General features: G+C 72.8%; 105 protein-coding genes and 1 pseudogene (2 of these 106 only partly in view). 52 read left to right on the top strand and 54 right to left on the bottom strand.

Annotation, left to right across the window (positions count from 1 at the left end; genetic code table 11):
* Positions 1-251: the 5' end (the start) of a nitric oxide synthase oxygenase gene (locus tag ACWEN0_RS31220; RefSeq protein ID WP_451981531.1), read on the bottom strand. It extends 901 nt beyond the left edge of the window; only the first 251 of its 1,152 coding nucleotides appear in the window; its start codon is at positions 249-251; its stop codon lies off the left edge, out of view.
* 441 nt (positions 252-692) lie between these two features.
* Between ACWEN0_RS31220 and ACWEN0_RS31215 the strand changes: the two genes are divergently transcribed.
* The gene (locus ACWEN0_RS31215) at positions 693-1,703 is read left to right on the top strand and encodes a CobW family GTP-binding protein (protein ID WP_451981528.1); all 1,011 of its coding nucleotides are present in this window, start codon (positions 693-695) and stop codon (positions 1,701-1,703) included.
* 67 nt (positions 1,704-1,770) lie between these two features.
* On the top strand, positions 1,771-2,052 hold the full coding sequence (locus tag ACWEN0_RS31210; RefSeq protein WP_451981525.1) for a hypothetical protein: 282 nt from the start codon (positions 1,771-1,773) through the stop codon (positions 2,050-2,052).
* Position 2,053: 1 nt separating this feature from the next.
* Here ACWEN0_RS31210 and ACWEN0_RS31205 read toward each other — a convergent pair whose 3' ends face one another.
* From ACWEN0_RS31205 to ACWEN0_RS31195, 3 genes are read right to left on the bottom strand one after another with little or no spacing between them, the layout of a single operon-like run.
* Positions 2,054-2,500 (bottom strand): GNAT family N-acetyltransferase, encoded by a 447-nt coding sequence (locus ACWEN0_RS31205; protein ID WP_451981522.1) that lies wholly within the window; start codon positions 2,498-2,500, stop codon positions 2,054-2,056.
* Between the two features lies 1 nt (position 2,501).
* The gene (locus tag ACWEN0_RS31200; RefSeq protein ID WP_451981519.1) at positions 2,502-3,506 is read right to left on the bottom strand and encodes a DNA polymerase domain-containing protein; all 1,005 of its coding nucleotides are present in this window, start codon (positions 3,504-3,506) and stop codon (positions 2,502-2,504) included.
* A complete protein-coding gene (locus tag ACWEN0_RS31195; RefSeq protein WP_451981516.1) occupies positions 3,503-4,582 on the bottom strand; it encodes an ATP-dependent DNA ligase in 1,080 nt (359 codons plus the stop codon). Before ACWEN0_RS31195 ends, ACWEN0_RS31200 begins: the two co-directional genes overlap by 4 nt.
* A 55-nt stretch (positions 4,583-4,637) precedes the next feature.
* Between ACWEN0_RS31195 and ACWEN0_RS31190 the strand changes: the two genes are divergently transcribed.
* Both ACWEN0_RS31190 and ACWEN0_RS31185 read left to right on the top strand, forming a co-directional pair.
* On the top strand, positions 4,638-5,144 hold the full coding sequence (locus ACWEN0_RS31190; protein WP_451981513.1) for a DinB family protein: 507 nt from the start codon (positions 4,638-4,640) through the stop codon (positions 5,142-5,144).
* A complete protein-coding gene (locus ACWEN0_RS31185) occupies positions 5,144-6,067 on the top strand; it encodes a squalene cyclase (protein ID WP_451981510.1) in 924 nt (307 codons plus the stop codon). Before ACWEN0_RS31190 ends, ACWEN0_RS31185 begins: the two co-directional genes overlap by 1 nt.
* On the opposite strand, the gene ACWEN0_RS31180 is transcribed toward ACWEN0_RS31185, so the two are convergent.
* Entirely contained in the window at positions 6,064-7,224 is a 1,161-nt protein-coding gene (locus tag ACWEN0_RS31180; protein WP_451981507.1) for a DUF1015 family protein, read from the bottom strand. The genes ACWEN0_RS31185 and ACWEN0_RS31180 overlap by 4 nt on opposite strands.
* Before the next feature lie 125 nt (positions 7,225-7,349).
* Here ACWEN0_RS31180 and ACWEN0_RS31175 point away from each other — a divergent pair, with 125 nt between their 5' ends.
* Positions 7,350-8,864, top strand: coding sequence for an MDR family MFS transporter (locus ACWEN0_RS31175; RefSeq protein WP_451981504.1), 1,515 nt, complete (start codon positions 7,350-7,352; stop codon positions 8,862-8,864).
* Positions 8,865-8,871: 7 nt separating this feature from the next.
* On the opposite strand, the gene ACWEN0_RS31170 is transcribed toward ACWEN0_RS31175, so the two are convergent.
* Together ACWEN0_RS31170 and ACWEN0_RS31165 are read right to left on the bottom strand one after the other, a co-directional pair.
* Entirely contained in the window at positions 8,872-9,753 is an 882-nt protein-coding gene (locus ACWEN0_RS31170; RefSeq protein ID WP_451981501.1) for a TIGR03854 family LLM class F420-dependent oxidoreductase, read from the bottom strand.
* Between the two features lie 35 nt (positions 9,754-9,788).
* Complete coding sequence (locus ACWEN0_RS31165) at positions 9,789-10,226, bottom strand: MarR family winged helix-turn-helix transcriptional regulator (protein ID WP_451981498.1); 438 nt, start codon at positions 10,224-10,226, stop codon at positions 9,789-9,791.
* Positions 10,227-10,282: 56 nt separating this feature from the next.
* Here ACWEN0_RS31165 and ACWEN0_RS31160 point away from each other — a divergent pair, with 56 nt between their 5' ends.
* The gene (locus tag ACWEN0_RS31160; protein WP_451981496.1) at positions 10,283-10,675 is read left to right on the top strand and encodes a DUF5313 domain-containing protein; all 393 of its coding nucleotides are present in this window, start codon (positions 10,283-10,285) and stop codon (positions 10,673-10,675) included.
* Positions 10,676-10,691: 16 nt separating this feature from the next.
* Positions 10,692-11,627 (top strand): RluA family pseudouridine synthase, encoded by a 936-nt coding sequence (locus ACWEN0_RS31155; protein ID WP_451981492.1) that lies wholly within the window; start codon positions 10,692-10,694, stop codon positions 11,625-11,627.
* A 21-nt stretch (positions 11,628-11,648) separates the two neighbouring features.
* Here ACWEN0_RS31155 and ACWEN0_RS31150 read toward each other — a convergent pair whose 3' ends face one another.
* Positions 11,649-12,251: a hypothetical protein gene (locus ACWEN0_RS31150; RefSeq protein WP_451981489.1), complete on the bottom strand. Its 603-nt coding sequence runs from the start codon at positions 12,249-12,251 to the stop codon at positions 11,649-11,651.
* Positions 12,252-12,467: 216 nt separating this feature from the next.
* On the opposite strand from ACWEN0_RS31150, the gene ACWEN0_RS31145 reads away from it, so the two are divergent.
* Together ACWEN0_RS31145 and ACWEN0_RS31140 are read left to right on the top strand one after the other, a co-directional pair.
* Positions 12,468-13,043: a dihydrofolate reductase family protein gene (locus ACWEN0_RS31145; protein WP_451981486.1), complete on the top strand. Its 576-nt coding sequence runs from the start codon at positions 12,468-12,470 to the stop codon at positions 13,041-13,043.
* A gap of 34 nt (positions 13,044-13,077) precedes the next feature.
* Complete coding sequence (locus ACWEN0_RS31140; RefSeq protein ID WP_451981483.1) at positions 13,078-13,704, top strand: alpha-ketoglutarate-dependent dioxygenase AlkB; 627 nt, start codon at positions 13,078-13,080, stop codon at positions 13,702-13,704.
* A gap of 38 nt (positions 13,705-13,742) precedes the next feature.
* Here the strand turns inward: ACWEN0_RS31140 and ACWEN0_RS31135 are convergent, their stop codons facing one another.
* Positions 13,743-15,020 carry a cytochrome P450 gene (locus tag ACWEN0_RS31135; protein WP_451981480.1) on the bottom strand — a complete coding sequence of 426 codons (1,278 nt, stop codon included), beginning with the start codon at positions 15,018-15,020 and terminating at the stop codon, positions 13,743-13,745.
* 130 nt (positions 15,021-15,150) lie between these two features.
* Positions 15,151-16,803 (bottom strand): peptide-N4-asparagine amidase, encoded by a 1,653-nt coding sequence (locus ACWEN0_RS31130; RefSeq protein WP_451981477.1) that lies wholly within the window; start codon positions 16,801-16,803, stop codon positions 15,151-15,153.
* A 156-nt stretch (positions 16,804-16,959) separates the two neighbouring features.
* Here ACWEN0_RS31130 and ACWEN0_RS31125 point away from each other — a divergent pair, with 156 nt between their 5' ends.
* Together ACWEN0_RS31125 and ACWEN0_RS31120 are read left to right on the top strand one after the other, a co-directional pair.
* Positions 16,960-17,955, top strand: coding sequence for a LacI family DNA-binding transcriptional regulator (locus tag ACWEN0_RS31125; protein ID WP_451981474.1), 996 nt, complete (start codon positions 16,960-16,962; stop codon positions 17,953-17,955).
* Between the two features lie 61 nt (positions 17,956-18,016).
* Positions 18,017-19,228: an MFS transporter gene (locus tag ACWEN0_RS31120; RefSeq protein WP_451981471.1), complete on the top strand. Its 1,212-nt coding sequence runs from the start codon at positions 18,017-18,019 to the stop codon at positions 19,226-19,228.
* A 47-nt stretch (positions 19,229-19,275) separates the two neighbouring features.
* Here ACWEN0_RS31120 and ACWEN0_RS31115 read toward each other — a convergent pair whose 3' ends face one another.
* The 3 genes from ACWEN0_RS31115 to ACWEN0_RS31105 are packed head-to-tail and all read right to left on the bottom strand — an operon-like array spanning position 19,276 to position 24,472.
* Positions 19,276-20,166, bottom strand: a complete 891-nt coding sequence (locus ACWEN0_RS31115; RefSeq protein WP_451981468.1) for an ROK family protein — start codon at positions 20,164-20,166, stop codon at positions 19,276-19,278.
* Positions 20,163-23,033, bottom strand: a complete 2,871-nt coding sequence (locus ACWEN0_RS31110) for a glycosyl hydrolase 2 galactose-binding domain-containing protein (protein WP_451981465.1) — start codon at positions 23,031-23,033, stop codon at positions 20,163-20,165. Before ACWEN0_RS31110 ends, ACWEN0_RS31115 begins: the two co-directional genes overlap by 4 nt.
* Positions 23,030-24,472, bottom strand: coding sequence for an APC family permease (locus ACWEN0_RS31105; protein WP_451981462.1), 1,443 nt, complete (start codon positions 24,470-24,472; stop codon positions 23,030-23,032). Before ACWEN0_RS31105 ends, ACWEN0_RS31110 begins: the two co-directional genes overlap by 4 nt.
* A 137-nt stretch (positions 24,473-24,609) precedes the next feature.
* On the opposite strand from ACWEN0_RS31105, the gene ACWEN0_RS31100 reads away from it, so the two are divergent.
* The gene (locus ACWEN0_RS31100; RefSeq protein WP_451981459.1) at positions 24,610-25,779 is read left to right on the top strand and encodes an ROK family protein; all 1,170 of its coding nucleotides are present in this window, start codon (positions 24,610-24,612) and stop codon (positions 25,777-25,779) included.
* Positions 25,780-25,938: 159 nt separating this feature from the next.
* On the opposite strand, the gene ACWEN0_RS31095 is transcribed toward ACWEN0_RS31100, so the two are convergent.
* Positions 25,939-26,169 (bottom strand): hypothetical protein, encoded by a 231-nt coding sequence (locus ACWEN0_RS31095; protein ID WP_451981456.1) that lies wholly within the window; start codon positions 26,167-26,169, stop codon positions 25,939-25,941.
* 237 nt (positions 26,170-26,406) lie between these two features.
* Between ACWEN0_RS31095 and ACWEN0_RS31090 the strand changes: the two genes are divergently transcribed.
* The 4 genes from ACWEN0_RS31090 to ACWEN0_RS31075 all read left to right on the top strand — a co-directional run bounded on the left by ACWEN0_RS31090 (position 26,407) and on the right by ACWEN0_RS31075 (position 29,476).
* Entirely contained in the window at positions 26,407-26,658 is a 252-nt protein-coding gene (locus tag ACWEN0_RS31090) for a hypothetical protein (RefSeq protein ID WP_451981454.1), read from the top strand.
* 73 nt (positions 26,659-26,731) lie between these two features.
* Positions 26,732-28,219: an MFS transporter gene (locus tag ACWEN0_RS31085; protein WP_451981451.1), complete on the top strand. Its 1,488-nt coding sequence runs from the start codon at positions 26,732-26,734 to the stop codon at positions 28,217-28,219.
* Position 28,220: 1 nt separating this feature from the next.
* A complete protein-coding gene (locus ACWEN0_RS31080; protein WP_451981448.1) occupies positions 28,221-28,778 on the top strand; it encodes a TetR/AcrR family transcriptional regulator in 558 nt (185 codons plus the stop codon).
* Positions 28,779-28,930: 152 nt separating this feature from the next.
* Positions 28,931-29,476, top strand: a complete 546-nt coding sequence (locus ACWEN0_RS31075) for a snapalysin family zinc-dependent metalloprotease (protein WP_451981445.1) — start codon at positions 28,931-28,933, stop codon at positions 29,474-29,476.
* A 52-nt stretch (positions 29,477-29,528) separates the two neighbouring features.
* On the opposite strand, the gene ACWEN0_RS31070 is transcribed toward ACWEN0_RS31075, so the two are convergent.
* Positions 29,529-30,908, bottom strand: a complete 1,380-nt coding sequence (locus tag ACWEN0_RS31070) for an APC family permease (protein ID WP_451981442.1) — start codon at positions 30,906-30,908, stop codon at positions 29,529-29,531.
* Positions 30,909-31,028: 120 nt separating this feature from the next.
* Here ACWEN0_RS31070 and ACWEN0_RS31065 point away from each other — a divergent pair, with 120 nt between their 5' ends.
* A complete protein-coding gene (locus ACWEN0_RS31065) occupies positions 31,029-31,631 on the top strand; it encodes a TetR/AcrR family transcriptional regulator (protein ID WP_451981439.1) in 603 nt (200 codons plus the stop codon).
* Complete coding sequence (locus ACWEN0_RS31060) at positions 31,628-32,692, top strand: DmpA family aminopeptidase (protein ID WP_451981436.1); 1,065 nt, start codon at positions 31,628-31,630, stop codon at positions 32,690-32,692. The genes ACWEN0_RS31065 and ACWEN0_RS31060 overlap by 4 nt, the downstream gene beginning before the upstream one ends.
* On the opposite strand, the gene ACWEN0_RS31055 is transcribed toward ACWEN0_RS31060, so the two are convergent.
* The 4 genes from ACWEN0_RS31055 to ACWEN0_RS31040 are packed head-to-tail and all read right to left on the bottom strand — an operon-like array spanning position 32,667 to position 35,028.
* Positions 32,667-33,155 carry a hypothetical protein gene (locus ACWEN0_RS31055; RefSeq protein ID WP_451981433.1) on the bottom strand — a complete coding sequence of 163 codons (489 nt, stop codon included), beginning with the start codon at positions 33,153-33,155 and terminating at the stop codon, positions 32,667-32,669. The genes ACWEN0_RS31060 and ACWEN0_RS31055 overlap by 26 nt on opposite strands.
* 1 nt (position 33,156) lies before the next feature.
* Entirely contained in the window at positions 33,157-33,615 is a 459-nt protein-coding gene (locus ACWEN0_RS31050) for a dihydrofolate reductase (protein WP_451981430.1), read from the bottom strand.
* Positions 33,612-34,409, bottom strand: a complete 798-nt coding sequence (locus ACWEN0_RS31045) for a thymidylate synthase (RefSeq protein ID WP_451981427.1) — start codon at positions 34,407-34,409, stop codon at positions 33,612-33,614. Before ACWEN0_RS31045 ends, ACWEN0_RS31050 begins: the two co-directional genes overlap by 4 nt.
* A 10-nt stretch (positions 34,410-34,419) precedes the next feature.
* Positions 34,420-35,028, bottom strand: coding sequence for a TetR family transcriptional regulator (locus ACWEN0_RS31040; protein ID WP_451981424.1), 609 nt, complete (start codon positions 35,026-35,028; stop codon positions 34,420-34,422).
* Positions 35,029-35,081: 53 nt separating this feature from the next.
* Here ACWEN0_RS31040 and ACWEN0_RS31035 point away from each other — a divergent pair, with 53 nt between their 5' ends.
* From ACWEN0_RS31035 to ACWEN0_RS30985, 11 genes are all read left to right on the top strand, one after another.
* Positions 35,082-35,753 (top strand): class II aldolase/adducin family protein, encoded by a 672-nt coding sequence (locus ACWEN0_RS31035; protein ID WP_451981421.1) that lies wholly within the window; start codon positions 35,082-35,084, stop codon positions 35,751-35,753.
* Positions 35,750-36,688 (top strand): carbohydrate kinase family protein, encoded by a 939-nt coding sequence (locus ACWEN0_RS31030; RefSeq protein WP_451981418.1) that lies wholly within the window; start codon positions 35,750-35,752, stop codon positions 36,686-36,688. Before ACWEN0_RS31035 ends, ACWEN0_RS31030 begins: the two co-directional genes overlap by 4 nt.
* A 71-nt stretch (positions 36,689-36,759) precedes the next feature.
* Positions 36,760-37,767, top strand: a complete 1,008-nt coding sequence (locus tag ACWEN0_RS31025; protein ID WP_451981415.1) for an Lrp/AsnC family transcriptional regulator — start codon at positions 36,760-36,762, stop codon at positions 37,765-37,767.
* The gene (locus ACWEN0_RS31020) at positions 37,764-38,648 is read left to right on the top strand and encodes a polysaccharide deacetylase family protein (protein ID WP_451981412.1); all 885 of its coding nucleotides are present in this window, start codon (positions 37,764-37,766) and stop codon (positions 38,646-38,648) included. The genes ACWEN0_RS31025 and ACWEN0_RS31020 overlap by 4 nt, the downstream gene beginning before the upstream one ends.
* Complete coding sequence (locus ACWEN0_RS31015) at positions 38,645-39,394, top strand: MFS transporter (protein ID WP_451981409.1); 750 nt, start codon at positions 38,645-38,647, stop codon at positions 39,392-39,394. The genes ACWEN0_RS31020 and ACWEN0_RS31015 overlap by 4 nt, the downstream gene beginning before the upstream one ends.
* A complete protein-coding gene (locus tag ACWEN0_RS31010; RefSeq protein WP_451981406.1) occupies positions 39,391-39,930 on the top strand; it encodes an MFS transporter in 540 nt (179 codons plus the stop codon). The genes ACWEN0_RS31015 and ACWEN0_RS31010 overlap by 4 nt, the downstream gene beginning before the upstream one ends.
* Positions 39,930-40,706, top strand: coding sequence for an SDR family NAD(P)-dependent oxidoreductase (locus tag ACWEN0_RS31005; RefSeq protein WP_451981403.1), 777 nt, complete (start codon positions 39,930-39,932; stop codon positions 40,704-40,706). Before ACWEN0_RS31010 ends, ACWEN0_RS31005 begins: the two co-directional genes overlap by 1 nt.
* A complete protein-coding gene (locus ACWEN0_RS31000; RefSeq protein WP_451981400.1) occupies positions 40,699-41,685 on the top strand; it encodes a ketopantoate reductase family protein in 987 nt (328 codons plus the stop codon). The genes ACWEN0_RS31005 and ACWEN0_RS31000 overlap by 8 nt, the downstream gene beginning before the upstream one ends.
* A complete protein-coding gene (locus ACWEN0_RS30995) occupies positions 41,682-42,821 on the top strand; it encodes a M20 family metallopeptidase (protein ID WP_451981397.1) in 1,140 nt (379 codons plus the stop codon). Before ACWEN0_RS31000 ends, ACWEN0_RS30995 begins: the two co-directional genes overlap by 4 nt.
* A 74-nt stretch (positions 42,822-42,895) precedes the next feature.
* Complete coding sequence (locus ACWEN0_RS30990; RefSeq protein ID WP_451981394.1) at positions 42,896-43,396, top strand: winged helix-turn-helix transcriptional regulator; 501 nt, start codon at positions 42,896-42,898, stop codon at positions 43,394-43,396.
* A 2-nt stretch (positions 43,397-43,398) separates the two neighbouring features.
* Positions 43,399-43,926 (top strand): pyridoxamine 5'-phosphate oxidase family protein, encoded by a 528-nt coding sequence (locus ACWEN0_RS30985; RefSeq protein WP_451981392.1) that lies wholly within the window; start codon positions 43,399-43,401, stop codon positions 43,924-43,926.
* Between the two features lie 3 nt (positions 43,927-43,929).
* On the opposite strand, the gene ACWEN0_RS30980 is transcribed toward ACWEN0_RS30985, so the two are convergent.
* Both ACWEN0_RS30980 and ACWEN0_RS30975 read right to left on the bottom strand, forming a co-directional pair.
* Positions 43,930-45,390, bottom strand: coding sequence for an FAD-dependent oxidoreductase (locus ACWEN0_RS30980; protein WP_451981389.1), 1,461 nt, complete (start codon positions 45,388-45,390; stop codon positions 43,930-43,932).
* Position 45,391: 1 nt separating this feature from the next.
* Complete coding sequence (locus ACWEN0_RS30975; RefSeq protein WP_451981386.1) at positions 45,392-46,297, bottom strand: AurF N-oxygenase family protein; 906 nt, start codon at positions 46,295-46,297, stop codon at positions 45,392-45,394.
* Between the two features lie 172 nt (positions 46,298-46,469).
* On the opposite strand from ACWEN0_RS30975, the gene ACWEN0_RS30970 reads away from it, so the two are divergent.
* A complete protein-coding gene (locus ACWEN0_RS30970; RefSeq protein ID WP_451981383.1) occupies positions 46,470-48,020 on the top strand; it encodes an adenylate/guanylate cyclase domain-containing protein in 1,551 nt (516 codons plus the stop codon).
* Here ACWEN0_RS30970 and ACWEN0_RS30965 read toward each other — a convergent pair.
* From ACWEN0_RS30965 to ACWEN0_RS30955, 3 genes are all read right to left on the bottom strand, one after another.
* Positions 48,017-49,030 carry a zinc-dependent alcohol dehydrogenase gene (locus ACWEN0_RS30965; RefSeq protein WP_451981380.1) on the bottom strand — a complete coding sequence of 338 codons (1,014 nt, stop codon included), beginning with the start codon at positions 49,028-49,030 and terminating at the stop codon, positions 48,017-48,019. The two genes, ACWEN0_RS30970 and ACWEN0_RS30965, sit on opposite strands and share 4 nt — an antisense overlap.
* Before the next feature lie 59 nt (positions 49,031-49,089).
* Positions 49,090-49,908, bottom strand: a complete 819-nt coding sequence (locus tag ACWEN0_RS30960) for a DUF427 domain-containing protein (protein ID WP_451981377.1) — start codon at positions 49,906-49,908, stop codon at positions 49,090-49,092.
* A 309-nt stretch (positions 49,909-50,217) separates the two neighbouring features.
* A complete protein-coding gene (locus tag ACWEN0_RS30955; protein ID WP_451981375.1) occupies positions 50,218-51,732 on the bottom strand; it encodes an FAD-dependent monooxygenase in 1,515 nt (504 codons plus the stop codon).
* 94 nt (positions 51,733-51,826) lie between these two features.
* Here ACWEN0_RS30955 and ACWEN0_RS30950 point away from each other — a divergent pair, with 94 nt between their 5' ends.
* Positions 51,827-52,549 carry a TetR/AcrR family transcriptional regulator gene (locus ACWEN0_RS30950; RefSeq protein WP_451981372.1) on the top strand — a complete coding sequence of 241 codons (723 nt, stop codon included), beginning with the start codon at positions 51,827-51,829 and terminating at the stop codon, positions 52,547-52,549.
* On the opposite strand, the gene ACWEN0_RS30945 is transcribed toward ACWEN0_RS30950, so the two are convergent.
* Entirely contained in the window at positions 52,550-53,197 is a 648-nt protein-coding gene (locus ACWEN0_RS30945; RefSeq protein WP_451981369.1) for a GntR family transcriptional regulator, read from the bottom strand. It abuts the gene before it with no gap.
* A gap of 22 nt (positions 53,198-53,219) precedes the next feature.
* Between ACWEN0_RS30945 and ACWEN0_RS30940 the strand changes: the two genes are divergently transcribed.
* Complete coding sequence (locus tag ACWEN0_RS30940) at positions 53,220-53,636, top strand: VOC family protein (protein WP_451981366.1); 417 nt, start codon at positions 53,220-53,222, stop codon at positions 53,634-53,636.
* Here ACWEN0_RS30940 and ACWEN0_RS30935 read toward each other — a convergent pair.
* Both ACWEN0_RS30935 and ACWEN0_RS30930 read right to left on the bottom strand, forming a co-directional pair.
* On the bottom strand, positions 53,616-54,611 hold the full coding sequence (locus tag ACWEN0_RS30935; protein ID WP_451981363.1) for a TerC/Alx family metal homeostasis membrane protein: 996 nt from the start codon (positions 54,609-54,611) through the stop codon (positions 53,616-53,618). The genes ACWEN0_RS30940 and ACWEN0_RS30935 overlap by 21 nt on opposite strands.
* 81 nt (positions 54,612-54,692) lie before the next feature.
* Positions 54,693-55,373, bottom strand: coding sequence for a TetR/AcrR family transcriptional regulator (locus ACWEN0_RS30930; RefSeq protein ID WP_451981360.1), 681 nt, complete (start codon positions 55,371-55,373; stop codon positions 54,693-54,695).
* 83 nt (positions 55,374-55,456) lie between these two features.
* Between ACWEN0_RS30930 and ACWEN0_RS30925 the strand changes: the two genes are divergently transcribed.
* The 3 genes from ACWEN0_RS30925 to ACWEN0_RS30915 all read left to right on the top strand — a co-directional run bounded on the left by ACWEN0_RS30925 (position 55,457) and on the right by ACWEN0_RS30915 (position 59,347).
* Positions 55,457-56,200 (top strand): sigma-70 family RNA polymerase sigma factor, encoded by a 744-nt coding sequence (locus ACWEN0_RS30925; protein WP_451981357.1) that lies wholly within the window; start codon positions 55,457-55,459, stop codon positions 56,198-56,200.
* A gap of 66 nt (positions 56,201-56,266) precedes the next feature.
* Positions 56,267-57,442, top strand: coding sequence for a GAF domain-containing protein (locus tag ACWEN0_RS30920; RefSeq protein ID WP_451981354.1), 1,176 nt, complete (start codon positions 56,267-56,269; stop codon positions 57,440-57,442).
* A gap of 90 nt (positions 57,443-57,532) precedes the next feature.
* The gene (locus ACWEN0_RS30915) at positions 57,533-59,347 is read left to right on the top strand and encodes a flavin-containing monooxygenase (RefSeq protein ID WP_451981351.1); all 1,815 of its coding nucleotides are present in this window, start codon (positions 57,533-57,535) and stop codon (positions 59,345-59,347) included.
* A 41-nt stretch (positions 59,348-59,388) separates the two neighbouring features.
* Here ACWEN0_RS30915 and ACWEN0_RS30910 read toward each other — a convergent pair whose 3' ends face one another.
* Genes ACWEN0_RS30910 through ACWEN0_RS30885 form a run of 6 tightly spaced genes read right to left on the bottom strand, consistent with a single transcriptional unit; the run spans position 59,389 to position 65,955 of the window.
* A complete protein-coding gene (locus tag ACWEN0_RS30910; protein WP_451981348.1) occupies positions 59,389-60,474 on the bottom strand; it encodes a hypothetical protein in 1,086 nt (361 codons plus the stop codon).
* 55 nt (positions 60,475-60,529) lie between these two features.
* The gene (locus tag ACWEN0_RS30905) at positions 60,530-61,546 is read right to left on the bottom strand and encodes an acyl-CoA dehydrogenase family protein (protein ID WP_451981344.1); all 1,017 of its coding nucleotides are present in this window, start codon (positions 61,544-61,546) and stop codon (positions 60,530-60,532) included.
* Positions 61,543-62,460, bottom strand: coding sequence for an acyl-CoA dehydrogenase family protein (locus ACWEN0_RS30900; RefSeq protein ID WP_451981341.1), 918 nt, complete (start codon positions 62,458-62,460; stop codon positions 61,543-61,545). Before ACWEN0_RS30900 ends, ACWEN0_RS30905 begins: the two co-directional genes overlap by 4 nt.
* Positions 62,457-63,587, bottom strand: coding sequence for an acyl-CoA dehydrogenase family protein (locus ACWEN0_RS30895; protein WP_451981338.1), 1,131 nt, complete (start codon positions 63,585-63,587; stop codon positions 62,457-62,459). The genes ACWEN0_RS30900 and ACWEN0_RS30895 overlap by 4 nt, the downstream gene beginning before the upstream one ends.
* Complete coding sequence (locus ACWEN0_RS30890) at positions 63,587-64,429, bottom strand: enoyl-CoA hydratase (protein WP_451981335.1); 843 nt, start codon at positions 64,427-64,429, stop codon at positions 63,587-63,589. The genes ACWEN0_RS30895 and ACWEN0_RS30890 overlap by 1 nt, the downstream gene beginning before the upstream one ends.
* The gene (locus tag ACWEN0_RS30885; RefSeq protein ID WP_451981332.1) at positions 64,426-65,955 is read right to left on the bottom strand and encodes a FadD3 family acyl-CoA ligase; all 1,530 of its coding nucleotides are present in this window, start codon (positions 65,953-65,955) and stop codon (positions 64,426-64,428) included. The genes ACWEN0_RS30890 and ACWEN0_RS30885 overlap by 4 nt, the downstream gene beginning before the upstream one ends.
* Positions 65,956-66,037: 82 nt before the next feature.
* On the opposite strand from ACWEN0_RS30885, the gene ACWEN0_RS30880 reads away from it, so the two are divergent.
* From ACWEN0_RS30880 to ACWEN0_RS30870, 3 genes are read left to right on the top strand one after another with little or no spacing between them, the layout of a single operon-like run.
* Complete coding sequence (locus ACWEN0_RS30880) at positions 66,038-67,183, top strand: acyl-CoA dehydrogenase family protein (protein WP_451981329.1); 1,146 nt, start codon at positions 66,038-66,040, stop codon at positions 67,181-67,183.
* Entirely contained in the window at positions 67,180-67,941 is a 762-nt protein-coding gene (locus ACWEN0_RS30875) for an SDR family oxidoreductase (protein WP_451981326.1), read from the top strand. Before ACWEN0_RS30880 ends, ACWEN0_RS30875 begins: the two co-directional genes overlap by 4 nt.
* An 8-nt stretch (positions 67,942-67,949) precedes the next feature.
* Positions 67,950-69,101, top strand: coding sequence for an acetyl-CoA C-acetyltransferase (locus tag ACWEN0_RS30870; RefSeq protein WP_451981323.1), 1,152 nt, complete (start codon positions 67,950-67,952; stop codon positions 69,099-69,101).
* Here ACWEN0_RS30870 and fgd read toward each other — a convergent pair whose 3' ends face one another.
* From fgd to ACWEN0_RS30830, 8 genes are all read right to left on the bottom strand, one after another.
* Positions 69,102-70,106: a glucose-6-phosphate dehydrogenase (coenzyme-F420) gene (gene fgd, locus ACWEN0_RS30865; protein ID WP_451981320.1), complete on the bottom strand. Its 1,005-nt coding sequence runs from the start codon at positions 70,104-70,106 to the stop codon at positions 69,102-69,104.
* A 6-nt stretch (positions 70,107-70,112) separates the two neighbouring features.
* On the bottom strand, positions 70,113-71,168 hold the full coding sequence (locus ACWEN0_RS30860; protein ID WP_451981317.1) for an NAD(P)H-dependent flavin oxidoreductase: 1,056 nt from the start codon (positions 71,166-71,168) through the stop codon (positions 70,113-70,115).
* A complete protein-coding gene (locus tag ACWEN0_RS30855; RefSeq protein ID WP_451981314.1) occupies positions 71,165-71,896 on the bottom strand; it encodes a CoA-transferase subunit beta in 732 nt (243 codons plus the stop codon). The genes ACWEN0_RS30860 and ACWEN0_RS30855 overlap by 4 nt, the downstream gene beginning before the upstream one ends.
* Positions 71,893-72,756, bottom strand: coding sequence for a CoA transferase subunit A (locus tag ACWEN0_RS30850; protein WP_451981311.1), 864 nt, complete (start codon positions 72,754-72,756; stop codon positions 71,893-71,895). The genes ACWEN0_RS30855 and ACWEN0_RS30850 overlap by 4 nt, the downstream gene beginning before the upstream one ends.
* The gene (locus ACWEN0_RS30845; RefSeq protein ID WP_451981308.1) at positions 72,746-73,486 is read right to left on the bottom strand and encodes an enoyl-CoA hydratase family protein; all 741 of its coding nucleotides are present in this window, start codon (positions 73,484-73,486) and stop codon (positions 72,746-72,748) included. Before ACWEN0_RS30845 ends, ACWEN0_RS30850 begins: the two co-directional genes overlap by 11 nt.
* A complete protein-coding gene (locus ACWEN0_RS30840) occupies positions 73,486-74,364 on the bottom strand; it encodes an SDR family oxidoreductase (protein ID WP_451981305.1) in 879 nt (292 codons plus the stop codon). The genes ACWEN0_RS30845 and ACWEN0_RS30840 overlap by 1 nt, the downstream gene beginning before the upstream one ends.
* Complete coding sequence (locus ACWEN0_RS30835; RefSeq protein WP_451981302.1) at positions 74,361-75,128, bottom strand: SDR family oxidoreductase; 768 nt, start codon at positions 75,126-75,128, stop codon at positions 74,361-74,363. Before ACWEN0_RS30835 ends, ACWEN0_RS30840 begins: the two co-directional genes overlap by 4 nt.
* Positions 75,129-75,303: 175 nt before the next feature.
* Positions 75,304-75,708, bottom strand: coding sequence for a winged helix-turn-helix transcriptional regulator (locus ACWEN0_RS30830; protein ID WP_451981299.1), 405 nt, complete (start codon positions 75,706-75,708; stop codon positions 75,304-75,306).
* Between the two features lie 118 nt (positions 75,709-75,826).
* Between ACWEN0_RS30830 and ACWEN0_RS30825 the strand changes: the two genes are divergently transcribed.
* A complete protein-coding gene (locus ACWEN0_RS30825) occupies positions 75,827-76,681 on the top strand; it encodes an SDR family oxidoreductase (protein ID WP_451981296.1) in 855 nt (284 codons plus the stop codon).
* Between the two features lie 42 nt (positions 76,682-76,723).
* Entirely contained in the window at positions 76,724-77,770 is a 1,047-nt protein-coding gene (locus ACWEN0_RS30820) for a hypothetical protein (RefSeq protein ID WP_451981293.1), read from the top strand.
* Positions 77,771-77,774: 4 nt separating this feature from the next.
* Here the strand turns inward: ACWEN0_RS30820 and ACWEN0_RS30815 are convergent, their stop codons facing one another.
* Positions 77,775-78,941: a PucR family transcriptional regulator gene (locus ACWEN0_RS30815; RefSeq protein WP_451981290.1), complete on the bottom strand. Its 1,167-nt coding sequence runs from the start codon at positions 78,939-78,941 to the stop codon at positions 77,775-77,777.
* A gap of 69 nt (positions 78,942-79,010) precedes the next feature.
* On the opposite strand from ACWEN0_RS30815, the gene ACWEN0_RS30810 reads away from it, so the two are divergent.
* The gene (locus ACWEN0_RS30810) at positions 79,011-79,676 is read left to right on the top strand and encodes a TetR/AcrR family transcriptional regulator (protein WP_451981287.1); all 666 of its coding nucleotides are present in this window, start codon (positions 79,011-79,013) and stop codon (positions 79,674-79,676) included.
* Positions 79,677-79,808: 132 nt separating this feature from the next.
* Entirely contained in the window at positions 79,809-80,453 is a 645-nt protein-coding gene (locus tag ACWEN0_RS30805) for a cutinase family protein (protein ID WP_451981284.1), read from the top strand.
* Positions 80,454-80,504: 51 nt separating this feature from the next.
* Here the strand turns inward: ACWEN0_RS30805 and ACWEN0_RS30800 are convergent, their stop codons facing one another.
* The 7 genes from ACWEN0_RS30800 to ACWEN0_RS30770 form a co-directional block, all read right to left on the bottom strand.
* A complete protein-coding gene (locus ACWEN0_RS30800; RefSeq protein WP_451981281.1) occupies positions 80,505-81,716 on the bottom strand; it encodes a lipase family protein in 1,212 nt (403 codons plus the stop codon).
* Positions 81,717-81,747: 31 nt separating this feature from the next.
* The gene (locus ACWEN0_RS30795; protein WP_451981278.1) at positions 81,748-82,716 is read right to left on the bottom strand and encodes an alpha/beta hydrolase; all 969 of its coding nucleotides are present in this window, start codon (positions 82,714-82,716) and stop codon (positions 81,748-81,750) included.
* A gap of 11 nt (positions 82,717-82,727) precedes the next feature.
* Complete coding sequence (locus ACWEN0_RS30790) at positions 82,728-84,296, bottom strand: acyl-CoA carboxylase subunit beta (protein WP_451981274.1); 1,569 nt, start codon at positions 84,294-84,296, stop codon at positions 82,728-82,730.
* Positions 84,296-90,418: a beta-ketoacyl synthase N-terminal-like domain-containing protein gene (locus tag ACWEN0_RS30785; RefSeq protein ID WP_451981271.1), complete on the bottom strand. Its 6,123-nt coding sequence runs from the start codon at positions 90,416-90,418 to the stop codon at positions 84,296-84,298. The genes ACWEN0_RS30790 and ACWEN0_RS30785 overlap by 1 nt, the downstream gene beginning before the upstream one ends.
* Positions 90,415-92,118, bottom strand: a complete 1,704-nt coding sequence (locus ACWEN0_RS30780) for a fatty acyl-AMP ligase (RefSeq protein WP_451981268.1) — start codon at positions 92,116-92,118, stop codon at positions 90,415-90,417. Before ACWEN0_RS30780 ends, ACWEN0_RS30785 begins: the two co-directional genes overlap by 4 nt.
* Before the next feature lie 92 nt (positions 92,119-92,210).
* Positions 92,211-93,590: an MFS transporter gene (locus tag ACWEN0_RS30775; protein ID WP_451981265.1), complete on the bottom strand. Its 1,380-nt coding sequence runs from the start codon at positions 93,588-93,590 to the stop codon at positions 92,211-92,213.
* Positions 93,587-95,581, bottom strand: coding sequence for an MMPL family transporter (locus ACWEN0_RS30770; protein ID WP_451981262.1), 1,995 nt, complete (start codon positions 95,579-95,581; stop codon positions 93,587-93,589). Before ACWEN0_RS30770 ends, ACWEN0_RS30775 begins: the two co-directional genes overlap by 4 nt.
* A 223-nt stretch (positions 95,582-95,804) precedes the next feature.
* Here ACWEN0_RS30770 and ACWEN0_RS30765 point away from each other — a divergent pair, with 223 nt between their 5' ends.
* The 6 genes from ACWEN0_RS30765 to ACWEN0_RS30740 all read left to right on the top strand — a co-directional run bounded on the left by ACWEN0_RS30765 (position 95,805) and on the right by ACWEN0_RS30740 (position 102,831).
* Complete coding sequence (locus tag ACWEN0_RS30765; protein ID WP_451981259.1) at positions 95,805-97,043, top strand: PucR family transcriptional regulator; 1,239 nt, start codon at positions 95,805-95,807, stop codon at positions 97,041-97,043.
* A gap of 68 nt (positions 97,044-97,111) precedes the next feature.
* Positions 97,112-98,110: an aldose epimerase family protein gene (locus ACWEN0_RS30760; RefSeq protein ID WP_451981256.1), complete on the top strand. Its 999-nt coding sequence runs from the start codon at positions 97,112-97,114 to the stop codon at positions 98,108-98,110.
* Positions 98,111-98,158: 48 nt separating this feature from the next.
* Positions 98,159-98,875: a transporter substrate-binding domain-containing protein gene (locus tag ACWEN0_RS30755; RefSeq protein WP_451981253.1), complete on the top strand. Its 717-nt coding sequence runs from the start codon at positions 98,159-98,161 to the stop codon at positions 98,873-98,875.
* A gap of 169 nt (positions 98,876-99,044) precedes the next feature.
* On the top strand, positions 99,045-100,628 hold the full coding sequence (locus ACWEN0_RS30750; protein WP_451981250.1) for an AMP-binding protein: 1,584 nt from the start codon (positions 99,045-99,047) through the stop codon (positions 100,626-100,628).
* Between the two features lie 403 nt (positions 100,629-101,031).
* Entirely contained in the window at positions 101,032-102,126 is a 1,095-nt protein-coding gene (locus tag ACWEN0_RS30745; RefSeq protein ID WP_451981247.1) for a J domain-containing protein, read from the top strand.
* Between the two features lie 84 nt (positions 102,127-102,210).
* Positions 102,211-102,831: a LysE family translocator gene (locus ACWEN0_RS30740; RefSeq protein WP_451981244.1), complete on the top strand. Its 621-nt coding sequence runs from the start codon at positions 102,211-102,213 to the stop codon at positions 102,829-102,831.
* 62 nt (positions 102,832-102,893) lie between these two features.
* Here ACWEN0_RS30740 and ACWEN0_RS30735 read toward each other — a convergent pair whose 3' ends face one another.
* The gene (locus ACWEN0_RS30735) at positions 102,894-105,353 is read right to left on the bottom strand and encodes a M14 family zinc carboxypeptidase (protein ID WP_451981241.1); all 2,460 of its coding nucleotides are present in this window, start codon (positions 105,351-105,353) and stop codon (positions 102,894-102,896) included.
* Between the two features lie 209 nt (positions 105,354-105,562).
* On the opposite strand from ACWEN0_RS30735, the gene ACWEN0_RS30730 reads away from it, so the two are divergent.
* The gene (locus ACWEN0_RS30730) at positions 105,563-106,213 is read left to right on the top strand and encodes a DUF998 domain-containing protein (protein WP_451981238.1); all 651 of its coding nucleotides are present in this window, start codon (positions 105,563-105,565) and stop codon (positions 106,211-106,213) included.
* On the opposite strand, the gene ACWEN0_RS30725 is transcribed toward ACWEN0_RS30730, so the two are convergent.
* Positions 106,201-107,058: a LysR family transcriptional regulator gene (locus ACWEN0_RS30725; RefSeq protein ID WP_451981236.1), complete on the bottom strand. Its 858-nt coding sequence runs from the start codon at positions 107,056-107,058 to the stop codon at positions 106,201-106,203. The two genes, ACWEN0_RS30730 and ACWEN0_RS30725, sit on opposite strands and share 13 nt — an antisense overlap.
* Positions 107,059-107,126: 68 nt before the next feature.
* On the opposite strand from ACWEN0_RS30725, the gene ACWEN0_RS30720 reads away from it, so the two are divergent.
* Entirely contained in the window at positions 107,127-108,098 is a 972-nt protein-coding gene (locus ACWEN0_RS30720) for an EamA family transporter (protein WP_451981233.1), read from the top strand.
* A 49-nt stretch (positions 108,099-108,147) separates the two neighbouring features.
* Here the strand turns inward: ACWEN0_RS30720 and ACWEN0_RS30715 are convergent.
* Positions 108,148-108,513: pseudogene (locus ACWEN0_RS30715) on the bottom strand (ester cyclase); the annotation flags it as partial.
* 75 nt (positions 108,514-108,588) lie between these two features.
* Here ACWEN0_RS30715 and ACWEN0_RS30710 point away from each other — a divergent pair.
* Positions 108,589-109,890 carry a cytochrome P450 gene (locus ACWEN0_RS30710; protein WP_451981230.1) on the top strand — a complete coding sequence of 434 codons (1,302 nt, stop codon included), beginning with the start codon at positions 108,589-108,591 and terminating at the stop codon, positions 109,888-109,890.
* Positions 109,887-110,528, top strand: a complete 642-nt coding sequence (locus ACWEN0_RS30705) for a TetR/AcrR family transcriptional regulator C-terminal domain-containing protein (protein WP_451981227.1) — start codon at positions 109,887-109,889, stop codon at positions 110,526-110,528. The genes ACWEN0_RS30710 and ACWEN0_RS30705 overlap by 4 nt, the downstream gene beginning before the upstream one ends.
* Before the next feature lies 1 nt (position 110,529).
* Here ACWEN0_RS30705 and ACWEN0_RS30700 read toward each other — a convergent pair whose 3' ends face one another.
* Positions 110,530-111,177, bottom strand: a complete 648-nt coding sequence (locus ACWEN0_RS30700) for a GTP pyrophosphokinase (RefSeq protein WP_451981224.1) — start codon at positions 111,175-111,177, stop codon at positions 110,530-110,532.
* 92 nt (positions 111,178-111,269) lie between these two features.
* Positions 111,270-112,024: the 3' portion of an amidohydrolase family protein gene (locus ACWEN0_RS30695; protein WP_451981221.1), read on the bottom strand. 112 nt of this gene lie beyond the right edge of the window; 755 of the gene's 867 nt are visible here — the last part of the coding sequence; the start codon falls outside the window, past its right edge; it ends in the stop codon at positions 111,270-111,272.

Below are 112,024 nucleotides of genomic sequence, written 5' to 3'. Positions count from 1 at the left end.
GCGGAGTTGCGCCACGCGACGCGCGCGCCGTAGGCCAGCTCGGCCGCGGTGTGCCGGTAGGTGCCCGTTTCGGCGATTTCCGCGCGGATCCGGGCGAGCCGCGTCTCGAACCGGTCGCCTTCTTCGGCCGCGCCTTCGGCGAACATCCGGTCCAGGAATTCCTCCGCTTCCGCGGAATTGACCGCCTGCTCCACCGAGACACGCTGGTAGATCGGCGGACCGGACGTCACCCGCTCGGGTGTAACGGTCATCGCGCCTCCCCACTCTCCGAAATCGTGATCTGCGCCCCGATGCGTAGGTCCACGGTTCCTCCGATGCTCGTCGCGAACAGGCGAGGCCGGAGATGACTGCGAAATCCGCACCTCCGGCCAGGCCGGGGAGAGTACTCCGCACCCGGCACCGCGCAATCCATCCGTCAAGAGCGACATCGCCGGCCACCCGGAAAAGCCTCCCTCCCAGGGAAAACGTCACGAAAATATCTGCTACCAAGCGTTATCCGGACATGGCGTAGCGCATTTTCCGGAATTGGATCACCCACCGGCGAGAAACCGGCAAGATCCGTTTCCGTGTGCGCGCCTGCGTCTTTTCGTGGGGTTGCGACGAACGGCCTTTCCCGGCGGCGGTCACCCGTGTATGAGCCGGCGCCGCGCCGGCGTTAGAGTCGCGGTGATCGGCAGAGGAGGGACGTTTTCGTGAGCCGGATCCCCGTGGTCCTCGTCGCCGGGTTCCTCGGCGCGGGCAAGACGACGCTGCTCAACCACCTGCTCGCCAACCGCGAGGGCGCCCGGGTCGGCGTGGTGGTCAACGACTTCGGCAGCGTGAACGTCGACGCGCTCGCCGTCGCCGGCCAGGTCGACACGATGGTCTCCCTCGGCAACGGCTGCCTGTGCTGCGCCGTCGACGCCAGCGGGCTGGACGCGATGCTCGGGCGGTTGTCTTCCCCCGAGGCGGGCATCGACGTGATCGTCGTCGAAGCCAGCGGCATCGCCGAGCCCCGCGACCTGATCCGGCTGATGATCGCCAGCGAAAACCCGGACATCCGCTACGGCGGGCTCGCCGAGGTGGTGGACGCGGCCGAGTTCGAGGCCGCGCGCGAGCGGCACCCCGAGCTGGCCGGCCACCTGCGGCTGGCCGACCTCGTGGTGCTGAACAAGGCCGACCGCGTGCCCGCCGACGCGCTGGCCAAGGTGTCGGCGACCGTCGAGGAGCTGGCGCCCGGCCGCCCGCTGCTGGTCACCTCGCACGGGCGCGTCGACCCGCGGCTGTTCTTCGACCCCGAACCCCGCGGCGAGCGCGCCGGCCAGCTGTCCTTCGACGACCTGCGCGAGGACGGCCACGACCACTCGCGGCACCTGCACGCCCACTACGACACGGTCACGTTCACCGCCGGGACGCCGCTGGCGCCCCGCGCGTTCGTCGACTGGCTGGAGCGGCGGCCGGCCGGGCTCTACCGGATGAAGGGCCAGGCCGACTTCAACGCCGGATCGCGCTTCCACCTGCACACCGTCGGTGGGTTCGTGCAGCTGGAGCGCTCGGCGTGGCCGTCCGGCGAGCCCCGGCGCACCGAGCTGGTGCTGATCGGCGCGGGCATCGACGCCGACGCCGTGCTGGCCGAGCTCGGCGACTGCGTGGCCCCGGACCCTTCGGCGGTCGACGAGCGCGGCCTGCTGCACGTCCTGCGGTACCTGCCCGACGAGGCCTGACGAGGCCGCCACGCCGAAGATCGGCAAACGCACGGCTTCCGGCGCGCTTCGACGGACACTGGCGGCCATGACGACCACCGCGGTGAGCGCACCACGCTGGTACCTGGTCGGCGTGCTGCCCGAAGACGTCCCCCTGGCCCACCTGATGACCCGCTCCGGCGACCTCCGCTACCGGCGTTCGGCCTGCGGCGAGCGGGAGTCCCGCAGCTGGAAGCCGGTCGACCTGACGACGTCCGAAGTGGCGCCTTGTCCCGCGTGCGTGGCGACGCTGCCGGCACCACCGGCGGGCGTCCGGCTCGCGACGGCCGAAGCGGACATGGGACAGTTTTCGCTGGACCTGGGTCTCTGAGCTAAGCCAGCCGCTTTTCGTAACAGACCGACTCGGGATCTCCCTTGTGGGGCGGGAAGTTCGGCACCCGCCGGTACCCCGCGCGTTCGTACAGCCGCATCGCCGCCGGCTGGCGGGCGCCCGTTTCCAGCCGGAGCCGGACACCTCCCCCGCTGCGGGCCAGCCGCTCGGACTCGGCCACCAGCGCGCTCGACACGCCGGTGCCGCGCACGTCCGGCGCGACGAACATGCGCTTCAGCTCGAACACCCCTGGCCCGACGGGTTCCACCGCGCAGCAGCCGATGGCCCGCGCGCCTTCGCGGGCGAGCAGGTAGCGGCTGGCCGGGTCCAGCGGCCGCGGCCGCGCGTCCGACGGCAGGTCGTAGACCACGACCAGCTCGGCCGTCATCGCCGTGATCAGGGCCAGCAGCAACCCGTCGTCGGCCGGGCACTCCGCGACGGTCGCCACTTCACGCCTTCTTCGCGCGGCTCGGCGCGACCCGAGGCGGCTCGTTCGGCATCTTCGGGTACACCGGCGGCCACGGCGCGTCCATCAGCCCGTTCGCCATGTCCACTTCGGACATTTCCAGCAGCGGCGCGATCGACTGCGGCCGCTCCCCCGCCCCGGCCCAGGGATCGCCGCGTTCGGCCACCCGCGCGGGCACGGTGCTCACCGTGAACGCGTCGGGCTCCACGGTGTCCAGTTCGTCCCAGCCGATCGGCGTCGACACCTGACCGCCCACCCGCGGACGCACGCACCAGGCACCGAACACCGTCTTGTGCGGCGCGTTCTGGTTGAAGTCGACGAACACGCGCGAGCCGCGTTCTTCCTTCCACCACTGCGCGGTGATCTTCTCCGGGTGCCGCCGCTCCAGCGCCCGCGCCAGCGCGACGGCCGCGGCCCGCACCTGGAACCCGTCCCAGCGCGGTTCGAGCACCACGTACAGGTGCAGGCCCCGTGAACCGGACGTCTTCAGGTGGCCTTCGATGCCGTGCCCGGCCAGGAACTCCCGGGTCAGCACGGCGGCTTCGCGCAGTTCGTCGAAGCCGATCCCCGGCGACGGGTCGAGGTCGACGCGCAGCTCGTCGGTGACCTCGGGCGTGTCGGCGCGGTACGGCCAGACGTGGAAGCCCAGGCAGCCGAGGTTCACCGCCCACAGGATGTGCGCCAGGTCCTTCGCGACCAGGGCGTCGCTCGTCGTGCCGTTCGGCGTGGACACGACGGTCGTGCTCAGCCACGGCGGCGCGCCCTTGGGCACGCGTTTCTGGTACCAGTTCTTGCCGCCGGCGCCGTCCGGGTAGCGCTCCAGCAGCAGCGGGCGCCCGCCGAGCCGGGCCAGCAGCGGCCCGGAGACCGCGCGGTAGTACTCGACGAGGTCGAGCTTCGTCTCCCCCCGTTCGGGGAAGTAGACCTTGCCGGGGCTGGAGATCTTGACCTCGACGCCGTCGACGTCCAGCAGGACCGCCTCGCTCATCGCGCCTCCCCGAACAGCTTCGCCAGCTCGGCCGGCGGTGCTTCGTCGAGCTGCGCGTACGTGCACGACTCCGGGGTGCGGTCGGGCCGGAACCGGACCAGCCGCCCGCCGTGCCGGAACCGCCCGCCCTGCAGGTGCTCGTAACGGACTTCCGCGACCCACTCGGTCCGCAGCGGCTCCCAGGACAGCTCCTTCTGCGGCGCCCACCGGCTCATCGCGCCCGGGCGGCGGCCGGGTTCGGGCTCGTATTCGGCCCAGGACCGCCACGGGTGGTTCTCGAGGGCGTTCTCGCGCAGCGGCGCCAGCTCCTCGACCAGCTCGGCGCGGCGCTTCTTGGTGAAGCTGCTGGCCACGCCGACGTGGTGCAGCACGCCTTCGTCGTCGAACAGGCCCAGCAGCAGCGAGCCGATGCCTTCGCCGTCCTTGTGCCAGCGGAACCCGGTGACGACGCAGTCGGCCGTGCGCTCGTGCTTGACCTTCCACATGACCCGTTTGTCCTGCTCGTACGGCAGGTCGGCGGGCTTGGCCATGACGCCGTCGAAGCCCGCGCCCTCGAACCGGGTGAACCAGTCCTCGGCCTGGGCGGGGTCGTCGCTCAGCGGGGTCAGGTGGACGCGCTGCAGGCCCTCGGCCTCGGTGCCCAGGATGCTTTCGAGCCGCTTGCGCCGCTCGCGGAACGGCTCGCCGGTGAGGTCGGTGTCGCCGAGGGCGAGCAGGTCGAAGGCGATGAAGCTGGCCGGCGTCTCCTCGGCGAGCTTGCGCACGCGCGACGCCGCCGGGTGCAGCCGCAGCTGCAGCGACTCGAAGTCGAGCCCCGCGGGCGTGACCAGCACGATCTCGCCGTCCACGACGCAGCGCGGCGGCAGCGCGGCCGCCAGCAGCTCCACCAGCTCCGGGAAGTAGCGCGTCAGCGGGCGGTCGTTGCGGGAGCCGAGCTCGATCTCGTCGCCGTCGCGGAACACGACGCAGCGGAAGCCGTCCCACTTGGGCTCGTACAGCAGCCCCGGGTCACGGGGCACGTCGTGCACGGCTTTCGCGAGCATCGGCCGCACGGGCGGCATCACGGGCAGGTCCACGCCGGCGATCCTAAATGACCCCACCGACATTTCCGGGCGTGATAGACACTGTCCGGTGACCACCGAACGACCCGAACCGCCGCTGACCGGCGGCGAGCGCGAGATGCTGCGCACGTTCCTCGACTTCCACCGCGCCACGCTCGCCATGAAGTGCGACGGACTGTCCGACGAGGACCTCCGCCGCGCGTCGAGCCCGCCGTCCACGCTGTCCCTGCTCGGCCTGGTCCGGCACATGGCCGAGGTGGAGCGCACCTGGTTCCGGCGGGTCATCAACGCCGAAGACGTCCCGCTGCGGTGGTCGGCCGAAGGGGACTTCCAGGCCGCTTACGACGCGAGCGCCTCGACGCGCGCCGAGGCGTTCGAAGCGTGGCAGGCCGAAGTGGAACAATCGCGGAAGATCGAAGAAGCGGCCGAGTCCCTGGACGTCACCGGGTACCAGGCGCGCTGGGGCGAAGACGTCTCCCTGCGCCTGGTCATGCTGCACATGATCCACGAGTACGCGCGGCACAACGGCCACGCCGACTTCCTGCGCGAAGCGATCGACGGCGTCACGGGGGCGTGATGGACCTGCTCGCCTGGTTGCTCGACTCCGACCCGGCCCTGCGCTGGCAGGTCGAGCGCGACCTGGCGGGCGAGCCCCCGGAAGTCTGGCAAGCGACGCGCGCGCGGGTCGCCACCGAGGGGTTCGGCGCCCGGCTGCTGGACCTGCAGGACCCCGACGGCCAGTGGGCGGGCGGCGCGTTCTTCCCGGCGGGCTTCCGCGGCGGCGAAGCCCAGCCCTGGACGGCGACGACGTGGACGCTGAACTCGTTGCGCGAGTGGGGCGTCGACGCGTCGGTGCTGGCCGGGACCGCCGGGCTGCTGGCCGAGAACAGCCGCTGGGAGTACGAGAACCTGCCGTACTGGGACGGCGAGGTCGACTGCTGCATCAACGCGTGGACGCTGGCCAACGGGGTGTGGCTCGGCGCGGACGTCTCGGGGATCGCGTCGTGGTTCGCCGGGCACCGGCTCCCCGACGGCGGCTGGAACTGCGAGTGGGTCGAGGGGGCGGCGCGCTCGTCGGTCCACTCGACGCTCAACGCGCTGAAGGGCCTGCTCGCGTTCGAGACCACCACCGGCGGCACGCCCGAATCCCGGGCCGCGCGCCTGGCCGGCGAGGAGTACCTGCTGGAGCGCCACCTGCTGCGGCGGCTGTCCACGGGCGAGCCGATCGCGTCCTGGCTGGGCGAGTTCTCGTACCCGATCCGGTGGCACTACGACGCGCTGAACGCGGTGTCCTACTTCCGCGACGCGGACCGGCCGGACCCGCGCCTGGCGGAGGCGGTCGACCTGGTCCGCGCGGCGCGCCGGCCGGACGGGACGTGGCTGCAGACCGAGCGGCACCAGGGCCGGGTCTGGTTCGACGTCGACGTCCCGCCCGGCGAGCCGTCGAAGTGGCTGACGCTCTTCGGCACCCGGGTCCTGACCTGGTGGGAGGCCCGCTAGAGCGCCGCCAGCACCAGCCCGCTGCGCGGCTTCGGCGTGAAGTACGTGGCCTTCCGCGGCATCCGCCGTCCCGCGGCGTGCACGGCCAGCACGTCCGCGTACCGCACCGGCGCCAGCAGCACCACCGCGTCCGCGTCGGGCGGCAGCGGACGTCCGGCGGGCAGCGGCAGCACGCAGGGCCCGTCCGGGTCCACGCCGAGCGCCTCGTCGAACAGGACCCGCTCGACGATCTCGTGGTCGATCACCGGGCCGGGACCGGCCGGGACCGGGAGCGGGATCCGCAGCACGACCGCGCCCGCGCGGACCACCACCTCGCCGGTGACCGGGACGGCGTGCTCGTCGTAGCGGACGTCCAGGCCGGCCGCGCACCAGCGCGACACCAGCTCCTCCGGGTCGAGCCCGGTCCTGCGCAGCACCCGGTGGATCGCGCCGATCTGCAGGTGCGGGCCCGCGGTGACCAGGGCCAGCAATGCGCCGTGGCCCGCCGCCGAGGCCGCGGCCACCCGGTGGTTGCCGTCGGCCACCAGCAGGTCGGCGGCGGCGACCGCGGCCAGCAGCCGGTTCTGCAGCGCGCCCGCCGGCACCACCCACAGCTCGTGCCGCCGCCCCGCGGCGTCCGAAGTGGACAGATCGGGCAGCCCGAGCCCGGCGCAGGCCCGTTCGACCTGCTCGGTCAGCACGTCACCGCCGGAGGCCGGGACGAGCATCGCCGCGCTGGTCGCGCACCCGAGCCCCGCCAGCACGGCGGCCCGCTCGGCCACGACGTCGGCGTAGACGTCCTCGGTGTGCCGGACCCGCGCGGCGCCCTCGTCGGTCACCGCCGCCGGGTCGACCAGGCAGAGCAGGCCCAGGGCCACGCCGTCCGGCCCTTCGATCCGGTAGGGCGCGACGATCTCGCGCACCGGCCGGTAGAACCGCTTGCGGAGGCGTTCGAGCACGGCCCGGGCGACCGGGACCGCGCCGGCCAGGTCGAGCCCCCTGGCCAGCGCCGCGGGCGTGCGGGCGGGGTGCTGCACGGCCAGGAGGCTGTCGGCGGCGCCGGCGGCGGCCAGGGCCTCGACCACGCGGTCGGGCTCGGCGAACTCGTCGACGTCGGGCCCCGGCACCGCGTCCCGGACCACCCACCCCTGGCCGATCGGCCGGATCCAGCTGCTCATCCCACCCATCTTCCGGGAAGAGCACGCTGACGGAAATTCACTGGGGTGCGGCCACGCCGGATGGAATGCTTAGGGCAGCAAAGTAGTTGACCCCGATCGTGACCGCCTCGAGGAGCACCCCGCCGATGACGACCACCGCCGCCACCAGCGCGAAGGGGGTCGGTTTCCGCTCGGAACGCGGGCCCGTGCTGATCGCGGTCATGCTCAGCACCGCCCTGGTCGCGCTGGACAGCACGATCATCGCGACCGCCGTCCCGTCGGTGGTCCGCGACCTCGGCGGGTTTTCGCAGTTCCCCTGGCTGTTCTCGGTCTACCTGCTGACGCAGGCGGTGACCGTCCCGCTGTACGGCAAGTTCGCCGACGTGCTCGGCCGCCGCCCGGTGATGTTCTTCGGCATCGCTGCGTTCCTCGTCGGGTCCGTGCTGTGCGGCGCCGCGTGGAGCATGCCGGTGCTGATCGCGGCGCGCGCGGTGCAGGGCATCGGCGCGGGCGCGATCCAGCCGATGTCGATGACGGTCATCGGCGATCTCTACACGGTCGAGGAACGCGCCCGGGTGCAGGGCTACGTCGCGAGCGTCTGGGGCATCGCGTCGGTCGTCGGCCCGACCCTGGGCGGCGTGTTCGCCGAGTACCTGGACTGGCGGTGGATCTTCTTCATCAACCTGCCGCTGGGCGCGATCGCCGCGCTGATGCTGCACCGCAACTTCGCCGAGCGGGTGGAGCGCAAGGCGCACAAGGTCGACTACACGGGCGCGGCGCTGCTCACGGTCGGCTGTTCGCTGGTGATCCTGGGCCTGCTCGAAGGCGGCGTCGCGTGGGCGTGGGGCTCGGTGCCGAGCGTGGCGATCTTCGTCACGGGCGCGGTGCTGCTCGCCGCGTTCGTGCTGGTGGAGAAGCGCGCGACCGAGCCGGTGCTGCCGCTGTGGGTGTTCACCCGCCGGATCCTGGTGGGCGGCAACCTGCTGGCGGTCGTGGTCGGCGCGGTCCTGATGGGCCTGACGTCGTACCTGCCGACGTACGCGCAGGGCGTCCTCGGCGCGGGCGCGCTGCTGGCCGGGTTCGCGGTGGCCGCGCTGACGGTCGGCTGGCCGATCGCGGCGTCCCTGGCGGGCAAGATCTACCTGCGCATCGGCTTCCGCGACACGTCCCTGATCGGCAGCGTGTTCGTCATCGGCGGCGCGGCCCTGGTGGCGTCGCTGAGCGCGACGTCGACCCTGTGGGCGGCGGCGCTGGCGGCGTTCGTCCTCGGGATCGGCCTGGGCCTGACGTCGAGCCCGACGCTGGTGGCGGTCCAGTCGGTGGTGGGCTGGGACCGCCGCGGCGTGGTCACGGCGACGAACCTGTTCAGCAGGTCCCTGGGCAGCGCGGTGGGCGCGGCGGTCTTCGGCGCGATCGCCAACGCGACCCTGGCCTCCCGCTTCGCCTCCCCGCCGGCCGAGGTGGCGGGCAAGCTGCCGCCGTCGGTGGACGCGACGTCGCTGGTGCTGGGCGGCCACGCGGACTCACCGGTCGCGACGTTCGTCCGGGGCGCCTTGGCGGAGGCGACCCACTACGTGTTCATCGGCCTGCTCGTGGTGGCGGCGGTTTCGGTCGTGGCGCTGCTGCTCATGCCGCGGAAGGCGGAGCAGCTGGAGTTCTAGCCGGGCTTCAGTTCTGCAGCGGTACCAGCTCGGCCTGGAACTTCTCCAGGAAGCCGTCGAAGTCCCCGTGCGCGGGCCGGATCACGAACTTCGACAGGCCCGCCTCGATGTGCTGCTCCACCAGACGTCGGGCCTCGGCCCAGCTCGTCGCGATCAGGTCCGGCACCGGGACGCCGGGGGCCCGGCGTGACGCCACCGCGGCCAGCTCGGGCGGCACCCCGCGATCGGCCACCACCAGGCTCAGCCCGAAGTGGTCCTCTTCGATCTCGCGGCCGGCCTCCGCCGCGGCTTCCTGGATCGCGATGCGGGCGTCGCGGGCCTGGGCCGGCGTGTGGAAGCTGCCGAGCCAGCCGTCCGCGAGGCGGCCCGTGCGGCGCAGGGCCGCCGGTGCCGAGCCGCCCAGCCAGACGTCCAGGCGCTTCGCCGGGCGCGGGCCCAGGGAAACGCCGGAAACCTGGAAAAAGGCGCCGTCGAACGACACCGAGTCCTCTTCCAGCAGGCGGCGCAACAGCGTCAGGGACTCGTCGAACACCGCTGCGCGGCGGCCCGCCGGGACCGGGAACAAGTCGTGCTCGGCCGCGCGGGCCGGGCGGAGGCCGAACACTGGCAGCACGCGCTTCGGCGCTAGCCCGGCCAGCGTGAGCAGCTGCTTCGCGACCAGCACCGGGTGACGGCCGGGAAGGATCGCGACGCCCGTGCCGACCTTCAGCTTCGACGTCCGCGCCAGCGCGTGCGCCATCCCGATCATCGGGTCGACCTCGGGCGAATACACGAGCTCAGACAGCCACAGCGAGTCGACGCCGGCCGCTTCGAGCCGCTGCGCGAGCCCGGCGAACTCGCGCGGCCCGGTCCCCGCCGCCGGTGCGACGCCCAGCCTGATCTTCAGCACACCGTGCACAACCCGGCCGGCCGGCGAGGCATTCCTCAGGCGGTCGCGTCGATGACCCGGGTCAGCACGCCGTGGAGCGCCTCCAGCTCGGCGACGTCCATGCCCAGCGTTTCGACCACCTGGTACGGGATCTTCTCCGCCTCCGCCCGCAGCGCGCGCCCGGACTCCGTCAGCTCGACGGTCAGCTGCCGCTCGTCCGTCCGGCTCCGGCTGCGCGTGACGTACCCGAGCGCCTCCAGCCGCTTGAGCAGCGGCGACAGCGTCGCCGGCTCGTGCCGCAGCGTCGTGCCCAGGTCCTTCACCGAGCGCGGCGAACGCTCCCACAGCGCCAGCATCACAAGGTACTGCGGGTGGGTCAGGCCGTGCGGCTCCAGCAGCGGCCGGTAGATCCCGATCACGCTGCGCGACGCCACGGACAGCGCGAAGCACACTTGCCGGTCCAGCTTCAGCGGGTCTTCACCCAGGTCGACCATGTCGCGATCCTAACACTAATGATTAGCGCACTAATCGTTAGTGTACTATGAGAGCCATGGAACGACCGGGTGTACTCCGCTGGTTCGGCTACGCCGTCGGTGTACGGCTGCCGAACCGCTACAACGACTGGGCGCTGCACGACGCGACGTCGAAGCACTGGCGGGCACGCTACGTGCTCCAGCGGTCCGTCGGCATCGTGCCGCTGTGCGCCGTGTGGCTGCTGCTGCCGGGCTCGATCTGGCTCCGGCTCTCGCTGGTCCTGATGGCGGCGCTCGTCGCGTACTTCTACTCGTGCGCGTACATGGAGGAGAGCGTCGAGCACCGGCTCGGCCGGCAGGGCTTCCCGCACAACACCGGGCGCCGCATCCGCGCCGAGGCCGCCGAAGCGAAGAACGCCGAGATCACCGCCCGTTACCTCGCGCGCTACCGGAACCCGTCCGAGGGTTAGCTACAGTCGGGGGACGATGAGACGCAAGCTCCGGCCCCCGATCCCGCCCCGCCACGGGCTGGACCCCGCCCGGCTGAAACTGCCCGAGGGCGAGTGGCCGACGCTGCTGGCCCACCTCGTCGACCGCCTGCCGCGCGTCGCGCCCGGCCGCATCGAGGAGATGCTGCGCGAGGAGCGCATCCACGGCGTCGACGGGCCGCTCGGCGTCGACGCGGCCTACGAGCCCGGCTCGTTCGTCTGGTTCCACCGCGACCTGCCGGACGAAGTCCCGGTGCCGTTCGCCATCCGCGTCGTGCACCGCGACGAGCACCTGCTGGTCGTCGACAAGCCGCACTTCCTGGCGACCATCCCGCGCGGGCAGCACATCCTCGAGACGGCCCTCGTCCGCCTGCGCCGCGACCTCGACCTGCCCCACCTGTCCCCCGCGCACCGCCTCGACCGCGTCACGGCGGGACTGGTGATGTTCGTGATCACGCCGGAGCTGCGCGGGAAGTACCAGACGCTGTTCCGGGACCGCCGGGTGCACAAGGAGTACGAGGCGATCGCGCCGCACGACCCGGCGCTGACGCTGCCGCGGACGGTCCGCAGCCGGATCGTCAAGGAACGCGGCGTCCTCGCCGCCCGCGAAGAGCCCGGGCCGGTCAACGCCGTGACGTACGTCGAGCTCGTCGAGCACCGCGACGGGCTGGGCCGCTACCGGCTCGCGCCGTCGACCGGCCGGACCCACCAGCTGCGCGTGCACCTGAGCGGCCTCGGCATCCCGATCCTCGGCGACGACTTCTACCCCCAGCTGCGGGAGAAGCCCCTCGGCGACTTCACGAAACCGTTGCAGCTGCTGGCGAAGGTCCTCGACTTCGACGACCCGGTCACCGGCGCGCACCGCCGGTTCACCAGCGGGCTCCGGCTGTCCGCGTGGGACGACCCGGACGCGTGGGCGGCGCCCCCGGCGTGACCCGGGGACGCCGCGCGCGCATCACCTGTGCCAGAACTTGATGCCGCTCCACGTCACCGTGATCGGCCCCGCGCCGCTGGACGTGCGGTAGGTGCCGAACTTGTCGTAGTAGCTGCCGCCCGGGCTGGAGATCGTCTGCTTCAGCGAGCCGTTGATGTAGACCTTGTGCGAGCTGCCGACCTGGTTGATCGTGTTGACCCGCACCGACGTGCCGACGGTCGCGCCGCTGCCCAGCGTCGCCCCGCCTTCGACGGCGTACATCCGGCCGCCCTTCTCCACGGCCAGCAGGAAGTACGGGCCGGCGTTCGAGCCGTCCCGGAACGTCTGCTTCAGGCTGATCCGGGAGCCGGACATGCTGGTGATCTTGAAGGAGCCCTCGAACTGGTGGGTGCCGCCGGTGTAGGTGTCGTAGCGGCGTTCCGCCCGCTGCTCACCGCTGCCCGTCGAGCAGGTGAGCTTGAAGGTGAGGCCGGAGACGGCCCCGCACCCCTTTTCCTGGGTGGTGAAGCCCGGCGAGTCCGCTGTCCAGGACCCGTCGCCGACCTGGGCGTCCGCGTTCGGGGCGAGCACCGCGAGCCCGGCCACGGCCGCCGCGAGGACCCCCGCGCCGCGTAGTCTGCGCACCGTCAACCTCCTGTATCACTCGAGGCGGCGGTGGCAGGACACAGGTTCAGACCTTTGCCCGACGTGGCTGTGACTGTACGAGTCCGGGCGGCCGCGGACAAGACCCACTTCCCCCGTGCGTGGTGCGTCGGAAGTTTTCCGCGCGGCGGTGTCGAATCCGGCGGTGCCCGTTCGACACACTCGTGAAAGCACGGCACGAGCACCCGAGGAGCACCCATGCGCACCCTGATCACCACCGCCTTCGTCTCGCTGGACGGCGTCGTCGAAGGCCCCGGCGGTGAGCCCGGCTACCGCAACGCCGGCTGGACCTTCCAGGACATCGAGTTCGACCCGGCGGCCTACGAGCTCAAGGGCCGTGAGCAGGGCGAAGCCACGGCGATGCTGATGGGCCGGGTCAGCTACGAGGCGTTCGCGCCGGTGTGGCCGGGCATGACCGAGGAGTTCCCGGGCTACAACGCGATGCCGAAGTACGTCGTGTCGACGAAGCTCAAGGACGAGGACCTGGTGACGAACTGGGGCGAGACCACCATCCTGCGCTCGCTCGAAGACGTCGCCGCGCTCAAGGAGACCGAGGGCGGCCCGATCATCGTCCACGGCAGCGCCGCGCTGAACCGCGCGCTGGCCGACGCCGGCCTGGTCGACCGCTACCACCTGCTGGTGTTCCCCGTCCTGCTCGGCGCGGGCAAGCGGCTGTTCAGCACCACGGACAAGGCCAAGCAGAACCTGAAGGTGCTGGAGAGCGAGACCTACTCGAACGGCATCCAGAAGCTCGTCTACGACGTCATTCACTAGAACAGGTGTTCGATCTTGGTGTAGACTGCGGGCCATGAACCCGGGCCTCCAGTCTTCACTGTTCGACACCCAGGGCTCCCTGTCGCTGCGCCCTCTCGCGCCCGAGCGGACCGACCTCGGCTCGGGCGCGTGGGTCGACATCCAGCCCGGCTGGCTGGAGGGTGCCGACGAGCTGTTCGCGGCGCTGGTCGAAGGCGTGCCGTGGCAGGCGGAGAAGCGGAAGATGTACGACCGCGTCGTCGCCGTGCCCCGCCTGCTGAGCTACTACCGCGAGAACGTGCCGCTGCCCCACCCGGTGCTGACGGCGGCGCGGGACGCGCTCAGCAAGCACTACCTGCGGGAGCTGCGCGAACCGTTCCGCACCGCGGGCCTGTGCTACTACCGCGACGGCCGCGACAGCGTGGCCTGGCACGGCGACCGCATCGGCCGCGGCGCCCGCGAGGACACGATGATCGCGATCCTCTCGGTCGGCGCGGCCCGCACCCTGGCGCTGCGCCCACGCGGCGGCGGCGGCAAGACGCTGGCGCGCCCCCTGGGCCACGGCGACCTGCTCGTGATGGGCGGTAGCTGCCAGCGGACGTGGGAGCACGCGGTACCGAAGACGGCCAAGCCGGTCGGGCCGCGGATCAGCATCCAGTTCCGGCCCCGCGGGGTGAACTGACCGCCGTCGACGTCGCGCTGGTCATCGAGGCCCGAGGGTCAGTCCACCAGCACCGGCAGCTCGTCGAGACCGTACACAATGGACACCTTGCGGAACGACAGCTCCTCCTCCGGCACCGCGAGCCGCAGCTTCGGGAACCGGCGGACCAGCGCCGGGTACGCCGTGCGCAGCTCCATCCGGGCCAGTTCGGCGCCGATGCAGCGGTGGATGCCGTAGCTGAACGCCAGGTGCGACGTCGGGTCGCGGGTCGCGTCGAACTTCTCCATGTCCGGGCCCAGCTTCGGGTCGCGGTCCGCGGCCGACAACGACACCAGCACGATGTCGCCCTCGGTGATCCGCGCGCCGGCGATCTCCATGTCCTCCTTGGCGAACCGCGGGAACGCCATCTGCACCACGGTCAGGTACCGCAGCAGCTCCTCGACGAAGCGGTGCACGGAGTCGGCGTCGCCGCGGACGGCTTCGAACACCTTCTCGTCGCGCAGCAGCACCAGTGCACCGAGCGCGAGCATGCTCGCCGTCGTCTCCAGGCCGCCGGTGAGCACGCCGTCGGCCAGGCCGGCCAGCTCGCGGTCGTCGATCTCGTCGCCGTGTTCCTTGATCAGCATGCCGAGCAGGCCGTCGCCGGGCTCTTCGCGCTGCTTTTTGACGATGTCGAGCAGGTAGGTCAGCGACTCCGACATCGCGCCGAGCGACGCGCCCGCACCGCCGAAGAGGTCGAAGCGCGCGGTGCTCAGCCGCTGGAAGTCCTCGCGGTCCTCGTACGACACGCCGAGCAGCTCGCAGATGGTCAGCGACGGGATCGGCAGCGCGAACGCCTGCCACAGGTCGACCGGGCCGTCGGCCGCGGCCATCGCGTCGAGTTGCTCGGCGACGATCTCGTCGATGCGCGGGGTCAGCCGGGAGAGCCGGCGCATGGTGAACTCCGGCGTCAGCAGCTTCCGCAGCCGGGTGTGCACCGGCGGGTCCGCGAAGCCGAGGCCGCCCGGGTTCTGGTCCGCGGTGACGCCCGCGTTGCCGACGAGGTTGCCGAAGTCGCTCGAGAACCCGGTCGCCTTGCCGAGGACGGCTTTCGCTTCGTCGTAACCCGTGACCAACCAGGCGTTCATCCCGAACGGCAGGTCCAGCTTGCTGATCGGTGCCTCGGCCCGGCTCGCGGCCATTTCCGGGACCGGGTCCAGGCCGTCGCGTTTCAGCGGCAGCAGCGCCGACTCAGGCAGGATGGACGACATCTTCTCGAGGTCGAAGCCCTTTTTCGACTGCCGGGCGAGGTACCGGCGCCCGACCCAGCCGAGGACCCGTGAGCGGAGACTCCCCATGGCTCCGACACTACCGCACTAGCCCGATCGGGTGAGGCACGGCGAGACGGGTCTCACCAAGGCCCGCCTCGGCCACGATGGACCGCACGTCCGAGGACGAGGTGTGCTGCCGGCGGTCTTCCGGGCTCCCTCAGCGGCTCGCCCGGTTCTCCGTGATCCGCCCGTGCTCGCTGGCGACGTAGTGGAAGTACGGCCGGCCGGCGTCGTCCGTGCCCGCGTACGACGTCCGCGAACTGCCGTCCGCCTCCGTGTTGACGCCGTTCGTGCGGGCCAGCACGCCCGACGACGTCAGCCACTCCCGGGACGCGCGGACCGGCCACCAGCCGCGGCCGTCGCCGGTGAGGTCGCCCAGGATCTGCGTCATCTCGGCCGAGCCCGAGATGCGGAGGTTCTGGTCGTCGGTGATGGTCGCCGTCGCGTCCGTGGTCAGCGGGTAGGACCAGGTGTGCCGGGCGGCCGACCGCACGCGGCCGTCCACAGTGGACGTCGATGTCTGCTGCCCCGCATCGGCCTGCACGACGTGCTGGGTGAAGCCGCCGCCGGTGACGTCGTCGCTGTTGCGGTAGTCGCGGGTGCGCTCGACCCGGGTGTAGACGCGCCCGGCGGACGTGTCGACGTACCCCGCGGTCACGTCGTCGCGCTTCGCCGTGACAGTCACGTTCACGCCGTCCTTGATGTCCTTCACCGTCGTCTGCCGCGCCGGCGCCGCGGCGACGTCGTGCCGGGTCAGGGCACCGGACGTCTGCGGCGCGTTTTTGTCGGTGTAGAGCAGTAGGGTCGGCACGACGGTGAATTCCCCGCCGATGTCCGGGAAGGAGAAGGAGATGTCGTGAGTGCCGCCGTCCACGAGACGGCCCGCGAACGGCGTGATGTCGTAGGTTTCGGCGTGCAGGCTGAAGGTGTCGATCGCGACGATCGGCCGCCACAGCTGCGGCACGATCCCGCCGGAGTAGATGTGCGGGAACGTGAACGCGCTGCCGGCGGGCGTCCCGTCGATCGCGAAGTTCGCCTCGCGGTACGGGCCCTTCCCGCACAGCCCGGCCGCCGGGTACTTCGCCGACACGTCGTCCGGCACGTCGTCGAACCACTGCTCGTCGCAGGCGTGGCCTTCGAGCGTGACCTCGAGGTAGGCGCGGGTGATGTTGCGCGGCAGGTCCTTCGCGCCGAAGTGCACGGTGGGCGCCGCGGGCGTCGCGTCGACGTGCCCGAACCCGGCGACGTGGTCGGCGGTCTCGGGCGCGGGGTGCCGGCGGTCGGCCTGGTAGTAGGTGAGCGTCACGGTCTGGGCGTAGACCCCGGTGTACACGGGCGAGTTGTAGTTCTCGATCCCGCCGTGGAACGGCTGCGGCGTGCGCAGAAGAGCGGCGTACGGCGTCAGGTCCTTGTCGAAGTGGTACGTGATCGGCCGGTTGCCCTCACCGCTGGGCTCCTCGGTGGTCCCCCACCAGACTTCGGTGGCGCCGATCCGCAGGTCGCCGATCCGGTCGTACTGCCGCCCGCTGACGGTCACGGTCTGGTCCATGACGACCTTGGCCCACGGGCCGGGACAGGCCTTCGGCGGCGCGAGCGTGCCCTCGTAGAACTGCGGGGTGCCGTCGGCGGCGTTGGAGCGGAAGGCATCCGCGAGCGTGACACTGCAGTGCGCGGTGTCCGGCCGGGTCACCGCGGGCGCGGCCACCACCGGGTCGTCGGTGTCGTGTTCGAGCACGGGATCCGCCGAGGCGACCGCCCCGGAGAGCACCCACGTCAGCACCAGTGACAGGACGATCGTGAAGAACCGCACCCGGACTCCTCCCAGCGGCAGGCACACCGGCCGGAAGCCTAGCGCCGCGATCACCCGACGATCGGCTGGACATGGACCGGACACGACACGGCCCGCACCTGCCCTGAAACGTTTCAGCACCGTGGTAGCCTGACGCCTTCTCGGCGAGGGGGTGCGGTGGTCGGCATCAAGGACGTCGCGAGGCGCGCGGGCGTCTCGATCGGCACGGTGTCCAATGTGGTCAACCGGCCGCACGTCGTCGCGGCGGCCACGCGCAACCGGGTCCTGTCGGTGATCGAGGAGCTCGGCTACGTGCGCGACGAGTCCGCGCGGCAGCTGCGCGCCGGGCGGAGCCGGATCATGGGGCTGCTCGTGCTCGACCTCGGCAACCCGTTCTTCGTCGACGTCGCCCGCGGGGCCGAGCAGGCCGCGCACGCCGAGGGCCTCAACATCATCACCTGCAACAGCGGCCAGCGGTCCGACCTCGAGGCGTCCTACCTGGCGATGTTCGCCGAACAGCGGGTCCGTGGGGTGCTGCTGAGCCCGGTCGCGACGTCCGGTGAGGCCCTGCGCGCGTTCCGCCGCAGCGGCACGCCGTACGTCTTCGTCGACCGGAAGGCCCCCACGTCCGAGGCGAGTTCCGTGGCGGTGGACGACATCGCGGGCGGCGCGCTCGCGGCCCGCCACCTGCTGGAGACCGGCCACCGGCACATCGCGTTCGTCAACGGCCCCGCGATCCTCGCCCAGTGCCGCGACCGCGAACAGGGCCTGCGCACGGCGCTGGACGGCTCGGCGGTGCAGCTGACGGTCCTGGAGGCGATCGGCCTCGACGTCTCCTCGGGCCGCGACGCGGGAGCGCGCCTGCTGGGCACGATCCCCCGCCCGACGGCCGTGTTCTGCGCGAACGACCTGCTGGCCCTCGGCGTCCTGCAGGCGATGGTCGGCGCGGGCGTCCGCGTCCCGGACGAGATGGCGATCGTCGGCTACGACGACATCGAGTTCGCCGGCGCGGCGGCGGTCCCCCTGACCTCGGTCCGCCAGCCGGCCCAGCGCCTCGGCCGCACGGCGGCGGAACTCCTCCTGGCCGAGACGGCGGACACGACGGTGGAACGCCAGGCAGTGGTGTTCGCCCCGGAGCTGGTCGTCCGCGAGTCGACCCGCGTGCGCCGCTGAAATTACGTCACGAAAATCGTTTGCCGGCGCGTGAAAGACTGTCGGCCATGGGGGCGCGCGCGTGACGGACAGGTGGGTGCGGCTGCAGGCCGTCGCGGTGTCGGGTTCGGCCGCCGAAGGGCTGATGCTCGCGGCGCTTCCGCTGCTCGCCGTCTCGGTCACCACTGATCCTCGCGAGATCTCGCTGGTCAACGTGGCCGGGCAGGCGCCGTGGCTGCTGCTGTCGCTCTTCGCCGGGGTGCTCATCGACCGCGTGCGGCGGACCGCCGTGCTCGCCTGGGCCTACGCCGTGCAGGTGGGGGCCGCCGTCGTGCTCGCCGTGGTCGCGTCCGCCGGATTGCTCAGCCTGCCCGTGCTGCTCGTCGTCGCCTTCGTCGTCACCACCGCGCAGGTGCTCGGGGACGGCGCCAGCGGGGCGCTCGTGCCGGAGATCGTGCCGCCGGACCGCCTCGCCCACGCCAACGCTCGGCTGCAGGTGATCGACCGGGGTGTCGTGCAGTTCGTCGTGCCGCCGCTGACGGGGTTCCTGATCGCCGCCGGTGCCGGGGCGCCCGCCTGGCTCGCCGCGGCCTGTGCGCTGCTCGCGGTGCTCCTGACCCGCCGCATCCCGTCGAAGTCCGTGGTGGCCGCGAGCACCCATCCGCTGCGGGACCTTTCGGCCGGGCTGCGGCACCTGGTGCGGACTCCGCTGCTGCGGTCGATCACGCTCAACGTCGCGCTCGGCTCGTTCGCCGCGAGCGCGGGCACCTCGATGTTCGTGCTGTACGCGACGCAGGTCCTGCACGTCGGCTCGGTCGGCTACGGCCTGCTGCTGGCGTGCCTGGCCTTCGGCTGGATCGCCTCGTCGTTCGTCGTGCAGCAGGTCGTGGCCCGGATCGGCTACTCGTGGTCGATGCGGATCGGGCAGAGCTTCGGGGTGGTGGCGCAGCTGCTGCTCGCCGTCCTGCCGCCGTGGCCGCCCCTGATCGGAGTCGTGCTGATCTCCCTGACGGCGACCGTGCTGCTGTGGAACGTCTGCTCGCAGTCCAGCCGCCAGCGCTTCACCCCGGCCGCGCTCCTCGGCCGGGTCCTGACCAGCCACCGGGCGCTGGCCTGGGGGCTGACGCCGTTGGGTGCGCTGACCGGCGGCTTCGTCGCGGCGCACTTCGGCCTGCGCACGGTCTGGGTGGTCGCGGCGGCGGTCCAGGCGGTCAGCGCCGTGCTCGTGTGGTTCACGCTCTCCCCCGCCGCGTTCCGCCGGACGGAGCTGGCGATGGCCGAGGCCACGGGCTGAAGCCGGGTGGCGCACCGGGTCGGGGCACCGGCACGCCACCCGGACACCTAACCGCCCAGGGCCAGCGCCACCGCGCCCAGCAGTGCCGCGTCCTGGTCGAACCGCGCCGAGACGAGCTCGGGCGGGAACGGCACCGCGTGCGCGAGCCGGTCCGCCAGGGCCGGCAGCAGCACGTCCGCCGAGCGCACCAGCCCGCCGCCGACCGCGATGCGCTGCGGGTCCAGCGCGATCGCCAGATTGGCCACGTGCATGGACAGCTCGTCGAGCGCCGCCGTCACCAGCTCCTTGGCCTCGACGTTTTCCTTGGCCAGGGCGAACAACTCGCCGGCGGTAGCCGGACGGCCGAGCAACGTGCTCGCCCGGCCGCCCAGCCCACGCCCACCGACGGCTTCCTCGAGCGGCGCCGCTCCGCTCGCGAAGCCCTCGGTGTCCTGCGGCGAGAGCAGGTTGTACCCGATCTCGCCCGCAGCTCCGTTGGCGCCGGTCAGCAACCGGCCGCCGACCAGCACCGCCGCCGCGATGCCGGTGCCCAGCGAGAGGAACACCGCCGGGTCGGCCCCGGCCAGCGCACCCCACCGCCACTCCGCCAAGGCCGCCGCCTTCGCGTCCGTGCCGACCGAGACCGGCACGGCCGGGAACTCCGCGGCCACCAGCTCCGCCAGGTGCAGCTGCTCCCAGCCCGGCACGTTGGGCGCGAGCAGGATGCGGTCCGGCAGCACGATCCCCGGGCTGACGACGCCGATCGCGGTGGGGGTTTCGCCCGCCTCGGCCAGGAGGGCCCTGGCTCCGGCGAGCGCCCGCACCACCACCTGCTCGGCCCCCGCCTGCGCGTCGGTGTCCAGCCGGCGCGTGGCCAGCAGGGTCCCGTCGTGGCCGGCGAGCCCCAGCGCCACCTTCGTGCCGCCGAAGTCGATCCCGAGAACCCGTTCCTCAGTCACTCCCGAATCCCCTCGATCTGCGGCGCGACGGCCGCGTCCCCGTGGTGGCCGTACCCGCCGGCCGCCGGCACCACGATCCGGCCGGTGTTCAGCCCGTCGACGCTGATCACCGGCGCCGCGCCACGCAGGTCGGACGCCTTGTAGGTGACGGTCAGCGTCTGCGACTCACCCGGCCACAGCGTGATGTCGTTGTCGTCCCAGGTCGCGTTCACGAGCTGGTTGTCGCCCGGTCCCTCGTGCCCGTCCGGCGTGCCGCGGCGGACGTCGGCCCGCAGGAAGAACGCCGCCCCCGGCGTCTTCGCCGTGTTGGTCACGGTCACCGTGGTGACGGTGTCGCCGCCGTTCGAACGCGTCGACGCGACCGCGCTCACCTGCGACTTCGGCAGGTTCTGCAGGGCCTGCAGGTTGCCGTACTGCGCAAGCGTCGCCTGCGGGTTGCCCAGCGTCTTGCCCCAGTCGACGACGTCCTTCTGCGTCGAGAGCCAGTAGACGTTGCGGTCGACGACCTTCCCGCCCTGCTTGACCTGCAGCTCGACGAAGTAGACCTGTGCGGGCGCCGGCGCCTTCGTCTCGGCCGGCACCTTCGGCTTGAGCACCCCGGTGCGCACGCCCTGCGAACCCAGCGAGAGCCCGGACGCCGTCTGGTCGTCGAGCACCTTGCCCGCCGTGTCGAGCACGCGGGCCTGCACCGAAAGCCCGGACTGGGTGGCCGCGCCGAGGTTGTCCAGGGTGACGGACCCGTTGTCGTAGCCGTAGATCGCGTGCAGCGGCTTGTTCGCCTTCTTCGCGCCGAAGAACGCGCCCGCCTGGTCGCCGTCGTCGTTGTAGAGCGACCACAGCAGCGTCGGCCAGCCCTTGTTCAGCTGCCAGTAGACGACGCCGGTCGACGGGTTGTTCCGGTCGGTCGAGTGGTGCAGGAACGCCTCGAACTGCGAGCGGGTGTTCTCGTAGTTGGCGATGTTCGCCAGGTCCACATAGGACTTCAGCGAGTTCCACTTCCCGTACCGCTGGGTGATCGACTGGTCCAGCGTGAACAGCGTGCCGAACGCGTAACCGCCGTGGTCGGGCTCGAAGTTCGCGTGGTACTGGTTGTAGGCCGGGTCCTGCCACAGCTTCGCCTGCTCGGCCGGCGAGAGGAACCGCTTGATCGAGTCGAGTGTCGGCACGGTGTGCCCGGCGCTCTGCTCGCTCGCGAAGCCCCACGAACCACCCGCGTTGGTGCGGCTGTCGTCGGAGGCGTCGAAGTGCGAGGTGTCGTACCAGTAGGACGGCGGGACCCAGTCGTACGGGCCTTCCTTCTCCCCCGAGTTGCCCAGCGTCGGCGTGCTCTTGTACTCCGCCGAGGCGATCACCGGGACCTGGAAGTCCTCCTGCTTGAAGGCGCTGAGGACGGCCTCCTCCTGGTTCGGGAACGGCTCGTTGTCACTCCAGCCGTAGTTGAACACGCTGGGGTGGTTGCGTTCGCGCTGCGCGATGCTGACCGACGAGTCGTGGATGATCCGCAGGTCCCGCTCGCCCAGCTGCGCGGCGGTGTCGGGCTGCCAGGCGTCACAGCAGATGAACCCGCCGATCACCAGCAGGCCGGCGCGGTCGGCCTGGTCGTAGAAGTCCTGCGGCATGTCGTGGCCTTCGAGGCGGACACCGGACAGGCCCATGTTCTTGATCAGCGCGATCTGGTGCGCGGTGTCGGCGGAGTCGTAGCGCAGGAACAGGTCCGGCGCGAAGCCGCCGCCGCGGAACACGAAGTCCTTGCCGTTGATGGTGAACTGCCGCGCGCCCTCGGGCAGCTGCGCGGACTTCCCGACCAGGCGCGAGGTGACCGTGCGGATGCCGAAGGTGCTCTTGGACGACGTCGAGAGCACGCCGTCCTGCGAGACCGCGGTGCTCAGCGTGTACAGCGGCTGGTCACCCATCGAATAGGGCCACCAGACCTTCGGCTGCGCGATCTTCACCGGGGCGAACGTGACCGTCTGCTTGGTGGTGGCCGGGATCGTCGCGCGCTGGTGGACGACGACCGGCGCGCCCGACGGCGGGGTGATCGTCGCGGCGACGTCGCCGGTCTGCGCGGTGGCCGTGTCGTTGGTGACGTCGACCTTCACCGTCAGCTTCGAACTCGACAGGTCGGGCGCGTTGTCCTGCACGACGTGCGCGTTGTCGCCGGTGAGCGCGTCGCTGACCTGCAGGGTCGGCGCGAACTGGATGCCGGTGTCGTTGTCCGGCGGGATCTGGCCCCAGTCGACCTGGTCGAGGGTGTACATCTTCAGCGGGTTGTTCGGGTAGACCTTGATCGCCAGGGTGTTCTTGCCCGGCTTCACCAGCTTCGAGACGTCGAAGGTGTGCCCGGCGAACGCCCCGCTCACGACGTCCTTGGTGGCGACGAGCTTGCCGTTCACCCAGACGTCGCCCTCGCCGACGATGCCCGGGATGGTCAGCTTCGCGTGCTGGCCGGCCTTGATGTCCGGGGTGAAGTCGGTGCGGTACCACCACGGGTCGGAGAACGGCTTCGTGACGACGGGGCCGAGCTTGTCGACGTACCCGAAGCACTTGCGCATGTTGTCGGAGTAGAAGACGTCCGGGCACTTGCCGTTCTGGACGAGGGCGGTGATCTCGGTCCCGGGCGCGCCCGCGTCGTCCGGCTTGACCGGCAGCCAGCCCTTCGTGGCGTAGCCGGGCGTGGAGACCTGGTCACCGCCATCCTTGACGTTCGCGGTGGTGAGCACCTGCCAGCCCTGCAGGCCGATCGTGCTGAGGCCGTGCGGCTTCGCGACGTCGGTCTGGGCGGGCTCCTGCGCCGAAGCCGGCGCGGTCACGCTCAGCACCCCGGGGACCAGGAGGAACGCGGCGATGGCGGCGAGTTTCTTCGTCATGCCGGGGCTCCTTCGGTGCCGGCGAAGGCTTCCTTGATCTCCTTGGGCCCGAACGGCCAGGTGTGCTCGGCCTTCGCGTAGCCGAGGTACGCGAGCGCGCCGACGGCGATCCAGCCCAGCGACAGCCCGATCGAGAGCCAGGTCGCGGAGACGTAGATGTAGACCCAGCCGACCAGCGCGAGCAGCGTCGGCACCGGCCACAGCCACTGCTTGTACGGCCGTTTCAGGTTCGGCTGGCGGCGGCGCAGCGTGAAGATCGCCGCGACCTGGGCCAGCGACTGGATGATGACCAGGGTGGCGACGGCGGCGTTGATGACGTCGGTCAGCGTGAACAGCGAGCCGATGATCGTGATGGCGCCCATGGTGAGCACGCCCGCGGTCGGCAGGTTCAGCTTCGGGTGCAGCTTGCCGAACATCGGCAGGAACACCTTGTCCCGCGCGGCTTCGAAGGGCACGCGCGAGCCGCCGAGCAGGCCGGCGAACACCGAGCCGATGGCCGCGACGACGATGAAGACGGTGACGACCTTCGCCGTGACGGTGCCCCACGCCTGCTCGAGGACGCTGGAGGCGACCGAGGTCGCGCTCTTCAGCTCATCGAGCGGGATCGAGCCGAGGACGCCCACCTGCAGCAGGAAGTAGAGGCCCATGATGCCGAGGATCGAGTAGATGATCGAGCGCGGGATCGTCCGGCCGGGCTCGCGGACCTCGCCGCCGAGGTAGGCCGTCGTGTTGTAGCCGAGGTAGTCGTAGATGGCGATGATGAGGCCGGCGCCGAGGCCGCCCCAGAAGGTGCCGTCACCGGCCGAGCTGAACGCGCCGGGCGTGAAGGCGAACGCCTGCGCGCCGCTGAAGTGCGAGAACGCCGCGACGATCGTGGTGAGGACGGCGATGAGCATGACCACGAACAGGACCGTGGTGAGCTTGCCGATCTGGCCGATCTTGCGGAACAGCGCGGCCACGATGACGAGCGTGATGGCGACGCCGATGATCTTGCCCAGCGGGGTCGTGCCCGCGTCGTCGGTGACGCCGGGGATCAGGTAGCCGAGGTACTGGACCAGGCCGATGATGCCGGTCGACATGATCAGCGGGATGAACAGCACCGCGCTCCACACGAACAGGAACGGCATCAGCCGCCCGGAGCGGTACTGGAACGCCTCGCGCAGGTACAGGTAGGTGCCGCCGGCGCCCGGCATCGCGGCGCCGAGCTCGGCCCAGATGAGCCCGTCGGCCAGCGCGACGATCGCCCCGATGATCCAGCCGAACATCGCCTGCGGGCCGCCCATCGTGGCGACCATGGCCGGAATCGTGACGAACGGGCCGATACCGCACATCTGCGTCATGTTGATCGCGGTCGCCTGCAGCGGGCCGATCTTGCGCTCAAGGGCCGGTTGCGCGGGAACCGCCGCTCCGGGGTCCCCTGAACGAGTGGGTGAACTCACGGCGTGCCTCCGTCCAGTAGTTAGTAAAGTTTCTTAACATAGAACGTGGTGGGCCGGAAGGGTTCCGCCGGTAAACTTGCGGCAACGCAGGAGGATGTGTGGGGCAAAACGGGCCGCAGGTAGGAACACCGGCGAACATGCGGGCACTGAACCAGCGCCTGGTCCTGGACCGGCTGCGCGCGCAGGGCGAGGCGACACGGCCGCAGATCGCGGCCGACACCGGACTGTCGAAACCGACGGTGGGACAGGCGCTCCTCGATCTGGAGCAGCACGGATTGGTCCGAACCACTGGGCACAGCCTGGCCGGACCGGGCCGCGCGGCGGTCGTCTACCAGGCCGCACCGGACGCGGGCCACGTCGTCGGCGTCGACATCGGACGGCGGGCGATCCGGATCGCCGTGGCCGACCTCGAAGGCAGCATCGTCGCGCGGCTCGACGAGCCCAACCGGTGCCGCTCCGCGAGCGCTTTGGTGCGCACCGTAAGCGAATCCGTCGAACGCGCGATCGCCTCGGCCGGGCTGAGCGCCCACGACGTCGTCTCGACGGTGGTCGGCACGCCGGGCGTCCCGGACCCGGCGACCGGGACGGTGCACCGCGCGCCGAACCTCCCGGGCTGGGAGCGGCGCGGGCTGCTGCACGAGCTCGTCGCGGCCCTGGCGGGCGCCGGCTCGGACGTCGTGGTGGAGAACGACGCGAACCTGTGCGCGGTGGGCGAGCACGCCCTCGGGGCAGCGCTGGGCGTCGACGTCCTGGTGTGCCTCACGGTCGGCACGGGCATCGGCATGGGCCTGCTGGTGGACGGCCGGCTGTTCCGCGGCGCCCACGGCGCGGCGGGCGAGATCGCGGACCTGCCGTTCGGCCCGCTCCCCGCGGGCGCGGCGCAGAGCCGTCCGGGCCCGATGGAGACGGCGGCGGCGGGCCAGGCGGTGGTCGAGGCGGCCCACGCGCTGGGCCTGACGAAGGCGCGTTCGGCCAAGGACGTCTTCGGGCTGGCCCGCGCCGGGGACGCGCGGGCCCTGCAGGTCGTCTCGGAGGAGGCGGAGAAGCTGGCGTACGTGGTGTCGGCGGTGACGGCGGTGCTCGACCCCCGCCTGCTCGTGCTGGGCGGCGGCATCGGCGGCAACGCGGACCTGCTGGTGGCACCGATGCGGCGAGCGCTCGCGGCGACGGTCCCGGTGGTGCCGGAGATCGTGGCCGGCCAGCTCGGCGAGGACGCGGTCCTGGCCGGAGCGATCGCCACGGCCCTGGGGACGGCCCGGGACCTGGTGTTCGACCGCCGAGGCCTGCGGCGCGCGGCCGAGGCCTAGTCCGACGGCTCGCGCCGGGTCACGATCGGCGGCGGTACGCACCCGCCCGGCCGCGAACTCGCCGCGGGCAAAGTCGCGCTCGGCAGCGCTCCGTGGGCGAGGCCGCGCCAGACTGCCCCACGCGGGCAAGGTGCCCCGCAGGCAAGGTCGCGCCGCAGCTCAGTCCGACGGGCCTCGCAGGGTCAGGACCACCCGCAACACGTACTCCACCGCCGTCGGGAAGGTCGCGCCGCGCAGTTCGTCGCGGTCGGCGAGGTTGCGGGCCGCGAACTCCAGCTCCCGTTCCAGGCCACCGCGGCGGACGACCAGCGCGGCCAGGTCCTCCAGGTCGAGGTCGGGGTGGTCCAGACGCGTCAGGGCGAACTCGATCATGAGGTCTTCCGCCGTCATACCTCCAGTTTAGGCGCGGCGGCGACCGGCGGACCGCGTTCGCTGTATCACTCCGCCGACCCTCATGCGAGCCCCGATGCGGTGATGACACCCTCGGAGCCCACCACCGTCAGCACGGACGACTGGGCCGTTAGACGGAGATTTCGCGCGAACGTGTACGGAACGCGAATACCCGGTAACGCGTCATGATCCGGTCAGTCATGATGCAGGACCACCCGATGGCGGATCGGAGGCGAAATGGGCCTGCACCGGCACCCCACGCGAGCCGGGCTCCGGCGCCCGCGCCACGCCCTGCCCGCCCGGTGGTGGCCTCCGGTCCTGGTCGCCGCCTCGGTGGCGGCGGTGATCCCCGGGGACTCCGTCGGCGGCCTGCTCGTCGGGACGAGCGTGCTGGTCGCCCTGACGGCCCTCGCCGCCGTCCGGCGCGTCCTGGGCCACGCGGCCGTGCACGTCGACCTGATCCTGGCCGAAGAGCTCAACCGGCACTGACCCGCAGCGCAGTCGACGAGGTGTGATGCGTCTCGCCGCATTACTGTACCGTCCAGACGGTATAGTAACTGGCATGACGACGACCCTTCCCTCCGCCATCGAGCCGTTGAGCCACCGGCGCCGCTGGGCGGCGCTGGGCGTGCTCGTCGGCGCCGTCCTGCTGCTCGCGGTCGACGGGACCGTGCTCTACCTCGCCGTGCCCTCGCTGACGCGCGAGCTCGCGCCGAGCGCCACCGAAATCCTCTGGATCGGCGACATCTACTCCCTCGCCCTGGCCGGGCTGCTGGTCACCGCGGGCAACCTCGCCGACCGGTTCGGCCGCAAGAAGGTCCTGCTGCTCGGGACCGCCGCGTTCGGGCTGGCCTCGGCGCTGGCCGCCTTCTCCCCCACCGCCGGCGTGCTCATCGTCGCCCGGCTGCTGCTCGGCATCGCCGCCGCGACGATCATGCCGTCGACGCTCTCGCTCATCCGGCACCTGTTCACCGATCCCCGCGAGCGCACCCGCGCCATCGCGATCTGGTCGGCCGGGTCCGGCGGCGGGATCGCGCTCGGGCCGCTCGTCGGCGGCGCCCTGCTCGAGCACTTCTGGTGGGGCTCGGTGTTCCTGATCAACGTGCCGATCGTCGCCGGCTTCCTGGTGGCCGGCGCGCTGCTGCTGCCCGAGTCGAAGAACCCGCACCCGGGCCCGTTCGACCTGCTCTCGGCCGGTCTGTCGATGGCCGCGATCGTCCCGCTCGTCTACGCCGTCAAGCACGCCGTCGGTTCGGGGATCGACACACCGGCAGCGGTCGCGGCCGCGGTCGGGCTCGCCGCGGGGACGGCCTTCGTCCGCCGGCAGCGGCGGGCCGCGCACCCGCTGATCGACGTCGCCCTCTTCCGCAACCGCGCGTTCAGCGGGGCCGTGCTCGCGGACTTCGTCTCGGTGTTCGCGCTGACCGGGCTGCTGTTCTTCTTCTCCCAGTACCTGCAGCTGGTGCGCGGGTTCAGCCCGATGCAGGCCGGTCTCGCCGAGATGCCGGCGACGCTGGCCTCGATCGTGGTCGTCGCCGCTGTCGGGGTGATCGTCGCGCGGCTCGGCAAGGGCCGCGCGGTCGCGGCCGCGCTCGGCGTCGCCGCGCTCGGGCTGCTGCTGGTGGCGGTGACCGAACGGGCGTCGCACTTCGGCTGGCTCGCGCTGGCCCTGCTGCCGGTCGGGCTCGGTGTCGGGCTGGCCCTGACCCTGACCGTCGACTCGGTGCTTTCGGCCGTCCCGCGCGACAAGGCGGGTGCGGCGTCGGCGATCTCGGAAACCGCGTACGAACTGGGTGCCGCGCTCGGCATCGCGGTCCTCGGCTCGGTGGTGACCGTGGTGTACCGCGCGTTCCTGCCCGCGGACGTCCCCGCGGCGGCGCGGGACTCCCTCGCCGGCGCGATGACCGTCCTGGACCCGGGTTCGGACCTGGCGCGGGCCGCCCGCGAGGCGTTCACCGGCGCCATGCAGGTAACGTCCGTCGCGGCCGCCGTCGTCACCGCGATCGCGGCGGTGATCGCCTGGCGGACCATTCCGTCCGGAAAGGACTGACATGCCTCGCAAGGCCGGGCGCAGCCCGGAGGAGACGCGCCGGGCCCTGCTCGACGCGGCCGGATCGGTCATCCGCACGCGCGGGATCTCGGCGTCGCTCGACGACATCGCGAAGGCGGCGGGCGTGTCGAAAGGCGGTCTGCTGTACCACTTCCCGGCCAAGGACGCCCTGGTGCGCACGCTCGCCCAGGACATCCTCGACACCTACCGCGCGGAGGTGCTCGCCGCCCTCGACCCGGCGGACCGGGCCCCGGGCCGCCTGACCCGCGCGTACGTCCGGGCGTCCCTGGACACCTCCTACGACGAGGTGGCCGTCCGCGAGAACATCGCCCTGGTCGCCCAGCTGATCTCGATCCCCGAGATAGCGGAGATCGCCCGCGCGGACGCGGAGAAGTGGAACGACGACCTCCGCGAGGACGGCCTCCCGGACCACGTGGTCACCCTGGTGATCGCGGCCGCGGACGGCGCGAGCACGGCCCCGCTGTGGGGCATCGGCCTCGAGGTGGCGGCGGCGCGGAAGCTGGAAGAGCAGCTCATCGCGATGACCCTCGAGCCCTGACCCCGGCCTCTTTGTCAACCCGCTGTCAGTATTGGGAAATCACCACTCCACGGCCCCTACGGAAGTCGGCTCCCGGGACGGGGAACAACCGGTAAATTTTCGACAGCGCGCGCAAAACCGGCAAATCCCCGTCCCCCACGAGGAGTCTTCCGATGTCGAGGAAGTTCGCCCTGGCCGGCGCCGTTGCGCTCGCCTTGGCCGTTACCCCGGTCGCCGCGGGTACCGCGGTCGCCGCCACTTCGCAGGAGGCCGCCGTCACGACGGTCTACTACAGCACCGCCAGCGCGCCGTCGTTCCGGTCGGTCATCAACGCCGGCGCCGCCAACTGGAACCGCAGCGTGACCAACGTCAGGCTGGTCGAGAGCAACTCCGGCGCGAGCCTGCGCTACACCGAGGGCAACGACCCCCGCGGCTCCTACGCCCAGACCAACGGGCACGGCAGCGGCACCATCTTCATCGACTACACCCAGGCCCGCCAGTACAACCCGACCCGGATCGCGGCGCACGAGACCGGCCACGCCCTCGGGCTGCCGGACCACTACTCGGGCCCGTGCTCGGAGCTGATGTCCGGCGGCGGCCCCGGCCCGTCCTGCACCAACGCGGTCCCCAACGCCGCCGAACGCAGCCGGGTGAACTCGCTGTGGGCCAACGGTCTCGTCGCGACCAAGCAGGCCGAACAGCGGATCTACGGCTTCTGACGCACGCTTCACCGAAACGGCCCCGGGGCGAGCACCCGGGGCCGTTTCCCCGTCAGTCGCGGGCAGGTTCTTCGGCCGCCGGCGACGGCTCGGCCAGGCGCCAGCCGCCGCGGCGGCGCAGCACCAGTGCGTAGTACGCCGACGCCAGCACGATGATCGCGGCCGTGACGATCAGGCTCGGCCGGCCCACCGCCGGGTCCAGCACGTTCTGGTACACCACGAACACCAGCACGACCAGCGCGAGCACGGGCGCGACCGGGAACCACGGCATCCGGTACCCCGCGTGCGCGGTCGCGCCGGTGCGGCGGCCGTTGATCGCGCCCAGGCACAGGGCCGCGTAGACCGCCACGATCGACGTGCTCGTCACCACCAGCAGCACCTGGGCGTCGACGTAGCAGAGCAGCGCCGCCACCACCCCCGTGCCGACCGTCGCCACCCACGGCGTGCCGAAGCGCGGGTGCACCGCCGCCAGGGCCCGGCTGACCGCGCCGGGCCAGGCGCGGTCGCGGCCGCTGCTGAACACCAGCCGGGAGCTGATCAGCACGATCGCCAGCACCGCGTTCATGATCGCGAGCGCCACCGCGAGGCTGAGCACCGTGTCGAGCGTGCTGCCGCCGCGGGCGGAGATGAAGGCGGACAACATGTTCTCCGCGCCGAACAGTTGCCCGAGGTCGGGCGCGCCCAGCAGCACCGCCGTCACCGGGACGAGTTCGGCGACCACGGTGATGCCGAGCGCGAGCAGGATCGCGCGAGCCAGGCTGCGCGGCGCGTCCTGGGTCTCTTCGCCGAAGTAGACCGCCGAGCCGTAGCCGTTGTAGGCGAACATCGCCACGGCCACCGCGATCGCGATGGCGCCGACCGTCGCCGGGCTGCCGTCGGCCGCCACCGGGTGCGCGACCAGGTCGGTGAACGGCCGCGCCGGGTGGATCAGGCCGAGCGCGCTGACCACGACCAGCGCCAGGATCTCGATGGCGAGGAAGATCCCGGTGACCCACGCGTTGAGCTTGATGTCGAAGACGCCGACGACGGCGGCCAGCACGCACGTCGCGGCGGCGACCGCCGGGCCGGGCAGGCCCGGCCACAGCACGCCCAGGTAGGTCCCGGCGCCGAGCGCGATCACCGCGACGATGAGCACCTGCGTGATGATCATCAGGCCCAGGACGGCGAAGCCGGGCAGCCGCCCCAGGGTGCGGGCGACGATCGCGTATTCCCCGCCCGCCAGCGGAAAGGCCGAGGCGAGCTCCGCGTAGACGAACGCCATGAACACGCCGACGACCGCGGCGGCCGCGAAGCTCAGGAACGCGCCGGTCCCGGCGCCGGTGAGCACCCCCGGCGCGATGATGAACACCGACGACGCGGGGCTGATCGCCGAGAGCGTGATGAGCAGGGTGCCGAGGGTGCGCAGGCCGCGGCGGAGGGCGGGGGTGGTCACGAGCGGGCCTCCAGTTCTTTGAAGCTCCTTCGAACAACCAGGTGACCACGCATCAAAGGCGCTCCAGGCAGACAAGTCAAGGGCTTGTTTTTCCCGAAGATCCTTCGAAGAATGACCGGCATGGCACGACCGAGCAGGGCCCCCGAGCGGCGGGCCGAGCTGATCGCCGTGGCGCGGCGCGCCGTCGTCGAACGCGGGGTCCTCAACCTGCGGCTGCGGGACATCGCCGACGGCGCCGGCCTGTCGTCCGGCTCGGTGCTCTACTACTTCCCCACCCTGGCCGACCTGCTGCAGGAGGTGCAGCACGAGGCCGTCGAGCGGTTCTGCACCACGCGCGAGCAGGCCGCGGCGGGCGGCTCGCCGCGCGACCGGCTGGTGGCGACGATCCGCAGCGGCCTGCCCACCGGCCCGGACGACGAACTCTGCGTGCTGCTCTACGAACTCGGCACGATCGCGCGGCGCGACCCGGCCTACGCCGCCCGGCACATCTCGCTGTACGAACGGCAGGTGCGGATCTACACCGGCATCCTCGAAGCCGGCGCGGCGAGCGGCGAGTTCACCCTGACCGCCGACGCCGTGGCGATCGCACGCAACCTCGTCGCCCTCGAAGACGGCTACGGCCTGCACCTCACCCAGGCCGTGCCGACGCTCGAACGCGCCACCGCCGAAGCGATGCTGCTCTCCTACGCCCGCACCGCCACCACCCGGGAGGACCTGTCATGACCCGTGCCCGCGACCTGGGCATCAGGCTGCCCGGCCGGCCCGGCACGCACAACGCGCTCACCGACGTCCCCGGCGTCGAAGTCGGCTACACGACGCTCGTCGAAGGCGAGGCGGTGCGCACCGGCGTCACCGCGATCCTCCCCCGCGGCCGGGCGGACTTCGCCGTGCCGTGCGCCGCCGGGACGTTCTCCCTCAACGGGAACGGCGAGATGACCGGCACCGCGTGGCTGGCCGAGACCGGGTCACTGAGCCTGCCGGTGCTGATCACCAACACCCACGCCGTCGGCCCGTGCCACCGCGGCGTGATCGACTGGGTGGTGCGCGAACGCCCCGACGTCGCCGCGGAGTGGCTGCTCCCGGTGGTCGCCGAGACCTGGGACGGCTACCTCAACGACATCAACGCCCCGACCATCCACAGTGGACACGCGGTGGCCGCGCTCGACGCCGCCGGGTCCGGCGCACTCGAGGAAGGCTCGGTCGGCGGCGGCACCGGGATGACCTGCTACGGCTTCAAAGGCGGCACCGGCACGGCGTCCCGGGTCGTCGCCCACGGCTCGGACGAGTACACCGTGGGCGTGCTCGTGCAGGCCAACTTCGGCAGCCGACGCGAGCTGACGGTCGCCGGCTCACCCGTGGGACTCTCGCTGACGGACGACAATCCGATGGAGGACTGGGCGGCGCCGGCCGGGGCGGGCTCGGTGATCGTCGTGCTCGGGACGGACGCGCCCCTGCTGCCCGGCCAGTGCACCGCCCTCGCCCGCCGCGTCCCGCTCGGCCTGGCCCGCACCGGCACGACGGGCTCGCACTTCTCCGGCGACCTGTTCCTGGCCTTCAGCACGGCGAACCCGGGCGCGCTCACGAGCACGTTCCCCCGCACGGCCGAAGCCGAGTACGAAAGCCTGCGGTTCGTGCCGTGGGGCCGGCTCGACCCGTTCTTCGAAGCCGTCGTGCAGGTCGTCGAGGAGGCCGTGCTCAACGCCCTGGCGGCCGGCCGTGAGACGACCGGGCGGCTCGGCCACCGCGTGCCCGCCGCGCTCAGTGCGCTGTCTTCAGGGCGATGACGCCCAGGCCGAGCCCGACGAGCACGACCACGAGCAGCAGCTGCTTCCACCACGGCAGGCGCGTGCGGCGCACGGCGAGCAGGGCGAACAGGCCCATCTCGGCCACGAGCAGCCAGACGCTCGCCCAGATCGCGGTCCGGAGCCGGAGCACGCCGAGCGCGCCCGCGACGAGCAGGACGGCGGGCAGCACGGCCGCTTCGAGGATCTGACCGCTCGCCCGCAGCAGCAGGCGGACGTCGGCGCGTTCGCCGTCGGCGTCGTGCAGGGCGAGGTGCGAGACGTACTCGGCGAACAGGCTCGCGGCCCAGATCCCGCCGGTGGCGATCGCGAGGTCGAGCAGCGCGGCCCAGCCGCTCAGGGGTTCGCCGAGCCGCCCGGCGAGCAGGAGCAGGGTGCTCAGGCAGGTGATGCCGCCGTAGGCCCGTTCCCGCAGCACGGCGGCCAGGTGGTCGGGACTGCGCACGCTATCCCCAGGTCAGGAACCGGTAGTGCAGGCCGGTCGACGACTCCTGCCACTCCCCCGTGGCGTCCGGCTCGCGGCCGACGTCCGGCGCGCGCGTGTCGCCCTCGAAGGTTTCCCGCAGCTGGGTGACCACGATCCGGTCCGCGAACGGCAGTGCCGCCTCGTACACGGCCGCGCCGCCGATCACCCAGCCGTCGCCCGAGACCGCCGCGAGGGCCGGGGCCAGCTCGGGGAACGTCTCGACGCCGTCCTGGGGCGTCCGCGACAGCACGAGGTTGCGGCGCCCCGGCAGGGGCCGGAACCGCGGCGGCAGCGACTCCCACGTCCGGCGGCCCATCAGGACGGTCGCCCCCGAGGTCACCGTGCGGAAGTGCTTCAGGTCCTCCGGCAGGTGCCACGGCAGCGCGCCGTCGCGGCCGATGACGCCGTTCGCGGACTGCGCCCAGATCAGGCCGATCACACCGCCACCGGGGCCTTGATGCCGGGGTGCGGGTCGTAGCCGTCGAGCGCGATGTGCTCGTAGGTGTAGTCGAACAGGCTGTCCGCCGGCTTGAGGCTCAGCGCCGGGAACGGCCGCGCGTCGCGGGCGAGCTGCCTGCGGACCTGCTCTTCGTGGTTGTCGTAGATGTGGCAGTCGCCGCCGGTCCACACGAAGTCGCCGACACCGAGCCCCACCTGCGCGGCGATCATGTGCGTCAGCAGCGCGTAGCTCGCGATGTTGAACGGCACGCCGAGGAACAGGTCCGCGCTGCGCTGGTACAGCTGGCAGGACAGCTCGCCGTCGGCGACGTAGAACTGGAAGAACGCGTGGCACGGCGGCAGCGCCATCCGCGGGATGTCCGCGACGTTCCACGCCGACACGATGATGCGCCGCGAGTCCGGGTTTTCGCGCAGGGTGCGCAGCACCTCGCCGATCTGGTCGACGTGCCCGCCGTCCGGCGTCGGCCAGGACCGCCACTGAACGCCGTAGACCGGGCCGAGGTCGCCGTCCGGCGCGGCCCACTCGTCCCAGATGGTGACGCCGTTCTCCTGCAGCCAGCCGACGTTCGAGTCCCCGCGCAGGAACCACAGCAGCTCGTAGGCGATCGAGCGGAAGTGGACCTTCTTCGTGGTGATCAGCGGGAAGCCGTCGGCCAGGCGGTAGCGCAGCTGGTGCCCGAAGATCGATCGCGTCCCGGTGCCGGTGCGGTCCGCCTTGCGGGCGCCGGTGTCGAGAACGTGGCTGAGCAGGTCTTCGTACTGCGTGTCGGGCATGCCCGCGAGCCTAGACGAGCGTCGCCAGGTAGGCCCGGAGCATGGCTTTCAGCTGGTCGAGCAGCGCGGCGACGCCGTTGGGGTCGGCGCGGAACGCCTCCTGGATGACGGCGTCGGCGGCGAGGAACGCGGTGCGGCACGCGGTCGCGGCGGGGTCGTCGTCGCGGAGCAGGCCCTGCGCGACGAGCACGCGGTGCACGCCGGTGGCCATCACGGCCTTGTGCGCGCGGTCGGCTTCGCGCGTCACCTCGGTGAGCCCGCGGCCGAGCCAGAGGGCGCGGAAGCCGGGTTCGGCGCGGTAGAGCGCGGCGAAGGCGTCGACGAGCAGGCCGACGGGGTCGTCCCAGGTCTCCTGCGCCGCCTGCGCGGCGAAAGCCGTCATGAGGTCTTCGAGACGGGCGAGGTAGCCGTCGGCGAGGGCTTCGGTGATGGCGTCGCGGTCCGGCAGGTACTGGTACAGCGCCCCGACCGAGACGCCGGCCGCGGCGGCGACGCGCGTCGTGGTCAGCGCCTCGACGCCGTCCTCCGCGAGCAGCCGGTCGGCGGCCTCGAGCACCTTGGCCAGCTTCTGCCGCGACCGCTCCTGCCGCGGCACGCGGCGCAGCCGCGGTTCGCTCATCACACCTCAAACCTGAACGTGACTTTGATTCGGATCTATCCTAGCCTCGGGCCATGGCAGTGGGGAGTTCGACCCTCGACGAGGCGCGGCGCGCGGTGGCCCGGGCCAGCACCGGCCTGGCGGGCGAGGGCCTGCTGATCGGGACCGCGGGCAACGTGAGCACCCGGACCGGCGACCACGTGGCGGTGACCGCGACGGGCGTCGTGCTGGGCGCGGCCACCCCGGCCGACGTCACGGTCGTCGACCTGGCCGGCGCGGTCGTCGCCGGCGAGCTGGCGCCGACCTCGGAACTGGACCTGCACCTCGGGATCTACCGGCGGTTCGGCGCGGGCGCGGTGGTGCACACGCACTCCCCGCACGCCACCGCGGTGGCCCTCGTGCTCGACGAACTGCCGTGCGTGCACTACCAGCAGCTCGCCCTCGGCGGCTCGATCCGGGTCGCGCCGTTCGAGGTGTTCGGCTCCCCGGAGCTGGTCACGGCGACGCTCACGGCCCTCGAGGGCAAGACCGCGGCACTGCTCGCGAACCACGGCGCGATCGCCTACGGCCCGACGCTGGACGCGGCGATGGACAACGCCCTGCTGCTGGAGTGGGCGTGCGGCCTGTACGTGCGGGCCGCGACGCTCGGCGCGCCCCGGGTGCTGGACGACTTCCAGCAGGAAGCCGTCGTGACCGCCGCGGCGCAGCGCGGGTACGGCCGGCCGCGGCGCCTGGAGGACCGGTGACGCAGACGGTAGTGACGCTGGGGGCGCACGTCCTCGACGTGCAGGTCCGGCCGGTCGAGGCCATTCCCGAAGGGCAGGGTGCGGCGCTGGTCGAGCAGATCCGCCTCGGCCCGGCCGGCACGGCCGCGGGAACGGCGGTGACGCTGGCGAAGCTCGGCGCGGAGGTCCGCACGGCGGGCGCCGTCGGCACCGACCCGGTCGGCGACCTGCTGCTGACGATGCTCGCGCGGTACGGCGTCGACACGTCTTTGGTGCGGCGGCGCGCGGAGGTCCAGACGTCGGCGTCGGTCCTCCCGATCCGCCCCGACGGCAGCCGGCCCGCCTTCCACGTCCCGGGCGCGAACCTGACGTACGAGCCGTCGGACTTCACGACGGACCTTTCCGGCGTCACCCACCTGCACCTGGGCGGGCCGGAGCTGATGGGCGGCGCGAAGGCGGCGTCACTCCTGGCGCCGGCGCTCGCGGCCGGCGTCGTGACGTCCGCGGACCTGCTGGCCCCCGGCGACCCGGGCGTGCTCGCCTGGATCGACCCGGTGCTGTCCTCTTTGGACTACCTGCTGCCCAACGAGGACCAGGTGCTCGGCCTGACGAGCGCACCCACCCTCGAAGACGGCGCGCGGACGTTGCTCGAGCGGGGCGTCGGTTGCGTGGCGGTGACCCGGGGCGCGCGTGGCGCCTTGGTGGTGACGGCGGAAGAAACGATCGCCGTCCCGGCGTACGCGGTTCCGGTGGTCGACACGACCGGCTGCGGCGACGCGTTCTCGGCCGGGTTCCTGCGGGGCGCGGGCCTGGGCCGCTCGCCGCGCGAGGCGGCGGTGCTCGGCTGCGCTTCGGCGGGCCTGGTGGCCCGGGGGCTGGGCAGCGACCACGGCGAGTTCGACCTGGCCGCGGCCGACGCCTTCGCCGCGTCGACCCCGACGCTCCCACTGGACTGATCGACCGGATTGCAGCTTTCCTGCATCGCGACCCCTTGACTTGACGATTTCCTGCATTCAGGATGCGTCCTGTGCAGAACGAAGGCAAGACCACCGAGCTGGACCGGCGGATCGTCGCGGCCCTGCAGCTCAACGGCCGGGCGCCGTGGGGGGCCATCGCGCGGCACGTCGGGGCCAGCGAGTCCACCGTGCTCCGGCGGGCCGAAAAGCTCACCGAGAGCGGGCGGCTGCGGGTCATCGGTGTCGTCGACGTCCTCCGCTGCGGGCTCGGCGTCCCCGTCCTCGCGCGGCTCAAGTGCCGTCCCGGTGCCGCCGCCGCGGTCGCCGACGCGCTCGCCGCCCGGCCCGACGTGCGGTACGCGACCGTGCTCGCCGGAAGTGCCGACTGCTCCGCCGAGTTCGTCCTGCCCTCCTACGCCGACATCGCCGGCCTGCAGGAGAACGGCTTCCCCGCCGCCGAAGCGATCCGGGACGCCGAGACCTTCGCCGTGATGCGGACCTTCACCTCCAACCACGACTGGGACTCCGGCGAGCTCACCCCCGAGGCCGCGACCGACCTGCGCGGCGGCGACGTCCGGCCGTTCGAGGAGCAGCACTGGGAGCGGCCGCCCGAGCAGCTCGACGAAGTGGACCTCGCCCTCTGCGCCGCGCTCGGCGAGGACGGGCGGCTGCCGTTCAAGGAGGTGTCCAAACAGGTCGGCACGAGCGAGTCCACTGTGGCCCGCCGGGTCGACTCGCTGGTGCGGCGCGGCTGCCTGCGGTTCCGGACGCTCGCCGAGCCCGCGATGTTCGGCTACGCGCTGGAGTTCATGCTCTGGCTCTCGATCGTCCCCGGTGAGCTCGACCGCGCCGGGCAGCAGCTCGCCGCGCACCCCGGCACGAAGTACCTGAGCGCCACCACCGGCCGGTTCAACCTGGTCGGCCAGATCGTGCTGCGCCACTACGGCGAGCTGTACCGCCACACCACCGACGTCGTCGGCGCGCTGCCCGGGCTCCGGGAAGCCGACGTGACCCTGCAGGTTTCGACGCTCAAGCGCGCGTGGGCCCCGACCCCCGCCGCCAGCTTGGAGGAAGCATGACCGACCAGCCGTGGCTCTGGGACGAAGCGACGTGGCGGGGGCACGTCGAGCACGTCCGGGCCGGGCGCCCGCTGCGCCCGGCGTCGTGGCCCGGCGGCGCCAAGGTCGCCGTGGCGCTGTCCTTCGACTCCGACCACGAGACCCCCGCACTGCGCGACGGTGAAGTGCTGCCCGGCAAGCTGGCCCAGGGAGAATACGGCGCCCGCGTCGGCGTGCCGCGGATCCTCGACCTTCTGCGGCGCCACAACGCCCCCGCGTCCTTCTTCGTGCCCGCCGTCTCGGCGCTGCTGCACGAGGGCGAGGTCAAGTCCTATGTGGACGACGGGCACGAAGTGGCGCTGCACGGGTGGATCCACGAGCGCAACACCGCGCTCACCGAGACCGAAGAACGCGACCTCGCCTTCCGCGCCGCCGACGTCCTCGAACGCCTCGCGGGCACCCGGCCGGTCGGCATCCGGACACCGTCGTGGGACTTCTCCGCGCACACCCTCGCCATCACCCGCGAGCTGGGCCTGAAGTACGACTCGTCGCTGATGGCCGACGACGACTGCTACGAAATCCTCGAGCACGGCGAGCCCACCGGCGTCGTCGAGCTGCCGGTCGAGTGGATCCGCGACGACGCGCCGTACTTCATGATGGACCGGTTCGCGTCCCTGCGGCCCTACACCCCGCCGCGCGGCGTGCTGACGATCTGGCGCGACGAGTTCGACGCCGCGCTCGCCGACGGTGGCATCTTCCAGCTCACCATGCACCCGCACATCATCGGCCACCGCTCGCGCCTCACCGTCCTTTCCGAACTCCTCGACCACATCTCCGGCAACGACGTCTGGTACGCCACGCACGCCCGGATCGTGGACCACGTCCTGCGGGAGCAGCCATGACCACAGTGGACACCGCCGTCGCCTCCCACCGGCTGACGGCGCAGCAGCGCAAGGCCATCGTCGCCGGCGCCGTCGGCAACACCGTCGAATGGGTCGACTGGGCCGTCTACGCCACGTTCGCGCCGGTCTTCGCCGGCCAGTTCTTCGCCAGTGGCAGCGAAACCACGGCCTTGCTGTCCACTTTGGCCGTGTTCGCCGTCGGGTTCGTGATGCGGCCGATCGGCGGCGCCGTGCTCGGCGCGTACGCCGACCGCAAGGGCCGCAAGAAGGGCCTGACCCTCACCATCTCCCTGATGGCCGGGGCGTCGATCGTCATCGCGCTCTGCCCGACGTACGCGCAGATCGGCGTGCTCGCGCCGATCGTGCTGCTGCTCGCGCGGCTCGTGCAGGGCTTCTCGGCGGGCGGCGAGTTCGGCTCGTCCTCGGCGTTCCTCATCGAGTCGGCCGCGCCCGGGCGGCGCGCGTTCGCCGGTTCGTGGCAGCAGGTCTCGGTCGGGCTCGGCTCCCTGCTGGCCGCGCTGATGGGCACGATCCTCAACTCGACGTTGTCGGACGCCGCCCTGCACGGCTGGGGCTGGCGGCTGGCGTTCGGCCTCGCCGGGCTGCTCGGCCTGGTCGGCCTGTGGCTGCGGGTGTCGGTGCACGAGACCGAGGCCTTCGGCAAGCTCGGCACGAAGCCGCGGCGCAACCCGCTGGTCGCGATGCTGCGCGACCACCCGCGGGCCGCGCTGCGCGTGGCCGGGTGACGATCGCCGGGACGTTGATCTACTACGTGTGGGTCTCCTACATGCCCGCGTACGCGCACCTGGCCACCGGCATCCCGCTCAAGACCGCGCTGCTGGCCAACACCCTGGCCATGGTCGTGTTCATCGCGCTGCTGCCCTTCGGCGGCCTGCTGTCGGACAAGCTCGGGCGCAAGGCGACGATGACGGCGTTCGCCGCCGGGTTCGTGGTCTTCGCCTGGCCCGCGTTCCACTTCCTGGGCAACAGCTTCTGGAGCGTCTTCTTCATCGAACTGGTCGGCCTGGTGCTGATCGTCGGGTACTCGGCGAACTGCGCGGTGGTCATGGCCGAGCAGTTCCCGCCCGAGGTCCGCACGACCGGGATCGGCCTGCCGTACGCACTCTCCGTGGCGATCTTCGGCGGCACCGCGCCGTACGTGACGACCTGGCTGAACGCGCACCACCTCGGCAACCTGGTGTGGATCTACGTGGCGGTCGCCGCGCTCATCGGCGTCGCGGTGTACCTGACCATGCCGGAGACGAAGGGCAAGGTGCTGTAGTGCGGACCGTGCTCGTCACCGGGGCCGGCGGCGGGATCGGCGCCGCCATCGCCGGGCGGTTCGCCGCCGCGGGCGACCGGCTCGTGCTGTCCGACGTCCGCCCGGGCGAACTGTCCACGGTGGCCGCGAGGCTGGGCGACGCCGTCGAACTGCCCGGCGATCTCGCCGACGCCGAGTACGCGGAAGGACTCGTCGAGCGGGCCGGGCCGGTCGACGTCCTGGTCAACGCCGCCGGGATCTACCCCGCCACTCCCCTGCTGGAGATGACCGCGGCGATCTGGGACCGCGTGCAGGACGTGAACGTGCGGGCCGCGCTGCTGACCACGGTCGCGTTCGGACGGATGCACGCGGCGGCCGGGACCACCGGCGCGGTCGTCAACATCTCCTCCGGCGCGGCGACCCGGGCCCGGCCCGGCGCGGCCCACTACGCGACGTCGAAGGCCGCACTGGAGATGGTCACCAAGGCCTGCGCGGTGGAGCTGGGCCCGCACGGCATCCGCGTCAACGCCGTCAGCCCGGGGTTCGTCACCGTGGACAGCGACGCGAACCCCGTCACGGAGGCATATGCGGCGGCGGTGTCGGTGAACCCGCTCGGGCGCCGTGGAGAGCCGCGCGAGATCGCCGACGCCGTGTACTGGCTCGCCGGCCCCGAGGCGGCCTGGATCACCGGCGCGGTTCTGCGCGTCGACGGTGGTTCGACCGCGGGCGCCGCCGGGCTGCCCCTGCACTGGGCCGGGGAAACGACCGTCCAGCAAGGAAAGGATGGGCATGTCTGACCGGCGCTCGTACACAGTGGTCGGCGGCGGCGCGATCGGCGGGACGCTGGCGTTCCACCTCGCGCGGGCCGGCCACCCGGTGTCCATCGTGGACGCCGACCCGGCGCACGTCGCCGCGATCCGCGACCGCGGGCTCACCCTGCGCGGCCCCGAGGGCGACGAGACCGTCGAGCTGCCCGCCTTCGTGCCGGACGCGGCCCCGCCGGTGTTCGGCCGGGTGCTCCTGGCCGTCAAGGCGCAAGCCACCGAAGACGTGCTGCCCTGGCTGGCTCCGCGGCTGGCCGAGGACGGGTTCGTCGTGTCCCTGCAGAACGGGCTCAACGAACCGCTGATCGCCGGCCACGTCGGTCCGGAAAGGACGGTCGGTGCGTTCGTGAACCTGTTCGCGGACGTCGTCGAGCCCGGGGTGGTGCGCGACGGCGGTCTCGGCGCGCTCGTCGTCGGCGAGCCGGACGGGCGGATCACCGGCCGGGTCGAGGAGGTCGTCGCGGACCTGCAGGCCTGGGGCCCGGCGAAGGCGACGGCCAACGTCGAGGGGTACCTGTGGGCCAAGCTGGGCTTCGGCGCGATGCTCACCACGACCGCGCTCGCCGACGCGCCGATGGCCGACCTGATCGACCGGCACCGCCCGCTCATGCACGCGCTCGCGGCCGAGGTCCTCACCGCGGCCGGCGACCGGACGCTGGAAGCGTTCGACCAGTTCGACCCCGCCGCGTACCTGCCGGGCGCGCCCGGCCGCGAGGAGGCGACCGACCGGCTCACCGCGTGGCTGCGGACCCAGCCGAAGGACCGCAGCGGTATCTGGCGCGACATCGCCGTGCGCCACCGGCCGGTCGAGGTGCACCACCACTACGCGCCGGTCCTCGCGCAGGCGGACGTGCCGTTGCTGCGCGCGATGCTGGCGCGGTTGCGTGACGTCGAAACCGGTGCCGCCGCGATGTCCGAAGACCACCTGACCGAACTGGAGCGAGGCCTGTGATCCGGGAACTGCACGAGTGGGTGGCCGCGCACCGCGACGAGCTGCTGGCCGACGTCGCCGAGTACGTCGGCATCGAAACCCCCAGCGACGACAAGGCCGCCCTGAACGCGGGGCTGTCCTGGGTGGACGGCTGGCTGCGCGAGCGGCTGGGCGAACCCGCGGCCGTCCGGGACGTCGACGGCGGCCGGCACGGCGACATCAAGGTCTACGACTTTCCCGGCCGCGGCGAGCCGGTGCTGGTGCTGTGCCACTACGACACGGTGTGGCCGCTCGGCACCCTCGCGGACTGGCCGTTCACCGTGGCTGGTGACCGGGTGACCGGGCCGGGGATCTTCGACATGAAGTCGGGGCTGGTGCACGCGGTGTGGGCGTTGCGCGCGCTCGACGCGGCGGGCCTGCCCCGCCCGGCCGTGCGGCTGGTCCTCAACGGCGACGAGGAGATCGGCAGCCCGGCGTCGCGCCCGGTGATCGAAGAGGCCGCGGCGGGCACCCGGGCGACGCTCGTGTTCGAGGCGAGCGCCGACGGCGCGGTGAAGACGGCGCGCAAGGGCGTCGGCCTGTTCCAGGTGCACGCGAAGGGCGTCGAGGCCCACGCCGGGCTGGATCCGGCCAAGGGCGCGAGCGCGATCGACGAGCTGGCGCGGGCGGTCCTGGCGTTGCACGGACTGTCCGATCCGGACGCCGGCACGACGGTGAACGTCGGCGTGGTCACCGGGGGCACCCGGCAGAACGTGATCGCGGGCGCGGCGTCGGGCGAGATCGACGTCCGCGTGTCCAGCGCGGCCGAGGCGGCCCGCATCGACGCGGGCTTGGCGGCCCTCAAGGCGACCGACCCCCGCGCGACCCTCGAGATCACCGGCGGCTGGAACCGGCCGGTGATGGAACGGTCGGCACCGATCGCCGAGTTGTACGAAGTGGCCCGCGAGCAGGCCGCGGAATTGGGCGTGACGCTGCGGGAGTGCTCGGTCGGCGGCGCGAGCGACGGCAACTTCGTGGCGGCCCTGGGCCACCCGGTCCTGGACGGCTTCGGCGCGGTCGGCGACGGCGCGCACGCGCGGCACGAGCACATCAGCGTCACCGGGATGCTGGAGCGCACCGCGCTGGCCGCCGCCGTCCTGCACCGGCTCGCCGGATAACCGCTCTCGGTTTACAACCGGTCAGCGACGGCGCATACTGCTCTCGTAATGCAACCAGTTGCGAGGTGGTATCAGTGCGTGACGCGCGGTCGGGGTGTCCGATCAACCTGTCGCTGGAGATCTTCGGCGACCGGTGGACGCTGCTCGTGCTGCGTGACGTCGTGTTCGGCGGGGCTCGGCACTTCCGCGAGTTCCTCGGCGGCGAAGAGCGGATTTCGTCCAACGTGCTGGCCGACCGGCTGGCGGTGCTCGTCGACCACGGGCTGCTCACGCGGGCCGGCGATCCTTCGCACAAGCAGAAGGTCACCTACAGCCTGACCGAGCGGGCGATCGACCTGGTCCCGGTGCTGGTGCAGCTCAGCGCGTGGGGCGTCCGGCACCTGCCGGCCGGCGACGCCTACGCCGCCCGGGCCGGGGTGCTCGTCGCCGGCGGTCCCCCGCTGTGGGAGGCCTTCATGGACGAACTGCGCGAGACCCACCTCGATACCCGCCACGGGGAGGCGCCGGACGGCCCGACCGTCGCCGCGCGCCTCGAGGCCGCCTACGCGGCCGCCGTGGCCGACCGAACGGAGTGACGATGGAAACCCGGCTCGACGAACGGTTCAGCGACCCCGGCGCCACGGCCACCGGCTGGGCCGAAACCACGAAGGCCCTGGCAGACGCGCAGATCAGCTGGCTCACGACGGTCCGCGCGGACGGCCGGCCGCACGTGACGCCGCTGGTCGCCGTCTGGCTCGACGGCGCCGTCCACTTCGCCACCGGCGAGACCGAGCAGAAGTACCTCAACCTGACCGCGAACCCGAACGTCGTGCTGACCACCGGCCGCGACTCGTGGGACGACGCCCTGGACGTCGTCGTCGAGGGGGTCGCCCGGCGGGTCGCCGACAAGCGCACGCTGGAACGGCTCGCCAAGGCGTGGCTGGAGAAGTGGGACGGCAGCTGGGACTACGAAGCGACCGAAGACGGCTTCCGCCAGTCCGGCCACGAGGCCGTCGTCTACGCGGTCGAACCGGCGAAGGTACTGGCCTTCGGCCGCCGGCGCTCCACATCGGACACTTCGATGCTGTCCACTGTGGAGTTCACCCACACCAGCCACCGGCCCTGAAACTCAGGCGCGGCCGAGCAGTTTCGCCAGCCCGCGCCGCGGGCCGCGCGACCGCAGCCGGCCGGCGACGGCGTCTTCGAGCAACGCGCCGACCGTCTCGCGCGCGCACGCCTTGTTCGCGCCGATACCGCCCGAGGGTCCGCGCTTGATCCACCCGGCCACGTACGTGCCCGGTTCGACGCGGCCCGCGGTGTTCGGGACCGTGCCGGTCGCTTCGTCGAACGGCAGGCCCGGCACCGGGGCGCCGCGGAAGCCGGCCGCCCGCACGACCCGGCCCGCGGTGATCTCGACGTCGCCGGTCACCCGGACGCCGCGGACCTCGGTGTCGCCGGTGAACTCCAGCGGCGCCGAGTGGAACCGCAGGACGACCCGGCGAGCGCCGTCCGGCGGCGGGGACGACCAGTCGACGGGCTCGCGCGGCAGGCCCCGCAGCAGCGCGGCCTTCCCGTCGCCGGCGTCGATCGCCGCGGCGGTCCGCGGGTCGTGCGCGTCGACGACGAGGTCGCCGCGGGCCGCCAGGGCCAGCAGTTCGGACTGGGTGTACGCGGCGTCTTCGGGCCCGCGCCGGGCCAGCAGGACGACTTCGCGCACCTTGCTCGCGCGAAGCCGGGCCAAGGCCGGCGGAGCGAGCGACGTGCCGGCCAGGGCCTCCGGGTCGGCCGTCAGGATCCGGGCGATGTCGAGGGCGACGTTGCCGGTGCCCACCACGACCACGCGCTCGGCCGAGAGGTCCACGGCGGCCGGGGCGACGTCCGGGTGGCCGTTGTACCAGCCGACCACCGTCGCGGCCGGCAGGCTGCCGGGCAGGTCTTCCCCGGGAATGCCGAGGGGGCGAGCCTCGGTGGCCCCGACCGCGTAGATCACGGCGTCGTGCCGTGCGGCCAGGTCCGGCCCGGCCTCGGTGCCGAGCCGCAGCCGCAGGCGCGGGTGGTCGTGGAAGCGCGCGAACGTCTCGCCGATCTTCTTCGTCGACGGGTGGTCGGGCGCGACGCCGTAGCGGATCAGGCCGCCGGCCGTGGCCAGCCGGTCGACGAGGGTGACCCGCGCGTTGGTGTGCAGCAACAGGTCTTCGACCGCGTACATGCCCGCCGGGCCGCTGCCGACGACCGCGACGTCCAAGGCCGTGAAGTCGCTCGGCAGGATCCGGCTGAACTCCGGCGGCGACCAGCGGTGGAAGTTCGGGGCGACGGTCGCCTCGGCGAGGACGTCCCGCTCCGCGTAGTACCCGGCGTTGATCTCCTCGTAGGCCTTCAGCGGCCCGGTCAGGTCGCCGGCCGGGAAGACCGCGTCGACCGGGCAGGCGTCGGCGCAGGCCCCGCAGTCGATGCACGTGCCCGGGTCGATGTAGAGCATCTCGGTGGTCCCGAAGTCCGGCTCGCCCGGCGCCGGGTGGATGCAGTTGACCGGGCAGACCGACACGCAGGACGCGTCGGCGCAGCAGGTCTGCGTGATCGCGAAGGCCATGTCAGATCAGGTTCGCGCGCTTGTAGAACCACAGCGACGGCTTGGTGAGCAGCCCCGCGGAGTGCAGGAACTCCATCAGCCCGCTGCAGCTGGAGCGCAGCATCGACTTGTGGTGCTCGTTGGCCTTCGCCTCGCGGCGCCCGCGCTTGCCGTCGAGCCCCGCGTTCTCGTAGACCTTGCCGTTCACCATGCTGGTGACGATGAAGTACGACGCGATCGCGACGACGAGCGCGTTGACCTGCCGCCGCACCCAGCCCGCGCCTTCGAGCCGCTCGCGGGTCTCCTCGCGGGCGAACTTCATGTGGCGCGACTCCTCGACCACGTGGATGTTGTTGATGGTGCGCACGAACGGGACGACGCGCTCGTCGCGCATCCAGTCGCGCTGCATGACGTCGAGGACCTCTTCGGCGACGAGGATCGCCGCGTAGGCGGCCTCCCCGGTCGCGGTGGCCTTGAAGACGCGGCCGAGCTCGACGACGAAGCGGCGCGGCCGGTAGGCGGGCGCGCGCAGCTTGGCGGCGCCGCGGGCGAACATGATCGAGTGCCGGCACTCGTCGGCGATCTCGGTCAGCGCCCACTGGAACGCCGGGTCGGTCGGGTCCTTCGCGTAGAAGTCCCGCAGCACCATCTGCTGCAGGATCATCTCGAACCAGATCCCGGTGCTGGCCACCGACGCCGCCTCCTGGCGGGTCAGCTCGCGCTGCTGCTCCGGCGTCATCTCGGCCCAGTAGGACGTGCCGTAGAGCGAGCTCCACTCCGGGCTCGCGCCGTGGTAGTCCGTGTCGAGCGGCGTCTCCCAGTCGACTTCCTTGACCGGGTCGTAGGAGAGCAGCTCCGACGACTCCAGCAGCCGGCGCGCGGTCGTCTCGCGGTCCGTCGCCGCCTCGCGTTCGCTGATGCTGGTCATCGCCGACCTCCTCGTCAGGTGTTACCCGAGTTCACTGTTACCAACCGTAACACATATCGGTTCGAGTGCACACCCGTCGCCCGCCGGCGCGGCGCAGGCCATCGTCCCGGCGTGAACCGCTAAAGTTTCGGTGTACAGTTGTTCACTCGTTCGCGTCGATCGGCAGGAACCGGTGCCCTCACGCAGTCACACTCCCGCCCGGTCCGGGCCGTTCGGCTCCGGGCTGCTCGGGCCCCTCGACCAGGACGCCACCGTATTGCGCCGCCGTGTCCAGCGCCTGCTGACCGCCACCCTGATCGCCACCAACGTCATCGGTGCGCTGGTCGTGGCCGGCCTGGCCGCGCTGCTGATGCCGGCGCCGGGCATGTCCGGCGAACTCGTGCGCGTCACGGCGATCGCGGTCCCGGTCTACGTCGTCGCGGCTGTCGTCGTCGGCACGCTGTGGGGCACCCGCGGGGCTCTGCGGACGCTGCGCTGGGCGGCCGAGGGCCGGGCCCCGACCGACGCCGAACGCGCCGCCAGCCTGCGCGTCCCGCTGCGCCTGACGCTCATGCAGGCCGTCCTGTGGGGCCTGGCGACGCTGGTGTTCGCGGCGATCGCCGTGCTCCGGCAGCCCGCCGTCGCGCTGACCGTGTTCCTCGTCGTCACGTTCGCGAGCGTCGTGGTGTGCGCGATCGCCTACCTCTTCGGCGAGTTCGCCCTGCGGCCCTACGCGGCGCGGGCCCTGGCCGGGGCCGCGCCGCCGCGCCCGCTCAGCGGCGGCGTCAACCTGCGGATGCTGCTGTTCTGGTGCCTGGGCACCGGGGTGCCGGTGGCCGGCCTGGTCGTCACCGCGGCGCTGGCCTGGGTGCGCGGCGACGTCTCCACGACGAAGCTCGCCGTGTCGGTGATCGCGCTCGGCCTGGTCGTGCTGTGCTTCGGGCTGCTGGTCACGGTGTTCACCGCCCGCGCCGTGGTCAGCCCGATCTCCTCGGTCCGGCACGCGCTGAGCCGCGTGCGGGCCGGGGACTTCGCCGTCGAGATCCCGGTCTACGACGGCACCGAGCTCGGCCTGCTGCAGGCCGGGTTCAACGACATGACGGCCGGGCTCGCCGAGCGCGAGCGGATGCGCGACCTGTTCGGCCGCCACGTCGGCCGTGAGGTGGCGGTCGAGGCCATGCGCTCGTCCGCGGAGCTCGGTGGCTCGGTGCGCACGGTGTCGGTGCTGTTCGTCGACCTCGTCGGGTCGACGGCGCTGGCCGCGAGCCGCCCGCCCGAGGAAGTCGTCGGCCTGCTCAACCGGTTCTTCGCCGTGGTCGTCGACGAGGTCGACCGGCACCAGGGGCTGGTCAACAAGTTCATCGGCGACGCCGCCCTGGCCGTCTTCGGGGCGCCCGCCGAGCTGGCAGACCACGCGACGTGCGCGCTCGCCGCGGGCCGGGCGATCGCCCGGCGGCTGGCGCTCGAGGTGCCGGACGGGCCGGCCGGCATCGGCGTCGCGACCGGCGACGCGGTCGCGGGGAACGTCGGCGACCCGCGCCGGTTCGAGTACACCGTGATCGGTGACCCGGTCAACGAGGCCGCCCGGCTGACCGAGCTGGCGAAGAACGCCCCCGGCCGGCTCCTCGCTTCGTGGACGGCGGTCGAAGCCGCGGCCGCGGAAGAAGCCGGGCGGTGGACCGCGACCGAGGACGTCACGTTGCGCGGCCGAAGCCGCCCGACGACCCTGGCGGCCCCCCGCTAGAGCCGCGGGTCGACGTGGATCTTCGGGGCCGGCCCGGCGTCGTGCGTCCCGGCGAGCACGGCGCCGACCTCGTCGAGCCCGACGGTCGCCGCGACGAGCGGCCGCGGGTCGACGGCCCCGGTGGCGTAGGCGGCGATCGTGTCGGCCAGCCCCGGCGACGCGGACAGCACGCCGACGGCGGTGGCGTCCTTCATCACCAGTGCCCGGGTGTCGAGCAGGCTGGGCCGGCTGGACAGTCCGATGTAGACGACACGGCCCGCCGGTTCCACCAGCTCGGCCGCGAGGGCGGGCAGTTCGACCGCGCCCGAAGCGTCGACGACCGCGTCGAAGGCCTGATCCGGCAGGGTCTCGCGGGTCCACACGTGCGCGAAGCCGAGTTCGCGGGCGAAGACGTCGCCCTCCCGGCCCATGAGGTGCACTTCGGCGCCCGCCGCGCGCAGGAACATCGCCGAGAGCAGCCCGATCGCGCCCGGCCCCAGCACCAGCGCGCGGTCGCCGTCTCCGGCACCGGCGGCCCGCGCCGCCCGCAGCGCGTTCCCGCCCGGCTCGACGAGCGCGCCGAGCACGGCGTCGACCGAGTCCGGCAGGGTGTGCAACGACCACGCGGGCACGGCGAGCTTCTCGGCCAGCGCCCCGGCCCGCCCGCCGCGGATCCCGACCTCCTGGCGGTTTTCGCAGGTGTGCTGGTGACCGCGCCGGCACCGGCGGCACGTCCGGTCGCCGAGCATGGTGTCCCCCATGACGCGGCGGCCGAGCCAGGCCGGGTCCACGCCGTCGCCCACGGCCGAGACGCTGCCGGCCCACTCATGCCCGAGCCGCATCGGGTAGGCGGCGTGCCCCTGGTGGAGGTAGGCCATCTCGCCGGTGAAGAACTCGACGTCGGTGCCGCAGACCCCGGCCCGGTCGACGTCGACGACGACCTCGCCCGGGGTGGGCTCGGGCACCGGCACCTCGAGCACTTCACCCCGCCGCGGGCCGGTGAGCACGAAGGCACGCATGGTCGAAGACATGGCTGAATGCTCGCACGCCCGGCCCGGTGACCGGCCGCGCGTGACCTGCTGCCGGTCCCCTAGGACCAGGGCGTGACCGGCCGGGGCCGGCGCTCGCCGTCCACGACGACGTCGGCGCGTTCGGTGAGGAAGGCGATGTACCCGGCGATCTCGCGCGCGTCGGACAGGGGCTCGTCGTAGGTCCAGGCCAGGTCTTGCTGCCCGCCCACCGACCAGTACGTCGCGTGGCCCTTGTAGGCGCAGGTGGTGCGCGTGTCCGACGGGGTGAGCAGGTCCATCCGGACGTCTTCGCGCGGCAGGTAGTAGCGCGGCGTGATGCCGGTTTCGAAGAGCACGCGGGACGCCGTCGAGTCGGCCACGACCACGCCGTCCACCTCGATCCGCACCCGGCTGTCGCTGCGCCGGATGTCGATGCGCGAGAACGGGTCCCGCGGGTGGCCGACGATCGGCTCGGCCTCCTCGAGCCACTCGTCGAAGGCGGCGAAGTCGAGGACGACGTGGTCGCCCAGGTCGGGATCGGCGGGCCGGAAGCCGGCGCCCGGCAGGGTCACGCCGTCCGCGGCCAGGGTCAGCGGCTCGCCCTCGCAGGTGTGCACGGCGAAGGCGGTCCGCGGGTCGAGGACCGGCGGGCCGCCCTCGGCCAGCCGCACCGGGTGTTCCGGCGCCCCTTCGCCGTCCGCGGCGGTCAGGGTCGCTCGCAGGTCGGGCTCCGGCACCGCGTAGGAGGGCACCACCCGCTTCGGCTCCCAGACCAGCACGGCCCGCCGCGAGTCGGCGAACGTCCGTCCACCCGCGACCGCCCGGACCCGTTTTGCCACCGGTTCGTACCGCAGCCGGGCCAGGTCCCCGGTGAACCGCGCTCCCATGCGTGTCGCCATGGGTCCACGATCCGCCCCGGCGGGCGCCGCGGTCAACGGCCGGGCCGAGCCGGGTCGCGCAACGCTGTCTCGTCGAGGTCACCGACCCCCGCACCGCCGAGCGCCGCGGTCAACGGTTGGCCGGGCCGAGCCAGGTCGCGCAACGCCCTCACACCGAGTTCACCGCCCACACTCGACGACCGGACAGGCCGAGCCAGACACCCGCCCGCCGAGGTCGCCAACGCCAGCCTCGGTCAACGACCGGCCGGCCGAGCCGAACCCTCATAGCCGCACAACACCCACCCGCCAAGGTCGCCAACCCCAGCCCGATCAACGACCGGCCGGGCCGAGCCAGGTCGTCATCGCCTCGTGCAACGCCGTCTTGTCGAGGTCGCCGACTCCTGCCCAGGCCACGTAGCCGTCCGGGCGGATCAATGCCGCCAGCGGCTGGTCCGGGAATGCCAGCGGGCGTGCCGTCTCGGCCCGCGCGCGGGCCCCCCACTCCGCGGCCACTGTCGAAGCGCCCACCCCCGCGTCGAGCACCACCGCGCGGGCATCGCGGAAGCGGGTCGCCAGGGTCGTTCCGTCGTCGAGGGCCAGGTCCGGCACCCGGTGGCCGATCAGGGGGAACTCGCCCGGGAGGTCGTAGTGCTGCCAGCCGCCGCTGATGCTCGAGACCACGTGGGTCGCGCCGTCCGGGGTGTCGAGGAGGTCGGCCACCACCGCGCGCAGGGCCTCCGCCCGCGGGCCGCGCGGGGTGCTCAGCGCCGTCTGCGCCAGGCTCCACCGCTGCACCCACGCGCCGATCGGGTGCCGCTCCGGCGTGTAGGTGTCCAAAAGGGACTCCGGCGCGAGACCCCGTGCGACGAGCGCCAGCTTCCAGCCGAGGTTGACCGCGTCGCCGAGGCCGAGGTTCAGCCCCTGCCCGCCGGCCGGCGAGTGCACGTGGGCCGCGTCGCCGCACAGCAGCACCCGGCCCGCCCGGTACGTCTCGGCCTGCCGGGTCGTGTCCGCGTAGCGCGTGCCGACGTGGACGCGCGTGACCGCGACGTCCGTGCCGCTGACCCGCCGCAGGCTCGCCTGGACCTCCTCGGCGGTGACCGGCGCGTCCCGGTCTTCGGCCACGGCGTACTCGACCGTGTGCACCCGGGGCGGGCCGTCGCTCTCGCCCCAGCCGCCGACGACGTACGAGCCGTGCTCCCCGTGTTGCCAGTCCCCGGCGACAAGCTTCCCCGGGTCGTCGAGGTCCACCACGGCCTGCCGTCCGGTGAAGACGGGATCCACGCCCGGGAAGGCGATCCCGGCCAGCCGGCGAACGGTGCTGCGCCCGCCGTCGGCACCCACCAGCCAGCCGGCGCGGACCTCGCCCTGTCCGGTGTGGACGGTCACGCCCTCGTCGTCGGCGTCGAACCCCGTCAGCGTGACGCCGCGGCGCACCTCGGCCCCGTTCCACGACCGGAAGATCTCCTCCAGGTCAGCCTGGCCGATCACCCCCGCGCCGAAGAACTCCTCGCCCGGACCCGGTGGCTTGAGCCGGTCGGCGCGGATGCCGATCCCCGCGAAGTGCCCTGCGAACACGTCCCCCACCGGCGCGCCGGGCGGCGGCAGCGTGTCCGGGCCGACCCACATCACCGCCGCCCGCTCGACGGCGGGCAGCAGGCCGCGCAGGTGCAGTGCGTGCACCGAAGGCGTGTTCAGCGACCGCGCACCCATCGAGCCGAACCGCGAGCGCGGCGTTTCCGCCTCCTGCTCCAGGACCAGCACCCGGGCCCCGCCCAGCCGGAGCTCACCGGCCAGCAGCAGGCCCACCGGGCCGCCCCCGGCCACCACGACGTCGAAGTCCATCTCCCCCACCCCATCGAAACCCGGGCACAGCGTGCTCAGTAACACCACGGTAGCGAACTGGGTACAGTGTTCGCAATACCGAAGGAGGTGAGCGGTGCCGGCGAACGACCAGCCGCCGCTCTGGCTGCGTCCCGAGCACGGCACCCGCGGCCCGAAGCCCGCCCACACCCGGCGAGACGTCGCCCTCGCCGCGATCCGGATCGCCGACGCCGAGGGCCTCGACGCCGTCTCGATGCGGCGAGTCGCGGCCGAACTCGGCGCCGGGACGACCTCCCTCTACCGCTACGTGTCCAAAAAGGACGAAGTGCTGGAGCTGATGGGCGACGAGGTCATGGGCGAGCTGCGCGGCACCGCCCTGCCCGCCGGCTGGCGGGACGGGCTGCGCGCGATCGCCCGCCTGCTGCGGGACGTCGCGCTGCGGCACCCGTGGTTCCCCGCGGTGCTCGCCGGCCGCGCGATCCACGGACCGCACAGCCTGCACTGGCGCGAGCTGACGCTCTCGGCGTTCGACGGCGTCGACCTGGACACCGACGAGATGCTCGCCGCGCTCGGCACGCTCTCGGCGTTCGTCCTCGGGCACGTGCTGGGCGAGCTGGCCGACCAGGAGGCGGCGCGCCGCTCGGGGCTGAGCCACGACCAGTGGATGGAACGCGAAGGCGAATACGGCCCGATGATCGTGGACAGCGGGTTCTACCCGCGCTTCACCCGCGTGATGGTCGAGGCCGAGCTGCCGCACGCCGCCGACCGGCTGGACCGGGGCTTCGAAGCCGGGCTGGAGCGGGTGCTGGCCGGGATCGCCACCCACCTGCCGTCGTGATCAGGACCGCCCGGTGAGGAGGTCGAACGCGAGGCGGCGGTGCGTCGCGAACAGCTCGAGCGCCGCGTCCCGGTCACCCGCGCGCAGGGCGTCGGCGAGCTGCCGGTGTTCGGCGGGGATCGCGGCCAGGTAGCCGTCGGTCTCGACGCCGATCCGGGTCAGCAGGAACAGGTGCACCTGCGACCGGATCGCCGCCCAGGCCTCCCGCAGGCGGCGGTGGCCGGCCGCGGCGTAGACGGCGTCGTGGAAGTCGAGGTCGCAGCGCACCATCTCGTGCTCGTCGGCCGCCCGTTCCATGCGCCGCACCACCGCGTCCACCGCCGCCAGGTCGGGCGCGCGGTCCACCACCAGGCCGACGGCGAGCTGCTCCAGGGCCGCGCGCAGGCTGTCCAGCTCGGCGACGTCCTCGTCGGACAGGGCGGTGACCGTGGTGCCCCGGTGCCATTCGCCGCGGACGAGACCTTCGCGCTCCAGCTTGAACAGTGCCTCCCGCACCGGCCCGCGACTGACGCCGAGCGCTTCCGCCAGCTCGACTTCGCGCAGCTGGCTGCCGGGCGCGTAGCCCCCGTCGAAGATCGCGTCCCGGATGCGGTCGGCGACCTCGTCGGCCAGTCCCCGGCGCCGCGCCGGAGCCACTTGCCTGCTCATGTCGCAATGTTAACATCAAGACATGATCAGGCCTCGCTTCCACCTCGCCATGCCCGTCGACGACCTGGCCGCCGCCCGCGCCTTCTACGGCGGGACCCTCGGCCTCGAACAGGGCCGCAGCGCCGAGACCTGGATCGACTGGAACCTGCACGGCCACCAGTTCGTGACGCACCTGGCGCCGGGCGGGCGCGAGCGCGTCCACAACCCGGTCGACGGCCACGACGTGCCGGTGCCGCACTTCGGCCTGATCCTCACGGTCGAGGAGTTCAAGTCCCTCGCCGACCGCCTGCGCGCGGCGGGGACGAAGTTCGTGATCGAGCCGTACGTGCGCTTCGAAGGCCAGGCCGGCGAGCAGTGGACGATGTTCCTGCTCGACCCGACCGGGAACGCCCTGGAGTTCAAGGCGTTCGCCGACGACTCACAGGTGTTCGCGGTCTGAGGCGTCCGGCGCGCGCAGTGAGCCCGGGTGCGCCTTCGCGCCCGGGTCGCGCCGCGTCTTGACCAGGCTGGCGACCGTGACGACGGCCAGGACGCCGAGGATCACCGCCAGGCTGACCGGCGTCGCGATCTCCGGGACGCGCGCGTCGACGTCGACGTGCGCCCAGTGCAGGATCAGCTTGACGCCGATGAACGCGAGGATCACCGCGAGCCCGGCGGAGAGGTAGACGAGCCGGTCGAGCAGGCCCTTGACCAGGAAGTACAGCGCCCGCAGGCCGAGCAGCGCGAACGCGTTCGCGGCGAAGACGACGTACGGCTCGTCCGTGACGCCGAAGACCGCCGGGATCGAGTCCAGCGCGAACAGCAGGTCGACGCCGCCGATCGCGACCAGCACCACGACCAGCGGCGTCACCATGCGGCGGCCGCCGGTGCGGGTGAGCAGCCGGCCGCCGTCGTAGGCGTCGGAGACCGGCAGGAGCCGCCGGGCCGTCCGGACGATCACGTTGTGCTCGATGTCGGGGTCGGCGTCGCGGTGCCGGAACAGCTGCACGCCGGTGTAGATCAGCAGCAGCCCGAAGAGCAGGAACATGAACGAGAACAGCGCGAGGAGCGTCGCGCCGAGGGCGATGAACGCCGCCCGCATGACCAGCGCGAGGACGATCCCGAAGGTGAGCACCTTGTGCTGGTGCTCCTCCGGGACGGCGAACGTCGTCATGATGATCACGAACACGAAGAGGTTGTCGACCGACAGGCTCTTCTCGACGATGTAGCCGGCGAAGTACTCGGTGCCGAGCTCACCGCCGTGGGCCAGCGTCAGCCAGACGCCGAACGCCACCGCGACCAGGATGTAGCCCACCGACCACGCGACGGCCTCGCCGAACCCGACCCGGTGCGGCCGCAGCGCGGCGACCACGAGGTCGAGCGCGAGCAACGCCAGGACGACGCCGATCGTGACCAGCCAGGTGCCGACACCCATCCCCGTCCCCCGCTCCCCGGTCCTTGCCGCGATCGTAAGGGGCGGAACGCGAACCCGCACCAGGAGTCCACAGTGGACTCTTCAGCCGAGGTGCGCGGCGGCCAGCCGGGTGTGCGGGTCGAGCCGGATGCCGCCCGCGCGCAGGGTGTCGTCGACGATCCCCCACACCCAGCGGGCCAGCAGCGCGGCCAGTTCGGCGCGTTCGACGCCGCGCGGGCTCTCCAGCCAGCGCGACGTGCTCGACTCGACCAGGCCGACGAGCCCGAACGCGACCGCTTCGCCCACGCGGGTGTCCACTCCGAACAGCGCGAGGTAGTGCTCGAAGACGATCGTGAGCTGACGGGCGATGGCGGTTTTGCCGTCGGCGAAGACGTCCCGGGAGCCGGACATCGCGTGCTTGGTCAGGTAGCGGTAGAGCGCGCCGTGCTCGGCCAGCCAGCGGGTGTGCGCGCCGATCGCCGTGCGGATCAGGTCCATCGGGGTGCCGCCGGGGTGCCACAGGGGCGCGAACTCGGCGGTGATCAGCTCGGCGACCCGGGCGGCGATCGCCTCCTGGAGGTCGGCGGCGTCGTCGAAGTGCCGGTAGAGGCGCGTGCGGGCCACTCCGGCTTCGTCGGCGATCTGCTCGGTGGAGACTTCGGGCCCGTGCCGGGCGATCGCGCGCAGCCCCGCTTCCACGAACTCGCGGCGACGGCGGTCGCGCTGGTCGGCCCACCGCGCGGCGCGGCCGTCGGGTCGTCGCGGGGCGTCCGTCGACGTCATCGGCTGGAGTGTACCGGCGGACCCCTATGGCGTACACTGCCGTACCTCTTACTTTGGGTGCCGGCTGGTCGCGGAGAGTACCGATGGGAACTGTCGCCGAGGAACTGTCGGACGCCGAGCTGCTCGCCGCCCTTCGCGCGGGCGAGCTCGACGCGTGCGGCGCCTTGTACCGGCGGCACGCCGGGCCCCTGCGGCGGACGGCCGCGGCGTGGGCGAGGCAGCCCGCCGAGCGCGACGACCTGGTGGCCGAGACGTTCGCCCGGGTGCTGGCCGTGGTGCGCGCGGGTGGCGGCCCGGACGGCGACCTCCGGCCCTACCTCGTCGTGACGATGCGCAACCTCGTCTCGCGGTGGAGCCGGCAGCGCAGCCGCGTCGAGCTGTGCGAGACGGTCCCCGAGACGTCCTCGAGCGGCGCCGAGGAACTGGCCCTGCACCGGTCGAACGAGAACCTCGTCTGGACGGCCTACTGCACCCTGCCCGGCCGGTGGCGCACGGTGCTCTGGCGGACCGAAGCCGAAGGCGACTCGCCGACGGAAGCCGCGCCGCTGCTGGGGTTGACGCCCAACAGCGTGTCGGCGCTGGCGATGCGCGCGCGGGAGGGACTGCGGCAGGCCTATCTGCAGGTCCAGGTGCCCGACGCCGAGCAGCCGGTCTGCCGCGAGCCGCGCCGGCGGTTGGGGGCGTGGGTCCGGGGCGGGCTGTCACCGCGCCGGGCGAGCGTCGTCGCCGACCACATCGCCGGCTGCGGCTCCTGCCGGACCGTCGTGAGCGGCTTGGACGAGGCGAACCGCGAGCTGCCCGGATCGGCGGTCCGCCTCACCGGGTAGGTGCGCCGAGGTTGCCCCGCCCCCGGTGCGCGGGGTTACCGTGGGGGCCCGGCCCAGGAGGTGGCGGTGGACGAAGGAGTCTGCGCGGTCCGGCCCGGCACCGACGTGGCCGGGCACGCCCGCCTGCTCGCGGGCATCCACGACGCCGTCCTGGCCGGGCGCGCGCCCCGGATCGCGCCGCGCCGGCTGGTCGAACGGTCCTGGCGGCGCGTCGCCGCGCAGGGTGTCGATCCCGACCGGCCGCCCGCGCCCGATCCCGTCGGGGCCGCCGAAGTCGAACGGCGGCGGACCGTCTGCCGCCTCAACGAAGTGCTCCCCGAACTGCGCGGCGCGCTGACGTCGGTCGCCGAAGACGCCCACCACCTGATGGTCGTCACCGACGCCGACGGGGTCGTCCTCTGGCGCGAAGGGGCGCGCGGGGTGCGGCACCGCGCCGACTCGCTCGGCTTCACCGAGGGCGCGACCTGGTCGGAGCCCGCGATCGGCAGCAACGCCATCGGGACGGCGCTGGCCGAGGCCGCGCCCGTCCAGATGTTCGCCGCCGAGCACTTCGTGCGCTCGCACCACACCTGGGCCTGCACCGCCTACCCCGTCCACGACCCGCGGACCGGCGAGCTGCTCGGGATCGTGGACGTCAGCGGGCCGGCCGAGACCGTCCACCCGATGACCGTCGCCCTGGTCGGGACGTCGGTGCGGCTGGCCGAAGCCGTGCTGCACCAGCGGCACGAGGCGCGGCTCGAAGGCCTCCGGCAGCTGTCGGGGCACGTGCTCGGCGGCGGGCCCGGGCTCGTCGTCGACGACCACGGGTGGGTCGCGGCGCAGAGCGGCGTCTCCGGGATCGACCGGGTGGCCGCGCCCCGGCACGGGATGCCGGTCGCGGTCCGCGGGATCGGGGCGTGCGAACCCGAACCGGTGCCCGGCGGCTGGCTGCTGCGCCCGGCCGGCGGCGAGACCTTGAAGCTCACGCTCGCCTTCGACCCGCCGCGCGCGATCGTCGAAGGCTCCGCGCGGTGGACGCACCCGCTCGGCCGGCGACAGGCCGATCTGCTGCGGCTGATCGCGACGGCCGGGCGGGCCGGGGTGTCGGCCGCGCAGCTGTCGGAGACGCTCTACGGCGACCGGACGCACCTGGTGACCGTGCGCGCGGAGCTGTCGCGGCTGCGCAAGCTCGTCGGCGGCCTGCTGCTGGCCCGCCCGTACCGGATCGCCCCCGGCGTCGACGTCGTGCTGTTGCAACCTTAGGGCAACCCTTACGCCGGCCCGGGCCGGCGCGGTTGGCTGCCCTGAACGCGCCGCCGACGACGACGGTGCCCGAGACGGGGAGGTCCGCTCATGACCCAGACCCTCGAACCGGCCGCGGCCCTCGGCGCCCGGCAGCGCGTCGACGGCTGGCTCGCCGACTTCGAGGCCGCGCTCGCGGCCCGTGACGCCGACCGGGCCGCGGCCCTCTTCGCCACGACGTCGTTCTGGCGGGACCTGGTCGCGTTCACCTGGAACCTCAAGACCGTCGAAAACCGGGACGGCGTCAAGGACCTGCTGCTGGCCACGATGGACAGCGCCGACGCGACCGGGTTCCACGCCACCGAAGAACCCACCGAGTCCGACGGCGTCGTCGAGGCGTGGATCGGGTTCGACACGGCGGCCGGCCGCGGCCGCGGGCACCTGCGGCTCACCGACGAAGGCGCGTTCACGTTCCTCACGACGCTCTACGAGCTGAAGGGCCACGAGGAACCGCAAGGCACGCTTCGGCCGAAGGGCGCGGAGCACGGCGTCAACCGCGAGCGCGTCACCTGGTCCGAAGCGCGGCAAGCGGAGGCCGCCGAGCTGGGCACGACGTGGCAGCCGTACGTCGTCGTCATCGGCGGCGGGCAGGGCGGGATCGCGCTGGGCGCCCGGCTGCGCCAGCTGGGCGTGCCGCACGTGGTCGTCGACCGGTACGCCCGGCCGGGCGACCAGTGGCGCGGCCGGTACAAGTCGCTGTGCCTGCACGACCCCGTCTGGTACGACCACCTGCCCTACCTCGACTTCCCGCGCAACTGGCCGGTGTTCGCGCCGAAGGACAAGATCGCCGACTGGCTCGAGATGTACACGAAGGTCATGGAGGTGACCTACTGGTCGTCGACGACCTGCAAGAGCGCCGCCTACGACGAGGAAACCCAGGAGTGGACGGTCGTCCTCGACCGCGACGGCGAAGAAGTCGTCCTCAAGCCGAAGCAGCTCGTGCTGGCGACCGGCATGTCGGGCAAGCCGAACGTTCCCGTGCTGCCCGGGCAGGAGCGCTTCCGCGGCGAGCAGCACCACAGCTCCCGGCACCCCGGGCCGGACGCCTACCGCGGTAAGAAGGCCGTGATCATCGGCTCCAACAACTCGGCGTTCGACATCTGCGGCGCGCTGTGGGAGGCCGGCGCCGACGTCACGATGGTCCAGCGCAGCTCGACGCACATCGTGAAGTCCGATTCGCTGATGGACCTCGGCCTGGGCGACCTGTACTCCGAGCGCGCACTGGCCGCCGGCATGACGACGCAGAAGGCGGACCTGACCTTCGCTTCGCTCCCCTACCGGATCATGCACACCTTCCAGCAGCCGGTGTACGCCGCGATCAAGGAGCGTGACCAGGAGTTCTACGACCGCCTCGAAGCGGCGGGCTTCCGGCACGACTGGGGCGACGACGACTCCGGCCTGTTCATGAAGTACCTGCGCCGCGGCTCGGGCTACTACATCGACGTCGGCGCGGCGGACCTGGTGGCCGACGGCGAGGTCAAGCTCGCGCACGGCCAGGTCGCGTCGCTGACCGAGACGTCCGTGGTGCTGGAGGACGGCACCGAGCTGGAAGCCGACCTGGTCGTCTACGCGACGGGCTACGGCTCGATGAACGGCTGGGCCGCCGACCTGATCAGCCAGGAGGTCGCGGACAAGGTCGGCAAGGTCTGGGGCCTGGGCTCGGACACCACCAAGGACCCGGGCCCGTGGGAGGGCGAGCAGCGGAACATGTGGAAGCCCACCCGGCAGGACGGGCTGTGGTTCCACGGCGGGAACCTGCACCAGTCACGCCACTACTCGCTTTACCTTGCGCTGCAGCTGAAAGCCCGGGCGGAGGGCATCCCGACGCCGGTGTACGGGCTGCAGGAACGCCACCACCTGAGCTGACCGGAGGGGGTGCCGTCCGGGCGGACGGCACCCCCGCCGGGTCAGCCGGTCACCGGGGTCAGCAGGACCGCGTAGTCCGGGGTCCGCTGGGTCGTGGTGCCGTTCTTGAGGTGCGCGGTCGCGGCGATCTGGCCGGCGTCGTTGATCGCCCAGGCCGCGGTGATCGTGACGCCGGCGTTCGCCGGGATCAGCCGGTCCAGGTCGGTCCGGACGCCGCCGGAGTACACCCAGCCGTCGCGGCCGTCGCCGACGACCGTGCCGGCGGAGTTGACGGCGAACGCCGTGCCGGAGGTGCTGCCGCCCAGGTCCGGCCACAGGTCGGTGACCTGGCCGTGCGCGAACAGCACCGGGTGGCGCGGGGCGAACTCGTCGCCGTTGAACCCGGCGGCCCCCACCGCGATCCCGGCGGCGTTCATGGCGTGCGCTTCCGACCACGTGCTGCCGGCCAGGCTGCCCAGCGGGACGACGGTGCCGGTGCGCCAGGCGACGGCCTCGGCGTGGTGGGTGTCGGTGGTCGCGGACGCGACGCCCAGCACCTGGCCGTCCTGCGTGATGCCGAAGGCCTCGGCCACCTGCCCGCCGGGCAGGTCCGGCAGGATCGTGGTGGAACCGTTCTGGTAGAGCCAGGCCTTGCCCGTGTCGAGGCCGCTGCCCGCGATCTGGCCGGCGTTGTTGATCGCCACGGCGTGGATCTCCTCGTCGCCGGGGAGGGGGATGTCCAGGTCGGCCGGCACGCCGCCGTGCCAGACGACCGCGTCCTGCCGGATCGGGAAGTTCAGGTACGCGGTGCCGACGACGGTGTCGCTGTCGTTGAGGCCGAACGCTTCGGTCGCGGTGGCCAGGTCCGGGTCGGTGGTGTCCAGGCCCGGCAGGCTGGTGAGCTGCGCCGGGCCGGTGCCGAGGTAGGCCGTTTGGCCGCTGCCGCGGAAGGTGCCCAGGCCGGCGGTGTGGCCGGCCGCGTTGATGCCGAACGGCGCGTTGCCGAACGGGAGGTTCTTCGAGCCGATGAAGGTGACGGTGTAGTGGACGGGTCCGGCCGCCTGCGCCGGGGGTGCCAGCGCGACGGCGGCCGCGAGCGCGACCGGTGCGGTGATCAGGCCCAGCGCCCGGGTGATTCTCGGTGCCACGTTCGAACTCCTGCTCTGTCGGAGACTCGAGGACACCCGGGGATAGGCGGGGTGGTTACGGAGTCCCGAACAGCCGCGCCGTCCCGTGGGCGCGCTTGAAGTACAGGTGGGCGTCGTGTTCCCAGGTGATCGCGATGCCGCCGTGGAGCTGGATCATCTCCGCCGCCGCGTGCGAAAACGCTTCGCCGCACACGACTTTCGCGGTCATGACGGCCTCGGCGTCCCCGTCGGCCAGGGCCGCGTACAACGCCGACCGCGCCGCTTCGACGTGGACGTGCACGTCGGCCATCCGGTGCTTCAGCGCCTGGAACGACCCGATCGCGCGGCCGAACTGACGGCGTTGCTTCGTGTACTCCACCGTGAGTTCCAGCGCGCGGGCGGCCGCACCGACCTGCTCCGCGGCGACGGCGATCACCGCGGTGTCCCACAGGGACTCGTCGAACCCCGCGGTGTCGAGGCGGTGGGCGGGAGTGGACGAGAACTCGACCACGGCGAGCCGCCGGGTCGGGTCCAGGCTCGTGACGCGCTCGCGGCGCACGCCGTCGAGCGGCACTTCGAACAGCCCCAAGCCGTCGGAAGTGCGCGCCACGGCCAGAAGGACGTCCGCGAGGTCGCCGTCCAGGACGTAGTGGGCGCGGCCGTCCAGCCCGGCGCCGGACGCGGTCAAGCCCGGCGACCAGGCTTCGTCGGACCACGCGAGGGCGGCGAGGGTCGTGCCCGCCGCGATGCCCGGCAGCAGCCGTTCGCAGGCTTCGTCGTTCCCGGTGCGCAGCACCGCTTCCCCGCACAGCACGGCGGAGCCCAGCATCGGCGCGGGGGTGAGCGTCCGGCCGAGTTCGCTCAGGACCACGCAGACTTCGGCGAGTCCGGCGCCCGCGCCGCCGTACCGTTCGGGAACGGCGAGGGCGGCGACGCCGATCTGTTCGCAGAGCGTCGACCACAGCTTGTCGTCGTAGCCGAGCGGGGATTCCATCGCGGCGCGGACGGCTTCCGGACCCGATCGCCGCGTCAGCAGGGCGCGGACCGCCTCGCGCAGGGCGACGGCCTCTTCGGTTTCCAGGGGGTCGGTCATCGCAGCACCCGGGCCCGGTGGAACGCCCCGGTCCCCCAGGCGCCGGCCAGGGCCCGCACCTTGGTCAGCCGCAGCCCGAGGTCGTGCTCGGCCGTGTAGCCGATGGCGCCGTGCACCTGCAGGGCCGTGCGCGCGGCGAGGTAGGCGGCGTCGCCGGCCATGACCTTCGCCGCGGAGACGTCCCGGGCGAAGGTGTCCCCGGCGACGGCCGCGCCGTACAGCAGCGGCCGGGCGAGTTCGAGCTGCGTCACGACGTCGGCGAGGAGGTGCTTGACCGCCTGGTACTCGCCGATGGCCCGGCCGTACTGGCTGCGCTGCTTCGCGTAGGCGACCGACGCGTCGAGCAGCCACTGGCCCGCGCCCAGCAACTGCGCGGACACGGCCAGGACGCCGCGGTCGAACGCCGCCGGGTCGGCGGCCGCGGGCCGGGTGGTGCCGGTGATCCGGAACAGCCGCCGGGCCGGGTCGACGGATCGCACGAGCTCGATCGCGACGTCGGACACCTCGCCCTCGTCGAGGTCGAGGACCACGCCGGCGACGTCGGCGTCCAGGGCCAGGGGGACTTCCGGCGGCGCGACGACCGTGGCCAGGAGGTCCCCTTCGGCGAGCGCGGTGAGCCGGTCGCCGGTCAGCACGGACGGCGCGACGGCGGCCGTCTCGACCAGCGGGCCGGGCACGGCGTGGTAGCCGAGTGCCTCGAACGCCACGACGACATCGACCAGCGAACCGCCGAGGTCTTCGTCGACCAGCAGGGCCGGGACGCCGAGTTCGGCGAGGCCGCGCCAGAGCTTCAGGCCGCGGTCGGGCTCTCCGGCGGCCCAGGCGCGCGCGACCGCCGCCGTGTCCGCACCGGCCAGGAAGTCGTGCAGGGACGCCGAGAACTGGCGTTGTTCCGGCGACAGCTGGAACCTCATCGGCGGGCCTCCCGGGGCAGGTTCAGCAGCCGCTCGGCGATCGTGTTGCGCTGGATCTGGTCGGTGCCGCCGTAGATCGGCCCGGCGAGGGAGAACAGGTAGCCGTCCACCCAGCCCCGGTCGGTCTCGGCCGCCGGGCCCAGGACATCGAGCGCGGTCTCGTGCAGGGAAACGTCCAAACGCGACCAGAAGAGCTTGTTCACACTGGACTCCGGGCCCAGCGCACCGCCGTCCTGCAACCGGCTGACCGTGCCGAACGTGTAGAGCTGGTAGGCACGGGCCCCGATCCACGCGTCGGCGACCCGGTCCCTGGTGGACTCCGGTGCGCCTTCCGAGCGCCAGAGGTCCACGAGCCGGTCGGCGGCGGCGAGGAACCGGCCGGGACTGCGCAGGGACAGGCCGCGCTCGTTGTTGGCCGTCGTCATCGCGACCCGCCAGCCCTGCCCGGCCTCCCCGATGACGTCTTCGTCGGGCACGAAGACGTCGTCGAAGAAGATCTCGGCGAACCCGGGCTCGCCGTCGAGCTGCGGGATCGGCCGGACCGTGACGCCGTCGGCACGCAGGTCGGCCATGAAGTACGTCAGGCCGTGGTGGCGCTGGGCGTCGGGATCCGTGCGGAAGAGACCGAACGCGCGGTCGGCGAAGGCCGCGCGGGAACTCCAGGTCTTCTGGCCCGACAGCCGCCAGCCGCCGTCGGTGCGGACCGCCGTGCTGCGCAACGCCGCGATGTCGCTGCCCGCCTCGGGTTCCGACCACGCCTGCGCCCAGACCTGCGCACCGGTCGCCATCGCGGGCAGGATCCGGTCGCGCTGCTCCTGCGTGCCGTGCGCGAACAGGGTCGGCCCGAGCATGAAGATGCCGTTCTGGCCGACCCGGCCGGGCGCCCCCGAGGCGTAGTACTCCTCCTCGAACAGCAGCCACTGCAGCAACGACGCGTCGCGGCCGTGGTATTCGCGTGGCCACGACACGACCGACCAGCGCGCGTCGGCGAGTTCGGCCTCCCACTCGCGATGGGCGGCGAAGCCCTCGGCGGTGTCCATCGACGGCAACGCCCGGACGTGCGTCCTGAGCCATTCCCGTGCCTCGTCGCGAAAAGCGGCGGAGGCCTCGTCGATGTCGAGGTCCATCAAGCCCCCCTGTTCGCGTCGCGCATCGACCGCGCGGACTGCCCGCCGAGGGAGTCTTCCGACGTCTCCGCGTTGTGGGCGTGCGCGAGGTGGTGCAGGCCGAACACGGAGTCCATTCCGGACCGCAGGCCCATCAGGTCCTCGGCCTGGTTGACGGCCTTCTTCGCCAGCGCCAGCCCGAACTGCGGCATCCCGCCGATCTTCTCCGCCAGCTCGATGGTCCGCTGCTCCAGCTCCGCGCGCGGGACGATCCGGGTGACCATCCCCCACTCCTTGGCCTGCTGGACCGTGAACCGCTCGCCGGTGAACAGCACTTCCTTCGCCGCGCGCGGCCCCAGCACCCACGGGTGCGCGAAGTACTCCACACCCGGAATCCCCATACGCACCACGGGATCGGCGAAGAACGCGTCGTCGGCGGCGACGATCAGGTCGCACACCCAGGCCAGCATCAGCCCGCCCGCGATGCACGCGCCCTGCACGCTCGCGACCATCGGCTTCGGGATCTCCCGCCACCGCCGGCACATGCCCAGGTAGACCTCGGACTCGCGGGCGAACCGCTGGTCCCCGCCGGCGCGGTCGGTGTGGTCCCACCACATCACCGCGCGGCGGTCGAACGACTGGTCCGCGTCCCGGCCCGGGCTGCCGATGTCGTGCCCGGCGGAGAAGTGCTTGCCCGCCCCCGCCAGCACGATCACCTTGACCTCGGCGTCGTCGACCGCGCGGGCGAAGGCGTCGTCGAGGGCGTAGGTCATCGCCGAGTTCTGGGCGTTGCGGTACTCGGGCCGGTTCATCGTCACCACCGCGACCGGCCCGCGGCGTTCGTAGCGGACGACGTCGCTCATGCCTTCTCCTCACTGAGCAGCCGCTTCAGCACCTTGCCGGAAGCGTTGCGGGGCAGCTCGTCCACGAACTCGACGAACCGCGGGGTCTTGTAGTTGGCGAGCCGGTCGCGGCAGAACGCGATCACGTCGTCCGCGGTCAGTCCTTCCCCGACGACGAACGCTTTGCCGACCTCGCCGAGCCGCTCGTCCGGGACGCCGATGACGGCGACGTCGCGGACGCCCTCCAGCTCGGTCAGCGCGTGCTCGACCTCGGCCGGGTAGACGTTGAAGCCGCCGCAGATATACATGTCCTTGAGCCGGCCGGTGATGGTCAGGTTGCCGGCGCCGTCCAGCTCGCCGACGTCGCCGGTGTGCAGCCAGCCCTGCTCGTCGACGGCCTTCGCGGTCGCCTCGGGGTCGTCGAGGTAGCCGAGCATCACGTTCGGCCCGCGCACCACGACCTCGCCCGGCGAGCCCTGGACGGCCACCTCGAACCCCGCGGTGGCCCGGCCGGACGTGCTCGCCACCAGTTCGGCGTCGTCGCCGGGCCGGCACATGGTCACCACCACGGCTTCCGTGAGCCCGTACGCGGTCAGGACGATGTCGAAGCCCAGTTCGGCGCGCATCCGGCGGACCAGCGACGCGGGCACGGTCGCCGCGCCCGTGACGGCCAGCCGCAGTGACGGGAGATCGCCGCGGCGTTCGTGCAGCAGGGACTGGAAGATCGTCGGCGCGCCGGGCAGGACCGAGATCCGCTCGCGCTCGATCACGGCCAGCGCGGCCCGGACGTCGAACACCGCCTGCGGCACGATCGTCGCGCCGGTCAGCAGCCCGACGAGGATCCCGGCCTTGTAGCCGAAGCTGTGGAAGAACGGGTTGATCACCAGGTACCGGTCCTCGGCGGTGACCCGGCCGCAGTCCGCCCACGCCGCGGCGACGTCGACCGCCTGCCGGTGGGCCGACAGCACGCCCTTGGACCGGCCGCTGGTGCCCGAGGTGAACAGGATGTCGCTGACGTCGTCGGGCTTGACCGCGTCCGCGCGCGCCTCGGCTTCGGCCGCCGTGACGCCTTCGGCCTCCGCCAGGAACTCGTCCCAGCCCAGCGTGCCGGCCACGTCCCGGTGCGGCTGCGCCAGGGGCACCCGGACGACCGTGCCGAGGTCCGGCAGCGCCGTGCCGGTGTCGCGGATCGCCGCGTGCCGGTCCGCGCCCAGGAAGTCTGCGGCCACGACCAGCGCCTTCGCGCGGCTGCGGACCAGCAGGTCGACGGTCTCGGCGGCGGTGAACCGGGTGTTGACCGGCACCAGCGTCGCGCCCGCGTAGAGCGCACCCAGGGCCGTCAGGACCCAGTGGTGGGTGTTCGGGAGGTTGATCGCGACGCGGTCGCCGGGCGCGACGCCCCGGGCCGCGAAGGCCCGCGCGACCGTCTGAACACGTTCCAGAAGAGCGCCGAATCCGAGCCGGACGCCGCCGTCGACCAGTGCCTCCGCGGTGCCGAACTTCGCTGCGGCATCGCGGACGACGGCCGGGATCGTGGTCTGTCCCACCACACCCTCCTCTGGACCGGCAAACTAGAACGTGTTCTCATTACCCTAGGTCCCGGACGGGCCCGGCAGCAAGGAGGCGTGCGTGGAACCGACGCGATTCCGCCGTGAGGTCGCGGGCTGGCTCGCGGACAACCTGACCGGCGAGTTCGCGGACCTGCGCGGCCTCGGCGGCCCGGGACGCGAGCACGAGGCCTTCGACCTGCGCCTGGCCTGGGAACGGCACCTGGCCGCCGCGGGCTGGACCTGCGTCGGCTGGCCGCGCGAGTTCGGCGGGCGCGGACTTTCGCTGGACGAGCAGGTCGCCTTCCACGAGGAGTACGCGGCCTCGGGCGCGCCCGCGCGCGTCAACCACATCGGCGAGCAGCTGCTCGGCCCGACGCTCATCGCGTTCGGCACACCCGGGCAGCGCGAACGGTTCCTGCCGAAGATCGCCGCCGTCGAGGAACTCTGGTGCCAGGGCTATTCCGAGCCCGGCGCCGGATCCGACCTCGCCGCCGTCTCGACGTCGGCGGTCCTGCGCGACGGCGAATGGGTGATCAACGGCCAGAAGATCTGGACGTCCCTGGCCCACGTGGCCGACTGGTGTTTCGTCGTGGCGCGCACCGAACCGGGGTCGCGGCGCCACCACGGGCTGTCCTACCTGCTGGTGCCGCTGCGCCAGGACGGCGTCACGGTCCGGCCGATCCAGCAGCTGACCGGGACGTCCGAGTTCAACGAAGTGTTCTTCGACGACGCCCGCACGGACGCGGGCCTGATCGTCGGCGAGCCCGGCGACGGCTGGAAGATCGCGATGGCCACGCTCGGGTTCGAACGCGGTGTTTCGACGCTCGGCCAGCAGATCGGCTTCCGCCGCGAACTGGACGACATCGTCGCCGAGGCCCAGCGGCTCGGCACGTACGACGACCCGCTGCTGCGCAACGACCTCACCCGCGCCCGGCTCGGCCTGCGGGTCCTGCGCGCGCACGCGCTGAGGACGCTCGGGCGCCCGGCCGGGCCGGAGGTCGCCGTCGGGAAGCTGCTGTGGGCGCAGTGGCATCGCGGCCTGGGCGAGCTGGCCGTGCGCGCGCGGGGTGCGCGTTCGCTGACCGCCGAGGGCGGCGAGCTGGACGACTGGCAACGGCTGTACCTGTTCACCCGTGCCGACACGATCTACGGCGGCTCGGACGAGATCGAGCGCACCATCATCGCCGAGCGCGTGCTCGGCCTGCCCCGGGAGGCCCGACCGTGATCCCCCAGTACCCACCCGGCCACGACCTGTTGTCCGGCAAGGTCGTGGTGGTCACCGCCGCGGCCGGGACCGGCATCGGCTCGGCCGTCGCCAAGCGGTGCCTCGAGGAGGGCGCGCGGGTCGTCATCAGCGACTGGCACGAACGGCGGCTCAAGGAGAAGGCCGCCGAGCTGGGCGCGGTGCACGCCATCCCGTGCGACGTCACGCGGGAAGACCAGGTCCAGGCGCTCGTCGACGGCGCGGCCGAGCACTTCGGCCGGGTCGACGTGATGATCAACAACGCCGGGCTGGGCGGCACGAAGTCCGTCCTCGAGATGGGTGACGACGAGTGGTCGCGCGTTCTGGACATCACCCTGACCGGCACGTTCCGGTGCACGCGGGCGGTGCTGAAGCAGTTCGTCGCGCAGGGCGGCGGCGGGGCGATCGTCAACAACGCGTCCGTGATCGGCTGGCGCGCCCAGGCCGGTCAGGCGCACTACGCGGCCGCGAAGGCCGGGGTGATGGCCTTGACGCGCTGTTCGGCCCTCGACGCGGCCGAGCACGGCGTCCGGATCAACGCCGTCGCGCCCAGCCTGGCGATGCACCCCTTCCTCGCGAAGGTGACCAGTGACGAACTACTCGAGGACCTCACGAAACGCGAGGCGTTCGGCCGCGCGGCCGAACCGTGGGAGGTCGCCAACGTCATGGTCTTCCTCGCCAGCGACTACGCGAGCTACCTCACCGGCGAAGTCGTCTCCGTCAGCAGCCAGCACCCCTAGGAGTTGCCGTGCCCGAAGCTTTCCTGCTCGACGCGGTCCGCACCCCGGTCGGCCGGCGCGGCGGCGCCCTGTCCGGCCGGCACTCCGCGGACCTGGGCGCGCACGTCATCCAGGCGGTCGTCGACCGCGCCGGCGTCGACCCGGACCTCGTCGAGGACGTCATCCTCGGCTGCACGGACACCCTGGGCCCGCAGTCCGGCAACATCGCGCGGACCGCGTGGCTGGCCGCGGGGTTCGGCGACCACGTGCCCGGGGTGACGGTCGACCGGCAGTGCGGGTCGAGCCAGCAGGCCGTGCACTTCGCGGCGCAGGCGGTCATGTCGGGGACACAGGACCTCGTGCTGGCCGGCGGCGTGCAGAACATGAGCCGCATCCCGATCAGCGCGGCGATGCTCGCCGGGCGCGAATACGGTTTTGACGACCCGTTCTCGGGGTCGAAGGGCTGGCAGGAGCGCTACGGCAGCGTCGAGGTGTCGCAGTTCCGCAGCGCGGACATGATCGCCGAGCACTGGGACATCAGCCGGGAAGCCATGGAGGAGTACGCGTTCCGCAGCCACCAGCGGGCCCTGTCCGCCATCGACGAAGGCCGGTTCGACGCGGAGACCGCGGCGGTCGACGACTTCCGGCACGACGAGGGGCCGCGCCGGGACACGTCGGTGGAGCGGATGCGCGGCCTGAAGCCGTTGAGCGAAGGCTCCCGGCTGACGGCGGCGGTGGCGAGCCAGATCTCCGACGGCGCGAGCGCGGCTCTGCTGGCGTCGGAAGCGTTCGTGAAGGAACACGGTCTCGAGCCGCGGGCCCGCATCCACCACCTGTCGGTGCGCGCGGCGGACCCGGTGTGGATGCTGACCGGCCCGATCCCGGCGACTGCGCAGGCCCTCCGCAAAACCGGGCTCGGCATCGACGACATCGACCTGTTCGAGGTCAACGAGGCGTTCGCCAGCGTGGTGCTGGCGTGGCTGGACGAGACCGGCGCGGACCCGTCCCGCGTGAACGTGAACGGCGGAGGCATCGCCCTCGGTCACCCCATCGGGGCAACCGGGACGAAGCTCCTGGCCACGCTCCTGCACGAACTGGAGCGCCGCGGCGGCCGCTACGGCCTGCAGACGATGTGCGAAGGCGGCGGGACCGCCAACGTCACCATCATCGAACGGCTGTGATCAGCCGAGGGCGCGCAGCTTCGGCAGCACGTCTTCGCCGAACTGGGTCAGGAAGCGCTCCTGGTCGTGGCCCGGGCCGTGGAAGACCAGGTGGTTCAGGCCTGCGTCCAGGTACGGCTTGATCTGCGCCACGGCCTCGTCCGGGTCGGACGCCACGATCCAGCGCTTGGCGACCTGCTCGATCGGCAGCTCGTCGGCCAGCCGCTCCATCTCCTCGGCCGAGGACACCGTGTGCTTCTGCTCCGCCGACAGCGACAGCGGCGCCCAGAACCGGGTGTTCTCCAGCGCCTTCTCCGGGTCGCGGTCGTAGGACAGCTTGATCTCGATGGTCCGGTCGACGTCCTCGACGGTCTTCTCGGCCGCCTCGGCGCCCTCCTTCACCGCGGGCATCAGCTTCTCGGTGTAGAGGTCCATGCCCTTGCCCGAGGTGCAGATGAACCCGTCGCCCGCGCGGCCCGCGTACTTGGCCACCACCGGGCCGCCCGCGGCGACGTACACCGGCACCGGCTGCTCCGGGCGGTCGTAGATCTTGGCGTCCACCAGCTCGTAGTAGTCGCCCTTGAAGTTCACGTTGTCGCTGGTCCACAGCTCGCGGATCAGCTTGATCGACTCGCGCAGCCGCGCGAAACGCTCCTTGAACTCCGGCCACTCGCGGCCGGAGACGGCGATCTCGTTCAGCGCCTCACCGGTGCCGACGCCGAGGATCACGCGCCCGTTCGACAGCAGCGACATCGTCGCGAACGCCTGGGCGATCACCGCCGGGTTGTACCGGAACGTCGGGGTCAGCACGCTCGTGCCGATCTGCACCCGCTTCGTCCGCTCGGCCACCGCCGGCATCCAGGCCAGCGCCCACGGCGCGTGCCCGCCTTCGTGCCGCCACGGCAGGAAGTGGTCGGACACCCACACCGAGTCGAGGCCGACCTCTTCGGCGCGCACGGCGTATTCCACCAGGTCCCGCGGCCCGAACTGCTCCGCGGACGCCTTGTAACCGACCTTCAGCGCCACCCTCGCTCATCCTCCCGTTTCCCGGCCCAGGCGGCGAAGGATCTCACCCGCCTCGGCCACCGTGCCCTCGACGATCTCGGCCACCGTGGGCAGGTCGTGGATCATGCCCACCACCTGCCCCGACGCTAGCACTCCCGCGTCCGTGCGGCCGTCGACCAGCCCGGCGCGCAACAGCATCGGGGTGTTCGCCGCCATGACCAGCTGGCTCCACGTCAGGGCGTTGCCGTGCTTCATCGCGAAGCCTTCCTTGACCATGGCAACCGGGGACAGTCCGGTGATATTCCGGAAGCGCAGGGCGTTGCGCGCGGCCTGCGCGAGGCCGCGGATCCGCCCGGTGCGCTCCAGCTTGTCGACCAGCTCGGTGCGCAGCACGCGGTGCGGCAGGCCGTCGACGCGCCGGGTGACGACGGTCCCGGTGAGCCCCTGCTCCAGGTAGACGCGCTTGACCTCGTCGGGGACCGTGCTCTCCTTGCTCAGCAGGAACCGGGTGCCCATCGCGACGCCCGCCGCGCCGTACGCGAGCGCGGCGGCGAGCCCGCGGCCGTCGAAGAACCCGCCGGCCGCGATCACCGGGATGTCGACGGCGTCCAGCACGGACGGCAGCAGCAGCGTCGTGGCCACTCCCCCGGTGTGCCCGCCGCCTTCGCCGCCCTGCACGATGACGGCGTCGGCGCCCCACGCGGCGACCTTCTCGGCGTGCCTCGCGGCGCCGATCGACGGGACCACGACGATCCCGTGGTCACGCAGTTTCGCGATCATCTCCTTGCGCGGCGCCAGCGCGAACGACGCCACCTTGACGCCCTCGCGAATCAGCAGGTCGACGCGGTCTCCGGCGTCCGTCGCGTCCGCTCGCAGGTTGACGCCGAACGGCTTCCCGGTGCGCTTCTTGACTTCCGCGATCGCCGCTTCCAGCTCGGCGTACGTCATCGTGGCCGAGGCCAGGATGCCGAGCCCGCCCGCTTCGGCCGTCGCCGAGACGAGCCGCGGGCCGGCGACCCAGCCCATCCCGGTCTGCACGACCGGGTGCTCGATCCCGGCCAGCTCGGTCAGCGCGGTCTTCACGCCGGGACTTCCTTGTCGCGCAACGCTTTCGGGTCCAGCACGTCCCGGATGAGCCGCAGCTCTTCGCCGGTGGGCTCGCGGCTGGTCCCGGTGCCGGTGAAGTCGAGGGAGAACGTCGTCGCCGCTTCGACCTCTTCGCGGGTGACGCCCGGGTGCAACGACGCCGCCCGCATCGAGTGGTCCGGCGTGGCGAAGTCGAACACGCCGAGGTTGGTGACCACCCGGTGGACGTCGTGGTACTTCTCGGCCGCCGGGCCCGCCTTCGCCGCGTTGTCGTAGCCCACCCCGGAAACCACGTCGACGGCGTCCACGAAGACGCGCGTGCTGTGCCGCGGCACCCAGTAGCTCGTGCGGTGGTTGACGGTGTTTCCGGGCGCGCCGCGCACGCCCAGCAGCTGCTTCTTCGGCCGGGCGTGGTCGCCGATGGCGGAGATGTTCTGGTTGCCGTAGCGGTCGACCTGGTTGGCGCCCATCACGACGTGCCGGCGGCCGTGCGGGACAATCGTGTCGAGCATCTTACGGAACGGCTGCCAGCCCTCGACTTCGCCGTCCGGGGTGACCAGGTACGCCTCGCCGTCGGACATGAGCAGGTCCGGGGCGAACGTCAGCCGCGCGAGCTTCGCGCCCAGCTGCGGGACCAGGCCCATCGGGCTGGCGACGATCTCGCCGTCGCCGCGGAACAGCTCGGCCACCGCCACGACGGCGATCTCGGCCCGGGTCGCGCTCATGCCGCCTCCGCCTCGAACTTGTCCACTTCGGACAGATACTGCCGCTCGTCTCCCGAGAGGAACCGGTCCGCGAAGCCCGGCCAGGCCCCGGGATCCTTGGCGCAGGCGGCGTAGTGGCGCTGGAACCGCTCGTCCCGGCCGTAGTCCGGCACCGCCGTGGTGAAGTGCGCGCCGCGCGGGGCTTCGACGACGGCGTCGACCGCGCCGCGGTTGAGCAGCAGCGACTGCACCGGGCCGCCCGCCAGCAAGTCCGGCGTCTCGACGACCTTTTCGACCGAGACGAACCTCTTCTCGGCGGCCAGGCAGAACAGGTCGTCGAAGTACGGGTCCGGGCCGAGGTACTGGGCGTTGCCGCGGGCGTCGGCGCGATTGAGGTGCACGAGCGCGACGTCGAGGTGCTGCGCGGGGACCGCGACCAGCTCCTCGCCGTCGGCGTAGGGCGAGCGCACGGTCCGCAGGTCCGGGTTGGCGCGCATCACCTCCGAGCCGAGCCCGGCCCGCATCGGCAGGAACGGAAGCCGTTGCGCCGCAGCCGAAAGCGCGGCGCCGAACATGCCCTCGTCGTACTCGGTGACCTCGATCGCGCCGGTCTCGCGGGCACGGCCGAACCACGGGTCGAACGGAATCGTGTCGAGCGTGACGAACCCGAACACCACCCGCTTGACCTTGCCCGCCGCGCACAGCAGACCGACGTCGGGACCGCCGTAGGAGACCACCGTCAAGTCGCGAACGGGTGTCCGGAGGATCGCGCGGACCAGCGCCATCGGCTTGCGCCGCGAGCCCCAGCCGCCGATGCCGATCGTCATGCCGTCCTTCAGCTCCGCCGCCACCTCGTCGGCGGTGGTGCGCTTATCGGCCATTCAAGAACTCCTCGCGGGCTTCGTCGGACGCGCCGAGCAGGTTCAGTTCGAAGGTGAAGCCCTGCTCGAAGCGGTAGCTGCGGTGCACCTGCTGGGTGTCGATGCCGTTCAGGGCCTCCTTGGCCGCCCGGATGACCCGCGGGTCCTTCTTCGCGATGTCCCGCGCGACGGCCAGTGCGGCGTCGTCCAGCTCCGCGCGCGGTACGACCTGGTAGACGGAACCGTGCGCGTGCAGCTCGGCGGCGGTGATGGTGCGGGCGGTGAAGTAGAGCGTGCGCATGAGGTGCTGCGGCACGAGCCGGGCCAGGTGCGTCGCGGCGCCCAGGGCGCCACGCTCGACTTCCGGGACGCCGAAGGTGGCGTCGTCGGCGGCGATGACGACGTCGGAGTTGCCGACCAGGCCGATGCCGCCGCCGAGGCAGAAGCCGTGCACCGCGGCGACAACCGGCACGGCGCAGTCGTAGACGGCGCCGAAAGCCGCGTAGCAGCCCTTGTTCGCGCCGACGAGCGCGTCGTACCCCGCGCTGCGCTGGATCTCCTTGATGTCGACGCCCGCGTTGAAGCCGCGGCCTTCCGCGCGCAGGACGACGACGTGGACGTCCGGGTCCTCGCCGGCCTTCCTGATCGCCTCGGCCAGGTCGAACCAGCCCTGCACGGGCAGCGCGTTGACCGGGGGGAAGTCGACGGTGACGACCTCGACGTGGGCGTCGCGCTTGGTGAGGATGCCCATCAGCTCGCTCCGTAGACGGGTTCGGGCTCGGGCGCGCGCTCGAGCAGGCCGGCGACGACCGGGCCGAGTTCGGCCGGGTCCCAGCGGTCGCCCTTGTCGGTCTCCGGGCCGTGCCGCCAGGCCTGGGCGAGGGCCACTTTGCCGCCCTCGACCTCGAAGACGCGGCCGGTGACGTGGGCGGACTCCTCACTGCCCAGCCAGACGACCAGCGGCGAGACGTTCTCGGGCGCCATCGCGTCGAAGCCCTCGTCCGGACGCGCCATCGAGGCGAACACCGCCTCGGTCATCCGGGTCCGCGCGGCCGGCGCGATCGCGTTCACCGTCACGCCGTAGCGCGCCAGCTCGGCCGCGGCCACGACGGTCAGTCCGGCGATCCCCGCCTTCGCCGCCGAATAGTTGCCCTGGCCGACGCTGCCCAGCAGTCCGGCGCCCGAACTGGTGTTGATCACCCGGGCCCGCGGCGTCCGTCCCGCCTTCGCCTCGGCACGCCAGTGCTCCGCCGCGTGCCGCAGCGGCGCGAAATGGCCTTTGAGGTGCACGCGGATCACCGCGTCCCACTCGTCTTCGGCCAGGTTGACCAGCATGCGGTCCCGCACGAAGCCCGCGTTGTTGACCAGGACGTCGAGGCGGCCGAAGTTCTCCAGCGCGGTGTCGACGAGCTGTTTCGCGCCGGTCCAGTCGGCGATGTCGGAGGTGTTCGCGACGGCTTTCCCGCCCCGCTCCCCGACTTCCGCGACGACTTCGGCGGTCGCGTCCCCGTCCACGTCGTTGACGACGACCAGCGCGCCCTCGGCCGCGAAGGCCAGCGCGTGGGCGCGTCCGATGCCGCGGCCGGCGCCGGTCACGACGACCACGCGGTCCTGGCACAACCTGCTCACGAATCCTCCTGGTGGTTGACGTCGGCCGCGGCGAGGAACGCCGGGACCTCACCCCCGCCGTGGACGCGCAGGGTGGCGCCGGAAACGTAGGAAGCCAGGCCGGAGGCGAGGAACGCGGCGCAGGCGCCCACCTCCTCGGGCTCGGCGAGCCGGCCCAGCGGCACCGTCTTGCCGACCGCCTCGACCGCGGCCTCGCTGCCGTAGTGCAGGTGGGCCTGCTCGGTGCGGACCATGCCGACGTCGAGCGCGTTGACGCGCACCTTCGGCGCCCACTCGACGGCAAGGCTGGCGGTGAGGTTGTCGAGCCCGGCTTTCGCGGCGCCGTAGGCCGCGGTGCCGGGCGACGCGCGGGTGCCGCTGACGCTGGAGATCATCACGATCGCCCCGCCGCCGTCCTGCCGCTGCATGACGGCGTTGGCGTGCTGCGCGACGAGCAGCGGTGCGAGCAGGTTGAGCTGCACGACCTTCTCGTGCAGCCGCGGCGACGCGTCCGCGGCGGGGGCGTACGGGGCCCCGCCGGCGTTGTTGACGACGACGTCGAGCCGTCCGTGCTTCGCGACGATGCCGTCGACCAGGGCCTTCACCTGAGTCTCGTCGCGGACATCGCACCGCGCGAACTCGGCCGCGGTCGGGGTCTCGTGCCGCGCGCAGGCGACGACGTGGGCCCCGTGGGCGAGGAACACGTCGGCGATGCCCTTGCCGACCCCGCGGACGCCCCCGGTCACGAGCACCACGGTGCCGGCCAGGCCCAGATCGGTCTTCACGCCTCAAAACTAGAACACGTTCCAACTTTGGGCAAGGTCGGCGAGACTACGGACGCTGCGCGGGTACTCAAAGCGATGTACGAACACGGTCACCGGACCGACGACCCTGATCGATGCCCCGCTCAGCGATCCCCAGCTCGAAGCCGTGCGGCTCCCCCACGCGAACTAGAACGCGTTACGACTCCCGCTTCGCGGCGTCGTACTTCGCATTGGCTTCCATCACCTCGGGCATCTGGCCCTCGACGTCCTGGATCAGGGTCAGCAGCAGCCCTGCGGTCCGGCGGCCGCGCGGGGTCAGGCTGTACTCGACCTTCGGCGGGATGGTCGGCTGGGCCTCGCGGTGCACGAAGCCGTCGCGCTCGAGTGCCTGCAGCGTCTGGGCCAGCATCTTCTCGCTGACGCCGGAAACCCGGCGGCGCAGCGCGCTGAAGCGCAGCGTGCCGTCGTGGAGGGCGGCCATCGCCAGGATGCCCCAGCGGCCGGTGATGTGCTCGAGCGTCGCGCGGGACGTGCAGGCCTGCGCGAAGACGTCGAACACGACCTGTCCGTGCTCGTCCAGCCACTCCGGCGCCGCGCTCATGCCCTCAACGGTACCTCCCCGGCCACCGAATCCCAGGTGACGACGCTCACCAACAGTTGGCACTTTCTCAAAGTTAGTACACTCTGCAGGTAAGTAGCCCAAGAGCGAGGAGACGCAGATGATCGTGGTCACCGGTGCCACCGGCCAGCTCGGCCGCCTGGTCGTCGAAGGCCTGCTGAAGAAGGTGCCGGCCGCCGAGGTCGTCGCGGCCGTGCGCGCCCCGGAGAAGGCCGCCGAGTTCGCGGCGCGCGGCGTCCAGGTGCGCCGGGCCGACTACGACGACCCCGCGAGCCTCGCCACGGCCTTCGCCGGGGCGGACAAGGTGCTCCTCGTCTCGGGCAGCACGCCCGGCCAGCGGCTGGCCCAGCACGAAGCCGTCGTCGACGCCGCGCGCGAGGCGGGCGTGCGCCACCTCGCCTACACCAGCGTCCTGGCCGCCGACACGACGAAGATCTTCGTCGCGCCGGACCACAAGGCCACCGAAGAGCTCATCCGCGCGTCGGGCGTGCCGTTCACGTTCCTGCGCAACGGCTGGTACACCGAGAACTACGCGCAGGCGATCGCCCAGGCCGTCGCGACGGGGTCGTTCGCCGGCAGCGCCGGCGAGGGACGGCTCGGCGCCGTCCCGCGGATCGACTTCGCCGAGGCGGCCGTCGAAGTCCTGACCGGCGACGGCCACGAAGGCCGGGTGTACGAGCTGGCCGGCGACGAGGACTTCAGCTACGCCGACCTCGCGGCCGCCGTCTCCGCCGCGGCGGGCAAGCCCGTCACCTACCGGAACCTCTCCGCCGACGAGCACCGCCGCGTCCTGGTCGAGGCCGGCTTGCCGGAGGCGGTCGCGGCGATGCTGGCCGACGCCGACCGCGGCATCGCCGAAGGCGAGCTGAGCTCGTCGAGCGGCGACCTGAGCCGGCTCATCGGCCGGCCGACCACCCCGCTCGCCGAGTCCGTGGCGGCGTTGCTGAAGAACTGAAGCCGCGTACGCCGGGCGCCCCGGTTCTCTAGGCTGCTCCGTGTGGAGCCGCTGACCGCGATCACGATGATCGCCGCGAAGTACGGGGTTTCCGGCGTCATCGGCGCCCTCACCGGCAACCAGGAGCTCGGCAGCGTGTCCGCCGAGCTGGTGGGCGCGCTGGCGGCGAGCGAGGACAGGCTGGGCGAGAAGCTGTCCGCGATCGAGGGCCGGCTCGACGAGGTGCTGGAGCAGCGGTACTCGGCCGCGATCGGAGCCGGCTTGCGGACCCTGCTCGACGCGGGCACGACGAGGGACCCGCGCGTCCGGGCGGACGAGCTGGTCCGCGCCCGTGACCTGTTCCGCGACGCCGGCGCCTCGGCCCGGACGCCGCTGCAGGTCGCGGTGGCCGAGCGGTACCTGGTGCTGTGCGCGGTCGCGCTCGGCAGGCGGGAGACGGCCCGCGTCGCGTGGGGTCTGCTGAACAAGTCCGCGTTCGAAGCCCTCATCGGCGCGATGCCGGTGGTCGGACCCGCGGCCTACGAACGCGCGCGGGAGCAGCTCGGGCGGTCGGGCCGGCCGGTCTTCCGAGCGCGGCGCGAGGAACGGATCGACGAGCTGGCGGACGAAATCCTCGACGCCGCCTCGGAGGTGGTGGAGCTCGCCCTCGACCTGCTGGCCGAGGCGGCCGACCTCACCGAGGCCGTGGGGGCCGTCCGCGCCCTCGAGCCGGGCTCGGACTTCCTGGAGCCCGAAGAGGACGACGACGATCGCCTGCGCACGGCCGGGCGGCTGGAGCTCCGCCCGGCCGGGCCCGGCCCGATCCGGATCGGGCCGCTCTCGGTGTGGTGGAACAGCGTGGTGGTCCGGCCGGCCGGCGCCCTCGACGTGACGGTGACGGTGCGGGCCGACCCGGTCTTGTCCGTACCGCTCCAGCTGGCTCTCTCGGCGACCGCGGCACCGGTCCGGCCGGCCCGGTGGGCCCTGCCGTACCACGGCGTCCTGCACCCCGGCGCGCAGGAAGTCCGGCTCACGCAGTCGCTGCCCACCGGCGGCCCGTCCGGCTGCACGCTGAGCGTGAACGACGTCCTGCTGTTCCGGTCGGCCTGAGGGTTCACGCGCCCCGGGAACGCAACGCCGAAGCACGCAACGCCGCCTGCATCGCGAACCTCGCCTCCGGGTCCGCCAGCCGCTCGCCGAACGCCTCCTTCAGCTGCCGGACCCGGTAGCGAACCGTCTGGGGGTGCACCGCGAGGGCCACCGCGATCCGTTCCGAATTGCCGCCGTTTTCCAGCCACGAAAGCAAGGTCTCGCCCAGGCGGCGGCGCGTGCGCTCCGGGAAGCGGTCCAGCGGGGCCAGCTCCTGCCGGCCCACCTGGTCCGCCAGTGCGGCGTCGCACAGCAGCCACAACGTCGTCAGGTGCTCGGCGCACCACGTCACCGGGACGTCCGGCAGCGCGCCGTCCGCCACCAGCCGTGCCGTCGTTCGCGCCCAGCGCAGGGAATGCGCCGCGGCCGGTGGCGGGACCGGCGGGCCGACGGCCACCCGGACACCGAGGCCGGCGCAGAGCCGCGGGTCCACCGGAGCCGGCACCAGCAGGTACGGGTGCGGTGGCTCGAGGTCGGCCAGGACGTCGAACCCCGGCACGAAGGGAGCGGCCGACTCCAGGGCCAGGGCCGCCACTTCGCGCGGGACCGGCCAGCCGGCCGCCGCCGCGAGGTCGGCGAGGACCTCCTCGGTCACCGCCACCGGTCCCGTCATCAACCGCAGCAGCCGGCGGCGCAGGCCCGTGCGGGTCCCGTCGAGCTCGGCCTGCACCTCGCGGTGCCCGCGGCCCGACATCCGGGCCAGCTCGTCCGCGTAGCCGAACAGCATCTCCGCCAGGCGCGCCATCACCGCCGACGACAGCCGGTGCCGCCGCCCCAGCCGCATGATCCCGCGCCAGCCCGCCCGGGTGCCGACGCGGTAGGCCGTCTGGAGGTCGTCGAGCGTCCGGCCCTCGCGCGCCTCGCCCGCGCCGAGCCGCCGGCACGTCTCGTGCAACCGGTCCTTCGGGGCGAGCGGGTCCTCGACCAAGTCGACGAACAGGACCACCGCGCACTCGACGCCGCGGCGGTTCACCCGGCCGTGCCGCGCGTACCCCGGGACGGCCCGCCACACCTCCCGGACGATCCAGTCCACCAGCGCCGGGACGGCCGGACGCATGAGGGCCGCGAGCTCGGCCCGTCCGGACACCTCCACCGTCACCGGGACGGGCTGCCGAGCACTGTCGCCGGACACCAGGTTTCCTCCCCGGGGAGAACCTGCTTTACCGAGCAGTAAAGCAGGGGAACCGTAAGCTACACCTTCATGAGCCGGCGGAGTTCCCCTGATCGATCCAGCACTCGCCGCAGCCCGGCCGCCCGGCCCACCGACGGCGAACTGCTCGACGCCGCCCGCGCGGTGTTCGCCGAGCGCGGGTACGCGCAGGCGACCATGGACCTGATCGCCGGACGCGCCGACTCCACCAAACCGACGCTCTACGCGCATTTCGGGGACAAAGCCGCCCTGTTCCGCGCAACCGTCTCCCGCGAGGTCGCCGCACTGCGGGATTGGGTGCTCACGGCGTACGAGACGGCGAGCCCGCGCCCGCTGGCCGAGCGCGTCCGGCTCGCCGTGATGGCCATGTTCAGTTACGCGAGCTCGCACCCGGACGGTTTCCGGATGGTGTTCGACTCGGCCGTCGACGAGATGTCGAACGAGCGCCGCGCACTGGCGGACACCGTCACCACGCACGTCGTCGACCAGGTCCGCGCGCACCTGGTCGCCCACGGCCGCACGCCGGGCCCCGGCGCCGAGCTGCTCGCCGCGATGATGGTCGGCCTCGTCGGCCGGGCCGCGATGCACGTCTCGCACTCCCCCGGCGTCGACCCGATCGCGGCCGGGGAGCTGGCCACCGGGTTCGTGATGGCCGCGCTGCGCGGGCTCGACCCGGCGCTGCTGGACCACGTCGACGCCGCGCAGTGCGCCACCTGAGCGTCCACATCGGACTGATTGTCACCGGGAAAACAATTATCACCGTCGCCGGAAACGGCCTCTTGCCTTGGCGCGCATTTCGGGAAAGCGTTTGCGGACATTCCGGTTTTCCCACCAGAGGTGTGATCAGCCATGAGCCGTCTGCTTTCCACCGTCACCACGATCGGGTTCGCCGCCGCGGGGCTCGCCGTCGCCACCGCACCCGCGGCGTCGGCCGCGCCGTGCACCGACGTCGACGTGCCCGTCGCCCGCGGCACGTTCGAACCCGGGACGCTGGGCGTCATCGTCGGCGACCCCGTGTACCAGGCGTTGCAGAACCAGCTGCGGCCCCGATCGACCAGCGGCTACCGGGTCGACTACCCCGCCGACCTCGGCGAGCCCGCTTCGGTCCAGAAAGGAAACACGGACCTGGTCAACCACGTGAAGACGCAGGCCGCGGCGTGCCCGCAGCAGCGGTTCGTCCTGGTCGGCTACTCCCAGGGCGCCAACGTCGTCGACAACTCGATCGGCGTCAGCAGCGACGGCGCGCTCGTCGGCGGCCCGATCGTCGCGACCATCCCGGCGGAGCTCGCCCCGCGGATCGCGGCGGTGCTCCTGTTCGGCAACCCGATCCGCGCGACCGGCCGTCAGGTCACCGGCACCTACCAGAGCCGCACCAAGGACTACTGCGCGGACGGCGACCCGGTCTGCCAGTCCGGCGGCACCGACTTCCTGGCCCACCTGAGCTACGGCAGCGACGCCGCCGACGCGGCCGCCTTCGCCGCGAGCGAGTTCTGAATTGCCGTGAAGGCCACGTCGAGGATTCGATGTGGCCTTCACGGACGGGCGCTAGCAGTTGGCGGGGGCGGGATCTCCGGCGAAGCGTTTCACGATCCATTGGTGGGCGTCCGCGTTCCCGGCGAGAATTCCCGTGGCGTGGTCGGAGACGTAGGTCTGCCACTGCTCCCGGACACCGGCCGCGCAGTACGTGCGGTGCAGTGTCTCCGCCTGCGGGGTGTTGACGATCTCGTCGGTGCTCGCGTGGTACTGGAACACCGGAACCCGCGGCGGGTTCGCGCCCAGCTTGTTCTGCGCCAGCCGCGCCTGCCACTGGGGCGTGTTCAGCGGATCGGACGTCGTGTAGTCGCTGATCTTCTTGAAGGAATAGTTCAGCAGCAGTTCCGCGACGCAGGCGTTCTTCTCGGCGTCGCCCAATTGCCGGCGGCCGGTGTCGTTGAGGTAGGAATCGAGGTTCAGATCGGGATAGGCCGCATCCAGCCCGACCGCGGCGAAGGCCAGGAACCCGAACCCGATGTAGCCGTCGAGGCCCTTCGCGACTTCGGTCAGGTCCGCCGGGACACCCCCGGCGACGACGCCGACGGTGTTCAGCTCCGGCGCGTAGGTCGGCTGCTTCTCCCCCGCCCACATCGAGGCGCCGCCGCCCTGCGAGTAGCCCTGGAAGATCACCTTCGCCGACTTCGACAACCGGGCCGAGGGCAGGTTCTGCGCCGCCCGGACCGAGTCGATCACGGCGGGGCCTTCGGACTGGCCGGTGATGTAGGTCGGCACCGTCGCCGGCGAATAGCCCTCGTAGTCGGTGACCGCGACGGCGTAGCCGCTGGACAGCGAATCGTTGATCGCCGGCTGGTCGTAGAGCGTCCCGCGCTCCATCGCCTTCGACGCCGTGCACTTGAACGCCGGGCCCTGCGTGCCGACGGCGTACCCGACGATCGGCGCCTTGGCCGGGTCCGCCCCCTTGGGCACGAGGACGGTGCCGGTCACCGCGTCCGGCCGGCCCAGTGCGGTGGTGGACAGGTACATCACCTGCCACGCGTCGGCGTTGGCGACGTTCAGCAGCGGCACCGACGGCCGCCAGCGCAGCACGTCACCCGGTTTCCCGGCCGGCAGCGGCGACGGCGGGGTGTAGAACGAGTCGTCGAACGGCCCGGGCAGGATCGGCGCCGCGGCGACGGCGGGCGGGCTCGCGGCCACCACGCCCAGCGCCGCCAGCGAGACGCCGAGCAGTGCCGGCAGGATCCGTCGGAACAGGACGGTCTTCACCACAACCTCCTCGAGGGGAACGGGAATGCGCTCACGCCGGCAGGCCGAGCCCGCCGGCCAGGACCGGCCACGAGTTGTGCAATGCGCGCTGCCAGTAGGGCCAGCTGTGCGTGCCCGGGCCGTAGTAGTCGACGGTCGCCGGGATCCCGGCCTGCCGCAGCTTGTCGGTGAAGCTCTGCGACGACAGCAGCGCCGACGGCTCGAGCACGTCGGACTGCCCGGGCGGGTCGAGCGGCCCGGTCTGCCCGTTGCCGCAGGAGAGGTAGAGCGCGGTGCCGCGCAGCGCGTCGACGTGGTCGTACGGGTTGTGCGACGACCAGATCGGCTGCATCCCGAACGAGTCGCCCCACAGGGTGAGGTAGTTGAAGATCCCGGCGCGGGCCAGGATGCCGATGATCCAGACCGGGATGCCCGGGAAGAGCGTGTTCGGCACGCCGCTGTAGGACGCCGCCGCGGCGAACATCCCCTTGTGCTGGAACGCGTACGCCATCGCGCCGTAGCCCCCGATGGAGAGCCCGGCGATCGCCCGGCGCGTGCCGCCGTGGTAGCCGCGTTCGACGATCTGGCGGACCTCGGCGGTGTGGAAGGTGTCCCAGTCGGGCTTGCCGGACAGGCCGAAGTTCCACCACTTCGTGTACATCCCGGCGGGCCCGTCCGTCGGCATCACGACGAGCGCGTCCTTGTCGGCGGTAAAGGCTTTCACGTCGGTGAACTGGTCCCACGACTTGTAGTCGACCGGCTCGCAGCAGCCGTGCAGCAGGAACAGCACCGGCCACGTCCGGCCCGGCTGCGCCGCCCAGCCGGCCGGGACGATCAGCCGGACCATCCCGGTGGTGCCCAGCGCCGGGGAGTCGATCTTCAGGTCCACCGTCCGGGCGTCGAACCAGGTCTCCTCGACGACCTTCGCGCCGTCGTCGGCCACGGCGGTGCTCGCCTGGGCGGCCGTGACGCCGCTCGCGACCAGGACCACGACGGCCAGCATCAGCAGGACGGCTCTCATCGAAGTCTCCTTCACAGGGGGATGTTTCCGTGCTTCTTGGCCGGCAGGGTCTGCCGTTTCGTGCGCAGGGTCCGCAGGGCGCGCGCGACGTGCAGCCGGGTCTGCGACGGCGTGACGACCTGGTCGACGTAGCCGCGTTCGGCGGCCAGGTACGGTCCCGTGTGGCGCTGGCGGTACTCGTCGGTCAGCCGGCGCCGGGCGAGCGCCCGCCGTTCCGGGGGCAGCCCGGCCAGCTCGCGCCGGTACAGCACCTGCACCGCGCCTTCCGCGCCCATCACGGCGATCTCCGCGGTCGGCCAGGCCAGGCTGACGTCGGCGCCGAGGTGTTTCGAGCCCATCACCGCGTAGCCGCCGCCGTAGGCCTTGCGGACCACGACGGTCACCTTCGGCACGGTGGCTTCGGAGTAGGCGTAGATCAGCTTCGCGCCGCGGCGGATGATGCCGCCGCGTTCCTGGTCGCGGCCCGGCAGGTAGCCGGGGACGTCGGCCAGGGTGAGCAGCGGGATCGAGAAGGCGTCGCAGAAGCGCACGAACCGGGCGGCCTTCTCCGAAGCGTCGATGTCGAGCACGCCGGCCTGGTGACGCGGCTGGTTCGCGACGATCCCGACCGTGCGGCCCTGCACCCGGCCGAACGCGCAGATCATGTTGGCGGCGAAGGCGCTGTGCACCTCGGTGAACTCGCCGTCGTCGACCAGCCGGACGATCAGCTCGGCCATGTCGTAGGTCTGGTTCGGCGAGTCCGGCACCAGCCGGTCGAGCTCGAGGTCGGCCGCCGTGACGGCCGGGCTGGTGTCGTCGGCGTACTCCGGCGCGGGGTCGAGGTTGTTCGCCGGCAGGTACGCGAGCAGCGTCTGGACCCACTCGACGGCGTCCCGCTCGTCGGCGGCCCGGTGGTGGGCGTTGCCGGCGACCTCGCTCTGCACGGCCGCGCCGCCGAGCTCCTGCGCGGTCACCCGCTCTCCGGTGACGGCCTCGACGACGTCCGGGCCGGTGACGAACATGTGCGCCGTTTCGTCGACCATCACGGTGAAGTCGGTGATGGCCGGGGCGTAGACGGCCCCGCCGGCGCAGGGGCCCATGATCATCGAGATCTGCGGGACGACCCCGGACGCGTGGGCGGTGCGCCGGCCCAGCTCGGCGTAGTACGCCAGCGAGACGACGCCTTCCTGGATGCGCGCGCCGCCGGAGTCGTTGATCCCCACGACCGGGCAGCCGAGCGACATGGCCAGGTCCATCACCTTGAGGACCTTCTCGCCGGAGACCTCGCCCATGCTGCCGCCGAAGACGGTGAAGTCCTGGGAGAAGACGCACACCTGGCGGCCGTCGACCGTGCCGTGCCCGGTGACGACGCCGTCGCCGTAGGGCCGGTTGGCGTCCATCCCGAACTCCGCGCAGCGGTGCCGCGCGAACTGGTCCAGCTCGACGAACGACCCGGGGTCGAGCAGCAGGCCGATCCGTTCGCGCGCGGTCAGCTTGCCCTTGGCGTGCTGGCGGTCGACGGCGCGTTTCTCGGCGATCCGGACGGCTTCGTCCTGTCTGGCCGCGAGGTCGGCGATGCGGAACGCGGTCGATTCGTCCATCACCGCACCCCCGCCCCGAGACGCGCGGCGAGGGCCGAGGCCAGCGCCGTCACGTGCGGCGGATCGATCATCGACACGTGGTCGCCGGGGACCCGCGTCACCTCGAGTGCGCCGCAGAACGCGTCCCAGCCGAGGGCGTCGTCGGTGCGCAGGTACCTGGGGTCGAGCGTCGTGGTCAGCGGGTGCGGGTCCTGCGCGCGCAGCAGCAGCACCCGTCCGTCGTAGGGCTGTGGCTGGTAGCGCTCCGCCACCCGGGCGTCCACATAGGACTCGTACTGGTGCCGCAGGACGCCGGCCCCGAGGTCGGGGACCTGCTCGGCGAGGCGGTCCATCACCCAGCGGATCTGGGCGTCCTCGGGCAACGACGCCAGCTCCTCGCGCGGGATCGCGAACGGCACGCCGTACGTGCGCGACACGTGCTCGGCGAACCGGTCGAAGCGGTCGAGCAGCAGGTCCGCGGGCTTGCCGGACGCGGGCAGCGGCAGGATCGTGTCGATGAGGAACACGAGGTCGACGGGCCCGGCCAGGCACCGCGCGGTCTCGTAGGCCAGGCAGCCGCCGAACGACCAGCCGCCCAGCCGGTACGGGCCGGCCGGCTGGATCTCCCGGATCAGCTCGGTGTAGCAGGCGGCCTTGGCCTCGACCGTGTCCTCGTCGTCGATGCGCTCGAACCCGTACACCGGGTGTCCCTCCGGCAGCAGCCGGACCAGCTCGCGGTACACGCTCGTCGGGCCGCCCGCCGGGTGGAAGAGGAACACCGGCTCGGCGACGCCGTCGCGCAGCAGCCGCACCGGGCCACCGCCGTGGCCTTCGAGCTCCGCGCGCAGCAGGTCGGCCATCGCGGCGACCGTCGGCGTGGCGAACAGCCGTTCCACGGCGGGCACCGCGCCGAGCTGCTCCGCGAACACCGCCCGCAGCCGCCGGGCGCGTTCGGGATCCCCGCCCGCGGCGAAGAAGTCGTCGTGCACGCCGGGTTCCGGCCCGCCCAGCTCCGCCTGCCAGTGCCGGGCGACCCACCGCTCGGCCGGGTCGCGCGGGCCGGCGGTCACCGGCTCCGCCCGCGCCGGCCCGAACCCGGCCTGGTCGGCGAGGTGCCCGGCCAGTTCGGCCAGGCTCGCGCCGCGCAGGAGCAGGGGAATCGGCAGCGGCAGGCCGAAGTCGCGTTCCACCGCGCCCCGCGCCCGCATCGCCGAGAGGGAGTCGAGGCCGAGCCGGGTCAGGGGCACGTGCCGGTCGACGTCGGGGTAGCCCAGCAGCCCGGCGATGAGCCCGGCCAGGTGGTCGGCGATGGCTTTGCGCGCGGCTTCGGGGGTGGCGTCGCGCAAGGTCTCCATCCCGTCCCAAGGCGACGGTCCGGTGCGCGGGGCGAACAACGCGAAGAACGGGCGATCGGCCAGCCGCGGGGACAGCTCCAGGACCGTGTCGGCGGCGACCCGGGCCACGCCGGTCGTCTCGCGGTCGCGGGCGAGCACGGCGTCCAGGGCCGAGAGCGCTTCCTCGGTGCCGAGCGGCTCGAGCACGGGGTTGCGGGACCCGGCCGCGGCACCGGCCTCGCCCCAGGCACCCCACCCGATCGTCGCCGCGGGCAGGCCTTGGGCCCGCCGCCACGCGACGAGGGCGTCGGCCCACGCGTTCGCCGTCGCGTAGGCGGCCTGGCCCGGCGAGCCGAACAGCGCGGCCGCCGAGGAGTACACCAGCCACCAGTCCAGGTCGTGCCCGGCGGTCGCTTCGTGCAGCCGCCACGCGCCCAGCGCCTTCGGCCGCCAGACGGCGTCGACCGCGGCCGTGTCGAGGCCGATCGCGGCGCCGTCGGCCAGTACCCCGGCGGCGTGCAGCACCCCGCGCAGCGGCACCCCGCCGTCGACGGCGGCCGCGACCAGGGCTTCGGCCGTGCCGGGCCCGGCGACGTCACCGGCCACGACCCGGACGTCGATCCCCAGGTCCGGGGCGGGAGCGGCGCGACGGCTGTTCAGCACCACGCGCGTCGCACCGCGTTCGGCCAGCCACTTCGCCGCGACCAGGCCCAGGCCGCCGAGGCCACCGGTGATGACGTAGGCGCCGTCGCGGACCGGCTCGCGCACGACGTCACCCGGCTCCGGGCGGACCAGCCGCCGCACGTGCCGGACGCCCTCGCGCCAGGCGACCTCGTCGTCGGGCCCGTCCGCGCGGATCTCCTCGCGCAGCTGCCCGGCCCACAGCCCGGCCGGGTCGGGCCCGGCGTCGAAGTCGACGGTGCTGACGCGCAACTCGGGGTGTTCGAAGGCGAGCACGCGGACCAGCCCGCGCAGCGCGGCCTGATCGGGATCACCCGGTTCGCCGGGTTCGACGGCCTGCGCACCGGTCGTCACCAGCCACAACCGGGGTGCCACCGGCCGTCCGGCCAGCTCGGCGACGATCTCGGACAGCCGGGTGACGCGTCGCGCGGCCCGCGCCGGGTCCGGAGTGGACCCGGCGGCGAACACCACGGCCACCGCACCGCCGGCACCGGGCGGTGCACTGTCCTCTTCGGACACCATGACCCAGTCGCCGGTGTGGTCCGGCGCCGCGGGCAGGTCGGCGGGTTGCCAGGCGCCTTCGAACAGGAGCCGCTCGAGGGCCGCGTCCCGGTACCGCCGGCAGTAGACGTCACGGAACTCGACCAGGACGACGCCGTCGGCGTCGACGAGCTGGACGCTGCCGAGCAGGCCGTCTCCGGAGGGGTCCGTTTCGGTGAGGACGGCGTCCACCCGCACCCCGCGGCGCGGCTCGCCCGCGACGAGCACTTCGCCGATCGTGAGCGGCAGGTAGAGAGCGTCCGACGCGCCGACGGCCGCGGCGAGCGCGTGCAGGCAGGCGTCGGCGAGCGCGGGGTGCAGCACGTACGCGGGGTGGTCGGTCTCGGGGAGCGCGATCGACGCCGAGGCGCGGCCGTCCGCCGCGACGACCCGGCGCAGGCCGCGGAAGGCCGGGCCGTAGTCCTGGCCCAGCTCGGCCAGGACGCGGTAGAGGTCGAAGGGTTCGCCGGTGACCTCGCCGAAGGGCTCCGACGGCGTGCCGCCCGCCTCGACCCGTGCCGTGGCGTGGCGGACCCACTCCCCCTGCGCGGACTTGGCGTGCACGGTCAGCTCGGTGCCGCTGAGGCCGGTCGTCACCTCGGTGTGCTCGTCGAGGGTCAGCACCTCGCGCAGTTCGAGGTCGCGGATCCGGTTGCCGCTGGAGAGGGCGAGTTCGAGGAAGCCGGTGGCCGGGAAGACCGGCTTCCCGGCGACGGTGTGGTCGGCGAGCCACGGCAGCGCGGCGGTGCCGACGTCCCCGCGCCAGAGGTGGCCGCCCGGGTGGTCGATGTGGACACCCAGCAGCGGGTGGACGCCTCGGGCGTGCGCCCGCGGCTTCGGCCAGAACCGCTGGTGCTGCCAGACCGGCCCCGGCAGGTCGACCGGCAGGGTCCGCGGCCGGGCGGCCAGCACCGGGCGGCCCTGGACGTACAGCCGGGCGAGGCTGGTCAGGAAGGCGGTCCGCTCGTCGGTCCGGCGGCTCGCCGAGGGCAGGCAGGCGACGCCGGTCGTCTGCTCGATCGCCGCCGCCGCGACCGGGTGCGGCGAGATCTCGACGAACACGGTGTGCCCGTCCGCGGCCGCGGCGGCGAGGGCGTGGCTGAACCGCACCGGGCGGCGCAGGTTCGCGGCCCAGTACTCGACGTCGAAGGCGGGCGTCTCGCGTGGATCGTCGAGAACGGTGGTGTAGCAGGGGATTTCCGGTTTCCCGGGCGTGATGTCGAGTGCTGCGCGGAACCGGCCGAGGACGGCGTCGACGGCGGCGGAGTGCCCGGCCCCGCCGACGGGGAGCCGTCGGGCCAGCCTGCCGAGGCGTTCGGCGTGCTCGACGAGGGCTTCGACCTGGTCGGTGGCACCGCTGACGGTGCACTGGGTCGGCGACGCGTAGACGGCGACGGTGACGTCGGGGAACTGCGCCAGCTCGGCCGCGCTCAACTCGACGACGGCCATGGCGCCGGCGCCGGTCTCGTCGAGTTCGGCGAGCAGCCGGGCCCGAGTCGTCATGACGCGCAGCCCATCGGCGACCGACAGCGCCCCGGCGACCACGGCCGCGGCGACTTCGCCCATCGAGTGCCCGAGGACTTTCGCCGGAATGACGCCGTGGGCGCGCCACAGCCCGGCCAACGCGAGCTGCATGCCGAAGAGGGCGAGTTGCGTGGTGGCGAGGTCTTCGGGTGCGAGGATGTCGGTCAGGGAGGAGCCGGTTTCCTCGCGGAAGACCGGATCGAGCGTCTCGACCTCGGCGCGGAAGGCGGGTTCGGTCCGCAGGAGGAGGCGGCCCATGCCGGGCCACTGCGAGCCGTAGCCGGAGAAGACGAACACGATCCCGGATTCGGGGGCCGGCGCGCCGACCGGCGCGCGGCCGGCGGCCAGCTCGCGCAGCGCGGCCACCACCTCGTCGCGTCCCTCCCCCGCCACGGCGCCCCGGACCGGCAGGTGGTCCCGCCCGTGGGCGAGCGTCGAGGCGACCGCCCCCAACGGCACCTCCGACGCCGCCACCCAGTCCGCCAGCTCGCCCGCCCGGGCCCGCAGCACCTCCGGCGATCGGGCCGACACCGCGAACACCTGCGGCCCGTCCACGCCCCGCGGCGGGAACGACGCGGCGGGCCACTCTTCGACCACCACGTGCGCGTTGGTCCCGCCGAAGCCGAACGCCGACACCCCGGCGCGCGCCGTTCCCGAGTAGCGGGGCCAGTCGGCCGGCTCGGTCACCACCCGCAGCCCGGTGAAGTCGATGTGCGGGTTCGGCGTGCGGAAGTGGAGGCTCGCCGCCAGCCGCCGGTGGGTCATGGCCAGCACGACCTTCAGCAGCCCCGCGATCCCGGCCGCCCCTTCGAGGTGGCCCAGGTTGCTCTTCACCGAGCCCAGCAGCAGCGGCCGGCCGGGTTCGCGGCCGAGCACCGCCGTCAGCGCTCCCGCTTCCAGCGGGTCGCCGAGCGGGGTGCCCGTCCCGTGCGCCTCCACGTAGTCCACCGAGGACGGATCGACGCCCGCCACCGCGTAGGCCGATCGCAGCAAGTCCGCCTGGGCCAACGGGTTCGGGGCCGTCAGGCCGTTGGACCGGCCGTCGGAGTTCACCGCGCTGCCGCGGATCAGCGCCAGCACCCGGTCCCCCGCCCGGCGGGCCGCGCGCAACGGCTTGAGGACCACCACGCCACACCCCTCGCCGCGGGCGATGCCGTCGGCGTCCGCGTCGAACGGCTTGCAGTGGCCGTCCGCGGCGAGCACGCCCGCGCGGTGGAAGCCCGCGGTGATGCCGGGTGACACCAGCACGTTGACCCCGGCCGCCAGTGCGACGTCGCTCTCGCCGCGGCGCAGGCTCTGCACCGCCTGGTGCACCGCGACCAGCGACGACGAGCACGCCGTGTCCAGGGTCAGGCTGGGCCCCCGCAGGTCGAGCAGGTACGACAGCCGGTTGGCCGCGATGCTCGCCGCGGCGCCGGTGCCCGACCAGACGTCGACGCCCGCGAGATCGGTCATCGTCAGGGAGCCGTATTCCGTGGCCGACAGCCCGACGAACACCCCGGTCCGGCTGCCCCGCAACCCGGTCGGCGGGATGCCCGCGTGCTCCAGCGCCGCCCAGGTGACCTCCAGGAGGATCCGCTGCTGCGGGTCCATCGCCTCGGCTTCACGGGGTGTGATGCCGAAGAACGCGGCGTCGAAACCGGCGACGTCGTCGAGGAAACCACCCCGCGACGGCACGTCGGCGACGGTCTCCCAGCGTCCCTCGGGCACCTCACCGATGGCGTCGCCACCGGAGTCGAGGAACCGCCAGAACGACGCCGGCGAGTCGATCCCGCCCGGCAGGCGGCAGCCGAGTCCGATGATCGCGATCGGTTCCCCGGCCGGGAGCTCCGGTACCGACACCTGGGTCGACTCCACTGTGGACAGGTGACCGGCCAGCGCGGTGATCGTCGGGTACTGCCAGACCAGCGTCGGTTCCAGCGGACGGCCGACGAACCGGCCCAGGTCGGCGGCCAGCACCGTCGCGTCCCGTGAGGACAGTCCGGTCTCGTGCAGCGGCCGGTCGAGGTCCACCGGGCCGAGCCGGTCGAGCAGCCATGCGCGGATCTCGCCGGCGCGCTTCATCCGAGCCGCCCGTCCAGGTAGGACTCCCGGCAGCGTGCCCGGCTGATCTTCCCGCTGGAGGTCCGCGGCACGGAACCGGGTGCCAGGACGACGACGTCGTGCAGGCCGAGGCCGTGCCCCGCCGACACCGCCGCCCGCACCGCCCCGGCGATCGCGGCGACGTCGGCGTCGGAGTTCTTGGCGCGCTCCAGGAAAACCACCGCGGCTTCCCCGTCCGGCAAGGCGATCGCGAAGGCCGCCGCCGAATGCGGGCGGACGTCCGGGTGCGCTTCGGCCGTCTGCTCGATGTCCTGCGGGTAGTGGTTGCGGCCGTCGACGACGACCAGGTCCTTCAGCCGGCCGGTGACGAACAGCTCGCCGTCGAAGAGCACGCCGAGGTCCCCGGTCGCCAGCCAGCCCTCGCCGGTGTCCGGGTCGAGCGGCGGCAGGCCGAACGTCCCGGTCGAGTCCCGTCCCCAGTAGCCGCGCCCGACGTTCGGGCCGCTCACCCGGATCTCGCCGACCTCGCCCGGCGCGGCCGGTTCGCCGGTCGCCGGGTCGGCGATCCGGACCCGCTGCCCGGCCGGCCGTCCACACGAGACGAGCGTCGTGCCGGACGGCGCCGGAACCGCGACCCCGGCGGCCAGGCGGTCGCGGTCGAAGGTCACCTGCCGGGCCGGTTTTCCGGCGTCGGTCACGGACACCAGCACCGTCGCCTCGGCCAGGCCGTAGGACGACCGGTGCACCTCGGGCCGCAGCCCGCACTCGGCGAACGCGTCCTGGAACCGGGCGATCGTCGCCGGCAGCACCGGCTCGCTGCCGTTGATCAGCGAGACGACCCGGCTCAGCTCCAGGTAGCTCTTTTCGGCCTCGGACACGCGGGAAGCGCAGTAGGCGTAGGCGAAGTTGGGCGCCGCGCTGATCGCGCCGGGACTGGCCGAGAGCGCGCGCAGCCACCGCGACGGCCGTTCGAGGAACGCCAGCGGGTCCATCAGCACCGACGCCAGCCCGCCGGCCATCGGTGCCCCGATGCCGAGGATCAGGCCCATGTCGTGGAACAGCGGGAGCCAGCTGACGGTCGAGGTCGTCCGGGTCTCGGCACCGTAGGCGGCGCACGCCTGACGCGCGTTGGCGAGGACGTTGCGGTGGGTCAGCACGACTCCGGCGGGCGAGCGCGTCGAGCCGGAGGTGTACTGCAGGTACGCCGGGGCGTCCGGGTCCGGCGAGGGCCATTCCCGTGCTGCCGCGGGCGCGACCGCGTCGACGGCGACCACCGGCACCCCGGGGGCGAACGCGCGCACGGCGTCGAACGCGCCGGTGGTCGTGAGCGCCACCCGCGGTGCGCAGTCGGCGAGGACCGCGGTCAGCCGGCCTTCGTGGCCGGGCAGGCCGGGCGCGAACAGCGGCACGGCGACCAGGCCCGCGCGGATCGCGCCGAGGAACGCCACGACGTAGTCGGCGGACTGCCCGGCCAGCACCGCCGCACGCTCCCCCGGCCGGGCCAGTCCGGCCAGCCGGACGGCGACCGAGCCGACCCGCTCGTCGAGTTCGCGCCAGGTGAGCGTGACCGCCCGGCCGTCCGCGGCGGCGCGGTGGTCCAGGTGGGTCACCGCGGTTTCGTCGCCGAGAACGCGCGCCCAATGGCCGAGCAGAGTCGCGAACGAAGCACGTTCTTCGGCGGTTTCTCCCGTGACGGGAACCGGCTGGGAAAGGGTTTCCATGGCTCCTCGCAGATAGCGTTTACCGGCGCAGTGAAGAGCCGGGCCCGGCGGGTTGTCAATCGAGCGGTTTCCGGTACTCACCGGCAACCGGATTACGGCACCGCACGGTTGTCACGCGGCGACGAAGTTGTGCCGCGCACGGCCAGCAGCGCCCCGGCGAGGGTCAGTCCGGCCGCGGCGAGCAGGCCGGCCGTGTAGCCCCCGGCCAGCGCCTGGCCGGGCGGTGCGCCCGCGTCGAGCCGCAGCGTCCGCACGGTGGTCAGCACGGCGCCGACCAGCGCGACACCCAGCGCGCTCGACAGCTCGCGGGACGCGGTGAGCAGCCCCGAAGCCGTGCCGGACTGCCCTTCGGCCACGACGTCCAGCGCGTGCGACGTCAGCGGCGTCGTGAACGCCGACCCGGCGCCGATCAGCACCAGGGCGGGCGCGCGCGGTGCGAGGGCCGCGATGTGGTTCACCACGGCCAGGGCGAGCAGCCCGGTGGCGACCACGGCGAGCCCGGCCCCGACCGTCCGTTGTGGACCGAGGGCCGACACCGCCCGCGGCACCACCGGTGTCGCGGCCACCACGGCGACCGCGACCAGCACCAGGGGCAGCCCGGCCCGGACCGGGTCGAGGCCCAGGAACTCCTGGTGCAGCACCGGGGTGAAGAACACGATCCCCGAGACCCCGAGGCCCCACAGCACCTGGACGACGAGGGAACCGGCGAACACCCGGTTGCCGGTCAGGGCCGTGGGCACCAGCGGAGCCCGCGCCCGCCGTTCCCGGACCACGAAACCCGCACCGAGCGCGGCACCGGCGGCGAGCAGCGCGCCTCCGGTTGCCGGGTGCGAGCCCAGCTCGACGAGCGCGGCGGTGAGCAGGACCGAGCTCGCCGTCACAATCGCCATCGCCGCGACGGGCGGACGGGGACCGCCCGGGCTCCGGCCGCGCGGGGTGGTTCCGGGCAGCAGGACGAGCATCGCCGCCACGAACGGGAGGTTGACGAAGAAGATCCAGCCCCAGCCGAGGTATTCGCTCAGCAGCCCGCCGAGTGCGGGGCCGAGGGCCAGCGCGGCGGCCAGGCACGCCGTCCAGACGGCGGCCCCGAGCGTCCGGCCCCGCGCGTCGAGGTTCGAGCGCAGCAGGCTCAGCAGGCCGGGCACCAGGAACGCGGCCGCGGCGCCCTGCACGACCCGCGCCGCGACCAGCAGGTCGGCCGAATCCGCCAGCCCGCCGACGACCGCGCCGAAGCCGAACGCGAGCAGCCCGGCCACCAGCGTCACGCGGCGGCCCCAGCGGTCGATGAGGGTGCCCGCCACCAGGAGCAGCCCGGCGAACGGGAGCATGTAGCCGAGTGCGACCCACTGCACCGAACCGAGGTCCAGGCCCAGGTCCCGCGCGATGGACGGCGCGCCCGCCGCGACGATCGTGTTGTCCAGGGTCGTGACGAACGCGCCGAGCGCGATCACCACCAGCGTCCGCCGCGTCATCGCGCGCTCCCCGCCGGCTCACGCGCGGCCGCGGCCGGCCGGCGGCGCGGGAACCACCAGTTGGCTTCGCCGAGGCGGGCCATCACGGCCGGGACCAGCACGCACCGGACGACGACGGCGTCGAAGAGCACCGCGACGGCCAGCCCGACCCCGGCCTCGCGCACGACCCGGGCGTCCACGAACGCGAACGCCCCGAACACCAGCGCCATGATCAGCGCGGCCGCGGTGATGGTCCGCCCGGTCACCGCGACGCCGTCGACGACCGCGGCCCGCGTGTCGCCGTGGCGGCGCCACGCCTCCTGGATCCGGGCGATGAGGAAGACCTCGTAGTCCATCGAAAGCCCGAAGAGCCCGGCGAACAGGAACACCGGCAGGTACGGCTCGACCGGGCCGCCGAAGGTGACCACCACCGCACCCGTCGTCGCGGCCGCGGTCAGCAGGTTCATCACCGCCGCGGTCAGCGGGATCAGCACGCTGCGGAACACCCACGCGAGCAGCAGCACCGAGATGCCGACCACGCTGAGCAGGAACAGCGGCAGCCGCGCGGTGATGGCGGCGGAGAAGTCGGCGCGCGCGGCGACCAGCCCGCCGACGTGCGTGTCCGGGCCGCCGACGGTGGTGGCCATCGCCCGGGTCCAGGTCAGCAGCTCGTCGGTGGCCGGGTCGCCGGGCGCGGTGCGCGGGGTGACCGTGAGCAGCCAGCCACCGCCGGGCAGAGCCGTGGCCGGGCCGACGTCGGCGCGGGCGAGCAGCGCCTCCCGGAGCGTGCCCAGCGACGCGTCGCCGGTTCCGGTCACCAGCAGCGGGGCCCCGGCGCCCGGGCCGAACCCCTCGTCCAGCAGGTGCGCGGCGGTCTTCGTGATGCTCCCGGGCGGGTCGACCGCGGCGTCCGGGACGCCGAGCCGCAGCCCGGTCACCGGCAGCGCGAGCACCGCGACGACCACCAGCGCGGCGAGGGTGTACGGGCCCGGCCGGCCGGTCACCGAGCGCGCGAGCCGGGCCCAGCGGCCACCGGTCCCGTCGGTCCCGGCCCGCATCCGGCGCGCGGCCGGGCGCAGCAACGCGGGCAGCAGCGTCAGCGCGGCCGACGCGGTGAACAGCACGGAAACCGCGGCGGCCGCGGCGACGCCGTCGAGGAACGACAGGCCGACGGTCAGCATGCCCGCCAGCGACACGCAGACGGTCACGCACGCGAAGACGACGCTGCGGCCGGATGTCGCCGCGGCCATGACCAGCGCCGACGCCGGTTCCGCGCCTTCGCGGCGGCCCTGCCGGTAGCGGGTGAGCACGAACAGCGCGTAGTCCACGCCGACGCCGAGCCCGAGCAGCGCGGCGATCTCGGTGCTGATCTTCGGCACGGTCATGACGTGCGACAACAGCGTGACGGCCGCGAGCGCGCAGCCGACCGAAACCGAGGCGGTGACGACCGGGAGCACGACGCAGGCGGGCGACCGGAACGTCACCAGCAGCACCAGGGCCGCGGCGAGCAGGCCGATCCCGGCGTTGCCCAGGTCCGGCGCGGCCGCCGTCATCGCGGCGAGCTCGCCCGACGCGCCGGCGGTGAGCCCGCCGGCGTCGCGGACGACGTCGGCGAAGGCGTCCGCGGTGCCCTGGCCGAGGTCCGCGGCCGGGGCGTCGAACCGCACGGGCAGCACGGCGGTCCGCCGGTCGGCCGACACCCGGCCGGGCGGCGGGCCGACCGCGACGACGTGCGGGAGCGCCGCCAGCCGGGCGGCCAGCGCGTCGAGCCGGGCCCGTCCCGGGCCCGTGTCGACCGGGCCGTCCGGCGCCCGGACGACGACGTGTTCTTCGGTGCCGTTGCCGCGCAACAGGTTCGCCGCCGCGGTGCTGTCCGCGGCGGGCAGGTCGACGGTGTCGCGGAAGGCCGCGCCGGTGTGCAGCACGGCGAAACCGAGCGCGGCCAGGAGCGTCAGCCACAGCGCGACGACCGCCCCGGACCGGCGGAAACACCACGCAACGACCGACGTCATGGTTGATCACGCTAACAACGAAAAGGGCGGCGAAGATACCGTCCGGCTTCACAAATCCAATCGCGAAAACCCTTGCGGCGGTGAGTGTTCCGCCGCTTGTCGGGCACGTGACAAATCCGCGCGCACCCCTTGGTCCGCAGATGACAGAACCGGCGTCCGGCGGTTGCGGATCTCGTTTCCGTGTGCGTACATGACCTTCGCGCCGATGCGGAAAGGGGTGGCCATGACCCGGACGATCACCGTCCCCCACCCCCGCGGCACCGGCCGGGCGCGGCAGCTGTGGTGCTCGCTGCCGGCCGAGCTCGCGCGGCGGTTCCGGCCGCACGCCGACCCCCTCGCGCGGCGGATCCTCGAGGAGATCCAGCGGGCCGTGCCCGAATACGCCAAGCCCCTCGAAGGCGAGTTCGGGAAGATGATCGTGCTGGCCATCGAGCAGGCGGTCGTCAGCTGCATCGACAGTATCGACGACGTCGGGTCCACAGAGGACGATTGGCCGAAGTTGTTCCTGGACGTGGGAAAGCGCGTTCACCACGACGGCGGCAGCCTCAACTCACTGCAGGCCGCCTACCGCGCCGGCGGCCGGGCGGCATGGCGGTACATCGCCGAGCTCGGTCAGGCCCACCGCTTCCCGGCGGCCGTCCTGTGCGTCGGCGCGGAGGCGATTTTCGCCTACGTGGAAGAGATTTCGTCCTACTCGGTGGAGGGGTACACACTCGCGCAGGCGATGGCGACCGGCACGCTCGAACGCCGTCGCCGCCGGCTGCTCGAACTGCTGCTGGCCACGCCGCCGTCGTCGCCCGCGACGATCGCGACGATGGCGAAGGCCGCGAAGTGGACGATGCCCGAGTGGGTCACGGTCGTCGCGCTCGACCCGCGCACCGAGCAGCACCTCACCCCGGCGCCCCAGGTCGCCGACGACGTGCTGCTCGACCTGGAAGGCACCGAACCGTGCCTGCTGACCCCGAACCCGGAGCGCGACCTGCGCGGCCTCGAAGGCCGGCTCGGCGGCTGGCGCGCGGCGGTCGGCCCGCGGGTGCGGCCGGCGGACGCGGCGACGTCGGCGTTGTGGGCGCGCCGGACGCTCGGCCTGGTCCGCCGCGGCGTGGCCGGCGACGGGGCCGTAACGCACACGGCCGACCACCTGGCGACGCACTGGCTGCTGCTGGACCGGTTCCTGCTCGACGAACTGTCGGCGAAGACCTTGGCGCCGTTCGCGAGCCTGACGGTGAAGCAGCAGGTCCGGCTGGCCGAGACGTTGCTGAGCTGGCTGGAGCACAACGGGAGCACGCCGGAGATCGCGCAGGCGCTGGGCATCCACCCGCAGACGGTCCGGTACCGCGTGAGCCAGCTGAGCGGGCTCTTCGGCGACCGGCTGGCGGATCCGGCGCAGCGCCTGGAGATCCAGATGGCGCTGCGGGCGCACCAGCTGCTGGGCACGCAGCCGCGGGAAGCCGGCCACTGACCGGGTCTTGACCGTGCGACACGCGCTCCCGCATGCTGTTAGCGCTAACAGCGCGGGAGGATGCGCGGATGACCCAGACCGAAGTCACGCGGGAGCCCTTCGGCCGCGTCGACGGCACCGACGTCCACCGCTACACGCTCAGCCGGCCCGGCGGGCTCACCGTCCGCGTCCTCGACTACGGCGGTGTCGTCCAGTCGCTCGAAGCACCCGATCGCACCGGGCGGGCCGCCAACGTGGTCCTGGGGTACCCCGGCCTCGACGGCTACGTCGCCGGCAACCAGCCGGGCGCGGCCCGCGTCTTCCTGGGCGCGCTGATCGGCCGGTTCGCGAACCGGATCGCCGGCGGCGCGTTCGTCCTCGACGGCGTCCTCCACCGGGTCCCGGCGAACGACGGGAAGAACTGCCTGCACGGCGGCCCCGCCGGGTTCGACACGCGGGTGTGGTCGGCGGCCCCGGTCCCCGGCGGCCTGCGGCTCACGCTCGTCAGCCCGGACGGCGACCAGGGCTTCCCCGGCCGGCTCACCACCGAGGTCACCTACCGCCTCGACCACCGGTTGCACATCACCTACCGCGCGACCACGGACGCCCCGACGGTCGTGAACCTCACCAACCACACGTACTGGAACCTGGCCGGCACCGGCGACGTCTCCGCGCACTGGCTGTCCATCGCCGCGGACCGCTACTGCCCCACGGGCCCGGACCTCATCCCGGACGGCGACCCGGTGCCGGTCGAGGGCACGCCGTTCGACTTCCGCCGCGGCGCCCGGATCGGCGAGTACGGCTACGACCACAACTGGGTGCTCGACGACGGCGCGCCGTACGCCGCGCGGGCGTGGGAGCCGACGTCGGGCCGGTTGCTGACGATGCGGACGACCGAGCCGGGACTGCAGTTCTACGCGGGCGGCAGCCTGCCGCACCGCGGCGCCGGGTTCGCGCTGGAGGCCCAGCACTTCCCGGACTCGCCGAACCGGCCGGACTTCCCGACCACGGTCCTGCGCCCGGGCGAGGTCTACCACCAGGAGACGGAGTTCGAGCTGACCACGGCCGACGAGCCGCCGGTGGCGTGAGCAACACCCGGCCCGGGAGCGCGGCGTTCGCCGTTACCCTCGCCGATCATGGGAAACCTTGTTGCCGACCTCGCGCCCACCGGGGTGCTCCGCGCCGCGATCAACCTCGGGAACCCGGTGCTCGCGAACGGGACGCCCGCGGCGCCCGGCGGCGTCACCGTCGACCTCGCGCGCGAGGTGGCCGCGCGGCTCGGCGTGCCGGTGGCGTTCGCCTGCTTCGACGCGGCGCGGAAGTCGTTCGAGGCGCTGACGTCGGGCGCCGCCGACCTCTGCTTCCTGGCGATCGAACCGGCACGGGCGGCGCAGGTCGCGTTCACCGCGCCGTATGTGGTCATCGAAGGCGTGTACGTCGTCCCGGACAGCTCCGCGTTGTCGACCCCGGCCGAGGTCGACCAGCCGGGTGTCCGGGTCGGCGTCAAGGAGGGGTCCGCCTACGACCTGTTCCTCACGCGGACGCTGGAGCACGCGACGGTCGTGCGCCGCGCGGACGGCGTGGTCGCGTTCGAGGAACAGGGCCTGGAGGTGGCCGCCGGGATCCGGCAGCCGATGACCGCCTACGCCGCCGCACACCCGGGCACCCGGGTGATCGACGAGCGGTTCATGCAGATCCAGCAGGCCGTCGCAACGACGCCGGACCGGCAGCCCGAGACCGTTGCGTTCCTGCGTGACCTGGTCGAGGAGCTGAAGGCCGCCGGGTTCGTCGCCGACTCCCTGCGCCGGGCCGGCCAGGCCGACGCGACCGTCGCGCCGCCCGCGACCGACTGAGCCTCCCGACCGGCAGGGGTGCCCCTGTCACTGTGCGCGGTCTCGCGCCGACGGAGCGGTATCGCCTGCTCGTCGCCGCCGTCACGGATGCGCTATCGCGTCTTCTCGACGGTCGCAACGAGTGCTACGTTTCTCCTGGTGCAGGGCGATGCCGACCCGAGGAGCTGCGATGAGGCTTACCGCCAGCGCGCACACCGACTCGTTCTGCCGTGATCGGCTGCCGCCCTTCGAACAGTGGCCGCGGCTCGTCTTCGACCTCCCCGAGCTGCGGTACCCCGACCGGCTCAACGCCGCCACCGCACTGCTGGACGGCGCCGTCGAGCGGTTCGGCGCCGACCGGCCGTGCCTGCGCTCGCCCGCCGAGACCTGGACGTACGGCGAAGTCCTCGCGCGCGCCAACCGGATCGCGCACGTGCTCACCGCCGACTTCGGTGTCGTGCCCGGGAACCGCGTGCTGCTGCGGGGCACCAACACGCCGTGGCTCGCGGCGTGCTGGCTGGGCGTCCTCAAGGCCGGCGCGGTCGCCGTCTCCACGATGCCGATGCTGCGCCGCCACGAGCTCGACAAGATCGCCGACCGGGCGCAGCCGGCCGTCGCCCTGTGCGACGAGCACCTGCTCGGCGAGCTGCCGCCGGGACTGCCCGTCGTCGCCTACGGCACCGAACTCGCCGAACGCTGCGCACGGCACCCGGCGGCCTTCGCCGACGTGCCGACGGCCGCCGACGACGTCGCCCTGCTCGCCTTCACCTCCGGCACCACCGGGACACCCAAGGCGACCATGCACTTCCACCGCGACCTGCTCGCCATCGCCGACACGTTCTCCCGGCACGTCGTGCGGCCCACGGCGGACGACGTCTTCTGCGGCACCCCGCCCCTGGCCTTCACCTTCGGCCTGGGCGGGCTGCTGGTGTTCCCGCTGCACGCGGGCGCGTCCGTGCTCCTGCTCGAGCGCGCCACGCCCCGGGAACTGGCCGCGATCGTCGCCGAGCGAGCGGTGACCGTGCTCTTCACGGCGCCGACGGCCTACCGCGCGATCCTCGGCTCCGGCGACGGCCCCCTGCTCGCCGGGGTCCGCCGCGCCGTCTCCGCCGGTGAAGCCCTGCCCGCCGCCGTGGCCGAGCAGTACCGCGAAGTCGTCGGCCGGCCGCTCATCGACGGCATCGGCAGCACGGAGATGCTGCACGTCTTCATCTCCGCGGCCGACGACGCCGTCCGCCCGGGCACGACCGGCACCGTCGTGCCCGGCTTCCGCGCCGCCGTGCTGGACCTCGACGGCACGCCGGTGCCCGACGGCACGCCCGGGCAGCTCGCGGTGCGGGGCCCCACCGGCTGCCGCTACCTCGAGGACCCGCGGCAAGCCGACTACGTGCGCGACGGCTGGAACCTGACCGGCGACACCTACGTCCGCGAGCCCGGCGGCTACTTCCGGTTCGTGGCGCGCAGCGACGACATGATCGTCTCCTCCGGTTACAACATCGCGGCCCCGGAGGTCGAGGAGGTGCTGCTGACGCACCCGGACGTCGAGGAGTGCGCGGTCGTCGGCACCCCGGATCCGGACCGCGGTGCCGTCGTGACCGCCTTCGTCGTGCCGCGGCCGGGCGCCACCGCGGGCCCGGACCTCGTGCACGCCCTGCAGGAGCACGCCAAAGCCGTTGCGGCGCCGTACAAGTACCCGCGCCGGGTGCGGTTCATCGACGCCCTGCCGCGCAACGCGAGCGGCAAGCTGCAGCGATACCTGCTGCGCGAGCGGTGACGGGGGTGACGGGCCCGCTGCCGAGGTGGGGTGGCGGTGGGCCCGTCACGTTCGTGGGGTGCCGGGGACATGCCTCCATCGTACCCGCGCATTCGAACACTTGTTCGCGTCTCTTCGGCTGAATTCCGGCTACGGAACGTCACCGCAACCACGAAACCCGGCCCGTTACCCCTCTTCCGGGCGACATTCAGTCCTCAATGGACACTCACGGACCACGGAACCGCCCCCTGGCGTCCCCATGACAACCGACCCCGGCACCGGCGGGCGGTCAGCGGTGAAAACCCGGACACCGCCCTGACCTGGACCGGAGGAGCATCACCCCGACGCGCCGCGGAGCCGGTGGAGAACCCCGCGCCGCCACCCCATAAAGTCTTCGCGCAGCCATCCGGAGGTGAACGCCAGCGTGCCCGAGGTCGACTACTACGAGGTGCTCGGCGTCCGCCGGGACGCCACGGCGGCCGACGTCAAGACGGCCTACCGCCGGCTGGCCAAGACCATGCACCCCGACGGCGGCGGCACGGTCGGCACGTTCCGGCTGCTCCGCGAGGCCTACGACGTCCTGAGCGACCCGGTCGCCCGCGCGCGGTACGACTCCGGCGGCGCGACCGTCGTGCCCGTCCCGGTCCGGCCGCGGCCCCGGCGGCGCTTCGGCGACGAGCCCGGCTTCGTCCCCGACCTGCCGGAGCTGGACGCCGAAGACCTCAGCTGGTGGCACTTCGCCGGCCAGGACACGCGGATGCGCCACGGCCGCCGTCGCGGGCCCGGGCACACGCCGGTGGTCGCCGCGGTCGGCGGGATGGTGCTCGTGCTGCTGCCGCTGGTGACCGGCGTCGGGTTCAGCACCCCGGTGCTCATCGTCTGGCTGCTGCTCACCGCCGGGACCGCGGTGCTCGTTCAGCGCCTGGCCCGCGGCTACCTGCGCGCGAGCAAGGCGCGCGACGCGTACGCCGAGGAGTTCGGCGGCCGCACCGTGTTCGGCGCGCCCGGCACCGAGCGCGACGAGCTGGCCGAGCGGCTGACGGCCGACCTGCTCGAGACCTACCTGACCCGGCTGCCGGGCGCCCGCATCTTCCACGGCCTGGCCTGGCCCGGTTCGGTGTTCGCCGACGTCGACCACGCGGTGCTGTGCGGCAAGCGCCTGGTGCTCATCGAGTCGAAGCTGTGGCTGCCAGGCCACTACGAGACGGCGGAGGACGGCCGCCTGCTGCGCAACGGCCGCCCCTTCCGCGGCGGCGGCAGCCGGCTGGCGGAGAGCCTCGCGGCCTACCGCGAGCTGCTGCCGGGAGTGTCCCTGCGCGGCGCGATGATCGTGTACCCGAGCCGCAGCGGCGAGCTGACCACGGCCGACCCGGCCGACCTGCCGGCCGCCCCGATGACCCCGGAGGAGTTCCTGCACGAGATCGGCGAATGGCTCGCGGCGGAACCGTCCACTGTGGACCACGCGGCGCTGCGGACCATGCGCGACCAGGTAGTCGGCGGAGGCGGCCGCGCGGCTTGAGGTGCGGAGGCCACGACGAAAACTCCTCGCCCGCCATGTCAGGCTGGGGAGTGTGACCCACACCTGCGTGCCCGGCCAGGCCCTGTGAACTCCGTCGCCACCCTCGGCACCGTGCTGCTCGCCTACCTCCCGGCAGCGATCTCGCCGGGGCCGAACTTCGTCCTCATCGCGCACACCGCCGCCGCGGGGACGCGGCGCGCTGCCGTGGCCGTTGCCCTCGGGGTGGTCGCCGCCGGTGGGGCTTTGGCCGCCGTTGCCGTGTTCGGGCTCGGAACCGTGCTGGCCGGAGCACCCTGGCTGGCGACGGCTCTTCGCGTGGTCTGCGGCGGTTACCTCGCCTGGCTGGGCGTTCGGCTGTGGTGGCGCGCCCGGGCACCGGAGGAGCCGGGCGACGACGGCACGCCGGACCGGCGGCCCGCGGCGCTCTTCCGCCGGGGCGTGGTCAGCAATCTCACCAACCCGAAGGCGGCGGCGTTCTTCGGCAGCGTGCTCACCGCGACCCTGCCCCCGGCCGAACCCGCGGCCGTCAAAGCCGCCGCCGTCGGGCTCATCGTCGTCGCCTCGACCGGCTGGCACCTGAGCGTCGCCCTGCTCTTCTCCTCCCCCGCGACCCAGCGCTGGTACGCCCGCGCCAAGCCCGCCCTCAACCGCGTTGTCGGCACCGTTCTCGTCGTCCTCGGCGTCGCCTTGGCCGTAACGCCGTAACGCCGTAACGCCGTGAAGGCCTCCCCGCGCGAGCGAGGAGGCCTTCACGAACGAGAAGCCGGCTACCGTGCCCCGCCCGAGGCGCGCTGCTTCTGCGCGTGCGCGGACGCCGTGCAGACCTCGCCGACGTCGACCGTCTGGCCGCGGTCGGCGTACACGTCCGCCACGCCGACCAGCTTGCCCTTCGGCGACGTGCAGGTCAGCTGGTAGGCCTCCTTCGGCCCGTACGTCGGCGGGATCGGCGAGGCGAACGACACGTCGCCGGTCCAGTCGTCGACGGCGTTCGGGTCGGCCTGGTCGTAGTTGACCACCACCGCCTTGTAGTCGCCGGCCGGCGGGTCGAACAGCACGGCGTGCTCGGAGGTCGTGCCGCCGTTGGCCGACGAGCTGACCAGGTTGCCCGCCGAGTCGTAGACGAACAGGTCCCAGTCGGTCGAGCTGCTCTTCCAGTTGATGTTCACGCTGAACTTGCCGTTGTCGACCTGGGGCAGGCCGTTCACGTGGAAGGTGAACGTGTCGCCCGCCGGGTCGGCCGGGTAGTTCTGGTTGATCGGCGGCACCCCGGCCGGGTTGGTCACTCCGAAGCCCTGCTGCGCCGGGCCCTGCGGGTCGCGCCCGTAGCGGCCCGCCACGTACGGCCGGGTCGACGGGTTGACCGACCACGCGAACCGGCCGCCGGTCGTCGTGAACGTCGAGTTCAGGTTGTCGGTGACGTAGATCGGCGGCTTGGTGGTGCCGTCGGCCTGGATCACCGGTGACGTCGGCGTCTGGAACGTCTTGTGCAGCTTCAGCTGGTAGCCCTTCGGCGCCGAGCCGATCAGCGTCGAGTGCGCCTGCGGGTCGGCGGTGTTGGCCAGCATGTCGAGCAGCGCGGCGCGGTTGCCGCCCTTGCCCGCGCCGGTCGTCGGGGCCAGCCCGGCGTACTCGGCGACGACGGCCGTCTCGTAGGCCTCGTGGAAGCCGGCGCCGCCGACCTCGATGGTGAAGCCCCAGCCGCCGGTGGCCCAGTACGACCAGTCCTCGGTGGTGCCGGTCGTGTCGTAGAGCGCCCAGCTCGGCTCGCTGGTGTAGCCGTTGCGCGACGCCATCTTGTCGCCGAGGGCCTTGTAGACCGGCTCCTCCAGCGGCGGCCGCACGTCGGCGACGCCCGGCGGGCGCAGCACCAGGGCCGCGTTGGTGTGCCACGTGATCAGGTTCGTCACCTGGCGGTTCGACACGATCGACCGGATGTTGCGCGACTCCGGCTCGGAGAACGGCGCGGAGCCGCGGAAGGTGTCGCCGCTCCAGGCGATCTCGGCGCCACTGCCGCCCCAGAACCCGGCGTAGTTGCGGTTCGGGTCGGTGCCGCGGACACGGCCGGCGGGGTTGGCCTTGCAGACGCCGGTGGCGTACTGCGGCGGCGAGTCGCTGACGTTGCAGTTCTTGCGCTTCATTTCGTAGTCGAAGCGCGTGAAGTCGCCCTTGGGCTCGGCTTCGCGGGAGATGTCGAAGCCGTCCGGGTTGACGATCGGGACGACGATGTTGCGTGTCCTGCCGACCAGGCCGCGGATCTGGTTGTCGTGGGAGTAGCCGTTGATCAGCTCGTACGCCCACTCCATGACGTGCTCGCCCGCCGGCCACTCCCGGGCGTGGTGCACGCCCATGGTGAAGTCGATCGGCTTGCCGTCGGTGAGGTTCTTGACGTCGGTGGCGATCTCCAGCCCCATGACGTCGCGGCCTTCCCAGGTCGACTCCGGCATGGTGAACGCCGAGACGAGGTTCGGGTTGGCCCGGGCCAGCTCCTTCATCTCGTACTCGTAGTCGTAGAGGTGGCGGTAGCTGGTGCGCCCCGAGGGCAGCACGGACTTGGGCGTCGCGGCCGCGTACGCGCGGTCGGCCTTCGCGTCGGCGACGGACTTGGCGGAGAGGTCGGCCGTGACGACGGTCGACTTGAGGCCGCTCTTGGCGAGCGTGGCGCGGTCGGTGTCATCGGCCAGCACGACTTCGACGCCGGTAGCGTCGCCCTTCTCGGTGACGTCGAGGCCCAGGCCGGTCAGCTTGGTCTTGTCGGCGCGGGTCGGGGTCTGGACGCGGACCAGCTGCGCCTTCTGCGCGGCGGTCGGCGTGCCCTGCGGGGTCAGCGCCAGGAAGTCGACGCCGAGCTGGGCCCGGTCGGCCGAGCCGCCGTAGCGGCAGCCCTGGACGACCAGCTGCTGGCCCTTCTTCACGAAGCTTTCGGCGAGTTCGTGGGTGCGCAACGCGGCGGAAGCGGCGACCACGCCGCCCGTCACCTTGTCGAACACGGCGATGTCCCAGTCGCCTTCGACGCCCGACGCCGCCATGAGCCGGGCCTGGACCAGGCCGTCCACAGTGGACGTCACTTCGCGCTGGTCGGTGCCCGAGGTGCCCTTGGGCAGCACTTTCGCGAAGCACGAGCGCGGCACCGACTTGTCGGCGCGCAGGATGTTCTGCGCCGCGCCGGCGGTGCCGGACGGCAACGCGACGAACGCCGCGGCCAGTGCGACGGCGGACGCCGTCAGCACCAGTCTTCTTGGTGAATTCCCCACAGGCAAAGACCTCCTTGACGAGGCCGGCACAGCACGGACGTACCGGTAGCGAGTGACCGTAATGGACGAAAACCGGCTCCGGTAACCGCCGTAAGTCGTACAGCCTTCACCCCGTCTTGACACCTTTGGCCACCCAAAAGGACATTTCACCGGGAGTTCAACCCGGCGTCGGCTACTGTCGGTTCATGGTCACGGTCCCTGCGCGACGGACGCCGGTCGCGGTCTCGCTGAGCGGCATCGCGGCGCTCGTGCTCGGCGCCGCGCTGGTGCTGTTGCTGCAGGTGATCCCGCCGACCGACGAGATCAGCGCGACCCGCCGCACCATCAGCGAATACGGGCTGTCGGACCACAAGTGGGTGTTCGACGTCGCCGTGGTGCTGGTCGCGCTCGGCTCGGCCGCGGGGCTCGCGGCTCTGCACCACGAGCGGCGGCTGCCGGCGGCCGCCGCCGTCCTGGGTGCACTGTGGACGGTCGGGCTGCTGGTGATCGTGGCCTTCCCGAAACCGGACTGGGCGACGGTCTCGCGCGCGGACTTCGGCGGCACACTGCACCGGATCGCGAGCGTGGTGGCGTTCGTCGCGCTCCCGCTGGCGGTGCTGGTCGCTTCGCGCACGGCGTTCCCGGACTCCCCCGGCCGCCGGGTGCTGGCCCGCGTGCTCGCGATCGCGTCGCTGGGCTGGTTCGCGGTGATCCTCGGCGCGGTCGTCGTGGCCGCGGTCGAGGGCGGCCGCTGGTGGACGCTCATCCCGTTGGGCCTGGTGGAGCGCGGGATGGCGCTGACGGAACTGGTGGCGCTGGGCACCCTGCTGGCGCCGGCCCGCGCTCAGCCGCGGTAGAGCTCCGTCAGCAACGCGGCGGCCAGGTGCGTCGCCGGGTGCGCGTCGCGGTGGCGCCAGATCAGCCGGACCGGCACCGGGTCCGCGTCGCGCAGCGGCCGGTAGCGGATGCCGTCGCGGCGGTACTGCGCCGCGGTCGCCTCGGGGGTGACGCCGACGCAGCGCCCGGTCGCGATGGCCGCCAGCCAGTCGTCGATGTCGTGGGTGTACTCGACCGCCGGGCGCGCGCCTTCGGGCCACAGGTCGGGCGTCGTCGTCCCGGTGCGCCGGTCGACGACGAGCGTGCGTTCGCCGAGTTCGGCGAACGGGATGACGCGGCGCCGCGCCCACGGGTCGTCCGAGGCGAGGGCGACGTACCGGCGTTCGCGGCCGACGAGCACGTGCGCGTACCGGTGGCTGTCCACGGCGGTGCGGACGACCGCCAGGTCGCAGCGTCCCTCGGCCAGTCCCCCGGTCGCCGTGTTGGTCCGGACCAGCTGCAGCTCGACGTCGGGGTACCGGTCCTGCCAGCGCCGCTGGAACTCCGTGGTGTGCCGCCCCACCGCCGACCACGCGTGCCCGAGCCGGAGCCGGGCGTGGCCGGTCGTGACCTCGTGCACGAGCGTTTCGGCGTCGGCCAGCAGCACCCGGGCCCGGGCGAGGACCGTCACGCCGGCCGTGGTCGGCTCGACGGTCCGGCTCGTGCGGTGCAGCAGCCGCACCCCGAGGACCCGTTCCAGCGCGAGCAGCGTCCGCGACACCGTGGCCTGCGAGACACCCAGCTCGGTCGCGGCGTCGGTGAAGCTCCCGGTGTCCACGACCGCGACGAAGTGCCGCAGGTGGCGCAGCTCCAGCGAGGCATCCATACGTCCAGCGTATAGCCGGCGTGTCGGATGCATTTTGCGTATGCGTCGGCCGGGCCGATAGTCGGGGCATGGCGAACGAAGGACGGTGGCGCGGTGCGGCGCTGATGGCGGGCAGCGGGCTGGCCAACCAGGTGGGCGCGTCCGTCGCGGCCCTGGCCTTCCCGCAGCTCGGGCCGGCCGGGGTCGTCGCGGTCCGCCAGTGGGTCGCGGCCGCGGTGCTGCTGGCGACCGGGCGGCCACGCCTGCGCGGGTTCACCGCGGCCCAGTGGCGGCTCGTGCTGACCCTGGCCCTGGTCTTCGGGACGATGAACCTGGCGCTGTACAGCGCGGTCGACCGGATCGGCCTCGGCCTGGCCGTGACGCTGGAGTTCCTCGGCCCGCTGGGCGTCGCGCTCGCTGGGTCGCGGCGCCGCGGCGACCTGCTCTGCGCGCTCGCCGCGGCGGCCGCGGTGGTGGTCCTGGTGCGGCCGCGGCCGAGCACGGACTACCTCGGCATCGGCCTGGCGCTGCTCGCGGCGGCGTGCTGGGCGAGCTACATACTGCTCAACCGCGCGGTGGGGGCCCGCATCCCCGGCGTCGCGGGCTCGGCGGCCGCCGCCGGCGCCTCCGGGCTGGCTTACCTGCCGGTCGGCGTCTTCGCGATGATCGCGCACCGCCCGAGCGTGGGCGCGGTCCTGGCCGCGGTGACCGCCGGCGTCCTGTCGTCGGCGGTCCCGATGCTCGCCGACCTGCTGTCGCTGCGGCAGGTCCCGGCCTCGGTGTTCGGCACGGTGATGAGCGTGAACCCGGTACTGGCCGCATTGGTCGGCTGGGTGGTCCTCGGCCAGCGCCTCGACGCGCTCTCCTGGGCGGCGATCGGCGTGATCGTCGTGGTCAACGTCGTCGCGGTGGTCAGACCTGCCGCAGGACCGGTTCCGTCGTCTCCGTCAGCCGCGGGTCCGGCCGTTCCCCCGACATCGCCAGGAAGCCGCGCGCGACCCGGAGCAGCAACGGCCAGTTCTTCGGGTTCTTCTTGTCCACCCCGCCGATCAGCTGCTTGAGCATCGAGAGCGTGTCGAAGTAGATGCGCTCGCACACGAGGTTCTCGTCGCCGTCGAAGACGAAGTAGGCCGTCATGCGCACGCGGAACGCCGAGCCTGTCGGCGGGATCGCGCCGAGCGGGCCGAGGTGCGTGCCCAGCAGCCAGAACTCGACGGCGACCGCGTCCGCGCTGTGGCGCAGCGCGATCAGCTCGTGGTGCTGGTCGGGGAACGCGACGCGGGTGTCGTGGTAGTAGCCCCGGACGGCGCGGTCGCCGTCGTGCACCGTCATGGTCGCGATCACTTCGTAGTGCGGGTGCGGGAACGTCGAGAGCGTCGCGTCCCAGTCCTGGGCGACCTCGTCGCGGAAGTGGTCGAGCACCAGCTTCTGCCGCGCCGCGAGGACCTCGGGGGCGGGGATGTCGAACTCGGTCATCGCATTCCCTTAAATCTACGGTGTAGGTAACCGACGATAACCTACACTGTAGACACGCCGACCGGAGGGGAAGCCATGACCGGAGCCTTGACCAGGGTGAAGCCCGTCGTCCGGTGGAGCCTCGGCCACGCGCTCCCCCGGGCCGTCCTGCGCCGCGAGGCCAAGCGCGGCGACCTGCAGGGCCGGATGGTGGTCGCGGCGGCCGACGGCCGGGACCTGACCGGGCTGTTCGAGGAGATCCGCGCCGCCGGGCCGCTCGCCCGCACCCGCTTCGGCTGGATGACCACCACGCACGCCGCGGTCCGGGAAGTGCTGTCCAGTGAGGACTTCCGCGTCGGCGTGGTCGGCTCCGACGGCTCGCCCCTCGGCCGGCTGATCGAGTGGTCGGCCGGCGAGCACCTGCACCCGGTGCGGCCGCCGTCGCTGCTGGCCGTCAACCCGCCCGAGCACACGCGGTACCGCAAGCTCGTCACCGGCGTGTTCACCGTCCGGGCCGTCGAGCAGCTGCGCGTGCGGGTCCAGGAGATCGCCGACGGCCTGCTCGACGCGCTCGATCCCGGGCAGCCGCTCGACCTCGTCGAGTCCTACTGCGGCCTGCTGCCGGTGACGGTGATCAGCGAAATCCTCGGCGTGCCGCCGTCCGACCTCGGCAAGGTGCTTTCGCTGGGCGGGGCCGCCGCCCCCAGCCTCGACCTCGGCCTGGGCTGGCGCACCTTCCGCGACGTCGAGGTCGCGCTGGCCGAGTTCGACACGTGGCTCGGCGAACACCTCGAGCACCTGCGCCGGCACCCCGGCACCGACCTGTTCAGCAAGCTCGTCGCCGCCCGCGACGACGGCGTCGGCCTCACCGAAACCGAGCTGAAGTCCACCGCGGGCCTGGTGCTGGCGGCCGGCTTCGAAACGACGGTCAACCTCCTCGGCAGCGGCATCGCCCTGCTGGCCGGCGACCCCGGGCAGCTCGCCGTGCTGCGCGAGCGGCCGGAGCTGTGGGGCAACGCGGTCGAGGAGGTCCTGCGCTACGACCCGCCGGTGCTGCTGACCGGCCGGCTGGCGACGCGCGCCACCGAGGTCGCGGGGGTGCCGCTGCCGCGCGGAGCCCTGGTCACGACCGTGCTGGCCGGCGCGAACCGCGACCCGGGGGTGTTCACCGAACCGGCCGTCTTCGACGTCACCCGCTCCGGCGCGCGCGACCACGTGTCGTTCGGCGCCGGACGGCACCACTGCCTGGGTGCCTCCCTGGCCCGGATGGAGGGCGAGATCGGGTTGCGCACGATCTTCGAGCGGTTCCCCGGCCTGCGCGTGCTGCCCGGCGGCCGCCGCCGTGAGACGCGGATCCTGCGCGGCTACGAAAGCCTGCCCGCGGTGCTCACCTCGTGACGACCAGGCGGGGACGCCCGCCCAAGGACGCGGACGTCCTGTCCCGGGACCGCATCCTGCGGGAAGCGCTCGCGCTCGTCGACGAAGAAGGCCTTGCCGCGGTGAGCATGCGCAAGCTCGCGCGCCGGCTGGGCGTCGACCCGATGAGCCTGTACAACCACGTCGACGGCAAGGACGCGTTGCTGGACGGCATCGCCGAGGTCCTGCTCGCCGCGATCCCCGCGCCCGCACCGGGGACGGACCTGCGGCAGACGATGTCCGCGCTGGCGCACGGGTTCCGGGCCGCGATGCTCGACCACCCGCGCGCGGCCCAGCTGGTGCTGACCCGACGGCTCGCGTCGATGACGGCGCTGGCGCCGGTGGAAGCCGTGCTCGGCCCGCTGCTGGCGGCGGGCTACCCGCCGGAGCGCGCGGTGCACGGGTTGCGGGCGGTGCTGGCGTTCCTGATCGGGACGCTGATGCGGGAGGTCGACGCCGCGCCGACGTTCAGCGGCACCGGCGACCGGGGCCGGCTCGCCGACCTCGAGGGGTCCGGGCTGCCGGCCGTTTCCGCGGCGGCGCCGTACCTCGCGGTGTGCGACCACGAGGCGGAGTTCGAGTTCGGGCTGGCCATCCTGCTGGACGCCCTCGCGCCGTGACTCAGCGGATGCGTTCGTGCAGGGCGGCCATGCGGGCGTCGAGGTCCGCCGCGGTCTTCGCCGCCGCGGCCAGCTCGCCCGCGAAGTCCTCCGGGACGCTGTCGGCGTACTTGTACGACAGCTTGTGCTCGACGGCGGCCCAGAAGTCCATCGCGATGGTGCGCAGCTGGACCTCGACCTTCACCTTCTCCACGCGGTCGGACAGGAACACCGGGATGCGGACGATCAGGTGCAGGCTGCGGTAGCCGTTGGGCTTCGGGCGCGCGATGTAGTCCTTGGTGCGCAACAGTTCCACGTCGTCCTGGGCGGTGAGCATGCGCGCGACTTCGTACACGTCGGAGACGAACGGGCAGACGACGCGGATGCCGGCGATGTCGTCGAGGACGTGCGCGGCGGCGATCCAGTCGTCGCCGAGGCCGCGGCGGTGGACCTTCTCCTTGATCGCTTCCGGCCGCTTGACCCGGCTCGTGATGTGCTCGATCGGGTCGTGCCGGTGGACGAAGTCGAACTCCTCGCTGAGGATCCGCAGTTTCGTCATCAGCTCTTCGATGGCGAACTTGTACATCAGCAGGAACCGCGGGAGCTGTCCGGCGACGGCGAGCTCGTCGGCCGCCTCCCGCAGGTCCTCGGCCGCCGGATCGGTGGTCACTGAAGCCTCGTGCTGTCGTCGGTCGTGGGCGCGCACCAGGTTACTGCGCTCCCTCCGGTCAACGATCACCGGCGGCCGCGAGTTCCCGCCCGTCACCGGATCGGGTCAGGGAAGCCGTAGAGCCGGCGCGCGTTGGCGCCGAGGACCGCGTCGCGGGTGCCGGGGTCGGGGACCCAGTCCGCCAGCAGGTCGACGAGGTCGCCGTCGTTCGGCATCGGGCCCCAGAAGCCGACGTGGGGCCAGTCGGAGCCGTAGACGCACCGGTCCGGCGCCGCCTCGACGAGCTCCCGGGCGAGGCGCACGGTCTCGGCGTAGGGCGGGTCGGCGAGCCGGTTGGCGCCGGAGAGCTTGACCCAGGCACCGTCGGCGACCAGGTCCCGCACCACGCCGGTGCCCTTGGCCGGGTCGGGCGCGCCGAGGTGGTCGAGCACGTACGGCACGCGGAGCCGGCCCAGGCGCCGGACGTGGGGCTCGAGCGTCTCGGGGTCGGTGAACAGCTGGAGGTGCCAGCCGTGCTCCAGGCAGACGGCTTCGAGCCGATCCAGCGCGGCGAACCCGACGCCGCCGCCGGTCAGGGTGTTGATCCGCAGCCCGACGACGCCCGCGTCGTGGAGTTCGGCCAGTTCACGGTCACCGGCACCGGGGTCGACGACCGCGACGCCCTTCAGCCGGCGGGGGTTCGCCCGGAGCGTGGCGAGCAGGAGGGAGTTGTCGGTGCCGTGCACGCTGACCTGCACGAGGACGCCGTAGGTCATGCTCGTGGCGTCAAGCATCGCGAGGTAGTCGGCTTCGGCGGCGGGCGGCGGGGTGAAGCTGCGGTTTTCGACGAACCCGCGTTCCCCGACGA

It is taken from the genome of Amycolatopsis sp. NPDC004378, from assembly GCF_053602455.1.
Note: the sequence above shows the minus strand (reverse complement) of the source record. Positions and strands in the feature narration are given on the sequence as shown.

Excerpts from the sequence above, each read along its gene's own strand:
- ACWEN0_RS30830 (WP_451981299.1), bottom strand. The coding sequence starts at position 75,708 with ATGAGCGCGGCGCCGGAGTGGCTGGACGAGCACGGACAGGTCGTGTTC.
- ACWEN0_RS31160 (WP_451981496.1), top strand. The coding sequence starts at position 10,283 with ATGGAACGACCGGGTGTACTCCGCTGGTTCGGCTACGCCGTCGGTGTA.
- ACWEN0_RS31100 (WP_451981459.1), top strand. The coding sequence starts at position 24,610 with ATGCGGGCACTGAACCAGCGCCTGGTCCTGGACCGGCTGCGCGCGCAG.
- ACWEN0_RS31000 (WP_451981400.1), top strand. The coding sequence starts at position 40,699 with ATGTCTGACCGGCGCTCGTACACAGTGGTCGGCGGCGGCGCGATCGGC.
- ACWEN0_RS31155 (WP_451981492.1), top strand. The coding sequence starts at position 10,692 with ATGAGACGCAAGCTCCGGCCCCCGATCCCGCCCCGCCACGGGCTGGAC.
- ACWEN0_RS30930 (WP_451981360.1), bottom strand. The coding sequence starts at position 55,373 with ATGACGTCGACGGACGCCCCGCGACGACCCGACGGCCGCGCCGCGCGG.
- ACWEN0_RS30710 (WP_451981230.1), top strand. The coding sequence starts at position 108,589 with ATGACCGGAGCCTTGACCAGGGTGAAGCCCGTCGTCCGGTGGAGCCTC.
- ACWEN0_RS31075 (WP_451981445.1), top strand. The coding sequence starts at position 28,931 with ATGTCGAGGAAGTTCGCCCTGGCCGGCGCCGTTGCGCTCGCCTTGGCC.
- ACWEN0_RS31035 (WP_451981421.1), top strand. The coding sequence starts at position 35,082 with ATGGCAGTGGGGAGTTCGACCCTCGACGAGGCGCGGCGCGCGGTGGCC.
- ACWEN0_RS31045 (WP_451981427.1), bottom strand. The coding sequence starts at position 34,409 with ATGCCCGACACGCAGTACGAAGACCTGCTCAGCCACGTTCTCGACACC.
- ACWEN0_RS30795 (WP_451981278.1), bottom strand. The coding sequence starts at position 82,716 with ATGAGAGCCGTCCTGCTGATGCTGGCCGTCGTGGTCCTGGTCGCGAGC.
- ACWEN0_RS30810 (WP_451981287.1), top strand. The coding sequence starts at position 79,011 with ATGAGCCGGCGGAGTTCCCCTGATCGATCCAGCACTCGCCGCAGCCCG.
- ACWEN0_RS31020 (WP_451981412.1), top strand. The coding sequence starts at position 37,764 with ATGACCGACCAGCCGTGGCTCTGGGACGAAGCGACGTGGCGGGGGCAC.
- ACWEN0_RS30760 (WP_451981256.1), top strand. The coding sequence starts at position 97,112 with ATGACCCAGACCGAAGTCACGCGGGAGCCCTTCGGCCGCGTCGACGGC.
- ACWEN0_RS31085 (WP_451981451.1), top strand. The coding sequence starts at position 26,732 with ATGACGACGACCCTTCCCTCCGCCATCGAGCCGTTGAGCCACCGGCGC.
- ACWEN0_RS30775 (WP_451981265.1), bottom strand. The coding sequence starts at position 93,590 with ATGACGCGGCGGACGCTGGTGGTGATCGCGCTCGGCGCGTTCGTCACG.
- ACWEN0_RS30905 (WP_451981344.1), bottom strand. The coding sequence starts at position 61,546 with ATGACCGACCCCCTGGAAACCGAAGAGGCCGTCGCCCTGCGCGAGGCG.
- ACWEN0_RS30975 (WP_451981386.1), bottom strand. The coding sequence starts at position 46,297 with ATGACCAGCATCAGCGAACGCGAGGCGGCGACGGACCGCGAGACGACC.
- ACWEN0_RS31015 (WP_451981409.1), top strand. The coding sequence starts at position 38,645 with ATGACCACAGTGGACACCGCCGTCGCCTCCCACCGGCTGACGGCGCAG.
- ACWEN0_RS31110 (WP_451981465.1), bottom strand. The coding sequence starts at position 23,033 with ATGACGAAGAAACTCGCCGCCATCGCCGCGTTCCTCCTGGTCCCCGGG.
- ACWEN0_RS31040 (WP_451981424.1), bottom strand. The coding sequence starts at position 35,028 with ATGAGCGAACCGCGGCTGCGCCGCGTGCCGCGGCAGGAGCGGTCGCGG.
- ACWEN0_RS30895 (WP_451981338.1), bottom strand. The coding sequence starts at position 63,587 with ATGGACCTCGACATCGACGAGGCCTCCGCCGCTTTTCGCGACGAGGCA.
- ACWEN0_RS30850 (WP_451981311.1), bottom strand. The coding sequence starts at position 72,756 with ATGGCCGATAAGCGCACCACCGCCGACGAGGTGGCGGCGGAGCTGAAG.
- ACWEN0_RS30730 (WP_451981238.1), top strand. The coding sequence starts at position 105,563 with ATGGTCACGGTCCCTGCGCGACGGACGCCGGTCGCGGTCTCGCTGAGC.
- ACWEN0_RS31200 (WP_451981519.1), bottom strand. The coding sequence starts at position 3,506 with ATGAGCGAGGCGGTCCTGCTGGACGTCGACGGCGTCGAGGTCAAGATC.
- ACWEN0_RS31060 (WP_451981436.1), top strand. The coding sequence starts at position 31,628 with ATGACCCGTGCCCGCGACCTGGGCATCAGGCTGCCCGGCCGGCCCGGC.
- ACWEN0_RS30785 (WP_451981271.1), bottom strand. The coding sequence starts at position 90,418 with ATGAAGCGCGCCGGCGAGATCCGCGCATGGCTGCTCGACCGGCTCGGC.
- ACWEN0_RS31185 (WP_451981510.1), top strand. The coding sequence starts at position 5,144 with ATGGACCTGCTCGCCTGGTTGCTCGACTCCGACCCGGCCCTGCGCTGG.
- ACWEN0_RS30900 (WP_451981341.1), bottom strand. The coding sequence starts at position 62,460 with ATGAGGTTCCAGCTGTCGCCGGAACAACGCCAGTTCTCGGCGTCCCTG.
- ACWEN0_RS30765 (WP_451981259.1), top strand. The coding sequence starts at position 95,805 with ATGACCCGGACGATCACCGTCCCCCACCCCCGCGGCACCGGCCGGGCG.
- ACWEN0_RS31175 (WP_451981504.1), top strand. The coding sequence starts at position 7,350 with ATGACGACCACCGCCGCCACCAGCGCGAAGGGGGTCGGTTTCCGCTCG.
- ACWEN0_RS30750 (WP_451981250.1), top strand. The coding sequence starts at position 99,045 with ATGAGGCTTACCGCCAGCGCGCACACCGACTCGTTCTGCCGTGATCGG.
- ACWEN0_RS31210 (WP_451981525.1), top strand. The coding sequence starts at position 1,771 with ATGACGACCACCGCGGTGAGCGCACCACGCTGGTACCTGGTCGGCGTG.
- ACWEN0_RS31180 (WP_451981507.1), bottom strand. The coding sequence starts at position 7,224 with ATGAGCAGCTGGATCCGGCCGATCGGCCAGGGGTGGGTGGTCCGGGAC.
- ACWEN0_RS30720 (WP_451981233.1), top strand. The coding sequence starts at position 107,127 with ATGGCGAACGAAGGACGGTGGCGCGGTGCGGCGCTGATGGCGGGCAGC.
- ACWEN0_RS30755 (WP_451981253.1), top strand. The coding sequence starts at position 98,159 with ATGGGAAACCTTGTTGCCGACCTCGCGCCCACCGGGGTGCTCCGCGCC.
- ACWEN0_RS31145 (WP_451981486.1), top strand. The coding sequence starts at position 12,468 with ATGCGCACCCTGATCACCACCGCCTTCGTCTCGCTGGACGGCGTCGTC.
- ACWEN0_RS30790 (WP_451981274.1), bottom strand. The coding sequence starts at position 84,296 with ATGGACGAATCGACCGCGTTCCGCATCGCCGACCTCGCGGCCAGACAG.
- ACWEN0_RS30770 (WP_451981262.1), bottom strand. The coding sequence starts at position 95,581 with ATGACGTCGGTCGTTGCGTGGTGTTTCCGCCGGTCCGGGGCGGTCGTC.
- ACWEN0_RS30945 (WP_451981369.1), bottom strand. The coding sequence starts at position 53,197 with ATGAGCAGGCAAGTGGCTCCGGCGCGGCGCCGGGGACTGGCCGACGAG.
- ACWEN0_RS30805 (WP_451981284.1), top strand. The coding sequence starts at position 79,809 with ATGAGCCGTCTGCTTTCCACCGTCACCACGATCGGGTTCGCCGCCGCG.
- ACWEN0_RS31165 (WP_451981498.1), bottom strand. The coding sequence starts at position 10,226 with ATGGTCGACCTGGGTGAAGACCCGCTGAAGCTGGACCGGCAAGTGTGC.
- ACWEN0_RS31095 (WP_451981456.1), bottom strand. The coding sequence starts at position 26,169 with ATGACGGCGGAAGACCTCATGATCGAGTTCGCCCTGACGCGTCTGGAC.
- ACWEN0_RS30845 (WP_451981308.1), bottom strand. The coding sequence starts at position 73,486 with ATGGGCATCCTCACCAAGCGCGACGCCCACGTCGAGGTCGTCACCGTC.
- ACWEN0_RS31080 (WP_451981448.1), top strand. The coding sequence starts at position 28,221 with ATGCCTCGCAAGGCCGGGCGCAGCCCGGAGGAGACGCGCCGGGCCCTG.
- ACWEN0_RS30960 (WP_451981377.1), bottom strand. The coding sequence starts at position 49,908 with ATGGCGACACGCATGGGAGCGCGGTTCACCGGGGACCTGGCCCGGCTG.
- ACWEN0_RS30955 (WP_451981375.1), bottom strand. The coding sequence starts at position 51,732 with ATGGACTTCGACGTCGTGGTGGCCGGGGGCGGCCCGGTGGGCCTGCTG.
- ACWEN0_RS30980 (WP_451981389.1), bottom strand. The coding sequence starts at position 45,390 with ATGGCCTTCGCGATCACGCAGACCTGCTGCGCCGACGCGTCCTGCGTG.
- ACWEN0_RS30825 (WP_451981296.1), top strand. The coding sequence starts at position 75,827 with ATGATCGTGGTCACCGGTGCCACCGGCCAGCTCGGCCGCCTGGTCGTC.
- ACWEN0_RS30780 (WP_451981268.1), bottom strand. The coding sequence starts at position 92,118 with ATGGAAACCCTTTCCCAGCCGGTTCCCGTCACGGGAGAAACCGCCGAA.
- ACWEN0_RS30965 (WP_451981380.1), bottom strand. The coding sequence starts at position 49,030 with ATGTCTTCGACCATGCGTGCCTTCGTGCTCACCGGCCCGCGGCGGGGT.
- ACWEN0_RS30915 (WP_451981351.1), top strand. The coding sequence starts at position 57,533 with ATGACCCAGACCCTCGAACCGGCCGCGGCCCTCGGCGCCCGGCAGCGC.
- ACWEN0_RS30985 (WP_451981392.1), top strand. The coding sequence starts at position 43,399 with ATGGAAACCCGGCTCGACGAACGGTTCAGCGACCCCGGCGCCACGGCC.
- ACWEN0_RS31090 (WP_451981454.1), top strand. The coding sequence starts at position 26,407 with ATGGGCCTGCACCGGCACCCCACGCGAGCCGGGCTCCGGCGCCCGCGC.
- ACWEN0_RS30935 (WP_451981363.1), bottom strand. The coding sequence starts at position 54,611 with ATGGGTGTCGGCACCTGGCTGGTCACGATCGGCGTCGTCCTGGCGTTG.
- ACWEN0_RS31065 (WP_451981439.1), top strand. The coding sequence starts at position 31,029 with ATGGCACGACCGAGCAGGGCCCCCGAGCGGCGGGCCGAGCTGATCGCC.
- ACWEN0_RS30855 (WP_451981314.1), bottom strand. The coding sequence starts at position 71,896 with ATGAGCGCGACCCGGGCCGAGATCGCCGTCGTGGCGGTGGCCGAGCTG.
- ACWEN0_RS30890 (WP_451981335.1), bottom strand. The coding sequence starts at position 64,429 with ATGAGCGACGTCGTCCGCTACGAACGCCGCGGGCCGGTCGCGGTGGTG.
- ACWEN0_RS31135 (WP_451981480.1), bottom strand. The coding sequence starts at position 15,020 with ATGGGGAGTCTCCGCTCACGGGTCCTCGGCTGGGTCGGGCGCCGGTAC.
- ACWEN0_RS30940 (WP_451981366.1), top strand. The coding sequence starts at position 53,220 with ATGATCAGGCCTCGCTTCCACCTCGCCATGCCCGTCGACGACCTGGCC.
- ACWEN0_RS30925 (WP_451981357.1), top strand. The coding sequence starts at position 55,457 with ATGGGAACTGTCGCCGAGGAACTGTCGGACGCCGAGCTGCTCGCCGCC.
- ACWEN0_RS30725 (WP_451981236.1), bottom strand. The coding sequence starts at position 107,058 with ATGGATGCCTCGCTGGAGCTGCGCCACCTGCGGCACTTCGTCGCGGTC.
- ACWEN0_RS31140 (WP_451981483.1), top strand. The coding sequence starts at position 13,078 with ATGAACCCGGGCCTCCAGTCTTCACTGTTCGACACCCAGGGCTCCCTG.